This is a genomic window from Pseudomonas sp. TH49 (assembly GCF_016650625.1).
Lineage (GTDB): Bacteria > Pseudomonadota > Gammaproteobacteria > Pseudomonadales > Pseudomonadaceae > Aquipseudomonas > Aquipseudomonas fluorescens_H.
On sequence record NZ_JAEKFL010000001.1, the window covers coordinates 2,028,653 to 2,143,995 of the forward strand.

General features: G+C 61.2%; 96 protein-coding genes and 1 riboswitch (2 of these 97 running past the window's edge). Of the genes, 47 read left to right on the plus strand and 49 right to left on the minus strand.

Annotation, left to right across the window (positions count from 1 at the left end):
* Positions 1-696: the start of an adenosylmethionine--8-amino-7-oxononanoate transaminase gene (locus JFU48_RS09210; protein WP_003229058.1), read on the minus strand. The gene continues 711 nt to the left of window position 1, outside the view; the window shows 696 of its 1,407 coding nt (coding positions 1-696); its start codon is at positions 694-696; its stop codon lies beyond the left edge, outside the window.
* A 312-nt stretch (positions 697-1,008) separates the two neighbouring features.
* On the opposite strand from JFU48_RS09210, the gene JFU48_RS09215 reads away from it, so the two are divergent.
* Both JFU48_RS09215 and JFU48_RS09220 read left to right on the plus strand, forming a co-directional pair.
* Entirely contained in the window at positions 1,009-1,560 is a 552-nt protein-coding gene (locus JFU48_RS09215; protein ID WP_201136368.1) for a cytochrome b, read from the plus strand.
* Between the two features lie 31 nt (positions 1,561-1,591).
* The gene (locus tag JFU48_RS09220) at positions 1,592-2,185 is read left to right on the plus strand and encodes a YceI family protein (protein ID WP_003229053.1); all 594 of its coding nucleotides are present in this window, start codon (positions 1,592-1,594) and stop codon (positions 2,183-2,185) included.
* A 266-nt stretch (positions 2,186-2,451) separates the two neighbouring features.
* On the opposite strand, the gene JFU48_RS09225 is transcribed toward JFU48_RS09220, so the two are convergent.
* From JFU48_RS09225 to ahcY, 4 genes are all read right to left on the minus strand, one after another.
* Positions 2,452-4,320 (minus strand): DEAD/DEAH box helicase, encoded by a 1,869-nt coding sequence (locus tag JFU48_RS09225; protein ID WP_201136369.1) that lies wholly within the window; start codon positions 4,318-4,320, stop codon positions 2,452-2,454.
* Positions 4,321-4,541: 221 nt separating this feature from the next.
* Complete coding sequence (locus tag JFU48_RS09230; protein ID WP_201136370.1) at positions 4,542-5,354, minus strand: substrate-binding periplasmic protein; 813 nt, start codon at positions 5,352-5,354, stop codon at positions 4,542-4,544.
* Between the two features lie 192 nt (positions 5,355-5,546).
* Complete coding sequence (gene metF, locus JFU48_RS09235) at positions 5,547-6,392, minus strand: methylenetetrahydrofolate reductase [NAD(P)H] (protein ID WP_003229047.1); 846 nt, start codon at positions 6,390-6,392, stop codon at positions 5,547-5,549.
* Between the two features lie 160 nt (positions 6,393-6,552).
* Positions 6,553-7,962, minus strand: a complete 1,410-nt coding sequence (gene ahcY, locus JFU48_RS09240; RefSeq protein ID WP_003229045.1) for an adenosylhomocysteinase — start codon at positions 7,960-7,962, stop codon at positions 6,553-6,555.
* A 23-nt stretch (positions 7,963-7,985) separates the two neighbouring features.
* A riboswitch (S-adenosyl-L-homocysteine riboswitch) is annotated at positions 7,986-8,084 on the minus strand.
* A 196-nt stretch (positions 8,085-8,280) separates the two neighbouring features.
* Here ahcY and JFU48_RS09245 point away from each other — a divergent pair.
* Positions 8,281-8,688, plus strand: a complete 408-nt coding sequence (locus tag JFU48_RS09245) for an acyl-CoA thioesterase (RefSeq protein WP_003229043.1) — start codon at positions 8,281-8,283, stop codon at positions 8,686-8,688.
* A 174-nt stretch (positions 8,689-8,862) separates the two neighbouring features.
* Complete coding sequence (locus JFU48_RS09250; RefSeq protein WP_003229042.1) at positions 8,863-9,762, plus strand: formate/nitrite transporter family protein; 900 nt, start codon at positions 8,863-8,865, stop codon at positions 9,760-9,762.
* On the opposite strand, the gene JFU48_RS09255 is transcribed toward JFU48_RS09250, so the two are convergent.
* Positions 9,763-11,028, minus strand: coding sequence for a cation:proton antiporter (locus JFU48_RS09255; protein ID WP_201136371.1), 1,266 nt, complete (start codon positions 11,026-11,028; stop codon positions 9,763-9,765).
* Between the two features lie 156 nt (positions 11,029-11,184).
* Between JFU48_RS09255 and JFU48_RS09260 the strand changes: the two genes are divergently transcribed.
* Together JFU48_RS09260 and JFU48_RS09265 are read left to right on the plus strand one after the other, a co-directional pair.
* Positions 11,185-12,018: an EamA family transporter gene (locus tag JFU48_RS09260; RefSeq protein WP_201136372.1), complete on the plus strand. Its 834-nt coding sequence runs from the start codon at positions 11,185-11,187 to the stop codon at positions 12,016-12,018.
* Between the two features lie 39 nt (positions 12,019-12,057).
* Entirely contained in the window at positions 12,058-12,441 is a 384-nt protein-coding gene (locus JFU48_RS09265; RefSeq protein ID WP_003229034.1) for an MAPEG family protein, read from the plus strand.
* Between the two features lie 140 nt (positions 12,442-12,581).
* Here the strand turns inward: JFU48_RS09265 and mltA are convergent, their stop codons facing one another.
* Positions 12,582-13,766, minus strand: a complete 1,185-nt coding sequence (gene mltA, locus JFU48_RS09270) for a murein transglycosylase A (RefSeq protein WP_003229032.1) — start codon at positions 13,764-13,766, stop codon at positions 12,582-12,584.
* A 128-nt stretch (positions 13,767-13,894) separates the two neighbouring features.
* On the opposite strand from mltA, the gene JFU48_RS09275 reads away from it, so the two are divergent.
* Positions 13,895-14,344 (plus strand): c-type cytochrome, encoded by a 450-nt coding sequence (locus JFU48_RS09275; protein WP_003229030.1) that lies wholly within the window; start codon positions 13,895-13,897, stop codon positions 14,342-14,344.
* A gap of 177 nt (positions 14,345-14,521) precedes the next feature.
* Here JFU48_RS09275 and JFU48_RS09280 read toward each other — a convergent pair whose 3' ends face one another.
* The 4 genes from JFU48_RS09280 to JFU48_RS09295 form a co-directional block, all read right to left on the minus strand.
* Positions 14,522-14,917 carry a DUF1090 domain-containing protein gene (locus JFU48_RS09280; protein WP_003229029.1) on the minus strand — a complete coding sequence of 132 codons (396 nt, stop codon included), beginning with the start codon at positions 14,915-14,917 and terminating at the stop codon, positions 14,522-14,524.
* A 95-nt stretch (positions 14,918-15,012) separates the two neighbouring features.
* Positions 15,013-16,689 carry an NAD-dependent DNA ligase LigB gene (gene ligB / locus JFU48_RS09285; protein ID WP_201136373.1) on the minus strand — a complete coding sequence of 559 codons (1,677 nt, stop codon included), beginning with the start codon at positions 16,687-16,689 and terminating at the stop codon, positions 15,013-15,015.
* Between the two features lie 234 nt (positions 16,690-16,923).
* Positions 16,924-18,114 carry a methionine adenosyltransferase gene (gene metK, locus JFU48_RS09290; protein WP_103485198.1) on the minus strand — a complete coding sequence of 397 codons (1,191 nt, stop codon included), beginning with the start codon at positions 18,112-18,114 and terminating at the stop codon, positions 16,924-16,926.
* Between the two features lie 18 nt (positions 18,115-18,132).
* Positions 18,133-19,128 (minus strand): ArsR/SmtB family transcription factor, encoded by a 996-nt coding sequence (locus JFU48_RS09295; protein ID WP_201136374.1) that lies wholly within the window; start codon positions 19,126-19,128, stop codon positions 18,133-18,135.
* Positions 19,129-19,386: 258 nt separating this feature from the next.
* Here JFU48_RS09295 and tkt point away from each other — a divergent pair, with 258 nt between their 5' ends.
* The 7 genes from tkt to JFU48_RS09330 all read left to right on the plus strand — a co-directional run bounded on the left by tkt (position 19,387) and on the right by JFU48_RS09330 (position 26,595).
* Complete coding sequence (gene tkt, locus JFU48_RS09300; protein WP_201136375.1) at positions 19,387-21,384, plus strand: transketolase; 1,998 nt, start codon at positions 19,387-19,389, stop codon at positions 21,382-21,384.
* 180 nt (positions 21,385-21,564) lie between these two features.
* A complete protein-coding gene (epd, locus tag JFU48_RS09305; protein WP_103485200.1) occupies positions 21,565-22,623 on the plus strand; it encodes an erythrose-4-phosphate dehydrogenase in 1,059 nt (352 codons plus the stop codon).
* A gap of 26 nt (positions 22,624-22,649) precedes the next feature.
* Positions 22,650-23,813: a phosphoglycerate kinase gene (locus tag JFU48_RS09310; RefSeq protein WP_003229015.1), complete on the plus strand. Its 1,164-nt coding sequence runs from the start codon at positions 22,650-22,652 to the stop codon at positions 23,811-23,813.
* Positions 23,814-23,847: 34 nt separating this feature from the next.
* Positions 23,848-24,069, plus strand: a complete 222-nt coding sequence (locus JFU48_RS09315; RefSeq protein WP_003229014.1) for a hypothetical protein — start codon at positions 23,848-23,850, stop codon at positions 24,067-24,069.
* Between the two features lie 57 nt (positions 24,070-24,126).
* On the plus strand, positions 24,127-24,459 hold the full coding sequence (locus JFU48_RS09320; RefSeq protein ID WP_201136376.1) for an MliC family protein: 333 nt from the start codon (positions 24,127-24,129) through the stop codon (positions 24,457-24,459).
* A 252-nt stretch (positions 24,460-24,711) separates the two neighbouring features.
* On the plus strand, positions 24,712-25,776 hold the full coding sequence (fba, locus tag JFU48_RS09325) for a class II fructose-bisphosphate aldolase (protein WP_003229012.1): 1,065 nt from the start codon (positions 24,712-24,714) through the stop codon (positions 25,774-25,776).
* A 447-nt stretch (positions 25,777-26,223) separates the two neighbouring features.
* Positions 26,224-26,595, plus strand: coding sequence for a DUF6124 family protein (locus JFU48_RS09330; RefSeq protein ID WP_201136377.1), 372 nt, complete (start codon positions 26,224-26,226; stop codon positions 26,593-26,595).
* Between the two features lie 198 nt (positions 26,596-26,793).
* On the opposite strand, the gene JFU48_RS09335 is transcribed toward JFU48_RS09330, so the two are convergent.
* Positions 26,794-27,462: a polysaccharide lyase family 7 protein gene (locus JFU48_RS09335; RefSeq protein ID WP_201136378.1), complete on the minus strand. Its 669-nt coding sequence runs from the start codon at positions 27,460-27,462 to the stop codon at positions 26,794-26,796.
* A 335-nt stretch (positions 27,463-27,797) separates the two neighbouring features.
* Between JFU48_RS09335 and JFU48_RS09340 the strand changes: the two genes are divergently transcribed.
* The 3 genes from JFU48_RS09340 to JFU48_RS09350 are packed head-to-tail and all read left to right on the plus strand — an operon-like array spanning position 27,798 to position 30,774.
* A complete protein-coding gene (locus JFU48_RS09340) occupies positions 27,798-29,921 on the plus strand; it encodes a putative bifunctional diguanylate cyclase/phosphodiesterase (protein WP_003229007.1) in 2,124 nt (707 codons plus the stop codon).
* Between the two features lie 43 nt (positions 29,922-29,964).
* On the plus strand, positions 29,965-30,456 hold the full coding sequence (locus JFU48_RS09345; protein WP_103485206.1) for a M48 metallopeptidase family protein: 492 nt from the start codon (positions 29,965-29,967) through the stop codon (positions 30,454-30,456).
* 21 nt (positions 30,457-30,477) lie between these two features.
* Complete coding sequence (locus JFU48_RS09350) at positions 30,478-30,774, plus strand: winged helix-turn-helix domain-containing protein (protein WP_003229005.1); 297 nt, start codon at positions 30,478-30,480, stop codon at positions 30,772-30,774.
* Positions 30,775-30,890: 116 nt separating this feature from the next.
* Here JFU48_RS09350 and JFU48_RS09355 read toward each other — a convergent pair whose 3' ends face one another.
* Positions 30,891-31,343 carry a GNAT family N-acetyltransferase gene (locus JFU48_RS09355; RefSeq protein ID WP_003229004.1) on the minus strand — a complete coding sequence of 151 codons (453 nt, stop codon included), beginning with the start codon at positions 31,341-31,343 and terminating at the stop codon, positions 30,891-30,893.
* A gap of 256 nt (positions 31,344-31,599) precedes the next feature.
* Between JFU48_RS09355 and JFU48_RS09360 the strand changes: the two genes are divergently transcribed.
* Positions 31,600-32,337 carry a substrate-binding periplasmic protein gene (locus JFU48_RS09360; protein WP_103522145.1) on the plus strand — a complete coding sequence of 246 codons (738 nt, stop codon included), beginning with the start codon at positions 31,600-31,602 and terminating at the stop codon, positions 32,335-32,337.
* Positions 32,338-32,464: 127 nt separating this feature from the next.
* Here the strand turns inward: JFU48_RS09360 and yccS are convergent, their stop codons facing one another.
* From yccS to betI, 9 genes are all read right to left on the minus strand, one after another.
* Positions 32,465-34,648 (minus strand): YccS family putative transporter, encoded by a 2,184-nt coding sequence (gene yccS, locus JFU48_RS09365; RefSeq protein WP_103522146.1) that lies wholly within the window; start codon positions 34,646-34,648, stop codon positions 32,465-32,467.
* Positions 34,649-34,877: 229 nt separating this feature from the next.
* Positions 34,878-36,056, minus strand: a complete 1,179-nt coding sequence (locus JFU48_RS09370; RefSeq protein ID WP_201136379.1) for an NAD(P)/FAD-dependent oxidoreductase — start codon at positions 36,054-36,056, stop codon at positions 34,878-34,880.
* A 152-nt stretch (positions 36,057-36,208) separates the two neighbouring features.
* Entirely contained in the window at positions 36,209-37,594 is a 1,386-nt protein-coding gene (gene dbpA, locus JFU48_RS09375) for an ATP-dependent RNA helicase DbpA (protein WP_103485210.1), read from the minus strand.
* A gap of 230 nt (positions 37,595-37,824) precedes the next feature.
* Positions 37,825-39,264, minus strand: coding sequence for a multidrug transporter subunit MdtD (gene mdtD, locus JFU48_RS09380; RefSeq protein WP_201136380.1), 1,440 nt, complete (start codon positions 39,262-39,264; stop codon positions 37,825-37,827).
* A 187-nt stretch (positions 39,265-39,451) separates the two neighbouring features.
* The gene (locus tag JFU48_RS09385) at positions 39,452-40,789 is read right to left on the minus strand and encodes a TldD/PmbA family protein (RefSeq protein ID WP_103485212.1); all 1,338 of its coding nucleotides are present in this window, start codon (positions 40,787-40,789) and stop codon (positions 39,452-39,454) included.
* Entirely contained in the window at positions 40,789-42,231 is a 1,443-nt protein-coding gene (locus JFU48_RS09390) for a TldD/PmbA family protein (RefSeq protein WP_201136381.1), read from the minus strand. Before JFU48_RS09390 ends, JFU48_RS09385 begins: the two co-directional genes overlap by 1 nt.
* Positions 42,232-42,516: 285 nt before the next feature.
* Positions 42,517-44,220, minus strand: a complete 1,704-nt coding sequence (gene betA / locus JFU48_RS09395) for a choline dehydrogenase (protein WP_201136382.1) — start codon at positions 44,218-44,220, stop codon at positions 42,517-42,519.
* Between the two features lie 223 nt (positions 44,221-44,443).
* Positions 44,444-45,916 (minus strand): betaine-aldehyde dehydrogenase, encoded by a 1,473-nt coding sequence (betB, locus tag JFU48_RS09400; protein WP_201136383.1) that lies wholly within the window; start codon positions 45,914-45,916, stop codon positions 44,444-44,446.
* 62 nt (positions 45,917-45,978) lie between these two features.
* Positions 45,979-46,599: a transcriptional regulator BetI gene (gene betI / locus JFU48_RS09405; protein WP_003228996.1), complete on the minus strand. Its 621-nt coding sequence runs from the start codon at positions 46,597-46,599 to the stop codon at positions 45,979-45,981.
* 428 nt (positions 46,600-47,027) lie between these two features.
* Between betI and betT the strand changes: the two genes are divergently transcribed.
* Positions 47,028-49,025, plus strand: coding sequence for a choline BCCT transporter BetT (gene betT, locus JFU48_RS09410; RefSeq protein ID WP_003228995.1), 1,998 nt, complete (start codon positions 47,028-47,030; stop codon positions 49,023-49,025).
* A 199-nt stretch (positions 49,026-49,224) separates the two neighbouring features.
* Here the strand turns inward: betT and choV are convergent, their stop codons facing one another.
* The 3 genes from choV to JFU48_RS09425 all read right to left on the minus strand — a co-directional run bounded on the left by choV (position 49,225) and on the right by JFU48_RS09425 (position 52,259).
* Complete coding sequence (gene choV, locus JFU48_RS09415) at positions 49,225-50,403, minus strand: choline ABC transporter ATP-binding protein (protein WP_003228994.1); 1,179 nt, start codon at positions 50,401-50,403, stop codon at positions 49,225-49,227.
* Positions 50,400-51,245 carry a choline ABC transporter permease subunit gene (choW, locus tag JFU48_RS09420; RefSeq protein WP_003228993.1) on the minus strand — a complete coding sequence of 282 codons (846 nt, stop codon included), beginning with the start codon at positions 51,243-51,245 and terminating at the stop codon, positions 50,400-50,402. Before choW ends, choV begins: the two co-directional genes overlap by 4 nt.
* 66 nt (positions 51,246-51,311) lie before the next feature.
* A complete protein-coding gene (locus JFU48_RS09425) occupies positions 51,312-52,259 on the minus strand; it encodes a choline ABC transporter substrate-binding protein (protein WP_003228992.1) in 948 nt (315 codons plus the stop codon).
* Positions 52,260-52,693: 434 nt separating this feature from the next.
* Between JFU48_RS09425 and JFU48_RS09430 the strand changes: the two genes are divergently transcribed.
* Together JFU48_RS09430 and gbdR are read left to right on the plus strand one after the other, a co-directional pair.
* Positions 52,694-54,070, plus strand: coding sequence for an L-serine ammonia-lyase (locus tag JFU48_RS09430; protein WP_003228991.1), 1,377 nt, complete (start codon positions 52,694-52,696; stop codon positions 54,068-54,070).
* Positions 54,071-54,620: 550 nt separating this feature from the next.
* Complete coding sequence (gene gbdR / locus JFU48_RS09435) at positions 54,621-55,724, plus strand: choline metabolism transcriptional regulator GbdR (protein WP_201136384.1); 1,104 nt, start codon at positions 54,621-54,623, stop codon at positions 55,722-55,724.
* Positions 55,725-55,877: 153 nt separating this feature from the next.
* On the opposite strand, the gene JFU48_RS09440 is transcribed toward gbdR, so the two are convergent.
* The 5 genes from JFU48_RS09440 to JFU48_RS09460 form a co-directional block, all read right to left on the minus strand.
* Entirely contained in the window at positions 55,878-56,141 is a 264-nt protein-coding gene (locus JFU48_RS09440; RefSeq protein WP_003228989.1) for a hypothetical protein, read from the minus strand.
* 262 nt (positions 56,142-56,403) lie between these two features.
* Positions 56,404-56,880, minus strand: coding sequence for a thioesterase family protein (locus JFU48_RS09445; protein ID WP_201136385.1), 477 nt, complete (start codon positions 56,878-56,880; stop codon positions 56,404-56,406).
* A 127-nt stretch (positions 56,881-57,007) separates the two neighbouring features.
* Positions 57,008-57,973 (minus strand): L-carnitine dehydrogenase, encoded by a 966-nt coding sequence (locus JFU48_RS09450; protein ID WP_201136386.1) that lies wholly within the window; start codon positions 57,971-57,973, stop codon positions 57,008-57,010.
* 142 nt (positions 57,974-58,115) lie between these two features.
* Positions 58,116-59,003: a 3-keto-5-aminohexanoate cleavage protein gene (locus JFU48_RS09455; RefSeq protein WP_103484867.1), complete on the minus strand. Its 888-nt coding sequence runs from the start codon at positions 59,001-59,003 to the stop codon at positions 58,116-58,118.
* A gap of 75 nt (positions 59,004-59,078) precedes the next feature.
* Complete coding sequence (locus JFU48_RS09460; RefSeq protein ID WP_201136387.1) at positions 59,079-60,023, minus strand: choline ABC transporter substrate-binding protein; 945 nt, start codon at positions 60,021-60,023, stop codon at positions 59,079-59,081.
* A gap of 190 nt (positions 60,024-60,213) precedes the next feature.
* Here JFU48_RS09460 and JFU48_RS09465 point away from each other — a divergent pair, with 190 nt between their 5' ends.
* Positions 60,214-61,158 (plus strand): GlxA family transcriptional regulator, encoded by a 945-nt coding sequence (locus JFU48_RS09465; RefSeq protein ID WP_201136388.1) that lies wholly within the window; start codon positions 60,214-60,216, stop codon positions 61,156-61,158.
* A gap of 136 nt (positions 61,159-61,294) precedes the next feature.
* Here the strand turns inward: JFU48_RS09465 and JFU48_RS09470 are convergent, their stop codons facing one another.
* The 3 genes from JFU48_RS09470 to JFU48_RS09480 all read right to left on the minus strand — a co-directional run bounded on the left by JFU48_RS09470 (position 61,295) and on the right by JFU48_RS09480 (position 62,568).
* Positions 61,295-61,711, minus strand: coding sequence for a DUF3010 family protein (locus JFU48_RS09470; RefSeq protein WP_064589572.1), 417 nt, complete (start codon positions 61,709-61,711; stop codon positions 61,295-61,297).
* 28 nt (positions 61,712-61,739) lie between these two features.
* A complete protein-coding gene (locus tag JFU48_RS09475; protein WP_201136389.1) occupies positions 61,740-62,063 on the minus strand; it encodes a helix-turn-helix domain-containing protein in 324 nt (107 codons plus the stop codon).
* Positions 62,064-62,166: 103 nt separating this feature from the next.
* A complete protein-coding gene (locus JFU48_RS09480; protein ID WP_003228981.1) occupies positions 62,167-62,568 on the minus strand; it encodes a lysozyme inhibitor LprI family protein in 402 nt (133 codons plus the stop codon).
* 234 nt (positions 62,569-62,802) lie between these two features.
* Here JFU48_RS09480 and JFU48_RS09485 point away from each other — a divergent pair, with 234 nt between their 5' ends.
* From JFU48_RS09485 to JFU48_RS09525, 9 genes are all read left to right on the plus strand, one after another.
* On the plus strand, positions 62,803-63,780 hold the full coding sequence (locus tag JFU48_RS09485; protein WP_126367160.1) for a dipeptidase: 978 nt from the start codon (positions 62,803-62,805) through the stop codon (positions 63,778-63,780).
* Positions 63,781-63,886: 106 nt separating this feature from the next.
* Positions 63,887-64,417 (plus strand): DUF5943 domain-containing protein, encoded by a 531-nt coding sequence (locus JFU48_RS09490; RefSeq protein WP_003228980.1) that lies wholly within the window; start codon positions 63,887-63,889, stop codon positions 64,415-64,417.
* Between the two features lie 15 nt (positions 64,418-64,432).
* Positions 64,433-66,493 carry a dimethylglycine demethylation protein DgcA gene (dgcA, locus tag JFU48_RS09495; RefSeq protein ID WP_003228979.1) on the plus strand — a complete coding sequence of 687 codons (2,061 nt, stop codon included), beginning with the start codon at positions 64,433-64,435 and terminating at the stop codon, positions 66,491-66,493.
* A gap of 163 nt (positions 66,494-66,656) precedes the next feature.
* Positions 66,657-68,606 (plus strand): dimethylglycine demethylation protein DgcB, encoded by a 1,950-nt coding sequence (gene dgcB, locus JFU48_RS09500; RefSeq protein WP_201136390.1) that lies wholly within the window; start codon positions 66,657-66,659, stop codon positions 68,604-68,606.
* Positions 68,606-69,826, plus strand: a complete 1,221-nt coding sequence (gene etfA, locus JFU48_RS09505) for an electron transfer flavoprotein subunit alpha (RefSeq protein ID WP_201136391.1) — start codon at positions 68,606-68,608, stop codon at positions 69,824-69,826. The genes dgcB and etfA overlap by 1 nt, the downstream gene beginning before the upstream one ends.
* A 10-nt stretch (positions 69,827-69,836) precedes the next feature.
* The gene (gene etfB, locus JFU48_RS09510; RefSeq protein ID WP_201136392.1) at positions 69,837-70,607 is read left to right on the plus strand and encodes an electron transfer flavoprotein subunit beta; all 771 of its coding nucleotides are present in this window, start codon (positions 69,837-69,839) and stop codon (positions 70,605-70,607) included.
* Between the two features lie 1,074 nt (positions 70,608-71,681).
* A complete protein-coding gene (locus JFU48_RS09515) occupies positions 71,682-75,134 on the plus strand; it encodes a GMC oxidoreductase (RefSeq protein WP_201136393.1) in 3,453 nt (1,150 codons plus the stop codon).
* Between the two features lie 209 nt (positions 75,135-75,343).
* Positions 75,344-77,212, plus strand: coding sequence for a c-type cytochrome (locus tag JFU48_RS09520; RefSeq protein ID WP_201136394.1), 1,869 nt, complete (start codon positions 75,344-75,346; stop codon positions 77,210-77,212).
* Positions 77,213-77,237: 25 nt separating this feature from the next.
* Positions 77,238-78,482, plus strand: coding sequence for a metallophosphoesterase family protein (locus tag JFU48_RS09525; protein WP_201136395.1), 1,245 nt, complete (start codon positions 77,238-77,240; stop codon positions 78,480-78,482).
* A 96-nt stretch (positions 78,483-78,578) separates the two neighbouring features.
* On the opposite strand, the gene gbcA is transcribed toward JFU48_RS09525, so the two are convergent.
* Positions 78,579-79,874 (minus strand): glycine-betaine demethylase subunit GbcA, encoded by a 1,296-nt coding sequence (gene gbcA / locus JFU48_RS09530; RefSeq protein WP_003228971.1) that lies wholly within the window; start codon positions 79,872-79,874, stop codon positions 78,579-78,581.
* A gap of 280 nt (positions 79,875-80,154) precedes the next feature.
* On the opposite strand from gbcA, the gene gbcB reads away from it, so the two are divergent.
* Positions 80,155-81,255, plus strand: coding sequence for a glycine-betaine demethylase subunit GbcB (gene gbcB / locus JFU48_RS09535; protein ID WP_003228970.1), 1,101 nt, complete (start codon positions 80,155-80,157; stop codon positions 81,253-81,255).
* A gap of 121 nt (positions 81,256-81,376) precedes the next feature.
* Here gbcB and JFU48_RS09540 read toward each other — a convergent pair whose 3' ends face one another.
* Both JFU48_RS09540 and JFU48_RS09545 read right to left on the minus strand, forming a co-directional pair.
* On the minus strand, positions 81,377-82,201 hold the full coding sequence (locus JFU48_RS09540; RefSeq protein WP_201136396.1) for an SDR family oxidoreductase: 825 nt from the start codon (positions 82,199-82,201) through the stop codon (positions 81,377-81,379).
* Positions 82,202-82,463: 262 nt separating this feature from the next.
* A complete protein-coding gene (locus JFU48_RS09545; RefSeq protein ID WP_003228968.1) occupies positions 82,464-83,504 on the minus strand; it encodes a threonine aldolase family protein in 1,041 nt (346 codons plus the stop codon).
* Between the two features lie 126 nt (positions 83,505-83,630).
* Here JFU48_RS09545 and JFU48_RS09550 point away from each other — a divergent pair, with 126 nt between their 5' ends.
* From JFU48_RS09550 to fdhA, 8 genes are all read left to right on the plus strand, one after another.
* Positions 83,631-84,341: a TraX family protein gene (locus tag JFU48_RS09550; RefSeq protein WP_201136397.1), complete on the plus strand. Its 711-nt coding sequence runs from the start codon at positions 83,631-83,633 to the stop codon at positions 84,339-84,341.
* 272 nt (positions 84,342-84,613) lie between these two features.
* Positions 84,614-85,867, plus strand: a complete 1,254-nt coding sequence (gene glyA / locus JFU48_RS09555; protein ID WP_003228965.1) for a serine hydroxymethyltransferase — start codon at positions 84,614-84,616, stop codon at positions 85,865-85,867.
* A gap of 20 nt (positions 85,868-85,887) precedes the next feature.
* Positions 85,888-87,138 carry a sarcosine oxidase subunit beta gene (locus JFU48_RS09560; protein WP_003206307.1) on the plus strand — a complete coding sequence of 417 codons (1,251 nt, stop codon included), beginning with the start codon at positions 85,888-85,890 and terminating at the stop codon, positions 87,136-87,138.
* Between the two features lie 14 nt (positions 87,139-87,152).
* A complete protein-coding gene (locus tag JFU48_RS09565; RefSeq protein ID WP_003228964.1) occupies positions 87,153-87,482 on the plus strand; it encodes a sarcosine oxidase subunit delta in 330 nt (109 codons plus the stop codon).
* Complete coding sequence (locus JFU48_RS09570) at positions 87,479-90,496, plus strand: sarcosine oxidase subunit alpha (protein ID WP_201136398.1); 3,018 nt, start codon at positions 87,479-87,481, stop codon at positions 90,494-90,496. The genes JFU48_RS09565 and JFU48_RS09570 overlap by 4 nt, the downstream gene beginning before the upstream one ends.
* A 194-nt stretch (positions 90,497-90,690) precedes the next feature.
* Complete coding sequence (locus tag JFU48_RS09575) at positions 90,691-91,323, plus strand: sarcosine oxidase subunit gamma (RefSeq protein WP_201136399.1); 633 nt, start codon at positions 90,691-90,693, stop codon at positions 91,321-91,323.
* A gap of 223 nt (positions 91,324-91,546) precedes the next feature.
* Positions 91,547-92,404, plus strand: a complete 858-nt coding sequence (purU, locus tag JFU48_RS09580; protein WP_003228959.1) for a formyltetrahydrofolate deformylase — start codon at positions 91,547-91,549, stop codon at positions 92,402-92,404.
* Positions 92,405-92,574: 170 nt separating this feature from the next.
* Entirely contained in the window at positions 92,575-93,774 is a 1,200-nt protein-coding gene (gene fdhA / locus JFU48_RS09585; RefSeq protein ID WP_103484819.1) for a formaldehyde dehydrogenase, glutathione-independent, read from the plus strand.
* A gap of 198 nt (positions 93,775-93,972) precedes the next feature.
* On the opposite strand, the gene JFU48_RS09590 is transcribed toward fdhA, so the two are convergent.
* Together JFU48_RS09590 and JFU48_RS09595 are read right to left on the minus strand one after the other, a co-directional pair.
* Positions 93,973-94,647: an anti-sigma factor gene (locus tag JFU48_RS09590; protein ID WP_201136400.1), complete on the minus strand. Its 675-nt coding sequence runs from the start codon at positions 94,645-94,647 to the stop codon at positions 93,973-93,975.
* Positions 94,644-95,279, minus strand: a complete 636-nt coding sequence (locus JFU48_RS09595; RefSeq protein WP_201136401.1) for an RNA polymerase sigma factor — start codon at positions 95,277-95,279, stop codon at positions 94,644-94,646. The genes JFU48_RS09590 and JFU48_RS09595 overlap by 4 nt, the downstream gene beginning before the upstream one ends.
* A gap of 148 nt (positions 95,280-95,427) precedes the next feature.
* Here JFU48_RS09595 and JFU48_RS09600 point away from each other — a divergent pair, with 148 nt between their 5' ends.
* A complete protein-coding gene (locus JFU48_RS09600; RefSeq protein WP_201136402.1) occupies positions 95,428-95,985 on the plus strand; it encodes a DUF2780 domain-containing protein in 558 nt (185 codons plus the stop codon).
* 1 nt (position 95,986) lies between these two features.
* Here JFU48_RS09600 and JFU48_RS09605 read toward each other — a convergent pair whose 3' ends face one another.
* Entirely contained in the window at positions 95,987-96,874 is an 888-nt protein-coding gene (locus JFU48_RS09605) for an acyltransferase (protein ID WP_201136403.1), read from the minus strand.
* 310 nt (positions 96,875-97,184) lie between these two features.
* Between JFU48_RS09605 and rloA2 the strand changes: the two genes are divergently transcribed.
* The 4 genes from rloA2 to creD all read left to right on the plus strand — a co-directional run bounded on the left by rloA2 (position 97,185) and on the right by creD (position 101,433).
* Positions 97,185-97,691, plus strand: a complete 507-nt coding sequence (gene rloA2 / locus JFU48_RS09610) for a retropepsin-like aspartic peptidase RloA2 (RefSeq protein ID WP_103486433.1) — start codon at positions 97,185-97,187, stop codon at positions 97,689-97,691.
* Positions 97,692-97,759: 68 nt separating this feature from the next.
* A complete protein-coding gene (gene creB / locus JFU48_RS09615; protein ID WP_103486457.1) occupies positions 97,760-98,440 on the plus strand; it encodes a two-component system response regulator CreB in 681 nt (226 codons plus the stop codon).
* Positions 98,440-99,858, plus strand: a complete 1,419-nt coding sequence (gene creC / locus JFU48_RS09620) for a two-component system sensor histidine kinase CreC (protein WP_201136404.1) — start codon at positions 98,440-98,442, stop codon at positions 99,856-99,858. The genes creB and creC overlap by 1 nt, the downstream gene beginning before the upstream one ends.
* A gap of 204 nt (positions 99,859-100,062) precedes the next feature.
* Complete coding sequence (creD, locus tag JFU48_RS09625; protein ID WP_201136405.1) at positions 100,063-101,433, plus strand: cell envelope integrity protein CreD; 1,371 nt, start codon at positions 100,063-100,065, stop codon at positions 101,431-101,433.
* 172 nt (positions 101,434-101,605) lie between these two features.
* Here the strand turns inward: creD and JFU48_RS09630 are convergent, their stop codons facing one another.
* The 8 genes from JFU48_RS09630 to JFU48_RS09665 all read right to left on the minus strand — a co-directional run bounded on the left by JFU48_RS09630 (position 101,606) and on the right by JFU48_RS09665 (position 110,806).
* Entirely contained in the window at positions 101,606-102,235 is a 630-nt protein-coding gene (locus JFU48_RS09630) for a glutathione S-transferase (RefSeq protein WP_201136406.1), read from the minus strand.
* Between the two features lie 193 nt (positions 102,236-102,428).
* Positions 102,429-102,608, minus strand: a complete 180-nt coding sequence (locus tag JFU48_RS09635; RefSeq protein ID WP_003228937.1) for a hypothetical protein — start codon at positions 102,606-102,608, stop codon at positions 102,429-102,431.
* Positions 102,605-103,729, minus strand: a complete 1,125-nt coding sequence (locus JFU48_RS09640; protein ID WP_201136407.1) for a PepSY-associated TM helix domain-containing protein — start codon at positions 103,727-103,729, stop codon at positions 102,605-102,607. Before JFU48_RS09640 ends, JFU48_RS09635 begins: the two co-directional genes overlap by 4 nt.
* A 75-nt stretch (positions 103,730-103,804) precedes the next feature.
* A complete protein-coding gene (locus JFU48_RS09645) occupies positions 103,805-106,231 on the minus strand; it encodes a TonB-dependent siderophore receptor (protein WP_201136408.1) in 2,427 nt (808 codons plus the stop codon).
* 243 nt (positions 106,232-106,474) lie between these two features.
* Positions 106,475-107,446: a FecR domain-containing protein gene (locus tag JFU48_RS09650; protein ID WP_201136409.1), complete on the minus strand. Its 972-nt coding sequence runs from the start codon at positions 107,444-107,446 to the stop codon at positions 106,475-106,477.
* The gene (locus JFU48_RS09655) at positions 107,443-107,961 is read right to left on the minus strand and encodes an RNA polymerase sigma factor (protein WP_045122847.1); all 519 of its coding nucleotides are present in this window, start codon (positions 107,959-107,961) and stop codon (positions 107,443-107,445) included. Before JFU48_RS09655 ends, JFU48_RS09650 begins: the two co-directional genes overlap by 4 nt.
* 206 nt (positions 107,962-108,167) lie before the next feature.
* Positions 108,168-108,875: a 3'-5' exonuclease gene (locus JFU48_RS09660; protein WP_103486440.1), complete on the minus strand. Its 708-nt coding sequence runs from the start codon at positions 108,873-108,875 to the stop codon at positions 108,168-108,170.
* Positions 108,872-110,806: a DUF294 nucleotidyltransferase-like domain-containing protein gene (locus JFU48_RS09665; protein ID WP_315975171.1), complete on the minus strand. Its 1,935-nt coding sequence runs from the start codon at positions 110,804-110,806 to the stop codon at positions 108,872-108,874. Before JFU48_RS09665 ends, JFU48_RS09660 begins: the two co-directional genes overlap by 4 nt.
* Positions 110,807-111,065: 259 nt before the next feature.
* Here JFU48_RS09665 and JFU48_RS09670 point away from each other — a divergent pair, with 259 nt between their 5' ends.
* A complete protein-coding gene (locus JFU48_RS09670; protein ID WP_003228923.1) occupies positions 111,066-111,512 on the plus strand; it encodes a response regulator in 447 nt (148 codons plus the stop codon).
* A 205-nt stretch (positions 111,513-111,717) separates the two neighbouring features.
* Here the strand turns inward: JFU48_RS09670 and JFU48_RS09675 are convergent, their stop codons facing one another.
* Complete coding sequence (locus JFU48_RS09675; RefSeq protein WP_201136410.1) at positions 111,718-113,895, minus strand: malate synthase G; 2,178 nt, start codon at positions 113,893-113,895, stop codon at positions 111,718-111,720.
* Between the two features lie 649 nt (positions 113,896-114,544).
* On the opposite strand from JFU48_RS09675, the gene JFU48_RS09680 reads away from it, so the two are divergent.
* Positions 114,545-115,063 (plus strand): glycine cleavage system protein R, encoded by a 519-nt coding sequence (locus tag JFU48_RS09680; protein WP_003228919.1) that lies wholly within the window; start codon positions 114,545-114,547, stop codon positions 115,061-115,063.
* Between the two features lie 222 nt (positions 115,064-115,285).
* Here JFU48_RS09680 and rarD read toward each other — a convergent pair whose 3' ends face one another.
* A protein-coding gene (gene rarD / locus JFU48_RS09685; protein WP_003228916.1) for an EamA family transporter RarD crosses the window boundary here: on the minus strand, positions 115,286-115,343 show its 3' end. It continues 830 nt past the right edge of the window; only the last 58 of its 888 coding nucleotides appear in the window; its start codon lies beyond the right edge, outside the window — the gene reads right to left on this strand; it ends in the stop codon at positions 115,286-115,288.

Sequence of the window (115,343 nt, forward strand, 5' to 3'; positions counted from 1 at the left end):
CATGCGCATGCCGCCGGCGCCCTGAATCAACGGCTCGACGATCACGGCCGCGACGCTGTCATGGTTTTCGGCCAGCGTCTGTTCCATCGCCGCAAACATGTTGCGTGAGTGTTCTTCCCAGCTCATGCCCTGCGGGCGCAGGTAGCAATCCGGGCTTGGCACCTTGATGGTGTCCATCAGCAGGGCTTTGTAGGTTTCGGTGAACAGCGGCACGTCACCGACCGCCATCGCCGCCATGGTTTCACCGTGGTAGCTGTTGGTCAGGGTGACGAAGCGTTTCTTGTTCGGCTGGCCGCGGTTGAGCCAGTAGTGGAAGCTCATTTTCAGTGCGACTTCGATGCAGGACGAACCGTTATCGGCGTAGAACACCCGGTTCAGGCCTTCGGGCGTCATCTTCACCAGACGCTCGGACAGCTCGATCACCGGCTGGTGGCTGAAACCGGCGAGGATCACGTGTTCCAGCTGGTCGACCTGATCCTTGATGCGCTGGTTGATCCGCGGATTGGCGTGGCCGAACACGTTGACCCACCAGGAGCTGACGGCATCGAGGTAGCGCTTGCCTTCGAAATCTTCGAGCCAGACGCCTTCACCGCGTTTGATCGGGATCAGCGGCAGCTGTTCGTGGTCTTTCATCTGGGTGCAGGGATGCCACAGCACCGCGAGGTCGCGTTGCATCCACTGGTTATTCAGGCCCATTTACAGTCTCCTCGAGGCGGCTCGCGTCAGGCGCGGGCAAACAATCGCGCAAGCCTATGCAATGCATCGCGCCGGGACAACCCATTGTGTGGATTGAGCTACTTTGTATGGGCTGACAGAGGACGCAAATGGCGTTGTCATTGCCGGCCAAAAAACACTCGAGAGCCAGCAACGAATCCCCTTTAATCTTTCCTTAACTCATGTGTTCAAGACTCTTGATCGCATTTCTCGATATTTCAAAGCAAAATTTTCCGCTTTAATTCGATAGATAACTCGCTAGTCTTGGTTCGCAGTTCTCACAGGATTTGGGCAATGCAGCTACGTAACTCTGCTTCTCGCTATGGTTGGGTCAGCATCTTCATGCACTGGGGCGTGGCGCTGGCGGTCTTCGGACTGTTCGCGTTGGGGCTGTGGATGGTGGGGCTGGATTACTACAGCAGCTGGCGCAAAGACGCGCCGGATCTGCACAAGAGCATCGGTCTGGTGTTGCTGGGCGTGATGGTGTTGCGGGTGCTCTGGCGCTTTGTCAGCCCGCCGCCGCCAACGCTGCAGAGCTACAGCCGCATGACCCGCATCGGCGCCAGGTTCGGCCACGGGTTTCTGTACCTCGCGCTGTTCGCCGTGATGATTGCCGGTTACCTGATTTCCACCGCAGACGGTGTCGGGATCCCGGTGTTTGGCCTGTTTGAAGTTCCTGCACTGGTTTCCGGACTACCGGATCAGGCAGATACCGCTGGGGTGATTCATCTCTGGCTGGCGTGGGCGCTGGTAATTTTTTCCGGTCTCCATGCGTTGGCAGCATTGAAGCACCACTTTATCGATCGTGATGCGACCCTGACGCGAATGCTCGGTCGCAAAGCCTGAAATTCAACCTCGACTCAAAGGAAAAGAAAGCATGTTGAAAAAGACTCTGGCCGCTCTGGCAATCGGTTCTGCCGTACTGTCCGCGAACGTGATGGCTGCTGATTACACTGTCGACAAGGAAGGCCAGCACGCTTTCGTCGACTTCAAGATCAGCCACCTGGGCTACAGCTACATCACCGGAACCTTCAAGGACATCGACGGCAAGTTCAGCTTTGACGCCGCCAAGCCTGAAGACAGCAAAATCGAATTCAACGTGAAAACCGCCAGCGTGTTCACCAACCACGCCGAGCGCGACAAGCACATCTCCAGCAAAGACTTCCTGGACGTGGGCAAATACGCTGACGCCAAGTTCGTCTCCACCAGCGTCAAATCCACCGGCAAGAACGCCGAGGGTAAAGACACTGCTGACGTGACCGGCGACCTGACCCTGCACGGCGTGACCAAGCCAATCGTGGTCAAGGCTGTGTTCCTCGGCGAAGGCAAGGATCCATGGGGCGGCTACCGTGCCGGCTTTGAAGGCACCACCAGCATCAAGCGCTCTGATTTCGGCAAGATGATGGATCTGGGTCCACAGTCCGACAACGTCGATCTGTACATCTCGTTCGAAGGTGTGAAAGCGAAGTAATTTTCGCCGCCATGCAAAAACGCCCCCGGTCGCAAGGCTGGGGGCGTTTTTTATTGCCCTTCACAACACTGATCTCACCGCAGATCCACTGTGGGAGCGGGCTTGCTCGCGAATGCGGCGGGCCAGTCGATACTTCCGTTACAGACATACCGCATTCGCGAGCAAGCCCGCTCCCACAGGTGATGTGGTGATTCAGGGATATTGGCTTGTTCATAAAAAATGCCCCGACTCTTGCGAGCCGGGGCATTTTTCATGGCAGCGATAACTCAGCGATTGCGGGTCAACAGTGCTGGTTTCTCGCCGCGCGGACGGGTCGGCAGTTGATCGAGCTGCTCAGGCGTCGGGAAACGGTCGGCTTTCGATTCCTTGTGCATGATCTTCGGCCCGTTGCTGCGCGGGTTCTGCACGGCTGGCTCGGTACGTGGCTGATCGTCGCGAGCCGGGCGGCGGTTGCGCGACGAGGACTCGTCACGACGGCCCTGGCCATCACGCGGCGCGCCGTTGCGCGGGCCGTTGCGTTTGGCCGGCGGGGTGCCGGTGCTCGAACCGTTGCTGTTGCGCGGATTGTTCTGGCGACCTTGCGGCTGCCCGCCACGAGGGGCGCCAGCGCCTGCACCTTGTGCCGGCGCACCCGGACGACGGCCACGGCCACCGGCAGGGGCGGCTTTCGGCACGTAATCCACGCGGTTACCGAAGTTATCGATATCGTCGTCGAGGAACTCGTCCGGTGCACGATCAGCCGCCGCACGTGGTGGCTGGCTCGGACGCTGTTCGCGGGCCGGGGTGCCTTCACGTGGTTTCTGCTGACGGGCAGGGCGCTCGCCGCGTTCGCCGGCCGGTTTTTCCTTGCCCTTGTCTTTGCCTTTGTCCTTGCGACCGCCGCCACCACCGCCGCCATTCGGACCATCGCCACGTGGGCCACGGGCGTTGCGCGGGTTGCGCATGTCCGGACGCTCGCGCACTTCAGGCTTCTCGGCCTCGATGGTGCTGGCATCGAAGCCCATCAGGTCGCCGTCGGCGATTTTCTGCTTGGTCATGCGTTCGATGCTTTTCAGCAGTTTTTCTTCGTCCGGGGCCACCAGCGAGATCGCCTCGCCCGAACGACCGGCACGGCCAGTACGGCCGATACGGTGCACGTAGTCTTCATCGACGTTCGGCAGTTCGAAGTTGACCACGTGCGGCAACTGGTCGATGTCCAGACCGCGAGCAGCGATGTCGGTCGCTACCAGAATGCGCACTTCACCGGCCTTGAAGTCGGCCAGGGCTTTGGTGCGGGCGTTCTGGCTCTTGTTGCCGTGGATCGCCACAGCTGGCAGGCCGTGTTTGTCCAGGTACTCGGCCAGACGGTTGGCGCCGTGCTTGGTACGGGTGAACACCAGTACCTGTTCCCAGGCGCCAGCGGTGATCAGGTGCGCCAGCAGGGCACGCTTGTGGCTGGCCGGCAGACGGAACACGCGTTGTTCGATGCGCTCGACCGTGGTGTTCGGCGGCGTCACTTCGATGCGTTCCGGGTTGTGTAGCAGCTTGCCGGCAAGATCGGTGATGTCTTTGGAGAACGTCGCCGAGAACAGCAGGTTCTGGCGCTTGGCCGGCAGACGCGCGAGGACTTTCTTCACGTCGTGGACGAAGCCCATGTCGAGCATGCGGTCGGCTTCGTCGAGGACGAGGATTTCGACGTGGGACAGATCGACGCTGCCTTGGCCTGCGAGGTCGAGCAGACGACCCGGGCAGGCGACGAGTACGTCAACCCCACGGGACATGGCCTGGACTTGCGGGTTCATGCCGACGCCGCCGAAGATGCAGGCGCTGACGAATTTCAGGTCACGGGCGTAGATCTTGAAGCTCTCGTGTACCTGGGCCGCGAGTTCGCGGGTCGGGGTCAGGACCAGAACGCGCGGTTGGCGCGGGCCATGACGCTGGGATTTGTCCGGGTGACCGTTGGGGAACAACCGCTCCAGGATCGGAAGGGCGAAACCGCCGGTTTTACCGGTACCTGTCTGTGCCGCAACCATCAGGTCGCGACCTTGCAACACGGCGGGAATGGCCCGCTGTTGCACCGGAGTAGGCTCGGTATAGCCCGCATCTTCGATGGCACGGACTAAAGCCTCGGAGAGACCGAGGGAAGCAAAGGACATGAGTAATCCTGTTTTAGTTAGGGCTTGGCCCAATGGGAGTCTTGCCTGGCGCGAATCACGTTTAAGAGGACGCAATCCCGTCCGGTCCTGCTGCGGTTCCGAAGGCACGTCAGGAGCGCTCGCGCGGGCTGAAAGCTGCGCTGTAGCGGGTCGAGAGGCCTGTTACGGTTCCGGGCGTCCGGGCGTGAGCCTGGCGGGAACGCCGGAGTATAACAGAGCAATCACTGCGCGCTGCTTTCCTGCTGCTCAACGGTTTTGCGGCTGGCCGAGGCGTTGCTCAGCGGAGCGGCGTCGACCGGGGCTGCGCCGTAGCGTGCGCTGAGCTCGGCGTAGGCCGGTTCACGCTTGAATCGTTTGAGTTCAGCGCCAAAGCGCTGCACCAGCAGATCCATCCCGGCATTGCGTCGAACGGCCAGATATTGGCTCTGACGGCTGATGATCGTCGGGTTTTCGCTGATCTGATCGCGAATATTCAGCTGATCGAGCAAATGCTGACCGACGCGGCGATCGGTGATCAACAAGTCGATGCGTCCGCGCAGCAGTTTGCCGAAGTTGGCCTCGTGGGTCGGTGCCGGCTCGCGGGTGAATAATGTCGATTCGCTGAAGTCCGGGCTGTACAGATAGCCCGGCGAAGTGCCGATGGTCAGGCCTTTGAGTTCTTCGAGCTTGCTGAAGGGGTGTGGCCGGTCGTTGGCATAGAACATCACGAACTCGACGTCCGACAACGGTTCACTCGGATAGAGCAGGGTGGCGTCGCGCTCGTCGCTGTGAAAGATATCCAGCGCGCCGTCAGCCTGGCCGGTCTCGAGCATCGACAGGCAGCGTTTCCACGGCAGGAACTGCCATTCGACTTCGATTCCCAGACGCTTGAACACGATGGCGGTGGTTTCGTAGTCCAGCCCGAGGTTCTTGCCGTCCTCCTCATACACGTAAGGGGCCCACGGCTCGGTGACAATACGCAACTTCTCGCCCCGAGCGGCAAAGCTCAGGCAAGCAAAAACCAGTACCGTGAATAGTTGCGCGATCAAAGGCATGACTTGAGATTACGACGAGAAACGCGAAAGAGCCAGAAAGTGCCTGCACAAGCTCTAATTCGGGGATTCAAAAGCAAAAAATCGCAGCCTTCGGCAGCTCCTGCATGGGTATTGATTACACCCGTAGGAGCTGCCGAAGGCTGCGATCTTTTGATCTTGCTTGTTGCTTTCAGCTTGAAGCTTGCAGCTGTTTCAACGCGGCAACTTCAAGTTATTCCAGATCGCCAGACTAGGTTCAGCCTGGTTCATGGAATAGAAGTGCAGCCCCGGTGCGCCACCCTGCAGCAGGCGTTCGCACATTTCGCTGACAACTTGCTCGCCGAAGCGCTGAATGCTTTGGCTGTCATCGCCGTAGGCTTCCAGCTGCTTGCGGATCCAGCGCGGGATTTCCGCACCGCAGGCATCGGAGAAGCGCGCGAGTTTGCTGTAGTTGGTGATCGGCATGATCCCCGGTACCACCGGAATATCCACGCCCAGTGCCTGCAAGCGATCGACGAAGTAGAAGTAGCTGTCGGCGTTGAAGAAGTACTGGGTGATCGCGCTGTCGGCGCCGGCGCGGGCCTTGCGCACGAAGTTGGCGAGATCGTCTTCGTAATTGCGCGCTTGCGGATGCATCTCCGGGTAAGCGGCAACTTCGATGTGGAAATGATCGCCGGTTTCTTCACGAATGAATTCAACCAGTTCATTGGCGTGACGCAGCTCGCCGCTGGTCATGCCCATGCCGGACGGCAGGTCGCCGCGCAGGGCAACGATGCGCTTGATACCGGCAGCCTTGTATTCGTTCAGCAGGCCGCGCAGGTCGTCCTTGCTGTCGCCGACGCACGACAGGTGCGGTGCGGCCGGTACTTTGACTTCGCTTTCCAGCTGCAGAACGGTGTTGAGGGTGCGATCACGGGTCGAACCACCAGCGCCATAAGTGCAGGAGAAGAAATCGGGATTGTACGTTGCCAACTGGCGGGCAACGTTGAGCAGCTTTTCATGCCCAGCATCGGTCTTGGTCGGGAAGAACTCGAAGCTGTAGCGACGGTCTTGGGACATGGGAAATACCCTTGGAAACACGAAGCCTGTGAGGCTTGCACCGCCCATGTGGGAGCGGGCTTGCTCGCGAAAGCGGCGGGTCAGGCAACATCAATGCTGAATGACAGACCGCTTTCGCGAGCAAGCCCGCTCCCACAGGGAGAGCAGGCCGCCGCGTCAATCAGTAGCGGTAAGCGTGCGGCTTGAACGGGCCTTCGACGGTGACGCCGATGTAGTCAGCCTGTTGCTTGGTCAGTTGAGTGACCACGCCGCCGAAGCCGCGAACCATTTCCAGGGCCACTTCTTCGTCGAGTTTCTTCGGCAGTACTTCAACGGTCAGACGCTTGGCTTTCTCGGCTGGCGACAGGTCGGCGTACTTCTGGCCGAACAGGAAGATCTGCGCCAGTACCTGGTTGGCGAACGAACCGTCCATGATGCGGCTCGGGTGACCGGTGGCGTTGCCCAGGTTCACCAGACGGCCTTCGGCCAGCAGGATCAGGTAGTCGTCGTTCTGTGCGTCGAAAGCGCCCGGGCCGGTACGGTGGATCTTGTGGACCTGTGGCTTCACTTCTTCCCATGCCCAGTTCTTGCGCATGAAAGCGGTGTCGATTTCGTTGTCGAAGTGCCCGATGTTGCAGACAACGGCGCGCTTCTTCAGGGCTTTGAGCATGTTCGCATCGCAAACATTGACGTTACCGGTGGTGGTCACGATCAGGTCGATCTTGCCCAGCAGCGCTTTGTCGATGCTTGCTTCGGTGCCGTCGTTGATACCGTCGATGAACGGCGAAACCAGTTCGAAACCGTCCATGCAGGCCTGCATGGCGCAGATCGGGTCAACTTCGGAAACCTTGACGATCATGCCTTCCTGACGCAGGGACTGGGCCGAACCCTTGCCCACGTCACCGTAACCGATGACCAGCGCTTGCTTGCCGGACAGCAGGTGGTCGGTACCGCGCTTGATCGCATCGTTCAGGCTGTGACGGCAGCCATACTTGTTGTCGTTCTTGGACTTGGTCACCGAGTCGTTGACGTTGATCGCAGGGATCTTCAGCTCGCCCTTGGCCAGCATGTCCAGCAGGCGGTGAACGCCGGTGGTAGTTTCTTCGGTCACGCCGTGAACGCGGTCCAGCACCTGTGGGTACTTGTCGTGCAGCAGCTGAGTCAGGTCGCCGCCGTCGTCGAGGATCATGTTGGCGTCCCATGGCTGGCCATCCTTCAGGATGGTCTGCTCCAGGCACCACTCGTACTCTTCTTCAGTCTCGCCTTTCCAGGCGAAAACCGGGATGCCGGCGGCAGCGATGGACGCAGCGGCCTGATCCTGAGTCGAGAAAATGTTGCAGGACGACCAGCGTACTTCGGCACCCAGGGCAACCAGGGTTTCGATCAGCACGGCAGTCTGAATGGTCATGTGGATGCAGCCGAGGATTTTCGCGCCCTTGAGCGGCTGCTCGGAGGCGTACTTGCGGCGCAGACCCATCAGAGCCGGCATTTCCGATTCGGCGATGATGGTTTCGCGACGGCCCCAGGCGGCCAGGGACATATCGGCAACTTTGTAATCGTTAAAATCTGCAGGCGTGATAACAGCGCTCATGAAGAGCCTCCATTCGTAATGTATGCGAATGGGCGCCGTTGTGCGTTTAGTGTCCGGCCGTGGCCAGTCAACGCCCCATCCGAGCCTGACAGGTTGATCCTGCTGCAGCGCCCCTCGGACAGGTGGCGGGAAAACGGTAGCAGGTGAACGTTACCGTTTTGAAACGGGGGCGATTATAGCCGTCTAGACTGATCTTCCAAAGGGTTTCTGTCGGCCAAATGAAGATCGCTAATAGCGACCATAGTAGAAGGCTCATGGAGCATGACCGTCCGGTCTGCCAAGATGGCGCCATCTTTCGGCAAACGCTCAGGAGTGAACATGAATTTCCACACCCGCAAATGGGTAAAACCCGAAGACCTCAACCCCAATGGCACCCTGTTCGGCGGCAGCCTGCTGCGCTGGATCGACGAAGAGGCGGCGATCTACGCCATCGTCCAGTTGGGCAATCAGCGCGTGGTGACCAAGTACATTTCTGAGATCAACTTCGTCAGCGCCTCGCGCCAGGGCGACATCATCGAGCTGGGCATCACCGCCACCGAGTTCGGCCGCACCTCGATCACCCTGACCTGCGAAGTGCGTAACAAGATCACCCGCAAGAGCATCCTCACGGTCGAGAAGATGGTGTTCGTCAACCTCGGCGAAGATGGTTTGCCAGCCCCGCACGGACGGACCGAGATCAAGTACGTCAAAGACCAGTTCAAGGAAGATGAGCTCGTTACCAAGTGACATTGGCTGTGGCTTCATCGCGAGCAGGCTCGCTCCCACATGGATTGCGTTGTACCTGTGGGAGCGAGCCTGCTCGCGAATGCGGTTGTTCAGTCAGCGAAGAATCATCTGGCCACTGAACAGCCATGAACCGCAGGGGTCGTAGCTAAAAGCCCCCCACCCGGTTCCCACGCCATGACCACGCCTACAGACGGCAAGACCCCCAACCTCTCGACCGATGAACAACACGAAGTCGAGAAAAACCAGCCGCCCCGCGCGGCGGTTCTGCATGAAATCATCCGCACTCAAGGCGATCAGGAACTGGAGCGCAGCATCGCCGCGCTGTGGTGGTCGGCGCTCGCCGCCGGGCTGACCATGGGCCTGTCGCTGATGGGTATGGGCCTGCTCAATTCGCGTCTGCCCGAGGGCGAGGAATTCAAGGTGATCGCCAGTTTCGGCTACTGCGCCGGTTTCCTCGCGGTGATCCTCGCCCGCCAGCAACTGTTCACCGAAAACACCCTGACCGCCGTCCTCCCGGTGATGAGCAAACCGACCCTGGCCAATTTCGGCCGGCTGATCCGCCTGTGGGGCGTGGTCCTGTTCGGCAATTTGTGCGGGACGATTCTGGTGGCGTACGTGATGCTCGAGCTGCCGATCTTCGACGCCAAGACCGATCACGCCTTCCTTGAAATCGGCCGCAAGGTCATGGAGAACCACGCCAGTCAGATGTTCGCCAAAGGCATCGTTTCCGGCTGGATGATCGCCACCATGGTCTGGATGATCCCGTCCATGGAGAGCGCGAAGATGTGGATCATCATCCTCATCACCTACTTGATGGCGCTGGGCGACTTCACCCACATCGTGGTCGGTTCGGCGGAAGTGTCGTATCTGGTGTTTGCCGGCGAGCTGCCGTGGAGTGATTTCTGGATGGTGTTTGCCGGGCCGACGCTGGCGGGGAACATCATCGGCGGCAGTTTCATCTTCGCCCTGATCAGCCATGCGCAGATCCGCAGCGAGAGCGGCGCGCCGAAAGAAACAGGCAAAGGGTCTGCGGATCAGGCCGAGAAGCCTGACCCGCAGCAGATCAGAAAATGATCAGTGGTGCGCGGGCTCGGCCGCTGTGGCCGGCTCGTCACGGGTGGCGTGCTTGACCAGTTTGCCGATGGTCAGACCCTGCAACAGGATCGACGACAGCACCACGATGTAGGTGATGCTCAGCAGCAGATCGCGCTCCGGGCCCAGCGGCAGGGCCAGCGCCAGTGCCACCGAGACACCACCGCGCAAACCGCCCCAGGTCAGGATGCGGATGGTGCCGCGCGGCACCGTGCGCCAACGGCGCAGCAGAACGATGGCCGGAGCCACGGTAAGCAGGCGCGACAGCAGAATCGCCAGCGCCAGCAGACTGGCCGCCGCCACGTGCGCCCAGTTGAACGGCAGCAGCAACAGCTCCATGCCGATCAGCGCGAACAGCAGAGCGTTGAGCATGTCATCGAGCAGCTCCCAGAAGCCGTCGAGGTACTTGCGCGTCATGTCGTTCATCGCCAGGTTGCGTCCCAGGTTACCGATGATCAGACCGGCGACCACCATCGCAATCGGTGCCGAGACGTGCAGCTCGGTGGCCATCGCCGAACCGCCGATCACCAGCGCCAGGGTCAGCATCACCGTGATCTGATGCTGCTGGACGCTCTTGATCATCCGGTACACCCCATAACCGATCAGCCCGCCGAACAGCACACCGCCAATGGCTTCGTGCACGAACAGCATGGCCGTGGCGCTGAGGGTCGGCGTCTCACCCAGTTGGGCGATGCCCAGCAGCACGGTGAACACCACCACCGCAGTGCCGTCGTTGAACAGCGACTCGCCGACGATGGTGGTTTTCAGCGGTTTCGAAGCATTGGCGGTACGCAGTACGCCGAGCACTGCGATCGGGTCTGTAGGCGAAATCAGCGCGCCGAACAGCAGGCAGTAGAGGAAGCTCACGTGCCAGCCGAACAGGGCAAAAATGTAATAGGCGAGGCTACCGATCACGACGGTCGCAATCAGCACGCCGAAAGTGGCCAGCAGGCCGATCGGCCAGCGATAGCTGCGCAGGTCGTTGAGGTTGACGTGCAGGGCGCCGGCGAACAGCAGAAACGACAGCATCCAGTTCATCAGCAGATCGCCGAAGTCGATCTGGCCGATCAGTTGCTGTACGCGTTCTTCGAGGCCGGGATAGCCGAGCAGGCTCAGGCCTTGCAGCAACAGGGAGAACATCAGCGCGGTGACCATCACGCCGATGGTCGGCGGCAGGCCGATGAAGCGGTAGTTGACGAAGGTGAGAAGGGTGGTGAGGCAGATGAATGCGGCTACGAGTTCAAGCATCCGGGCTCCTTTGGATGGGGTTGGAAAGACAGCGCCCCGATTCTTCGGTGCAAAGGTTGGATGGGCTGATTCGGGGTGGGGACACAACTATGTCCCCTCGGTTGGTCGGCCGCGCACATTGGTGTAGGGTCAACAATAAAAATCAAGGAGTGGAACGTGCTGGCGACAGTTCTGGTGTTGATGGCGGCGCTGTTGCATGCGACGTGGAATACCCTGATCAAGTTCAGCGCCGAACGGCTGCTGGTAGTGGCGTGCATGGACACGGTGGCGCTGCTGTTTGTCGCCCTCGCATTTCCATTCATCAGCCTGCCGCCGGCGGAAATCTGGCCGTGGATTCTGGCTTCGGCAGCGTTCGAGTTGCTGTATCGCTATTTGCTGATTCAAGCCTATCGGGTCGGCGACCTCGGGTTGGTCTATCCGCTGATGCGCGGCTTGTCGCCGCTGGTGGTGCTGGCGTTGACCCTGATCTTCGCCGGCGAAGTGCTTACCGCGCAGCAGATCTTCGGGATCATGCTGATTCCGCTGGGCATGGCCTGCCTGCTCTGGCAGGGCGGCGGCGGGAAGCATCTGCCGTGGTCGATGCTGCCGGTGGTGGCGCTGATCGGGTTGTGCATCGGCTGCTACACCTACATCGATGGCCAGGCCTTGCGGCGCTGGTCGCATCCACTGGATTACCTGGTCTGGGTCACGTTGCTCAGCGCCTGGCCGTTTCCGTTGCTGGCATGGGTGGCGAAACGCCCGGCGTTTATGGTGTTCTGGCGCGAGCAGTGGAAGCTGGGGCTGGCGGTCGGGTTCTGCGTGTTGTTCAGCTACGCTCTGGTGCTGTGGGCGATGCAGTTGGGCTCGATTGCCGAAGCGGCGGCGTTGCGCGAGATCAGCGTGATTCTGGTGGTGCTGTTCGGCATGCGTTACCTGAAAGAACCTTTCGGCAGACCGCGGCTCTTAGCCTGTGGGCTGGTGCTGATCGGCATGCTGGTGATGAAGTTCTGACGGCCCGCAATTCTCTATCACTCGAAGAAGGACGGCTTTATGACGGTGGCTCTGTGGTGCGTATTGATCGCGATTTTCCTGCCGTATGTGTGCACGATCGTGGCCAAGGCCAGCGGCGGTTTCAGGCTTCAGGACAACCATGATCCCCGGGACTTTCTCGAAAGTCTGAACGGCGTGGCCCGACGGGCGCATGCGGCGCAGTTGAACAGTTTCGAGGTGATGCCGGCGTTTGCGGCAGCGGTGATCGTTGCGCATCTGGTGGGCACGGCGCAGTTGGTGACGGTGAATGTGCTGGCGGTGATGTTCATCACCAGTCGCCTGCTGTACATCATCTGCTATCTGGCGGACTGGGCGATTCTGCGGTCGCTGGTATGGTTTGTCGGGATGGGGCTGATTGCCGCGTTCTTCTTTGTGTCGGTCTGAATCTCGGGTGTTGCAGCTGGCCTCTTCGCGAGCAAGCCCGCTCCCACAGGTATCAATGGCGAGCACAAATCCTGTGTACACCAAAGAACCCTGTGGGAGCGGGCTTGCCCGCGAAGGCGGTAGCTCTGGCGCCGAGGCGCTTAAGGTTTGTCCTTAACCGTATCGGCCACCTGCGGTACTTGCGGCAACGCCGCACCTTTAGGCCAGAGCATCCAGATCTGCCCCTGCTGCTTCATGTCCCCGGCTAACTGCCCGGCGGCGTCGCCCGTGCCCCAGAACAAGTCTGCGCGCACCTCCCCGGCAATCGCGCCGCCAGTGTCCTGCGCCGCGACCGGGCGAACCAAAGCGGTGCCATCCGGGCGGGTGGTCGACAGCCACAGCAGGCTGCCCAGCGGAATCACCTTGCGATCCACCGCTGCGCTGTAGCCGGCGGTCAGCGGCACATTGAGCGAACCGCGCGGACCTTCGTTGCTGTCCGGGTTACGGGTGAAGAACACGTAGCTCGGGTTGCTGCCCAGCAGTTCCGGGATGCGCGACGGGTTGGCCTTGGCCCAGTTGCTGATCGCGCTCATGGTCACGTCTTCTTTCTTCAACTCGCCCTGTTCCACCAGCCAGCGGCCGATCGGTCGGTACGGGTGGCCGTTCTGGTCGGCGTAGGCGATGCGCAGTTGCTTGCCATCCGGCGTCTGAATCCGCCCCGAGCCCTGGATCTGCAAAAACTGCAGGTTCATCGGGTCGGTGAGGTACGCCACCACCGGCGCTTTTACGCCTTTGGATTCAATGGTCGCCGCGTCGTCGTAAGGCTTGAGCACCCGACCTTCAAGGCGGCCGCGCAAGCGCTTGCCCTTGAGTTCCGGATAAATACTGTCCAGCGAGACGATGATCATGTCTTCCGGCACGCCATACACCGGCACGTTGGCTACGTCGGTGGGCGTCAGGCTGCCGGGGTAGACCGGTTCGTAGTAACCGGTGATCAGACCGTTCGGGTTGTCATGCTCGGCGCGCAGGCCGAACACATCGAGGTTCTGCTTGAGGAACGCGCGGATCTCGTTGGCGCTCGGCGGCACGTTGGCCGCTGCGGCGCAGGTGCCGCCCCAGACCGGGTCGGCCTTGAGTCGGGTGCAGGCGCTGCGCCACGAGCCGAAACCGGCCACCAGATCGCTGTCGGATACCGCCGGCAGGGCTTCCCAGGTGGTGCTGGAATAAGTGGCCAAGGCGTGGGTTTTTGGTTTGGCATTGTCGCCGCCCGTACAGCCGGCAAGGATTGCCAGCAGCGGCAGGGTTGCGATCAGTGGGTGACGCCAGGCCTTGAAACGGCTGTTCATGGAGTGATTCCTGTGCCGGTTGCCCAAGTGCTCCATGCGCTCGGGCAACCCGTATTTTTAATAGGGCTATTGGTGTTTGTCGGCGACGCGAGGATACTGGCCGCCGAATTCCGTGACTTGAAGCCACCATGACTCTTAAAAGAATTTCTGTTGTATTGCTGGCCTGTCTGACCTTGTCCGCCTGTGGCGGTGTCGATCCGAATTCTCCGCTGGGGCAACGTAAGGCGATCTTCAAGCAGATGCTCAAGACCGGCGAAGACCTGGGCGGCATGTTGCGCGGACGCATTCCGTTCGACGGGCCGAAATTCACCGAGGGTGCAGTGAAACTCGACGCGCTGTCCCATGAGCCGTGGAAGCATTTCCCGCAGGTGCGTGAAGAAGATCACACCAGCGCCAAGGACGATGTCTGGTCGCGTCAGGCACGCTTTCAGGAACTGGCCCGCAACCTCGAGGCCGCCACCGGTGAGCTGGTGACCGCCAGCAAGGTTCAGCCGTACAAGGCCAGTAACCTCGGGCCGGCGGTGCAGAAGGTTGAAGATGCCTGCAGCGCTTGCCATAAAGAGTTTCGGGATCATTGATTGTCTGAGACTGCTGGAAACCTGTGGCGAGGGAGCTTGCTCCCGCTGGGCCGCGAAGCGGCCCCACCCCATTCAACCGCGCTGTAACAGACTCAACTCGATTGAATGGGTTTACGACGGCTGCGCCGCCGAGCGGGAGCAAGCTCCCTCGCCACAGGACATCGCCTTCAATACGGGTTACTTGTCGATCTGGTCCAGCGCGTCCTGCAGTTCTTTGCGCGACTCGGCGAGCTTGTTCTTGCGCTTGTCGATCTTCTCCGGATCGCCTTTCTTCATGGCCTTGTCGAGATCGGCCTGGCGCTTGCTCACTTCGTGCTTGGCTTCCAGCACCTTGTTTTCGCGTTCTTTCTTCAGGCCGGCATCGGTGCAGTTCTTCGTCACTTCATCCAGGGCGGTTTGCAGGCCGGCCTGCTGATCGGTGTTGCCCCGGGACTTGGCCTGTTCGAGCTGATTGATGATGCCCTGCTTCTTGGCGGCGCAACCGGTCAGGCCCGGTGCATCTTCGTCGGCCATCACAGGCGCGGCCAGGACGCCACAGAGAGTCAGCAAGGCGAGCGGTGCAAGAAATTTCATAAAAGCTCCATGTGCAAAGGCAGTCGGGTCGGGGGCACTGCGCTGTTTGAGCGTCTGACGGCCCTTGGGTTCCCGGCTGCCGGGGGATTGCGTGATCAGAAACCGTCGATTCCGGCGGCGCGTAATGTTTCACTCAGGGCCAGCACCTGCGGGTCGCGGAAGAATGCGCTCAATTGCGCCGCGCGGCCTGGGCCGATTCCGGCTTGTGCCTGCCATTGTTCGGTGTCGCGTTGCGCCAGCGCCTGCCACGAGTCGGCCAGTCGGGCCTGACCTGTCGGCGGCATGCCCAACGCTTTGAGCCACTGGGCGAACGGCCGTTGCCGGGCGCTGTGAAAGCTGTTGATCAGGCGTGCGCTGCTGCGCTCGCCGAAGCCGGCAATGTTAGCAAGCTCTGGCTCATCAAGGGTCAACCAATCCAGCAGGTTGTTCAGGCGGCCTGTTTCCAGAAGTTTCTCCCAGGTGCCGCGCCCGACATTCTGCAGCGCCAGTCCTTGTTTGCCACTGAGCCAGGTCAGTCGAGCGAGAAACTGGCTTTTGCATTCCGGCGTCGGTTGCCAGCAGCTCAGGGCATGAAAGTCGCGGGCGTCGGGGATCTCCAGATCGACGCGTTCGACACTGCGCAGCACCACACTGTCGAGTCGCGGAATGGTCAGTCCGGCCAGGCTGATGGCAACCTGATCGCCGGGACGGATGTCCAGTTCCTGCCAGCGCTTCAGCGAGCTGACGCTGACACGTTTGATCTGACGGTCATCAAGGGCAACGGGCTTCAGTTCCAGAACGGGGGTGATACGCCCGGTGCGACCAACTTTGAAATTGACTTTGCGCACCTGCGCCAAGGCCAGGGCGAACGGGTATTTCCAGGCGATGGCCCAGTAGGGCGAGCGCGCCTGCCAGCGTTCGGCGGGAGGCCTCTGGCTTTGGCGCAGAACGATCCCGTCCGTGGCGAACGGCAGGGGTGAGCGATACCAGTGTTCGCGCCATGTCTGAGCCTCGGCGAAATGGCTGATCGGCTGGCTGTAAGGTGCGGTCGTGGCGAAGCCCAATGTCGCCAGCATGGAAATTCGATCCGGCAGTTCGATCGGCCCTTGCGGCCAGTCCCAGACGAACAGGCCGACCCCGGCCGCTTGTTCGGCACTCAAGGTTTTGCGCGCCATCAGGCCGGCAACGGTCGCACGGGCGTTGACGCTGCCGGAACTGGCCTGAACATGCTTGTCCAGGCGCCAATAGAGTTCGCCCTGAACCAGCAGATCCACCGGGCGTGTCAAGCGTTGGGGAATGGCGCTGATCTTCTGCGCGGAAGGAGTCCAGTCATGACCGTTGACCCCGTCGCCGCGACTGATCGCCTGCCGCAAGACGCCACCGCTATAGATCAGCGTCACGGCAACGCCATCCACTTTGGGTTGTACCCAGACATCCTTTCGATCCCGCAGCCAGGTTTCAATGGCCGATGCCTCGTGAATCTTGTCCAGGCCAGTGTGGGCGACCGGGTGCGCGACGGAGCCTGATGCTGTGCGCAAAGGGGCGGGCGCCGAGTGCCGCGCGAAGCACTGGCGCCATTCGTTGAGTCGCAGGCGCGATTGATCGTAGAGCTCGTCGGCAATCAGCGAGCGGCCTTCGCGGTGGTAGGCGTCGTCCCATTGATCGATCTGCTTTTGCAGGGCCGAGACTTCAATTTGCGCCTTGCTGGCTGACCAGTCCGGGCAGGCTGCATAGGCGATCAGAGGGGTGAAACTCAGTAGAACAAATGAAAACAGGCGCAGCGTGGCAAGCATTTTGAGCGTCCTTGCTCAGGGGGAGTGCTTCAAGGCTAGGCGAGGATTCAGAGAGGCACCGGGTGGGTGTTTTGCATCGTGTTTCCATGCCCAAACTCGGGTCGCCAGCATTGGCCTCTTCGCGAGCAAGCCCGCTCCCACAGGGTTCTTGATTGATATTGGAATGGTATTTCAGGCATGAAAAAGCCCCGCACGGCGCAACCGTGCGGGGCTTTTTGTGCAGCCGGGGAGGGCTTACAGACCAGCGGCAGAACGCAGAGCGTCGGCGCGGTCGGTTTTTTCCCAGGTGAAGGTGGTGAAGGTGTCTTCGCCAACCGTCTTGGTCTGCGGAGCACGACCGAAGTGGCCGTAGGCTGCAGTTTCCTTGTACATCGGGTGCAGCAGATCGAGCATGGTGGTGATCGCGTATGGACGCAGGTCGAACACTTCACGCACCAGTTTGATGATCTTGTCATCGCTGATCTTGCCGGTACCGAAGGTGTTCAGCGAGATCGAAGTCGGTTGAGCGACACCGATGGCGTAGGACACCTGGATCTCGCAACGCTCGGCCAGGCCGGCCGCGACGATGTTCTTGGCCACGTAACGGCCAGCGTAGGCAGCCGAACGGTCAACCTTCGATGGATCTTTACCGGAGAACGCGCCACCGCCGTGACGGGCCATGCCGCCGTAGCTGTCGACGATGATCTTGCGACCGGTCAGACCGCAGTCACCTACCGGGCCGCCAATGATGAACTGGCCGGTCGGGTTGATGTGGAACTGGGTGTCCTTGCTCAGCAGTTCGGCAGGCAGTACGTGCTTGACGATCAGCTCCATCACGCCTTCGCGCAGGTCTTTGTACGACACTTCAGGGTTGTGCTGGGTCGACAGTACAACGGCGTCGATACCGACAACCTTGCCGCCTTCGTAACGGCAGGTCACTTGCGACTTGGCGTCTGGACGCAGCCACGGCAGCAGACCCGATTTGCGGGCTTCGGCCTGACGCTGCACCAGCTGGTGCGAGAAGGTGATCGGAGCCGGCATCAAAACGTCGGTTTCGTTGCTGGCGTAGCCGAACATCAGGCCCTGGTCGCCGGCGCCCTGGTCTTCGGGCTTGGCACGGTCAACACCCTGGTTGATGTCTGGGGACTGCTTGCCGATGATGTTCATCACGCCGCAGGTCGCGCCGTCGAAGCCGACTTCGGAGCTGGTGTAGCCGATGTCGCAGATCACGTCACGAACGATCTGCTCCAGGTCGACCCAGGCGCTGGTGGTCACTTCACCGGCGACGATGGCTACGCCGGTCTTGACCAGGGTTTCCACGGCAACGCGTGCGTGTTTGTCCTGGGCGATAATGGCGTCCAGCACCGCATCGGAAATCTGGTCGGCGATTTTGTCCGGATGCCCTTCGGACACGGACTCGGAGGTGAAGAGGGAGTATTCGCTCATCTCGATGTTTTCCTGAATTTACCGATGGTGAGTGTCGCCAGCCGGTCGCTGAAAGTGGCGAACCTGGATCTGGAAACCATTACGTAAGCCTACATAGAGGCTGTCCCCGGGAACGAGTCCCGCAGCGGTGGCCCAACGGGCCAAATCGTCCTGTTCAAACCCCAACCACAGATCACCGCAGGCCTCCCTGGCCCAACTCTGGTTGTGGCTACATAACTCTGTCACGAGCAGGCTACCGCCCGGTTGCAGCAGGCCGGCCATGTGCTTGAGCGCTTCGGCCGGCGCGGCGAAATGGTGCAACACCATGTTCAGTACCACGCAATCGGCCTGAAGGCTGGAGCCATTCAATGCATCGGCCAATTGCAGGCTGACGTTAGCCAGCCGTTCACGTTCACATACCTGACGCGCCAGTTCGAGCATCGCCGGGCTGTTGTCCAGCGCGGTTACGGTGCCGAAGCGACGGGCCAGTTCCGGCAGAAAAGCACCATCGCCGGGGCCGACTTCAATGGCCGTGGCAGCACCATTGAAGTTCAGTTTGTCGAGCAGGGCCAGCACGCTGTCGCGGTACTGCGGCAGGCCTGCGATCAAGTCTTGCTGGGCGCGAAATTTCTCTGCGACCCGAGCGAAAAATTCCTGGCTGGCCGCTTCACGTTGCCCGTGAACCTGGGCGATACGCGCTTGCACGTCCTCTGGCAGCGCCAGGTTGTCGACTTCTTCTAACAACGCTGCGTGCAGTTTACCGCCCAGCAATTCGGTGTGAGGCAGGGCGCGACGATAGAAAATCGCGTTGCCTTCGCGGCGCGTTGCCACCAGATCGGCCTGGGCCAGCACCTTCAGGTGGTGGCTCATGCCGGACTGACCGATACCGAAAATCTGCGCCAGCTCCAGTACACCGAACGAATCGTTGGCCAGCGCGCGCAATACATTCAGGCGCAGCGGGTCGCCACCGGCCTTGCACAGGGCCACCAGCTCGTCGCAGTCGTCATGGCGAATGGAAGGCACGCGTAAGTTCATAGGGCCAGCAGTCTAGTGACGGCGGGAAATCGCCGCAAGGGCAATATCAAAAAGTTTTGATATTGCACGATAGATGGCACTTCTCACTGGCTGGTTAACTCTACAAACGAACAGCGGAAAGGTTTCACCAGGCGAATCCACTGCTAACCATGGGAAAAACGCCTCCGTATGACTATCTGTCATTGCCCCGAGGCGCTCCGGTGAGGGAAAATGCCCTCCTTTTTTCCGTTTCAATTATTCACACCCAGGAGATCAGCGATGCCTAGCCGTCGTGAGCGTGCCAACGCCATTCGTGCCCTCAGCATGGATGCCGTGCAAAAAGCCAACAGCGGCCATCCCGGTGCCCCCATGGGTATGGCAGATATCGCCGAAGTACTTTGGCGCGACTACCTCAAGCACAACCCGAGCAACCCATCGTTCGCCGACCGTGACCGCTTCGTGCTGTCCAACGGCCACGGCTCGATGTTGATCTACTCGCTGCTGCACCTGACCGGTTACGACCTGTCGATCGACGACCTCAAGCAGTTCCGTCAGCTGCACAGCCGCACCCCGGGTCACCCGGAATTCGGCTACACCCCGGGCGTCGAGACCACCACCGGCCCGCTGGGTCAAGGTCTGGCCAACGCTGTCGGCTTTGCCCTGGCAGAAAAAGTGCTGGGCGCGCAGTTCAACCGTCCTGGCCACGACATCGTGGATCACCACACCTACGTGTTCCTCGGTGATGGCTGCATGATGGAAGGCATTTCCCACGAAGTCGCTTCCCTGGCAGGTACCCTGGGCCTGGGCAAGCTGATCGCCTTCTACGATGACAACGGCATCTCCATCGACGGCGAAGTCGAGGGCTGGTTCACCGACGACACCCCGAAGCGTTTCGAAGCCTACAACTGGCAGGTGATCCGCAACGTCGACGGCCACGATCCGGAAGAGATCAAAACCGCCATCGAAACTGCGCGCAAGAGCCCGCTGCCGACCCTGATCTGCTGCAAGACCACCATCGGTTTCGGTTCGCCGAACAAGCAGGGCAAGGAAGATTGCCACGGCGCGCCACTGGGCGACGCCGAAATCGCCCTGACCCGCAAGGCGCTGAACTGGAACTACGGCCCGTTCGAAATCCCGGCCGACATCTATGCCGAGTGGGATGCCAAGGAAAAAGGTCGCGCTGCCGAAGCCGAGTGGGATCAGCGTTTCGCTGCTTACTCCGCGGCGTTCCCGACCGAAGCCAACGAGCTGATTCGTCGTCTGAGCGGCGAACTGCCAGCTGACTTCGCTGAAAAAGCCTCGGCCTACATTGCTGAAGTGGCTGCCAAGGGCGAAACCATCGCCAGCCGTAAAGCCAGCCAGAACACCCTGAACGCCTTCGGCCCACTGCTGCCGGAGCTGCTCGGCGGTTCGGCTGACCTGGCCGGTTCCAACCTGACCCTGTGGAAAGGTTGCAAAGGCGTCAGCGCTGAAGATGCCAGCGGCAACTACATGTACTACGGCGTGCGCGAATTCGGCATGACCGCGATCATGAACGGCGTGTCCCTGCACGGCGGCCTGGTGCCTTACGGCGCGACCTTCCTGATGTTCATGGAATACGCGCGCAACGCAGTGCGCATGTCGGCGCTGATGAAGAAGCGTGTGATCCATGTCTACACCCACGACTCCATCGGTCTGGGCGAAGACGGCCCGACGCACCAGCCGATCGAGCAACTGACCAGCCTGCGCACCACACCGAACCTCGACACCTGGCGTCCAGCCGACGCCGTTGAATCGGCCGTGGCCTGGAAAAACGCTCTGGAACGTAAGGACGGCCCATCGGCGCTGATCTTCTCGCGTCAGAACCTGCAGCACCAGGAACGCGATGCCGGCCAGATCGCCGACATCAGCCGCGGTGGCTACGTGTTGAAGGACTGCGCAGGCGAGCCTGAGCTGATCCTGATCTCCACCGGTTCGGAAGTCGGCCTGGCCGTTCAGGCCTACGACAAACTGACCGAGCAGGGCCGCAAGGTGCGCGTGGTTTCCATGCCTTGCACCAGCGTGTTCGACGCTCAGGACGCTGGCTACAAGCAATCGGTTCTGCCGCTGCAGGTCAGCGCCCGTATCGCGATCGAAGCGGCTCACGCCGACTTCTGGTTCAAGTATGTGGGCCTGGAAGGTCGCGTGATCGGCATGACCACCTACGGCGAATCGGCTCCGGCTTCGGCACTGTTCGAAGAGTTCGGCTTCACCCTGGAAAACATCCTGGGTCAGGCTGAAGAACTGCTGGAAGACTGATCCAGAAGCCGTGTCGTCTGGACTGACGCCTTCGCGAGCAAGCCCGCTCCCACAGGGGGATTTGTTGTGTGACACAAGCAGTGTTCACAACCCTGATCCAGTGTGGGAGCGGGCTTGCTCGCGAAATCGGTGGTTCAGACACCACTGCAATAACCGATTCAAACGGTAATCGAGAACCCCATGCCTCAACCGCGTCCCTACAAAGTTGCACTCAACGGCTACGGCCGGATTGGTCGTTGCGTCTTGCGTGCATTGTTTGAGCGAGGGGCGAAGGCAGGGTTTGAAATTGTCGCGATCAACGATCTGGCGGACATGGCCAGCATCGAATACCTGACACGCTTCGACTCCACCCACGGCCGCTTTCCCGGCGAAGTGCGAGTAGAAGGCGATTGTCTGCATATTAATGGCGACTGCGTGAAGGTCTTGCGCAGTGCCACCCCCGAAGGCATCGACTGGGCGGCGCTGGGCGTCGACCTGGTGCTTGAATGCTCCGGTGCTTACCACACCCGTGAAGACGGCCAGCGTTTCCTCGACGCCGGCGCGCCACGCGTGCTGTTCTCGCAGCCGATGGCCAGCGAGGCGGATGTCGACGCCACCATCGTCTACGGCGTCAATCAGGATTGCCTGACCGGCGCCGAACTGCTGGTGTCCAACGCCTCCTGCACCACCAACTGCGGCGTGCCGCTGTTGCGTCTGCTGGACAAGGCGATTGGCCTGGATTACGTGTCGATCACCACCATCCACTCGGCGATGAACGATCAGCCGGTGATCGACGCTTATCACCACGAAGACCTGCGCCGCACCCGTTCGGCGTTCCAGTCGGTGATCCCGGTGTCCACTGGTCTGGCGCGTGGCATCGAGCGCCTGCTGCCGGAACTTGCCGGGCGAATTCAGGCCAAAGCCGTACGCGTGCCGACGGTCAACGTGTCCTGCCTCGACATCACGATGCAGACCGCCACCGCGACCGACGCGAACGAGGTCAACCGGATCCTGCGCGAGGCCGCCACCAACGGCCCGCTCAAAGGTCTGCTGGCCTACACCGAGTTGCCGCATGCCAGCTGTGATTTCAACCATGACCCACATTCGGCCATCGTCGATGCCAGTCAGACCCGTGTTTCCGGCCCGAAGCTGGTGAACATCCTGGCCTGGTTCGACAACGAATGGGGTTTTGCCAACCGAATGCTGGACGTTGCAGAACACTATCTGCAAACAGCGATTTCAAAAAAACCTGCTCTCTAAGAACAGCTACTCAGGAAGTGCGACCCATGACCGTGTTGAAGATGTCCGACCTCGATCTGCAAGGTAAGCGCGTATTGATCCGCGAAGACCTCAACGTCCCAGTCAAGGACGGTGTTGTCACCAGCGATGCGCGTATCCTGGCTTCGCTGCCGACCATCAAGCTGGCCCTGGAAAAAGGCGCGGCGGTGATGGTGTGTTCGCACCTGGGCCGTCCGACCGAAGGCGAGTTCTCCGCCGAGAACAGCCTCAAGCCAGTCGCCGACTACCTGAGCAAGGCCCTGGGTCGCGAAGTGCCGCTGGTGGCCGATTACCTGGGCGGCGTTGACGTCAAGGCCGGCGACATCGTGCTGTTCGAAAACGTACGCTTCAACAAGGGCGAGAAAAAGAACGCCGACGACCTGGCCCAGCAATACGCCGCCCTGTGCGACGTGTTCGTGATGGACGCCTTCGGCACCGCGCACCGCGCCGAGGGTTCGACCCACGGCGTGGCCAAGTTCGCCAAAGTCGCCGCTGCCGGCCCGCTGCTGGCCGCTGAGCTGGACGCACTGGGCAAGGCGCTGGGTGCACCGGCCAAGCCAATGGCCGCGATTGTTGCCGGCTCCAAGGTGTCGACCAAACTCGACGTACTCAACAGCCTGAGCCAGATCTGCGATCAACTGATCGTCGGTGGCGGCATCGCCAACACCTTCCTGGCTGCTGCCGGTCACCCGGTCGGCAAGTCGCTGTACGAGCCGGACCTGCTGGACACCGCACGCGCCATCGCCGCCAAGGTCAGCGTGCCGCTGCCGGTGGACGTGGTCGTCGCCAAGGAATTCGCGGAAAGCGCCGAAGCCACCGTCAAGCTGATCGCTGACGTGGCTGCTGACGACATGATTCTGGACATTGGCCCGCAGACCGCCGCCAACTTCGCCGAACTGCTGAAATCGTCGAAAACCATCCTGTGGAACGGCCCGGTCGGCGTGTTCGAATTCGACCAGTTCGGCAACGGCACCAAAGTGCTGGCCCAGGCCATCGCTGACAGCGCGGCGTTCTCCATTGCCGGCGGTGGCGACACCCTGGCGGCCATCGATAAATATGGCGTGGCTGAGCAAATCTCCTACATTTCCACCGGTGGTGGCGCGTTCCTCGAATTCGTTGAAGGCAAGGTGCTGCCAGCCGTTGAAGTTCTGGAAAGCCGGGCCAAGGCCTGAGGCCGCCCGTTTGGCCAGGCAAAGGAGTGGTTACATGGTCAAGTCGTTAGTGCTGTTGTTGCTGACCGGTACATTGGCGGCCTGCGGGAGTAACCCTAAGGCCGAGGCGACACCTGCGCCGGATGCGGTGCAGAAAGGCTGCTACCAGGCCGACTGGCAGGCCGAAACCAACCCGGTGCTGAACAAGCGCTCGGGGCCGGACGGCCTGGACAAGTACGAGACGCAAACCCCGGCCAAGGAACATGGTTGTCCTTGACCGGTCTGACTCTTTAACTCAGGGCTGGCGGCGTGCGCCGTCAGTCGAGGAACACGGATGAAAGGCTTTATCGCCATTGCGGCGTTGGCATTGTTGGGCGGTTGCGCGCAGATGAATCTGTTTCAGTCGTCCGCCCCTGCTGACAACTGGACGACATGGACCTGCGACAGCCAGGCCAAAGTGCTGTGGCGCTACACCGATGCCAGCCAGAAGGAAGTCGATGTTCGACTGGGCGGCGGCGATCAGGTCTATCGCCTGAAAGAAGAACCGGGCGCCTCGGGCGTGCTGTACAGCGACGGCATGCTGGCGTTTCACGTCAAGGGTGACGAAGGCCTGGTGTACTGGGTCGCCACCAATGACCTGATTGGCCGCGGCTGCAAGGCGCAGTAATTGACACACCGCAGGCCCATTGTAGGAGTGAGCCTGCTCGCGATAGCGGTATGACAGTCGCTGCAGTACTGGCTGCAGGATTGCTATCGCGAGCAGGTTCACTCCTACAAGGGCTCTGCGTAGTTCTTGAGAATTTGCTTTATCGAATCACCAGACCGGGCTTCGACCCCCGATCTGCAATCACTTGAATAGCCGCCGCCGCTCCGGCAGGCTGGCACGATTAACGACCCTCAACCGGGAGAGACACACACAATGGCACTTATCAGCATGCGCCAGATGCTGGACCACGCAGCCGAGTTCGGCTACGGCGTTCCAGCCTTCAACGTCAACAACCTTGAGCAGATGCGCGCCATCATGGAAGCCGCTGACAAGACTGACTCCCCGGTGATCGTCCAGGCTTCGGCCGGCGCTCGCAAATACGCCGGCGCGCCATTCCTGCGTCACCTGATCCTGGCCGCGATCGAAGAATTCCCGCACATCCCGGTGTGCATGCACCAGGACCACGGCACCAGCCCTGACGTCTGCCAGCGCTCGATTCAACTGGGCTTCAGCTCGGTGATGATGGACGGCTCCCTCGGCGAAGACGGCAAGACCCCGACCGACTACGAATACAACGTCCGCGTGACCCAGCAGACCGTGGCCATGGCTCACGCCTGCGGCGTTTCGGTTGAAGGCGAGCTGGGCTGCCTGGGTTCGCTGGAAACCGGCATGGCCGGTGAAGAAGACGGCATCGGCGCTGAAGGCGTTCTGGATCACAGCCAGATGCTGACCGACCCGGAAGAAGCCGCTGATTTCGTCAAGAAGACTCAGGTCGATGCCCTGGCTATCGCCATCGGCACCAGCCACGGCGCCTACAAGTTCACCAAGCCACCTACCGGCGACGTGCTGGCGATCGACCGCATCAAGGAAATCCACAAACGCATCCCGAACACCCACCTGGTGATGCACGGTTCCTCTTCGGTTCCGCAAGAGTGGCTGGCGATCATCAACCAGTACGGCGGCGACATCAAAGAAACCTACGGCGTACCGGTTGAAGAAATCGTCGAAGGCATCAAGTACGGCGTACGCAAGGTCAACATCGACACCGACCTGCGCCTGGCATCCACCGGCGCCATGCGTCGCCTGATGGCCACCAACCCGAGCGAATTCGACCCACGCAAATTCTTCGGCGCGACCGTGACGGCGATGCGTGACGTGTGTATCGCTCGTTATGAAGCGTTCGGCACTGCCGGTAATGCTTCGAAGATCAAGCCGATCTCGCTGGAAGCGATGTTCCAGCGTTATCTGAAGGGTGAGTTGAACGCCAAGGTGAACTAAGCCTTAGCTTGAACCGCTGATACAAGAAACCCGCCGAGAGGCGGGTTTTTTGTGGTCGATGACGCTGTACTTAAATTCTGCATGAGGGGTAGTTACTGTTGGTTAAGGCTTGTCGGTCGTGCGCTCGTCCTACAGACATTGGCATTAGCCGGGAATATTCTGACAGGTCGCGTCGGTTGTCCCTCGGAAGTCGGCTAGATAGGCTTTAAGTGTCGCTGCAAATTCAGCGGCCGGACGTCGCAGTCCTGTCCTCTCACTTGGTGCATAATCGCCACCCCGAACCACAACGCCTCGGCTTTGTTGTTTGGTTGATGGTGGCTGTGCGCGGAATACCTTCGGGTATGCCGGGTTTCCAAGTGATCCGGTCTGCGACCCCGCGTACAGCTGCCTCCCCCCATCGCGTCGCAGCGATCAGTGGCAGCTCAATATCTCACTTGGAGTTTCACCATGATCAAGCCAACACCCAATCCCCCCGAGGCGGAATCCACGTCGCCCTACGAATCCCTCGACTCAAAAAAGCTCCACGACGCCGCCGAACGGGCGCTCGATCACTACCTCAAGCCGAACGCCGCCACTCTGAGGTTCCACAAACCCAGTACGATGTTCCAGGTCTCCCCGGGCATGGACAACGAAAGTCTGCTGGTCCATGCCTGCGAGTCACTCGCCTCCGCGAGCATCATGACCAGTGATATCGCGGCGTATGTGGAAAACCCGCAACGGCATACGATTCTGGCGATTCAGCAGATCATCATGTTGGCGGAGCTAGCGGTGACTCGGGTGCTGGATAATGTGGAAATCACATCTTCAGAACTCCGCTGAGCCCTTGTAGGAGTGAGCCTGCTCGCGATTGCGATCTGCCATTCAGCATTGTTGGCGACTGATACGCCGTTATCGCGAGCAGGCTCGCTCCTACAATTGGATCGTGTGCAGTCTGCAAGATATTGTTTGGCTGTCAGGGCGCCATCGCTGGCAAGCCAGCTCCCACAGGGTTTTGGGTAGGTCTTGAGGCCGCCGATATCACTTGTCGTGATCAATATCCAGCTTGGTAAATGTCACCTGCCCACCCTCACTGGTATACCCGGTGTTGTCCTGCACATACACGCCAGCCTTGAAGTACAGCGGCTTATTCCGCCAGGTTGCGCTGATCTGTGAATCCCACTGATAGCCTGCCGCGCTCACGCCGAGTGCGCCGCCGGGGCTGAGGTGGATCAGGTAGTTGAATTCGTTGTCCAGCTTGATACCGGTCGCCAGGGTGATGACACGGCTTTCGTCATCGTCCGGGTGCATGCGGACCTTGATCACCAGGTTGCCGGTCTGGGTCTTTTCCTTGTACTGGTATTCGAGCTTGACCATCGGCTTCTGGCTTTCATAGGCGTGGATCTGGCCGATGACGATCTTGCCGGAGCTGGGCACCTTGTTCACCGCGAGGGTCGCGCGCAGGGTGTTGTCGGCGTCCGGGTAGTACCAGTTGCGCAGGGTGCCGTTGCTGAAGGTTTCGCGCAGTTCGGTGCGCGGGTAGATGGCGTTTTCGGTTTTTGACCCGGTGACCGGGGACCAGAAAAACAGCGTGCCGCTGTCGGAATGGAAGTACTGATCCTTGAAGCCATTCACCAGTTTGGAGGTTTCGACGGTGTACGGCGGATTGCCGACGGGAACGCTGAGGTTCCAGGTTGCGAGATCGATCATGTCGGTTCTTCCACTCAATTCATCCTGAACGCGAGTGCCAGAAGCTCTAGCCCGCGCCTTTTCGGGCGGCCTTTATAAGCGTAGAGGACTTTTTTGTTAACGCCCGTTTGGCAGATGATTGGCGTCAACATCCTGTCGAAATGCCATCTGTGCCGGTTTCCGCGGGCTGCAGGGGTGACCGTTAGTCGGTAAATCGTCGCTTTGGCTAAATGATGGCGGCGTGACAGCTTCTGCTTTCACAGTTCCGGGACTAGAGTGATGACTCAGTAACTGTACGGTTTTCACAAGAAACCGACCGATATCCCGACAAGAGATGTCCCGACAAGAGAAGCAGCATGGAATGCGCGCAACCCCAGCCAGGTGAAGGCAGCTCTGTCCTTTTGATCGTTGATGATTACCCTGAAAACCTGATCAGCATGCGCGCGTTGCTGCAGCGTCAGGATTGGCACGTCATGACCGCCGCATCCGGCTTCGAGGCACTCAATCTGCTGCTCGAACACGACGTCGACCTGGTGCTGCTGGATGTGCAGATGCCGGGCATGGACGGCTTTGAAGTCGCGCGACTGATGCGCGGCAGTCAGCGCACACGCCTCACACCGATCATTTTCCTCACCGCCAACGAACAGTCCCAGGACGCCGTGATCAAGGGCTACGCCAGTGGTGCGGTGGATTATCTGTTCAAGCCGTTCGATCCGCAGATCCTCAAGCCGAAAGTCCAGGCGTTGCTCGAACACCAGCGCAACCGCCGCGCCTTGCAGCGCCTGAGTCATGATCTGGAGGTCGCGCGGGCCTTCAATGCCTCGGTACTGGATAACGCGGCGGAAGGCATTCTGGTACTCGGCGAGGACGGCTTGATCCGCTTCGCCAACCCGGCGATTTCGCGGCTGCTGAATGCACCGGTGAAGGAGCTGGAGGGCGAGGAATTTCTCGATTATCTGCAGAAACCGCACATCCCGCTGTGGGCCGATTCCGAGTTGTTGGCCGGCTATAAACGCGGAGAGACCCTGCGTCTGCACGATGCGTTGTTGCGCACGGCGCCGGGGCAGCAGGTGCCGGTGGCGTTGTCCTGCGCGCCGTTGCCGGCCGAGCAGCGGGCGATGGTGGTGACGGTGCTGGACATGTCGGTGGTGCGTCACCTGCATCAGCAGCTGGAATTTCAGGCAGTCACCGATCCGTTGACCGGTCTGCTCAATCGCCGGGGCTTTTATCAGACGGTGGAAAACCTGCTGCTGCGCGGTGAACGCAGCGACAGCAGTTGGGTGCTGTTGTACCTCGACCTCGATGGTTTCAAGCGGGTCAACGATTCCCTCGGTCACGATGCCGGCGACCGGGTGCTGCGCTGGGTCTCCGAGCAGTTGAAAGCCTGCCTGCGACCGTTCGATATTCTCGCGCGTATGGGCGGTGACGAGTTCACCGCATTGCTCGATCTGGAATTCCCCGAGCAAGCGGCGAAGATTGCCGAGAAACTCATCGAACGGGTGTCGATCTGTCAGCAAATCGAAGGGCTGGACATCGCCCTCGGCGCGAGTATCGGCATCGCCACCTACCCGGACTGCGGTTCTAACCTCGACGGCCTGCTGCGCGCCTCGGACATCGCCATGTATGAGGCGAAGCGCGCCGGGCGTCAGCAGTATCGTTTTTATGATCACGAAATGAACGGTCGCGCCCGCTCGCGGCTGATGCTCGAGGAAAGCGTGCGCAACGCCATCGAGAACCGCGATTTCAATCTGGTGTATCAGCCACAGGTCGCGATCGACAGCGGGCAGATCCGCGGTTTCGAGGCGTTGCTGCGCTGGCAGCATCCGAGCGTCGGCGATGTGCCGCCGGGGTTGTTCCTGCCGTTGCTGGAAGAGGCGCGGCTGATCAGTCGGCTCGGCAGCTGGATTTATCATCGCGGCGCCGGCCAGCGTAAAGCCTGGGAAACCCTGTTCGCCGAGGATCTGGTGCTTGGCGTGAGTTTGAGCAACACCCAGTTCGGGCTGCCGAACCTGGTCACCGAGTTACGCCAGGTGCTGGAGCGGCACTCGCTGCAGCCGCGGCAACTGGAGGTGGAAATCACCGAAGACGCGCTGATGCACAACCCCGACGAGACCCGCAAACAGCTGCGCCTGCTGCGTAATCTCGGGGTGCGCGTGGCGCTGGATGATTTTGGTTCGGGACCGTGTTCGCTGGCGCATCTGCGTGATCTGGAACTGGACACGCTCAAGCTCGATCGACACCTGATTGCGCGGCTGCCGGATTCGACGCGCGACGCGGCGCTGGTCAGCAACGTGATCAATCTGTGCAAGCAGTACGGTTTGCTGGTGATCGCCGAAGGCGTGGAAACCATCGAACAGTACCAATGGCTGCAAGCGCATGGCTGCGAATATGTGCAGGGTTTCCTGGTGGCGCGCCCGCTGACCTCCGAAGACGCCGCCAGCTTCGCCGAGCCCTTCGACTGGGGCGCGCTGCCGGTTTGAATTCGCTACACTGGCGCTCTTTTCGAACCGTGTTGCCGTGTCCATGACTGCGTTGAAATACCTCCAGGCCTACCCCGCGCAATTGCAGGATCAGGTGCGCAAACTGATCGCCGAACAGCGTCTGGGTGACTACCTGAGCCAACGCTATCCGGGGCGTCACGATGTGCAGAGCGACAAGGCGCTGTACAGCTACGCGCTGGACCTGAAGCAGGAATACCTGCGCAACGCGCCGGCCATCGACAAGGTGCTGTTCGACAACCGCCTCGACCTGACGCACCGCGCGCTGGGCCTGCACACCACGGTCTCAAGGGTGCAGGGCGGCAAGCTCAAGGCCAAGAAAGAGATTCGCATCGCCTCGTTGTTCAAGGAGGCAGCGCCCGAGTTCCTGAAGATGATCGTCGTGCATGAACTGGCGCACTTCAAGGAATCGGACCACAACAAGGCCTTCTATAAATTGTGCGAGCACATGCTGCCGGGGTATCACCAGGTCGAGTTCGATCTGCGGGTGTACCTGACGTGGCGGGATCTGCAATAGCCGTTAACAAGGAGCGTGTGGATGGACGTCAGCAAGACCAAAAGCAGTTTTTACCGGCGCCTGTATGTGGCCTACCTGATCGACAGCGGCCTGGCCCCAAGCGTCCCGGCGCTGACCGAAGTGACCGGCATGCCCCGGCGCACGGCGCAGGACACGATCGCCGCGCTGGCGGATCTGGATATCGTCTGTGAATTCGAGCAGGAAGAGGGCGCGCGCAACCATGCCGGGCGCTATCGGATTCGCGAGTGGGGGGCGATTGATCGCGGGTGGATCGAGCGTAATCTGCGGCAGATCAAGGCTGTGCTGGAGTATCCCTGAGTTTCGCAGTGCCTGAGCTGACGCCTTCGCGAGCAAGCCCGCTCCCACAGTAGACCGAGTTCCTTCAGATGGAATGCGATCAAAATGTGGGAGCGGGCTTGCTCGCGAAGGGGCCCTCAAGGACGACGCATGCCTATGTGCGGAATGTCATCCTCCAGATACTCCTCACCCGCCACGACAAACCCGTACCTGCCGTAATACCCCTGCAAATGCGCCTGCGCCGACAGATAGATCGGCACCTGCGGCCAATGCTTCTCGGCCTGTTTCAGTGCGTGTTCCATCATCACATGCCCCAGCCCTTTGCCACGGCCCTGCGGCGCAATGATCACGCGGCCGATCACCACGTCACCGCCCTGGGATTCGGGATCCAGCAGGCGTAGATAGGCCATCAACTGATCATCTTCCCAACCCATGAGGTGATGGGTGTCGCCGTCCAGATCCTGGCCGTCGAGGTCCGGGTAGGCGCATTTCTGTTCGACCACGAACACCTCCGAGCGCAGCTTCAACAGCGCGTACAGCTGCTCTTTGCCCAAATCGCTGTGATGCTTGCAGATCCACTCGATTGTCATCTTCCGACTCCTTGAACTCCGTCGCCCGATACTAAGCGCACAGGCCCTGGATGTCTGTATGGCGGAAGAGTCTGTGACAAAGGTCAAAATGCCATCATTCCTTTCTCGCGGCGGCGGCTGCTTTGTGTAATCTGCTGGAAAGCGCTGTGCACTGGCTTCAATGAGCTAATGTTAGGGCCTGGGTTTCGCCGGTAAGGGGCCTTGGGGTTTTGACTGAAAACACGCCGGGCAACTCGCCCGCTAAGGATTTTCAAGCATGCCGCGACTGCATCGAGCCTTTGCGTTGGTCGGATTGCTTTTGCTGGCCCAAACCGCCGCAGCGGACAAGTTGCGGCTGGTGTTCGATATCTGGCCACCGTTTACCGACGACACGCTGGTCAACGGCGGCCTGGCCACCGACATCGTCAGCACCGCGCTGGCGCGGGCCGGTTATGCCAGCGACTACGAACAGGTGCCGTGGGCGCGGGCGCTGCTGGGGGTTGGCGAGGGGCGCTACGACGTACTGGTCAACGCCTGGTACAACGACGAACGCACCAAACTCGGCCAGTTCTCTGGCGAATACCTGCTCAATCGCATCCGATTTCTCAAGCGCAAAGACACGCCGCTGGACTACAGCAACCTGGAGCAACTGCACACCTATCCGGTGGCGGTGGTGCGCGGCTATGCCTACTCGCAAGCGTTCGATGCGGATACCGCGCTCGAGAAAGTCCCTGTGCATAACTTCGCCATGGCCGTGCGCATGCTCGCGGCGGATCGGGTCAAGCTGACCCTGGAAGATGAATACGTCGCGCGTTATTACCTGGCCCGGGAGTCACCGAAAGTGCGCAACGCCGTGGAGTTTTTGCCCAAGCCGTTGAGCGAGAACAGCCTGCACATTCTGGTGAGCCTGAAGAACCCTGAGCATGAACAGATTGTGGCCGGGTTTGATAAAGCGATTGCGGCGATGAAGGCGGATGGGAGTTATGACCGGTTGTTGCGTCAGCATGGGATGTAGGGGTTGATCCGGAAATGGCTGTGTGGCTGATGGCCCTTTCGCGAGCAAGCCCGCTCCCACATTTGGAATGCGTTCTCCTGTGGGAGCGGGCTTGCTCGCGAAGAGGCCCTGACAAACACCGAAAAACTCAAGCTTCGCTGGTGTCCTTGATCAAATGTGCCGCCAACGTCCGCAACGGCCCCAGCTGCCGGCAGATCAACGCCAGTTGGGTCTGCACCAGCCGTTGCCCTTCATCGATCTCGTCCGGCATCTGCTCCAGCTCGTTGGCCAGTGCTTCCTCTTCGTCACTCTGAATCGCCACCGGCTGCTTGTTCGCCAGCCCCTGGGCGATGTCGTCGATGCTCGCGGCCAGTTTCACCCCGGCACCGTCGATCAGCTGTTCGCGCACGTCCGCCGGTAGCTGCGTTTCGCGATGCGCGCCGAGCCCGGACAGGTAACTGAGCAGGGTGTGTGACAGCACCAGGAAACGGAAGCCGACATCCGCCTCCTTCCGGAAATGCCCCGGCTCCATCAGCATGTTGGCCAAGGTGGTCGACAACGCCGCATCGGCGTTGTGCGCGTTGCGTCGGGCCAGGCGATAGGCGAGGTCGTCGCTCTTGCCGGCGGCGTATTGCTGCATGATCTGGCGCAGATAGATGCTGTTGCAGGTCAGGGTGTTGGCCAGCACTTTATTCAGGCGTCGACCCTGCCAGTCCGGCAGGAACAGGAACACCGTCAGGCCGGCGATCAGGCTGCCGAGCAGGGTATCGAACAGGCGCGGCAGGAACAGCCCGTAGCCATCGCCGATCTGGTTGAAGCAGAACAGCACCATGATCGTGATCGCGGCGGTCGCCACCGTGTAGCGCGTGGTGCGGTTGGTAAAGAACACCACCCCGGCGGCGATCGCGAAACACGACTGCACCAGCGGGCTGGGGAACAGATCGAACAGTGCCCACGCCACGGTCAGGCCGATGGCGGTGCCGAGAATCCGCTGCCCGAGTTTGCGCCGGGTCGCGCCGTAGTTCGGCTGGCAGACGAACAGGGTGGTCAGGATGATCCAGTAGCCCTGCGACGGGTGAATCAAGTGCACCATGCCGTAGCCGATACTCAGCGCCAGCGGCAGGCGCAGGGCATGGCGGAACAGCAGGGAAGTCGGCGTCAGCTGCGTACGCAGACGAATCCACACGTCCTTGAGGTTGCGCGGCGAGCGGTCGAGCAGGCTGCTGTCGGTGGCGTCCGCCAAGGCATCCGGGTTGCTCGCGTCGCTGAGCAAACGGTCGAGGGTGCCGAGGTTGGCTGCCAGTGCACGCAGCGAACGCAGGAGGCCGCGCCACGCCGGATTGCTCTGGATGCGCAGGTGTTCAAGGGAGGCATCGAGGTCAGTCAGCGCTTCGGCAAAACTGGCGTCGTAGACGAACGGCTGGCGCATCTGGATCGATTCGGCCAACGCGCGGCAGGCCTTGCCCTGCTGGCGCAACAAACGCTGGCAGCGGAACAGCACGTCGCTGTGAAAGAACGCATCGGCCAGCGCGTTGTACGGATAGTGCGAAGAGCTGGCGCGTTCGTGGATGTCCTGGGCGAGGAAATACAGCTTCAGATAACGGCTGACTTTCGAGCCCGGACGGCCGTTGCCGACCCGGTGCAAAATGATTTCCTTGGCACTGTTCAGCGCCGCTACCACTCGACCGTTCTGCTGCGCCAGTTCCAGCCGCCGCCCCTCGACGTCCAGTTGGCGGATCGGCTCGAACAGCGAGGCTTTCAGCTTCAGGTAGAAACCGAGTTCACGGAACAGCCGCGCCAGACTCTGCTGCACCGGCTGGTTGGAAAACATCGCTTGCCACAGCACCGAGAGCAGGCCGTACCACGCCGCACCGGCCACCAGCAGCATCGGTTCGTGCCAGAAATCGGTGACCGCGCCGCCGCGCTGATCCACGCCGATCATGGTGTAGACCGACAGAATCAACGTCGCCGAGGCAATCGCCCCGTAACGCTCGCCGAGCGCGCCGAGCATGGTCAGGCCGAAGCTGGCCAGTGCCAGAGCAATGGCAAACACGATGGGGTAGGGGAAGAGCAGTTCCACCGACAGCGCGGCGATGCTGAAACACACCAGTGTGACCGCCAGTGCGTTCAGGCGGCCCTGCCAACTGTCGTCGGTCTCGGCCAGGGCGCTGGCGATAATCCCCAGGAACAACGGGATCAACAGGCCCATTTCATCCTGATACCAACACAGCGCCATGCTGCCGGTCAGGGCGATGAACACCCGCACGCTGTAGCTGAATTTATCCAGCGCCCACAGGCGCCGCAAAGACTGACGAAACGAGGTCGAGGACATGAAGTGCGAAGGCCTTCCGAGGCGATGCCGCTAAATTGAGCCAGTAATGACGCCGACGCAATGGCGCCGATCACATCTGACAGCAAAAAGTGTTCCTTACTGCATCACACATAACAACTGTAGGAGTGAGCCTGCTCGCGATGGCGGTGTATCAGTCAGCCAATGATTGAATGACAGAAAGCAATCGCGAGCAGGCTCACTCCTACAGGGTTTTGTATGTAGCTTTGGATCAGACGTACTGCGCAGCCGCGTAGCCGGAGGCCCAGGCCCACTGGAAGTTGAAACCGCCCAGATGCCCGGTGACGTCGAGCACTTCGCCGACAAAATACAGGCCCGGGCTTTTCAGCGATTCCATGGTCTTGGACGACACTTCGCGGGTGTCAACGCCACCCAGCGTGACCTCGGCGGTGCGGTAGCCTTCGGTGCCGGCCGGGACGACTTTCCAACTGCCGAGCTTGTCGGCGATCTGCGCCAGTTCGGCGTGGGTGTACTGCTTCATCGGTTTGGAAACGAACCAGTTGTCCGCCAGCAGATTGGCCATCTTCTTGGTGAAGATTTCACCAAGCAAAGTTTTCAGCTCGCTGTTCGGGCGCTCGGCGACTTGCTGTTGCAGCCATGCCGCGGTGTCGTGGTCCGGCAGCAGGTTGATCTCCACGGTATCGCCCGGCTCCCAGAACGACGAGATCTGCAGAATCGCCGGGCCGCTGAGGCCACGGTGAGTGAACAGAATGTTCTCGCGAAAGCTCTGCTCGTTGCAGCTGACCAGACAATCCACCGAAGTACCGGACAGCTCGGTGCACAGTTCCTTGAGCTGGTCGGTGATGGTGAACGGCACCAGCCCGGCGCGGGTCGGCAGCAGTTCATGGCCGAACTGTTTGGCCACCTGATAACCGAAGCCTGTAGCGCCCAGCGTCGGGATCGACAGCCCGCCGGTGGCAATCACTAGCGACTGGCACTGGAGCTGGCCGAGGGTGGTGTCGAGCAGGTAACCGTTCTCGACTTTCTCGATGGTCTGGATCGAGGTGTCCAGGTGCAGCTCGACGCCGACCTGATCGCACTCGTCGAGCAGCATGCCGAGGATGTCGCTGGATTTGTTATCGCAGAACAGCTGGCCGAGTTTCTTCTCGTGGTACGGCACGCCGTGCTTGGCGACCATGCCGATGAAATCCCACTGGGTGTAGCGCGCCAGTGCCGATTTGCAGAAATGCGGATTGTGCGAGAGGAAATTGCTCGGCTCGGTGTACATGTTGGTGAAATTGCAGCGGCCACCACCGGACATCAGGATTTTCTTGCCGGCCTTGTTCGCGTGGTCGAGCAGCAGCACCTGACGCCCACGCCCGGCGGCGGTCAGTGCACACATCAACCCTGCGGCGCCAGCGCCAATGATCACGACTTCGGTAGAGCGCAAAACGGTGTCCTCTTGGTGGGTCGCTACAAAACAAATTGTGGGAGCGGGCTTGCTCGCGAAAGCGGTGTGTCATTCAACATGATGTCGACTGACAGATTGCATTCGCGAGCAAGCCCGCTCCCACAGGAGATCTTCTTTGGGGCGAAGATCGTTTACAAAACCCGCACGCGAAGCGAACGGCCCTTGATCTTGCCGTTGTTCAAGCGCTGCAGCGCCTGCATGACCACGGTGCGTTCAACGGCCACATACGACTGGAAGTCGAAGATCGCGATCTTGCCCACCTGCGCGCCCGGGATGCCGGCGTCGCCGGTCAGTGCGCCGAGGATGTCGCCCGGACGCACTTTGTCTTTACGCCCGCCGGCGATGCACAGCGTGCTCATCGGGGGCTGCAGCGGGGCACCGCCCTGGGACTTGAGGTTGTCGACCTGATCCCAGTTCAGCGGAGCTTTCTGCAGCTGTTCGATGGCTTGCGCGCGATGCGCTTCGGACGGCGCAACGAGGCTGACCGCGATGCCTTTCTCGCCGGCACGACCGGTACGGCCAACGCGGTGAATGTGGATTTCCGAGTCACGGGCCAACTCGACGTTGATCACCATGTCCAGCGCATCGATGTCCAGACCACGGGCGGCCACGTCGGTGGCGACCAGGACCGACGTACTGCGGTTGGCGAACATCGCCAGCACTTGGTCGCGGTCACGCTGTTCCAGATCGCCATGCAGGCCGACGGCAGAGATGCCTTTGGAGGTCAGGTGATCGACGGTTTCCTGCACCTGCTGCTTGGTGAAGCAGAACGCCACGCAGGAGTCCGGGCGGAAGTGGTGCAGGACTTTGGTCACTGCGCTCATGCGCTCTTCCGGAGAAATTTCGTAGAAGCGCTGTTCGATCTGCGTGTCGTCATGGAACGCTTCGGCTTTCACCGTTTGCGGATCGCGCATGAATTTCGACGCCAGTTGCTTGATGCCCACCGGATAGGTGGCGGAGAACAGCAGGGTCTGACGGCGTGCCGGAGTCTTTTCGATGATGTCTTCGATGGCGTCGTAGAAGCCCATGTCGAGCATGCGGTCGGCTTCGTCGAGGATCAGCGTGTTCAGACCGTCGAGCACCAGCGAACCCTTGCGCAGGTGCTGCTGGATACGCCCCGGGGTGCCGACGATGATGTGCGCGCCGTGCTCCAGCGAAGCGATCTGCGGGCCGAACGACACACCGCCGCACAGGGTCAGGACCTTGATGTTGTCTTCGGCACGGGCCAGACGCCGGACTTCCTTGGCGACCTGGTCGGCCAGCTCACGGGTCGGGCAGATCACCAGCGCCTGGCAACCGAAGTAACGCGGGTTGATCGGGTTCAGCAGGCCGATGCCGAACGCGGCGGTCTTGCCGCTGCCGGTCTTGGCCTGGGCGATCAGGTCCATCCCCTTGAGGATCACCGGCAAGCTCTGCGCCTGGATCGGCGTCATCTGGGCATAACCGAGGGATTCGAGGTTAGCCAGCATGGCGGCGGACAGCGGCAGAGTATTAAAAGCGGTGGCGATGGTGGTCACGGGACTGGCCTGCAAAACAAAATGTCGCGCAGTGTAGCAGCCCCGTGCCACTTTCCTCGAAAGTTCTGGACGAACAGTGCCTGAATCTCATGGAAAGAGATCAACTGTGGCGAGGGAGCTTGCTCCCGCTGGGGCGCGAAGCGGCCCCGCTCTTCAACTCAAAAAGCGGGGGCCTGCTGCGCAGTCCAGCGGGAGCAAGCTCCCTCGCCACAAAGGCCTTCGCTGTTTGGTCAGTGTTCGATGTGTTCATCCGGATGTTCATCCGGGCGTTTGACCCGGCGGCCGTCTTCTTTCGACAGTTGCGAGAAGATCGTCGCCGCCAGCATCGCCATCACTCCGACCGTGACAAACGTCAGCTGGAACGCGCCCAACACGGTTTCGACACCGTCGTTGCCGATCTCCGCCGTAAACCCGCCAAGCAACGCACCGGCACAGGCCACCCCCAGACTCAGCGACAGTTGCGCCACCACCGACAGCAAGCTGTTGCCGCTGCTGGCGCTGGCGTCGTCGAGGTCGATCAGGGTCACGGTGTTCATCGCGGTGAACTGCAGCGAGTTGATTGCGCCGAGAATCGCCAGCAGGCACAGCAACAGCCAATAAGGCGTCTGCTCACTGACCAGGCCCATGCTCGCCAGCATGATCCCCAGCGCCAGGGTGTTGCCGGTGAGCACGATGCGATAGCCAAGACGTTCGATCAGCGGTCGCGCCACCCACTTGGCGATCATTGCCGCCGCCGCCAGTGGCAGCATGCTCATCCCGGCTTGCGCCGGTGAATAACCCAGCGCCACTTGCAGCAGCAACGGCACCAGAAACGGCAGGGCACCGCTGCCCAGACGGGCGAACAGGTTGCCGATGATCCCGACCGCAAAGGTCCGGGTCTTGAACAGCGATGGCGAGAACAGTGGATTTTCGACACGCCCGGCACGCAGCCAGTAAGCCGCCAGACAGGCCAGCCCGCCGAACAGCAGCAACATCACCCGCAGGTGCGGCAAGTGCAGTTCGCCCAGGCCTTCCATGGCGATGGTGATCAGGATCATCGCCGCGCCGAACAGCAGGAAACCGAGGCTATCGAAACGCGTGCGCTCGGTGCCGCGCAGGTCGGGAATGAATTTCCACACCGCGTAGCAACCGATGAGGCCGACCGGCAGGTTGATCAGAAAGATCCAGTGCCACGTCAGGTATTGCACCATCCAGCCGCCCATGGTCGGGCCGATCAGCGGGCCGAGCAGGCCGGGAATGGTGATGAACCCCATGATCCGCACCAGTTCCGAACGCGGGTAGGCGCGCAGCACCACCAGCCGCCCGACGGGCAACATCAGCGCACCACCGAGGCCCTGAATGACCCGCGCGCCGACCAGCATGGTCAGGCTGCTGGATAACGCGCAGAGCAGTGAGCCGAAACTGAACAGCAGGATCGCGCCGAAGAAGATTTTCTTGGTGCCGAAGCGGTCGGCGATCCAGCCCGAGGCCGGAATCAGCAAGGCCACGGTGAGCATGTAGGCGATGACCACGCCTTGCATGCGCAACGGGTTTTCGGCCAGATCCTTGGCCATGGCCGGCAGGGCGGTGTTGAGGATGGTCCCGTCGAGGGACTGCATGAAGAACGCAATGGCGACGACCCACGGCAACCAGCGGGCGGTAATGGCGTCGAGAGGCGGGCGTGTGGGCATGGAACCTCTTGTGGGTTATTGATCCGAATGCTTGTCCTGGCTTGAAGCTTTTGTGGCGAGGGAGCTTGCTCCCGCTCGGCTGCGCAGCAGCCGTAAATTCAGCCAACCCGGTATTACAGGAACACCGAGTTGACAGGTTTTGGGGGCGCTTCGCACCCCAGCGGGAGCAAGCTCCCTCGCCACAGTGTTATAGCGTTAGCGTGAGTCGGCTCACCAGCGCCCCCGGCAGCAGCGCCGACGAGGTATTGCGCTGGCTATACGTGCTCGCCGACAGCAGCAACTCGCGCTCGGCGGTCAACGCTTCCAGCTGCGAACCCAGCAGGTTGTAGGCGCTGTCGTCGAAACGCATGGTGCTGACCGGCGCCTGAATCTCGCCGTTCTCGACCCAGAAAGTTGCGAAGCGGGTCATGCCGGTCAGGCGTGCCGCCGGTTGATCCGAGAAGTTCAGGTACCACAGGTTGCTGATGTACAACCCGGTGCCCAACTGCTTGAGAATCTCTGCCTGTGACAGATCACCGGCCGCCATGTTCAGTGCGCTCGGCGATTCGCCGCCGCTGGCACCGTTGGCGGTCAGGCCGTATTCGGCGGCACTGCGTGAACCGACCAATTGATCACCGGCCTTGCCTTCGACGATCAGCCGCAGATCGCTGCGCGGATAACCCTCGGCGGAAAACGCCGGACTCAACGATTCGCTGACTTTCTCATCCAGCGATACCAGTGGACTGAACGTCTGATCGCCGACATACAGCTTCTGCAGCGGGCTGCTCTTGCTGGCAATCGACTGCGCCGAGAAACCGCCCCAGCTGAGCATGCCCATGATTTCTTCCAGCGCGGCCGGCGCCAGATAAGCCCGGTATTGCCCCGGTGCCAGAGTACGTAGCGGGCGACCGAGGAACGCCAGTTGCTCGCGGGCCTGCTGGAAGCGTCGGGCGAATCCTTCGCTGCTCCAGTCGTGCCCGGCGTAGCTGGCCTTTACCGCTTCGCCATTTTCGTGGAACAGGCTGAAGTCGAAGTTGAAGCTGTTGGCTTGATGCCAGCCGAACGCCCCCGAGGAACTGGCGAAACCACGGCTGATCGGGCCGGCAGCATAGAAACCGACCAGATCCAGACCTTCAGCAGCGGTGCAGATTTCCTCGACCACCTGCTCGGTGTCCGGTAACGGGTGTTCCTGCACGTTGTTGCTCTGCCAGCCGTTGTGATTGAGCAGCAGGTACGGATCCTGCGGCAGCAGCGGCAGGGTTTCGCGCAGTTGCTGCAGGCCTTCGGCGAGGCGTTGCAGATCGGCTTCCTGATCACCGGACAGGGTGATGTGCAGGTCAGCGTGGCGGCCGTCGTTGATCAGTTTCAGCCCGACGTCGGCTTGCTGCACCTGGCCGGCCTGACGCACCTTGGCGTGGTTGAAACGGACGAACGCCGACGATTCGGCGGCATAGCTGAGCGTGAACTGTTCCGGCTCGCGCACACTGTCGCGCAGCCAATTGACGATGACCTTGAAGGCGTCGGACTGACTCTTCGAAATGCTCATCAGGCGTCTCCCCCAAACACATCAACGTTGCTGAATACGCAGGCCGGCGAAGCGTGGCCGACGCGGATCACCTGGTTCGGCTCGCCCTTGCCGCAGTTTGGCGTGCCCAGCACCATCCGGGTGCCGGCATCGCCGACCGCGCGCAGACTCTTCCAGAAGTACGCGGATATGCCCCGGTAGTTCGGATTTTTCACCACACCTTTAAGTTCACCGTTCTCGATCAACTGACCCCACTCGCAACCGAACTGGAATTTGTTGCGCGCGTCGTCAATCGACCACGAACGGTTGGTGCTCATCAGAATGCCATGCTCGATGCCGCTGATCAGTTGCGTCAGCGACTGATCGCCCGGCTCGATGTTGAGGTTGGCCATGCGGTCGATCGGCGGCCGGTTCCAGCCGCAGGCGCGGCTGTTGGCAACCCCGTCGAGACCGGCGCGGAACTGCGACAGCGCGCCGCCCAGTGGCCGCAGCAGCAAGCCTTCGCGAATCAGGAATTGTTTGCTGGCCTTGGTGCCGTCGTCATCGTGGCCGTAGCTGGCGAGTTCTTCGGGAATGTCCGGATCGAAGGTCACGTTGAGCAGTTTCGAGCCATATTGCAGGCTGCCGAAGTCACTGGTTTTGACGAAGCTGGTGCCGGCGTAGTTGCGCTCGTCACCGAGGATCCGGTCCAGCTCCAGCGGGTGACCGATGGACTCGTGGATCTGCAGCATCATCTGGTCCGGCATCAGCAATAGATCGCGCGGGCCTTGCGGGGTGTTCGGCGCGAGCAGCAGTTGCAGGGCCTGATCGGCCACTTTCGGGCCGGCGCCGACCAGGCCGCAACGGCTGATCACGTCCGCGCCGCCCTGCTGGCCGAAGTTCTCGCGGCCGAGGGAGCGGGTCTGGCTGTCGTTGCCGTCGTAGGCGGTGACATCCAGGCTCGGATAGACGAAGCGCTGGGCCTGGCGCAATTCGGCACCGGCGCTGCTCAGGTAGATCTGTTCGACATGGGTGATGCCGATGCTCGCTTCCCAATTCACCAGGCGCTCATCCTTTGGCACCGAGGCGGATTCCGCGCCGAGCAGCTCGAAGCATTCGCTCAGGGACGGGAAGGGTTGCTCGAGATTGGGCGAAAAGTAATCAGCGCGGTCGCTCGACACTGGCTGGTCGCGCAGGTCGAGCAGGGCGTGCGGCTTGAGCCGCCGGGCCTGCTGCTCGGCGCGTGCAAGGGCGGCTTGCAGGCCTTGCTGCGACAGGTCGTTGGTCGCCGCGTAGGCTTCAACGCCGTTGACGCGCACGGTGAGCATCGCCCCTTCGTCGCGGCTCAGGCTTGGTGGCTCGGCGACGTTCTTGCGCACCGACAGGTACTGGCCGGACTCGCGTACATACCGTAGGGAAAAAAACTCGGCGCCCGTGCGCAAGGCAGCGAAGCGCTGCTTGAGCTGGGGGTGGAAATCGAACATTCGGGAACCTCCTTGTTATGGAGTTGCGGGGTGAAGCGATTCGGCGGGGAGGGGTGAAACGGTTGCGCGAGGTCTAGAGTAGGCCTGCGTGGGGGTAGGATCAAGTGAAGAGGGGGTGTAGGAGGATTTACTGTGCAGCAGGGAGATGGAGGCTGATTTTCAGGGCCTCATCGCGAGCAGGCTCACTCCTACAGTTAATCTCCAGTGTTCACATAATGCGTGTTCACTGGAGATCCTTGTAGGAGTGAGCCTGCTCGCGATTAGCCGTGACGCGGTGTAATGGAATTACTGAGCAACAGGCGTGATATCACGCATCGGCTTGCCTTTCACCGGCGCATTGCCAGCGACGTAGTACGCTGCGGTGCTGCGCGGCAGCGGTTTGCGGCCACGGATCTTGTCGGCGATTTTCTCCGCCATCATGATCGTCGGCGCGTTCAGGTTGCCGGTGGTGATGATCGGCATGATCGAAGCATCGACCACACGCAGGCTCTGCATGCCGTGCACGCGACCTTCGCCATCCACTACGGCCATCTCGTCGGTGCCCATCTTGCACGAGCAGGACGGGTGGAACGCGGTTTCGGCGTGCTCGCGGATGAACTTGTCCAACTGCTCATCGGTTTGCACTTCGATGCCCGGGCTGATTTCGCGGCCACGGAAGGCGTCCAGTGCCGGCTGTTGCATGATTTCGCGGGTCAGGCGGATGCCGTCACGGAATTCCTGCCAGTCCTGCTCGGTGGCCATGTAGTTGAACAGGATGCTCGGGTGCTGGCGCGGATCCTTGGATTTGACCTGGATGCGGCCACGGCTCGGCGAACGCATGGAACCCATGTGCGCCTGGAAGCCGTGCTCTTTCACACCGTTGCTGCCGTTGTAGTTAATCGCCACCGGCAGGAAGTGGTACTGGATGTTCGGCCATTCGAACTCTTCGCGAGTCCGGATGAAACCGCCGGCTTCGAACTGGTTGCTGGCGCCGATGCCGGTGCCGTTGAACAGCCACTCGGCACCGATGGCCGGCTGGTTGTACCAGAGCAGCGACGGGTACAGCGAGACCGGTTGGGTGCAGGCGTATTGCAGGTACAGCTCAAGGTGATCCTGCAGGTTTTCACCGACGCCCGGCAGGTCGTGGACGACCGGGATGTCGAGGCTTTCCAGCAGTTTTGCCGGGCCGACACCGGAGCGCTGCAGAATCTGTGGCGAAGCGATGGCGCCGGAGCACAGCAGGACTTCTTTGCGTGCTTTGGCTTCAACGCGTTCTTCCGCCGAACCGACCAGGTAACGTACGCCGATCGCACGCTTGCCTTCGAACAGAATCTTGTCGGTCAGGGCGTGGGTGACGATGGTCAGGGTCGAGCGCTTTTTGGCGACGTCGAGGTAGCCACGGGCGGTGGAAGCACGACGGCCGTTCGGCGTCACGGTGCGGTCCATCGGGCCGAAGCCTTCCTGCTGGTAGCCGTTCAAGTCTTCGGTGCGCGGGTAACCGGCCTGCACGCCAGCTTCAACCATGGCGTGGAACAGTGGGTTGTTGCCCGCCTTCGGCGTGGTCACGCTGACCGGACCGTCGCCACCGTGGTAGTCGTTCGGGCCGATGTCGCGGGTTTCCGCTTTGCGGAAGTACGGCAGGCAGTCGAGGTAGGTCCAGTCTTCCAGACCTGGCAGTTTCGCCCAGTTGTCGTAGTCCATCGCGTTGCCACGGATGTAGCACATGCCGTTGATCAGCGAGGAACCGCCGAGGCCTTTGCCGCGACCGCATTCCATCCGGCGACCGTCCATGTGTGGCTCTGGATCGGTTTCGTACGCCCAGTTGTAGCGACGACCCTGCAGCGGGAATGCCAGCGCGGCCGGCATTTGTGTGCGGAAGTCGAAACGGTAGTCCGGGCCGCCTGCTTCGAGCAGCAGAACGGTGACGCCTTCGTCTTCAGTCAGACGGGTCGCCAGGGTGTTACCGGCCGAGCCGGCACCGATGATGATGTAATCGAATTCTTGGGACATTGAATGCACCCTCTTTAGATGTGGTCAGGCTGCCGAGCTGCTTGTTTTGTGGCGAGGGATCTTGTCGGATCGCCGCACCGTCCCGCTCGACTGCGAAGCAGTCGCAGAACCTGCGACCGAGCTCTGTCTGGATGAGCGCGGTGTCTGCAGTTGGGGCCGCTGCGCAGCCCAGCGGGAGCAAGCTCCCTCGCCACAAGGGCCCCAACTTCAGAGTCGCGTCAGATCAGAACACCGAAACGTAATCGCCCAGCTCGACCTGTACCGATTTGATGCGTGTGTAGTTGGTCAGCGAGCTGATGCCGTTTTCGCGGCCCACGCCCGACTGCTTGTAACCGCCCACCGGCATTTTTGCGTCGGACTCGCCCCAGGCGTTGATCCAGCAGATACCGGCTTCCAGTTGATGGATCACGCGGTGCGCGCGGTTCAGGTCTTTGGTAACGATACCGGCGGCCAGGCCGAAGTCGGTGTCGTTGGCGCGGCGGATCACTTCTTCTTCGGTCTCGTAGGAGAGGATCGCCATCACCGGGCCAAAGATTTCTTCACGGACGATGGTCATCTCGTCGGTGCAATCGGTGAACACGGTCGGCGCGACGAAGGCGCCTTTGGAGAACTCGCCGTCGGTCAGACGCTCGCCGCCGCACAGGACGCGGGCACCTTCTTCTTTACCCTTGGCGATGTAGCCCAGCACGCTTTCCATGTGGGCGAAGCTGACCAGCGGGCCGAAGTTGGTGTTTTCGTCTTCCGGGTTGCCGATGCGGATGCGCGCTACGCGCTCGACGATCTTGGCTTCGAAAGCGGCTTTCAGGTGGCTCGGTACGAACACGCGAGTACCGTTGGTGCAAACCTGACCGGAGCTGTAGAAGTTGGCCATCATCGCGGTGTCGGCGGCGCGATCGAGGTCGGCGTCGTCGCAGATGATCAGCGGCGACTTGCCGCCCAGTTCCATGGTCACGTCTTTCAGCGACGAAGCCGAAGCGCTGGCCATGACTTTCTTGCCGGTGTCGGTGCCGCCAGTGAAGGAGACTTTTTCGATGCGCGGGTGCTCGGTCAGCCAGGTGCCGACTTCACGGCCGCTGCCGGTCAGTACGTTGAACACGCCGTTTGGCAGGCCGGCTTCGGTGTAGATCTCGGCCAGTTTCAGGGTAGTCAGCGAGGTGACTTCGCTTGGCTTGAAGATCATCGCGTTACCGGCCGCCAGGGCTGGTGCGGATTTCCACAGCGCGATCTGGATCGGGTAGTTCCACGCGCCGATGCCGGCGACCACGCCCAGCGGCTCGCGACGGGTGTAGACGAAGGACGTGTCGCGCAGCGGGATCTGCTCGCCTTCGATCGCCGGTACCAGGCCTGCGTAGTATTCCAGCACGTCGGCGCCGGTGACGATGTCGACGTATTTGGTTTCGGAGTAAGCCTTGCCGGTGTCCAGGGTTTCCAGAGCAGCCAGTTCATCGTTGCGCTCGCGCAGGATGTCGACGGCACGACGCAGGATGCGCGAACGCTCCATGGCGGTCATTGCGGCCCAGATTTTCTGGCCCTTTTCAGCGCTGACCACAGCGCGCTCGACGTCTTCCTTGGTCGCACGTTGCACTTGGGCGAGGACTTCACCGTTCGCCGGGTTGATGGCTTCGAAGGTGGCATCGCTGCCAGCGTCGGAGTACGCGCCATCGATGTAGAGTTTTTGCAGTTCGAAACGGGCCATAGTGTCCTCGCAAGTGCATTAGTGGTTGGCGTCGACCACCGCGCTGAAACTGCGGTGGCGGTTCAGGTGCCGAGCGTTTTCTGTGTGCTCTGGCTCACCTGCTTGGCCAATTGGAAATCCATGTATTCGTAAGCGATCTGTTGCGCCTGCGCCGTGTCGAAAGCGTCTCCCGACAGCGCGCCGCGCAACCACAAGCCGTCGATCAACGCTGCCAGTCCACGCGCTGCGCTGCGCGCCTCTTCGAGCGGCAACACACGGCGGAACTCGCAGCACAGGTTGGAATACAGACGGTGATCGTTGATCCGCTGCAACCTGTGCAAAGACGGCTGGTGCATGCTGGTGGCCCAGAAGGCCAGCCAGGTTTTCATTGCCGGGCCATTGACCTGGCTGGCGTCGAAGTTGCCTTCGATGATCACCTGCAGATGCGCCCGTGGGCTGCTGTCTGCCAGCGCCTGACGGCGCGCGGTGACGTTCTCGCTGAGGACGTTCATCAGATACCGCATCGTGGCGGCGATCAGGCCGTTCTTGTCCTGAAAGTAATGACTGATGATGCCATTCGAGACACCGGCCAAACGGGCGATCAGCGCAATGCTGGCGTCCCCCATTCCGACCTGATCGACCGCTTGCAACGTGGCTTCGATCAGTTGTTGGCGGCGGATGGGTTGCATACCGACCTTGGGCATCTTGCACATCTCCTTAGGCCTTCCGACGGGCGATAAACGCCTATCGGATTGAGGGCCAGTCTATTTTGTTTTGATTGAACGTTCAATCAACAAAGAATAAGATCTGCGACAAATCGTCGCTGCCTACAGATTTTTTCTGCTTGTAAATGGCGATAAAACGACATCCGAAAATGCTTGAAACCTGCGTGGGGCATGGCGCGGTTCGCTATTCGATGGACGTGTTGAAAGGGCAAGACGCTCGGGGCCAGGTTTCGGATGAACGTCCGCACAGCTTTGGCCACGAAAGCGATTCGCAACGCCATTTCGGCAGGTTCGGGCTTTTTTCGGGGTGTCTTTATATCACCCGCCGGTCGGCTGCCAACTAACCGATTGGTCGGGTTCCGTGTTGCCTTGTGTTCTTCTCTCGCACTGCCTGGAGCATTTGTGCCATGAGTTCTGCCTCTCTTATAAAGACCCCGCCCGAGAAGGTGACGGTCAACGGTTGGGTGTTTTACACCTCTACCGCGTTGATTCTGTTGTTGACCGCCATTCTGATCATCGCCCCGCAAGAGGCCGGCAGATTGTTGGGTATCGCTCAGGCCTGGTTGTCGCGCAGCTTCGGCTGGTACTACATGGTGGTGATCGCCGCCTACCTGGTGTTTGTGGTGGGCCTGGCGTTTTCCTCCTACGGCAAACTCAAACTGGGCAGCAAGGACGACACCCCGGATTTCAGCTACGGCGCCTGGGCGGGGATGCTGTTCTCGTCGGGTATCGGTATTTCGCTGCTGTACTTCGGCGCCTCCGAGCCGCTGGATCACTACTTCAATCCGCCGGAAGGCGCATCGGCCACCAACATGGCCGCGCGTCAAGCTGTACAGCTGACCTTCCTGCACTGGGGCCTGCACGGCTGGGCAATCTACGCACTGGTCGGTCTGGCCGTGGCGTACTTTGCCTACCGTCATAACCAGCCATTGGCCCTGCGTTCGGCGCTGTATCCACTGGTCGGCGAGCGTTGGGTCAAGGGCGCGGCCGGTCATGCGGTGGACGGCTTCGGTATGTTCGTGACCCTGCTGGGTCTGGTGACCAACCTGGGGATCGGTTCGCTGCAAGTGTCCTCCGGGCTGGAAAACCTGTTCGGCATGGAACACAGCAACACCAACCTGCTGATCGTGATCATCGTGATGAGCACCGTGGCGACCATCGCTGCCGTGTCCGGTGTGGAAAACGGCATCCGTCGTCTGTCCAACCTGAACATCGTGCTGTTCAGCGGTCTGCTGATTTTCGTTCTGCTGTTCGGCCCGACCCTGCACCTGCTCAACGGCTTCGTGCAGAACATCGGCGACTACCTCAACGGGGTGGTGCTGAAAACCTTCGACCTGTACGTCTATGAAGGCGACAGCGCCAAGTCTGACCGCTGGCTGGGCCTGTGGACCCTGTTCTACTGGGCGTGGTGGATTTCCTGGGCACCATTCGTCGGCATGTTCATCGCGCGTATTTCCCGTGGTCGTACCGTGCGTGAACTGGTCGCTGGCGTACTGCTGATTCCGCTGGGCTTCACTCTGGCGTGGCTGTCGATCTTCGGTAACTCGGCGCTGGATCTGGTGATGAACCAGGGGGCGGTGGAACTCGGCAAGACGGCGCTGGAACAGCCGTCGATGGCGATCTACCAGTTGCTGGAACACTACCCGGCGTCGAAAGTCGTTATCGGTGTGTCGATCTTCGTCGGTTTCGTGCTGTTCCTGACCCCGGCCGACTCCGGCGCGGTGATGATGGCCAACCTGTCCTGCAAGGGCGGTAACGTTGACGAAGATGCGCCGCACTGGCTGCGGATCTTCTGGTCGGTGGTGATCACGCTGGTGACTATCGGTCTGCTGTTCGCCGGTAACTTCGAAGCCATGCAAACCATGGTGGTGCTGGCCGGTCTGCCGTTCTCGGTGGTGCTGGTGTTCTTCATGTTCGGCCTGCACAAGGCGATGCGTCAGGACGTGCAGATCGAACAGGAGCAGGCGCAACTGGCCGAGCGCGGTCGTCGTGGCTTCAGCGAGCGTCTGACGCAGTTGGACCTGCAACCGAGCCAATCGGTGGTGCAGCGTTTCATGGACAAGCAGGTCAGCCCGGCGCTGGAAGACGCTGCCGCACAAATGCGTGCGCAGGGTCTGGAAGTGCAGACGCTGCTGGGCAAATCCAAGCGCTGCATGGGCGTGCGCGTCGAGATGGAAGAGGGCAACCCTTTCGTCTACGAAGTGAGCCTGGATGGTTATCTGGCGACCCCGACCGAATCGGCCCAGTCCGATGAAGCGCGCCAGCGTTACTACCGCGCCGAGGTGTACCTGCACAACGGCAGTCAGGATTACGACCTGATGGGCTTCACGCAGGATCAGATCACACGCGATGTGCTCGATCAGTTTGAAAGCCATCGGCAGCTCCTTGGCCGGGTGTATAGCTAAGTTGTAGGTGGTGCGGTGTTTCTGTCTGAAGCACCGTGCCGCATTCTTCGCGAGCAAGCCCGCTCCCACATTGGAATGCATTTCAAATGTGGGAGCGGGCTTGCTCGCGAAGGGGCCATCAGCTCCAACGCTGAACGCCCTGTATTCCGATAAACAAAAACGCCGCGATCCTCTCGCGGCGTTTTTGTGTCTGAGGTTCTTACCCCAGGTTCTTGCCCAGCAGCGCGTGATACAGCTCGCTGTCGCCAAGAATCCCCACCACATGATTGTTGTCGTGCAGCACCAGTTTGTTGCCGGTCTGATAACGAATCTGCAGCGCATCGCGCATGCCGATATTCGAATCCACCAGTGTCGGCTTGCGCTCCAGCGCTTCCACCGCTTGCCCCGGTGCCCAGTTCTGCAGGTTCAGCACCGAACCGTTCTGCCGCGCGCCTTTGATGGTGTTGCCTTCGGCCAGATCCAGCCACGAATCGCCACCCGGGTCGAGGCACACCGAACCGTTGATGCGTTTGCAGTTGTCCAGCGTGCGCATCAGGCTGCGGCCACACAGGACGTTGAGCGGATTGGTGTGGGCCACGAAGGTGCGCACATAGTCGTCCGCCGGATTGAGCACGATCTCTTCCGGCACGCTGTACTGGATGATCCGGCCGTCCTTCATGATCGCGATGCGGCTGCCCAGTTTGAGCGCCTCGTCGAGGTCGTGACTGACAAACACGATGGTCTTGCTCAGCTTGCGTTGCAGCTCCAGCAGTTCGTCCTGCAGGCCCTGACGGATCAGCGGGTCGAGTGCCGAGAACGGTTCGTCCATCAGCAGAATATCGGCGTCCATCGCCAGCGCCCGGGCCAGGCCGACACGCTGCTGCATGCCGCCGGAGAGTTCATCGGGCTTCTTGTTGCGCCATTGAGTCAGGCCGACCAGTTCGAGCTTGTCGTCGACCAGCTTGCGCCGTTCCTTCTCCGGGCGACCCTGCATTTCCAGACCGAAGCTGATGTTCTCGCGCACCGTCAGCCACGGCATCAGGGCGAACTTCTGGAACACCATGGCGATGCGTTTGGTGCGCATCATCTTCAGCTCGGCCGGGGTGCAGGAGGCGATGTCGATCTGCTTGCCTTCGTGCTCGACGAACAGCTTGCCGCGACTCACGGTGTTGAGGCCGTTGATGCAGCGCAGCAGGCTCGACTTGCCGGAGCCGGACAGGCCCATCAGCACGCAGATCTCGCCCTTGTTGATATCCAGCGTGGCTTTTTCCACACCGACGATCTGTCCGGTCTTTTTCAGGATCTCGTTACGCGTCATGCCCTGATCCAGCAGCTTGAGCGCCTCGCGTGGATCCTTGGAGAAGATTACGTCGACGTCTTCGAAGCGAATTATGCTCATGCGTCACCCCCTGCTTTGGCGTCGGGTTGTTTGCAGATACGGTCGAGCATGATCGCCAGCAGTACGATCGCCAGGCCTGCTTCGAAGCCCAGGGCGATATCAGCAGTGTTCAGTGCGTTGACCACCGGTTTGCCGAGTCCGTCGGCGCCCACCAGTGCCGCGATCACCACCATCGACAGCGACAGCATGATGCACTGGGTGATGCCGGCAGCGATGCTCGGCATGGCGTGAGGCAGTTCGATCCGTGAGAGCAATTGGCGACGCGAGCAGCCGAAGGCCTTGCCGGCGTCCATCAGTTCTTGCGGGACATCGCGGATGCCCAGGTAGGTCAGGCGGATCGGTGCAGCGATGGCGAACACCACCGTGGAGATCAGGCCCGGCACCACACCCAGCCCGAAGAGGGTCAGGGTAGGAATGAGGTAAACGAAGGTCGGTACGGTCTGCATCAGATCGAGTACCGGACGCATTAAAGTGTAGAACATCGGCTTGTGCGCGGCGACGATGCCCAACGGCACGCCGATGACCACGCAGACCAGGGTCGCGAACATGACCTGGGCGAGGGTTTCCATGGTTTCCTGCCAGTACCCCAGGTTGAGGATCAGCAGGAACGAGGCAATCACAAAAACAGTCAGCCCCCATTTGCGCTGGATGAAATGTGCGAGCAGGGCAATGAGGCCGATCAACACAAAAGGATTGAACCAGGTCAGCGCAAACGTCACGCCGTGGATCATCGTTTCCAGTGTCACGGCGATTGCGTCGAAGGTGCTGGCGCCGTGTTGCGTCAACCATTCAACGAAGCCCGCGATGTACTGGCCTAAAGGGATTTTCTGATCAATCAGCATGGTAGTGAACGTCCGCATGCAAGGAATAAACAGCCCGGGCGAGCGAACTCGCCCGGCGTAAGGCAATTACTGTGCGAGCTTGGCTTTCACGGCCTCCAGGCCTGGTTTACCGTCAATGGTGGTCACGCCAGCGAGCCAGGTATCGAGCACCTGTGGATTCTTTTTCAGCCAGGCCTTGGCGGCCGCGTCAGGCTTCATCTTGTCGTCGAGGATGTTGCCCATCAGTTCGCTTTCCATGTCGACGGTGAACTCCAGGTTTTTCAGCAGCTGACCGACGTTGCTGCATTCGGTGCTGTAGCCCTTGCGAGTGTTGGTCGCCACGGTGGCAGCACCGAAATCGGGGCCGAAGAAGTCATCGCCGCCGGTCAGGTATTGAATCTTGAAGCGCTTGTTCATCGGGTGCGGCGCCCAGCCGAGGAAGACCACGGCGGTGTCGCGTTTCTGCGCACGATCGACCTGCGAGAGCATGCCCGCTTCGGACGATTCGACGACCTTGAAGCCGGCGGTTTTCAAACCGAAGGCGTCTTTGTCGATCATGCTCTGGATCAGGCGGTTGCCGTCGTTGCCAGGCTCGATGCCGTAGATCTTGCCATCGAGCTCTTTCTTGAATTTGGCGATGTCGGCGAAGTCATGCAGCCCTTTGTCATACAGCGCCTGCGGTACGGCGAGGGTGTACTTGGCGCCCTTGAGGTTGGTGCGCACGGTTTCCACGGTGCCGGCGTCACGGTAGGCCTTGATGTCGTTTTCCATGGTCGGCATCCAGTTACCGAGGAACACGTCCATGTTCTTGCCGTCGGCCAGCGACTTGTAGGTCACGGGCACGGAAATCATGGTGGTCTTGGTCTTGTAGCCGAGCGCATCGAGCACCACCGAGGTGGTGGCGGTGGTGGCGGTGATGTCGGTCCAGCCGACATCGGAGAAGTTCACGGTACTGCACTGAGCGGGTTCTGCAGCTTGAGCCAGTAACGGCAGACTCAGCATGGCGGCCAACAACAACGACGGGGAACCTTTCATGGATGGACTCCTTGGTGTTTTTTTTGGCAGTGTTCCGACTGGACCACCGCACTTATAGGTTGCGGTTGGATGGCGTTCTGGAGACAGCTCTACCACGGCGCCTTGCAATCGAGTCATAACGATCATGTACCAGTGAAAATCTGACGCCTACAGGGTGGGTCGTATCCAGTACAGGGATGGTCGCATCCAGTGTCAGTGACGTCGTTTACAGCTTTTTTCTGCCCCGTCTGGCCATCTGAACCGCATAAAAACGGCGAAAACACGGGAGAAAACCGGCACGGCGTTGGTGGGCATGAGTGCGTCGGTGTCAGACGCCGAGCGCCCCGGCAAAAGCCTGATGATGCGGGCATTCCGGCGGATCGCAGCTTGAGCGTAGCAGCTCCGCCAGCGGGCGCTTAATGCCCGGGAACGGCATCCTCAGGAGCTCTGCAGCAATGGCTATCAGCGTTTTCGACCTGTTCAAGATCGGCATTGGTCCGTCCAGTTCTCACACCGTCGGCCCGATGCGCGCCGCCGCCCTGTTTGTCGAGTCGTTGCGCGACAAATTCCTGCTGGAGCAGGTACGGCGTATAGAAGTGCAACTGTTCGGTTCGCTGTCGGCCACCGGTATCGGGCACGGCAGCGACAACGCAGTGATCATGGGCCTGATGGGCGAGTGGCCGGACGCAATCGACCCGTCGCAGATCGGCCCGCGGATTCAGGCGCTGCGCGAAACTCACACACTTCTGTTGGATGGGCGCTTGTCGGTGCCGTTTGTCTGGGCCCGCGACATGCGTCTGATCGACGAGAACCTGCCGTTCCACCCCAACGCCATGACCCTGATTGCCGAAGGCGATCACGGCGAGATTCATCGCGACACCTACTATTCGGTCGGTGGCGGATTTGTCGTGGATCAAGCGCAGGCATCCAGCGGCGTGGTCGATCTGGATCGCACCGAATTGCCTTATGACTTCTCCAGCGCGGTGGAGCTGCTGGAGCTGTGCAAGCAGAACAATCTGCGCGTCGCCGAATTGATGATGGCCAACGAAAAGGTCTGGCGCAGCGAAGAGGAAATCCGTGCCGGGCTGATGAAGTTGTGGCGGGCCATGCAGGATTGCGTCGAGCAGGGCCTCAAGCACGAAGGCATTCTTCCTGGCGGTTTGAATGTGCGGCGGCGCGCGGCCAAGCTGCATCGCAGCCTGCAGGAATTGAACAAACCCAACGTGATCGGCTCGACCCTCAGTGCCATGGAGTGGGTCAACCTGTTTGCCCTCGCGGTCAACGAAGAAAACGCGGCGGGTGGGCGCATGGTCACCGCACCGACCAATGGCGCAGCGGGGATCATCCCGGCGGTGTTGCACTACTTCATGAAGTTCAGCGAAGCGGTCACCGACGCCAACGTGGTCGACTACTTCTTGGGCGCGGCGGCGGTGGGCATTCTGTGCAAAAAGAACGCCTCGATCTCCGGTGCCGAAGTCGGTTGCCAGGGCGAGGTCGGTTCGGCCTGCGCGATGGCGGCGGCGGGGCTGGCGGAGATTTTGGGCGCGACGCCGGAGCAACTGTGCAACGCGGCGGAAATCGGCCTGGAACACAACCTCGGCCTGACCTGTGATCCGGTGGGTGGACTGGTGCAGGTGCCGTGCATCGAGCGCAACGCGATTGCCGCAGTGAAGGCGATCAACGCGGCGCAGATGGCCTTGCGTGGTGATGGTCAGCACTTCATCTCGCTAGACCGGGTGATCCGCACCATGCGTGATACCGGCGCGGATATGCATGACAAATATAAGGAGACGTCACGTGGTGGGTTGGCGGTCAGTGCGGTTGAGTGCTGAATCAGCAATACCGAGTGGAATTCTTCGCGAGCAAGCCCGCTCCCACAGTGGATCTACAGTGAACACAGAATTTGTGAACACCCGGTTCCAATGTGGGAGCGGGCTTGCTCGCGAAGGGGCCAGACCAGTCAAAACTGCTCACCAAGTGAACACGCTAATCAAATCGCGCCACCTTTTGGCGCGTCGCAATCAGATAAGAGTGTTTCCCACCCACAGTGCGCCATTCGCACCCCCTACCGTCCGTCACCCGTGCCTGCGGTGACACTCTGAAACAACCCCGCGCAAGCCTGTTCCCACAAGTGCTACCGATCTGCTCACAGGCAGCGGGGCAGGGCTTTCACCGCCGCTGATGGCACTTCGAAATACCTTTCGTCGGACGTCTTGAATAGACACGTCGCGACGTCGTTTTCAGGAGTTATTGAACAGCCATTCAATTTTAGGCATGGCAATTGCTCTGTCATAACAAAGCCCGTCTCCCATGCGAGAACGCCGGCAATAACAAGAGCCTCCGCCTGAGGCCATCACCCGCTTTGTGTGAGGAGATACCGCGATGACGTCGTTCAACTCCGGGGCCCAACCCCAGAACCGTGCGCCTCAATCCATCGGCTTTCTGCTGCTGGACAATTTCACGCTGATTTCTCTGGCCTCCGCAGTTGAGCCCCTGCGCATGGCCAACCAATTGTCCGGTCGTGAGCTGTATCGCTGGAGCACCCTGACGGTCGATGGCGGCCAGGTGTGGGCCAGTGACGGTCTGCAAATCACCCCCGATGCCTCCATGCACAAAGCCCCGCCCCTGGACACCGTGATCGTCTGCGGCGGCATTGGCATTCAACGCACCGTGACCCGTGAACACGTGTCCTGGTTGCAGAGCCAGGCCCGTCAATCGAAACGTCTCGGCGCCGTGTGCACCGGCAGCTGGGCTTTGGCTTGCGCCGGTCTGCTCGACGGTTTCGATTGCAGCGTGCACTGGGAATGTCTGGCGGCGATGCAGGAAGCTTTCCCCCGCGTGGCGATGAGCACTCGTCTGTTCACCCTCGACCGTAACCGTTTCACCAGCTCCGGCGGCACCGCGCCGCTGGACATGATGTTGCACCTGATCAGCCGCGATCATGGCCGTGAATTGTCTGCTGCGATCTCGGAAATGTTTGTCTACGAGCGTATCCGCAACGAGCAGGATCACCAGCGTGTGCCGCTCAAGCACATGCTCGGCACCAACCAGCCGAAGCTGCAGGAAATTGTCGCGCTGATGGAAGCCAATCTGGAAGAGCCGATCGACCTTGACGAGCTGGCGGTGTACGTCGCCGTGTCGCGTCGCCAACTGGAGCGCCTGTTCCAGAAATACCTGCACTGCTCGCCATCGCGCTACTACCTCAAGCTGCGCCTGATCCGTGCGCGGCAACTGCTGAAGCAGACGCCGATGTCGATCATCGAAGTGGCGTCGGTGTGTGGGTTCGTCTCGACCCCGCACTTCTCCAAGTGCTATCGCGAATACTTCGGCATTCCACCGCGTGACGAACGCGTAGGCTCCAACACCACCCAGCAAGTGGCGATGCTGCCACTGCCGCAGGCAATCGTGATGTCGCCGTTGTCGGGGCCGCTGTCGGCGTTGAGTCAGGCGCGTAATGAGTCGACGTTTGCCAGCGTTAGGTTGTAGACCGGAAAGTTTTTGTGGCGAGGGAGCTTGCTCCCGCTCGAGCGCGAAGCGCTCGTAAAACCTGCGAATGCGATTTATCTGGAACAGTGCATCTGCCGGTTTGGGGCCGCTTCGCGGCCCAGCGGGAGCAAGCTCCCTCGCCACAGTTGCTCGTCAGGCGCTGCGGGTCTGCTGGTACTGCGCCAGTGCTGGCAGTAACTGTTTATCAAAAGCCTCACGCACTGCCGGCAAAATAGTCGCGCTGCTGGTGTACATCTGCTTGACCATCGTACGCAACGTGTTCGCCCGAACGTCGTCCAGCCCCCGCACGGCGTATTCGCAGGCTTGCTCAGCGGTAGCGCCCGACGGCACTTCGAAACCCAATGCCTTGAGCTGGCCCAACAGGTCTTCCTGATCGATCAAATCGGCGTACATCATGGCGCGCATCCTTCTTCGGTAACGGAGGTCGTGGCTCGATTCTGGTAGGCACGGGAAGTGACGGCAAGGGCGATTTGTCGCAGTGGCTGCGACGGCTATGAACAGGTCGTTTTCGGCTAACTGACCGCCCAGGGGAGTGGGCACACTGGCCTCAGCTCGCTACACGACGGTTTGGTCACCCTCGACTGGCAGCTCCTCAACAGTACCCTCTGCCCCGATCCTGTCACGGCTTGTATCGGGGCTTTTTTTGCGTGCCGCATGCTTACCGTGCCGGTGGCAAAGCGATGATGCGACCGACATAGGCGGGGGCGGGTAAATCGGACTGCTCGGCGATGATGGCTTGCAGGCGGCTCAGGGTGTCCGTAGTGAAAGGCGCCGAACGCGGGCCGGCGAGATCGACGTGCAGCAGCATCTGCTCGTTGCCGGCCAGTTCCTTGTCGTCGCCGGGAAGGTGCAGGCTGTGATAGAGGTGCAGGCGTTTGCTGTCGTGACCGATGATCTGCGTGCGCACTTCGACCTCGGCGTCGAGCTTCACTTCGTGCAGATAATTGAGGTGCAGTTCGAGGGTGAACAGCGAATGACCGCTGGCTTCGCGGTTGTTGCTGTCCATGCCGAGACGGTCCATCAGGGCATCGGTGGCGTAGCTGAAAATCAGCAGGTAGAAGGCATCGCGCAGGTGGCCGTTGTAGTCGACCCAGTCGGGGATGATGCGGGTTTGGTAGGTGGTGAGGCTGGGCATGGTGTCAGATCCAACATTGATGGTGGCTGGGCTGCCGTCTTCGCGAGCAAGCCCGCTCCCACATTGGAATGCGCTCACCTGTGGGAGCGGGCTTGCTCGCGAAGGGGCCGGAACTGCTGAGCAAGGATTACTCGCTGAAACTCATTCCATGCTTCTCCTTGGTGGTCTTCACCGCCTCCAGCACCGCCAGCAGGCAATCATCACGATAGCGCTCCAGCGCGGAAATGCTGTGGCGGCCGAGCTGGTCGCTGGTGCCATCGACCACATCGTCGATCAGCTTGTCGGTCAGTTCCGGTGCCGGCAGATAGGTCCACGGCAACTGCAACGCCGGGCCGAACTGCGACATGAAGTGACGCATTCCGGCATCGCCACCGGCGAGGGTGTAGGTCAGGAAAGTGCCCATGAATGACCAGCGCAGACCGGCGCCAAAGCGGATCGCGTCGTCGATCTCGCCAGTCGTCGCCACGCCGTCGTTGACCAGGTGCAGCGCCTCACGCCACAGCGCTTCGAGCAGACGGTCGGCGATGAATCCCGGTACTTCCTTGCGCACATGCAGCGGACGCATGCCGAGGGATTCGTAGACTTTCATTGCCGCTTGCACCGCTTCCGGTGCGGTGTGCTTGCCGCCGACCACTTCCACCAGCGGCAACAGGTAAACCGGGTTGAACGGATGGCCGACCACGCAGCGTTCCGGGTGGGTCGAGCTCTCGTAGAACTCGCTCGGCAACAGGCCCGAGGTGCTGGAGCCGATCAGCGCATTGGGCTTGGCCGCTGCGCTGATTTTGCTGTGCAGTTGCAGTTTCAGTTCAAGGCGTTCCGGAGCGCTTTCCTGAATAAAATCCGCGTCGCGCACGCACTCCTCGATGGTCGCGACAAAGCGCAAGCGATCCTGCGAGGCGCCGGGCGCCAGACCGTTTTTCTCCAGCGCACCCCAGGCATTGGCTACGCGTTTGCGCAGCGCGGCTTCAGCGCCAGGCGCCGGGTCCCAGGCCACCACGTCGAGGCCATGGGCGAGGGCGCGCGCGACCCAGCCGCTGCCGATGACACCGCTGCCGAGGGCGGCGAAGGTTTTGATGTTGGTGATAAAGCTCATGGTGATTTCCTGAAAGAATTCGCAGAATCCTGTGGGAGCGGGCTTGCTCGCGAAGAGGCCGGTACATCCGACGCATTTTTATGGGCAGAGCCACCGCCTTCGCGAGCAAGCCCGCTCCCACAGGGGGGAAATGAGTGATGATTTAGCCGCGCTGGGTCAGGCCCATCTTCTTGCGGCCCTCAGCCGGGGTCAGCACCCGGGCGCCGAGGCGGCTGAGGATCTCGCTGGCGCGTTCGACCAGTTGGCCATTGGTTGCCAGCACACCCTTGTCCAGCCATAGGTTGTCTTCCAGGCCGACCCGCACGTTGCCGCCGAGCAGTACCGCTTGCGCGGCCATCGGCATCTGCATCCGGCCAATGCCGAACCCGGCCCAGACCGCATCGGCCGGCAGGTTGTCGACCATGGCTTTCATGGTGGTGGTGTCAGCCGGCGCGCCCCACGGGATGCCCAGGCACAGTTGGAACAACGGGTTGTCGAGCAAACCTTCCTTGATCAGCTGCTTGGCGAACCACAGGTGACCGGTGTCGAAAATCTCCAGCTCGGCCTTCACCCCCAGCTCGGTAATGCGCCTGGCGCCGGCGCGCAGTTGCGCCGGGGTCGAGACGTAAATGGTGTCGCCATCGCCGAAGTTCAGCGTGCCGCAATCGAGGGTGCAGATTTCCGGCAGCAGCTCTTCGACGTGGGCCAGACGGGTCAGCGGGCCGACCAGATCGGTGTTCGGGCCGAACTCCATCGGGTGCTCGCCGGCACCGATTTCCAGGTCGCCGCCCATGCCGGCGGTGAGGTTGACGATGATGTCGACGTCAGCCTCACGGATGCGCTCCATCACTTCGCGGTACAGCGCCACGTCACGGCTGAACTTGCCGGTCTGCGGGTCGCGCACATGGCAGTGAACAACCGTGGCACCGGCCTTGGCGGCTTCCACGGCGGCGGCAGCGATCTGTTTCGGGGTGACCGGCACATGCGGGCTCTTGGCGGTCGTGTCGCCAGCACCGGTGAGTGCGCAGGTGATGATGACGTCGTGGTTCATGGTGCGGTTTCCTTCAGGCGTGATGGGTCTGTTCGCAGCCCTTTTTCAGGCTGCGAAGGGTTGATTCGGGGTGCGTTATTGGCTGGTCAGTTGCGGGTTTTCAGCCGCCGGTTTGCCGTCGAAGGTGGTCACACCGTCGAGCCAGCGCTGCTTGTCTTCGGGGTGGTCCTTGAGCCATTGCCTGGCCGATTCGAAGGCGTCCTTGTGATCGAGCAGCGGCTGCATCATCCGGCTCTCTTCTTCGGCGGTGAACGTCAGGTTGCTCAGCAAGCGACCGACGTTCGGGCATTGTTCGGCGTATTTCGGCGCGGTGACGGTCCACACCGTGGCCATGCCTTCGTTCGGGCCGAGGGCGTCGTCGCTGCCGGTGAGGTAAGTCATTTTCACGTTGACGTTCATCGGGTGCGGCGCCCAGCCGAAGAACACCACGGCCTCCTTGCGGCGTACGGCGCGGTCGACGGCGGCGAGCATCCCGGCTTCGCTGGACTCGACCAGCTGGAACTTGCCGAGGCCGAACTGGTTTTTGGCGATCATTGCCTTGATCTGGGTGTTGGCGCCCGAGCCCGGTTCGATGCCGTAGATCTTGCCGCCCAGTTCCTTCTCGAATTTGGCAATGTCGGCGAAGGTTTTCAGGCCCTTGTCGGCCAGATAAGTCGGCACGGCGAGGGTCGCGCGGGCGTCCTTCAGGCTCGGTGCTTCAAGGACTTTGACCTGGTTGGCGTCGACGAACGGGGTGATGGTCTGGGTCATCAGCGGGTTCCAGTAGCCGAGGAACAGGTCCAGCCGCTGATCGCGAATCCCGGCGAAGATGATTTGCTGGGAGGCGCTGGTTTGTTTGGTGTTGTAGCCGAGGCCATCGAGCAGCACCTGGGTCATGGCACTGGTGGCGATCACGTCGGTCCAGTTGACCACGCCCATGCGCACGTTCTGGCACGACGCGGGTTCGGCCGCCATGACGCTGGCGCTCAAGAAAGCGGTACCGCTGAGTGCAAGAACGCAGCTGCTGATCAGTCGTTTCATGTCGGGTTCCTCGGCAGGTCGTTATTGTGAGTTCCGGCATCTGCGCGCCGGTGATGCCAAGTTACGCAGCTGGACGCCCTTGAAAGCGCACTGCGGCGACTGGCTCTTGCACTGTAGCGACCTGTGCGCTTGAACGCCGACGCCAAACGGCGTATCAACGATTCACGCTACCCGCTAACCGAGTGCGCACATGTCCCAGGATTTCTACTTTCTGCTGATGCCGGGGTTTTCCGCCATCGGCTTCATCTCTGCGATCGAACCGCTGCGGGTGGCCAACCGCTTTCGCGGCGAGTTGTACCGCTGGCATGTGCTCAGCGCCGACGGCGGGGCGGTGTTGGCGAGCAATGGCATGTCGGTCAATGCCGACGCGGCGCTGGAGCCGCTGAAGAAGGGCGCGACGCTGCTGGTGGTCGCCGGGTTCGAACCGCTGAAGTTCGCCACGCCAACCCTTGAGCACTGGCTGCGCCGGCTGGACAACGAAGGCGTGACCCTCGGCGCCATCGACACCGGCAGTTTCGTGCTCGCGGAGGCCGGCCTGCTCGACGGTCATCGCCTGACCCTGCACTGGGAAGCCATCGATGCGTTCAAGGAATCTTATCCACAGCTCAGCGTGACCCAGGAGCTGTTCGAGATCGATCGGCGGCGTATCACCTCGGCGGGCGGCACGGCGTCCATCGACTTGATGCTCGATCTGATCGCCCAGGCTCATGGCCCGCAACTGGCCATCCAGGTCAGCGAGCAGTTCGTGCTGGGGCGGATTCGTCCGCGCAAAGACCACCAGCGCATGGAAGTCGCTACACGTTACGGCATCAATAACAAGAAACTGGTGCAGGTGATTGGCGAGATGGAACAACACAGCGAACCACCGCTGACCACACTGCAATTGGCGGAATCGATCAAGGTGACGCGGCGACAGCTAGAGCGTTTGTTTCGGCTGCACCTGAACGACACGCCGAGCAATTTCTATCTGCGTCTGCGATTGGAAAAGGCCCGGCAGCTGTTGCGCCAGACCGACATGAGCGTGCTCGAAGTCAGCATCGCCTGCGGGTTTGAATCACCGTCGTATTTCACCCGCAGTTACCGGGCACGCTTCGCCCGCTGCCCCCGGGAAGACCGGCGTACCGTACAGGCTTGATGGGCGCACCAAAACCCAATGTGGGAGCGGGCTTGCTCGCGAATGCGGAGTGTCAGTCGAAACATGAGTTGACTGATCCACCGCATTCGCGAGCAAGCCCGCTCCCACATTGGTTTTATGTTGCCTGACAGTACGCTTACTTCTTCACCAACGCCGAACACGCCGCCTTGTAAGCCTCATGCTGATACTTGTTCAGCGTACCCGGCAGCTCAAAGTTGTGCTTCTTGGCCTGCGCATTAATCGTCTGCGGCGACAACAACGTCACCTCACACCCGTCCAGCAACTGAAACACACCCTCGATCTTGAACGTGGTCGGCCCACCGGCAAACTCACCCTTCTTGCTGCGCTTCTTGATCGCAATCCGGTCAATCGAATGCTCGCGCACAAACGAAGCAACCTGCGCCGCGAAGCGTTTGACGTTGGCCGCCTCGTCATCATCGTCGAGGGCGATTTTCTTGGTGTTGAGCGCCACATGGCTCAGCGTTGCCCCGTCAAGGGAGGCCACGGCGATGATCGCTTCGCTGCCTTTGATTTCGATGCCGCAGATGTTCATGGGAATTCCTTTGAATAAAGAGGGCAGCCTACAACTCAAGCTGATTGGCGGTGATGCCGAACGCTGAGGCAATTTTCTCGCGGGTTGCCTTGCGTGGCTTCGCTACCGTTTCCTGTTGAGCGAACGCCGGCTGGGAAATTCCCAGACGTTTCGCCACTTCTTCCTGAGTCAGGTTCAGGTGTTCGCGCCACGCGCGGATCGGTGTCGCCCCGTCAACCATGCGGCTCACCACCTCATGCGGGATCAGATCGGGCTGCATTTTCTGCGCGACGTATTGAGCGTAGGGTATGACTACGAAGGCCGGGTTGCCCTCGGCATCTTTGATGATCTGGATGTCGGCAGGTGGATTCATGGCGTTGGAAATATAAGTCTTTTATAAGATTTTCGAATCTTTACTTATATTTCCCAGTCGGCCAATCAACAACGTTTGTCGGCATGTTGCCGAACTTCCAGGATCACTCCTGCCCAATCGACTCCAAAAACTCCGACCGTTCGTCACTCATCCGCGCCACACAGTCATTCTGCGCAATCTTGAACGCCTTGCTGCCTTCGGTGGCGGGGAACGCTTCTACCGCGCAATCGGCGTCGCGGGTTTTCAGCCATTGTTGCTGGGCGGTTTTGAGTTTTGCGGTGATGTCGGCCAGTTGCGCGGCGTTTTTGCCGTAGGTGGCCTGCATGCGTTCGTTGAGGCTGGCGTAGTTGTCCTTGAGCAGGTCTTCGGCGGTGGTGCGGCTGTAGGTCGAGCATTCCAGGGTCTGGACGTCGTTTTCCACCGCGTCGCACGGGTTGTTGTCGGTGTCTTCGGCGGCGTGTACGCCGGTCGCAATCAGTGCCAAGGCCAGGAAGATCGATTTCATTGATGTCGCCGCTCTAATCCAGTGGTGTATCCAAGATGCGCCAGATTCTGGCTCAAGCTTGCGGGCTTGAACAGGTGGCTGGTCGGGTCGCCTGATGACGCTTTGTCGCGGATTGACGCTTTCGGCAATTCCCCTGTCGTTTTTGCACCCGGTCGCCCCGGCACCGAGGCATATGCTGGCCCCAAAGCGCCGGCAGACGATTCGGCGCATGAATCGCCAATAAGGGGACGCCTGATGAGCCCAGCCGAATTACACGCCGACAGCATCGTTATCGACGGTCTGATCATTGCCAAATGGAACCGCGAGCTGTTCGAAGACATGCGCAAGGGCGGTCTGACGGCGGCCAACTGCACTGTGTCGGTGTGGGAAGGCTTTCAGGCGACCGTGAACAATATCGCCGCCAGCCAGAAGCTGATCCGCGAAAACAGCGACCTGGTGATGCCGGTGCGCACCACCGCCGACATTCGTCGCGCCAAGGAGCAGGGCAAGACCGGCATCCTTTTCGGCTTCCAGAACGCCCACGCGTTCGAAGACCAGATCGGCTATGTCGAGGTGTTCAAGCAGCTCGGCGTCGGCATCGTGCAGATGTGCTACAACACCCAGAACCTGGTGGGCACCGGGTGCTACGAGCGTGATGGCGGCCTGTCGGGCTTCGGTCGCGAAATCGTCGCCGAGATGAACCGCGTCGGCGTGATGTGCGACCTGTCCCACGTCGGCTCCAAGACTTCCGAAGAAGTCATCCTCGAATCGAAAAAACCGGTCTGCTATTCCCACTGCCTGCCGTCGGGTCTGAAAGAGCACCCGCGCAACAAGTCCGATGCTGAACTGAAGTTCATCGCCGACCACGGTGGTTTTGTCGGCGTGACCATGTTCGCGCCGTTCCTCGCCAAGGGCATCGATTCGACCATCGACGATTACGCCGAAGCCATCGAATACACCATGAACATTGTCGGCGAAGACGCCATCGGCATCGGCACCGACTTCACCCAGGGTCACGGCCAGGAGTTCTTTGAATACCTGACCCACGACAAGGGCTACGCCCGTCGACTGACCAGCTTCGGCAAGATCATCAACCCGCTGGGCATCCGCACCGTCGGCGAGTTCCCGAACCTGACCGAAACCCTGCTCAAGCGCGGCCACTCCGAGCGCGTGGTGCGCAAGATCATGGGCGAGAACTGGGTCAACGTCCTCAAAGACGTCTGGGGCGAGTAACGCTTACTCAAGACCGCCGCCGATCTGCCCCCTCTCCCTCGGGGAGAGGGCTGGGGTGAGGGCTGCGGCCAACACTGAATCTAAATTTTTCTGGAGTTAAGTTTCCATGGCCAAGATCGCCCCGCAATTGCCAATCGAAGTCGACAGCGAGACCGGTGTCTGGACCTCCGACGCCCTGCCGATGCTCTATGTGCCACGGCATTTCTTCGTCAATAACCACATGGGTATCGAGGAAGTGCTGGGCGCCGAAGCCTATGCCGAAATCCTCTACAAGGCTGGCTACAAGTCCGCTTGGCACTGGTGTGAAAAAGAAGCCGAATGCCACGGCCTGGAAGGCGTCGCGGTGTTCGAACACTACATGAAACGCCTGTCGCAACGCGGCTGGGGCCTGTTCAAGATTCAGGACATCGACCTCGACAAAGGCACCGCCAGCGTCAAGCTCGAACACTCGGCATTCGTCTATGTGTACGGCAAGGTCGGGCGCAAGGTCGACTACATGTTCACCGGCTGGTTTGCCGGGGCCATGGATCAGATCCTCGCTGCACGTGGCAGCAAGATTCGTACGGTGGCCGAGCAAGTCTACGGTGGCTCCGAAGAAGGCCACGACGACGGCCTGTTCACCGTCAAGCCGTTGTAAGTCGAGGAGCCCGCCATGGCTTTCGAAGCAATGTTCCAGCCGATCCAGATCGGCAAACTGACCATCCGCAACCGCGTGCTCAGCACCGCGCACGCCGAGGTCTACGCGACTGACGGCGGCATGACCACCGACCGCTACGTCAAATACTACGAAGAGAAAGCCAAGGGCGGCATCGGCCTGGCGATCTGTGGCGGTTCTTCCAGTGTGGCCATCGACAGCCCGCAAGGCTGGTGGAAATCGGTGAACCTGGCAGACGACCGGATCATCCCGCACTTCCAGAATCTGGCCGACGCCATGCACAAGCATGGCGCCAAGATCATGATCCAGATTACCCACATGGGCCGTCGCTCGCGCTGGGACGGCGAGCACTGGCCGACCCTGCTGTCGCCGTCGGGCATCCGCGAGCCGGTGCACCGTGCGACCTGCAAGACCATCGAGCCGGAAGAAATCTGGCGGGTGATCGGCAACTACGCCACTGCTGCGGCACGGGCCAAAGCCGGTGGCCTGGACGGCGTCGAATTGTCTGCCGTGCACCAGCACATGATCGACCAGTTCTGGAGCCCGCGCGTCAACAAGCGTACTGACGAGTGGGGCGGCAGCTTCGAGAACCGCATGCGTTTCGGCCTCGAAGTGATCAAGGCTGTGCGCAAGGCAGTCGGCGACGATTTTTGCGTCGGCATCCGTATCTGCGGTGACGAATTCCACCCGGACGGCCTGTCCCACGAGGACATGAAACAGATCGCCAAGTATTACGACGACACCGGCATGATCGATTTTATTGGTGTCGTGGGTTCAGGGTGCGACACCCACAACACCCTGGCCAACGTGATCCCCAACATGAGTTATCCACCGGAGCCGTTCCTGCACCTGGCGGCCGGGATCAAGGAAGTGGTGAAAGCGCCGGTGCTGCACGCGCAGAACATCAAGGACCCGAACCAGGCCACGCGCATCCTTGAAGGTGGTTACGTCGACATGGTCGGCATGACCCGCGCGCACATCGCCGACCCGCACCTGATCGCCAAGATCAAGATGGGCCAGGTCGACCAGATCAAACAATGCGTCGGCGCCAACTACTGCATCGACCGCCAGTACCAGGGTCTGGACGTGCTGTGCATCCAGAACGCCGCGACGTCCCGTGAATACATGGGCGTGCCGCATATCATCGAGAAATCCACCGGGCCGAAACGCAAAGTCGTGGTGGTCGGTGCCGGCCCGGCCGGGATGGAAGCTGCGCGGGTGGCGGCCGAACGGGGCCACGACGTGACCCTGTTCGAGAAGAAAGAATTCATCGGTGGGCAGATCACTACCGCGTCGAAAGCGCCGCAGCGTGACCAGATCGCCGGCATCACCCGCTGGTTCCAACTGGAGCTGGCGCGGCTGAAAGTCGACCTGCGCCTGGGTACAGCGGCCGATGCAGCAACCATTCTCGATCTGCGTCCGGACGTGGTGGTGCTGGCGGTCGGTGGGCATCCGTTCCTCGAGCAGAACGAGCACTGGGGCGCCGCCGAAGGATTAGTGGTCAGCAGTTGGGACGTGCTCGACGGCAAGGTGGCGCCGGGCAAGAACGTGCTGGTCTACGACACCATTTGCGAGTTCACCGGCATGTCGGTCGCCGACTTCCTCGCCGACAAGGGCAGCCAGGTCGAGATCGTCACCGACGACATCAAGCCGGGCGTGGCCATCGGCGGGACGTCGTTCCCGACTTACTACCGCAGCATGTACCCGAAAGAAGTGATCATGACCGGCGACATGATGCTGGAGAAGGTCTACCGCGAAGGCGACAAGCTGGTGGCGGTGCTGGAGAACGAATACACCGGCGCCAAAGAGGAGCGGGTGGTTGATCAGGTGGTGGTGGAAAACGGCGTGCGTCCGGATGAAGAGCTGTATTACGGACTCAAGGACGGTTCGCGCAACAAGGGGCAGATCGACATCGATGCCTTGTTCGCGATCAAGCCGCAGCCATCGCTGAGTACCACCGGCGACGGCTACTTGCTGTTCCGTATCGGCGACTGCGTTGCGCAGCGTAATACCCACGCCGCGATCTATGACGCGCTCAGACTGTGTAAAGACTTCTAAAGGCTTGCACACAACCCTGTGGGAGCGAGCTTGCTCGCGAAAGCGGTGGATCAGTCGACATCGATGTTGAATGTCAGTCCGCCTTCGCGAGCAAGCTCGCTCCCACAGTGACCGAGTAAGGCAACTCGACCTGCAAGACCCGAGGTCTTTGGGAGCAACACCTATGTTGAACACCCTTCTTCCAATCCTGTTGTTCGCAGCCCTGGCCCTTGCGGTGCTGGGCGCGTTGCGGCGGGTGGCCATGTGGCGTCGGGGCCGGGCCTCGAAGGTCGATCTGCTCGGCGGCCTGTTCGCCATGCCCAAGCGCTACATGGTCGACTTGCACCACGTGGTGGCGCGGGACAAATACATCGCCAACACCCACGTCGCCACGGCGGGCGGCGCGGTGGCGTCGATCGTGCTGGCGATTCTGGTGCACGGTTTCGGCCTGCATAACCGCATCCTCGGTTACGCGTTGCTGTTGATGACGGCGGTGATGTTCGTCGGCGCGATCTTCGTCTACCGGCGCCGGCTCAATCCGCCGGCACGCCTGTCGAAAGGCCCGTGGATGCGCCTGCCGAAAAGCCTGCTGGCGTTCTCCGCGTCGTTCTTCCTGGTGACCCTGCCGGTGGCCGGCATCCTCCCGGAGAACTTCGGCGGCTGGTTGCTCGCGGCGATTCTCGGGCTCGGGGTTTTGTGGGGCGTGTCGGAATTGTTCTTCGGCATGACCTGGGGCGGGCCGATGAAGCACGCGTTCGCCGGCGCGCTGCACCTGGCCTGGCACCGCCGCGCCGAACGCTTTGGCGGCGGTCGCTCCACCGGTTTGAAACCGCTGGACCTCAACGATCCATCCGCACCGCTGGGCGTGGAAAAACCCAAGGATTTCACCTGGAACCAGTTGCTCGGTTTTGACGCCTGCGTGCAGTGCGGCAAGTGCGAAGCGGCGTGCCCGGCCTTCGCTGCCGGCCAGCCGCTGAACCCGAAAAAGCTGATTCAGGACATGGTCGTCGGCCTCGCTGGCGGCACCGATGCCAACTTCGCCGGCAGCCCGTATCCGGGCAAGCCAATTGGCGAACACAGCGGCAATCCGCATCAACCGATCGTCAACGGTCTGGTCGATGCCGAGACCCTGTGGTCGTGCACCACCTGCCGCGCCTGCGTCGAGGAGTGCCCGATGATGATCGAGCACGTCGATGCCATCGTCGACATGCGCCGCCACCTGACGCTGGAAAAAGGTGCGACCCCGAACAAGGGCGCCGAAGTTCTCGAGAACCTGATCGCCACCGACAACCCCGGCGGTTTCGCCCCGGGCGGGCGGATGAACTGGGCGGCGGATCTGAATCTCAATCTGCTCAGCGAAAAGAAATCCACCGACGTGTTGTTCTGGGTCGGCGACGGCGCCTTCGACATGCGTAACCAGCGCACCTTGCGCGCGTTCGTCAAAGTGCTGAAAGCCGCGAAAATCGACTTCGCCGTACTCGGCCTGGAAGAGCGCGACAGCGGCGACGTGGCCCGTCGTCTGGGTGACGAAGCGACCTTTCAGTTGCTCGCCAAACGCAATATTCAGACCCTGGCCAAATACAGCTTCAACCGCATCGTCACCTGCGATCCACACAGCTTCCATGTGCTGAAAAACGAGTACGGCGCCTTCGACGGCAACTACCTCGTCCAGCACCACAGCAGCTACATGGCGGAGATCATCCAGGCCGGTGCGCTGAACCTCGGTCAGCACAAAGGCAACAGCGTGACCTATCACGACCCGTGCTACCTCGGTCGCTACAACGGCGAGTACGAGGCGCCGCGTGAAGTGCTGCGCGCCCTCGGCATCGAGGTCAAAGAGATGCAACGTTCCGGCTTCCGCTCGCGCTGCTGCGGCGGCGGTGGCGGCGCGCCGATCACCGATATTCCGGGCAAGCAGCGGATTCCCGACATGCGCATGGACGACATCCGCGAGACCGGCGCCGAGCTGGTGGCCGTGGGTTGTCCACAGTGCACGGCGATGCTCGAAGGCGTGGTCGAACCGCGTCCGTTGATCAAGGACATCGCCGAGCTGGTGGCCGATGCGCTGCTCGAAGACGCCGCGCCAGGCAAGCCGACTGCACCGGCCAAACGTGAACCTGCGGAGGCCCACTGATGAGCGACATTATCCGCCGCGACCCACGCGCCGAATGGATTGCGCGTAACCGCCTGCACCCGCTGCACGCGGCGATGCAACCGGCGCAACACAGCTGGATGGGGCCTAACGGCGTCATCCGCAAGAACCTGCACGGCATCGGTTTCATCGGTCCCAACGGCATCAAACGGATCGACCGCAGCGGCGCGCAACAGGGCGGGGTGGTCAAACGCTCGGCCACGGTTGCAGTGCAATTGCCGCTGCATCAGGTACCGGCCCCGGCGTTCTACATCAGCGTGGTGCCGGACATGGTCGGCGGTCGCTTGAGCAGCCACGACCGCGACTTGCTCGGCCTCGCTCATCAACTGGCCGGCAACGACGGTGCGGTGTTGGCGGTGGTGTTTGGCGAACACAAAGAGAACGCCTTCGCCACGGCCGGCGTTGATCGCTTGCTGGTACTGGAGGGCGACCAATTCAGCGGTTATGCACCGGAGCAACGGGTGCAGGGCCTGCGGGCTGTGGATAACCAGTTCAACCCGCGCCACTGGCTGCTGCCGGACAGCCGCAGCGGTGGCGGTGAACTCGGTCGGCGTTTTGCCGCGGCACTGGGCGAACGCCCGGCGACGCGGGTGTGGCAGGTCAAGGATCAGCAATGCATCGGCCGTGCCGGTGCGGGCCTGCAAGATTTGGCGCGGCCGGTCGCACGCTTGATTCTGGCTTCCGCCGAATGCGCAGAACCGGTCAGCGAAACCCGTCACGAAGCCCTGCCAGTGGAGTTATCCACAACGGTTGCGCGCAGCCTGTCGCGGATCGAGGATCTTGGCGCGGTAGCGGTGGATCCGGCGGCGATTCCGATGGCCGAGGCCGAATTCATTTTCTCCGGCGGCAACGGGGTCAAGGACTGGGCACTGTTCCACCAGACCGCGGCGGCGCTCGGCGCCACCGAAGGCGCCTCGCGGGTGGCGGTGGACGATGGCTTCATGGCGCGTGATCGGCAGGTCGGTGCGTCCGGTACCTGGGTCACCGCGCGGGTTTATGTGGCTGTGGGTATCTCCGGGGCGATCCAGCACCTGCAGGGCATTGGTGCCTGCGACAAGGTGGTGGCGATCAATCTCGACCCCGGTTGCGACATGATCAAACGCGCCGATCTTTCGGTGATTGGCGAAAGCGCAGAAATTCTTCAGGCGTTGATCGCGGCGGTAGCGGCTTACCGCAACGAAGCCAAGCGCGATGCGGCTTAAGGAACGGGTTATGAGCACAAAGATCATCAGTCTGGTTTCCATCGGTGCGCACCCGACGTCGGGCCGGCCACGCCGCGCCGAACAGGACGCCCGCGCCGTGGAACTGGGTCTGCAACTGGCTGGGGATAACCTGCAAGTGCTGCATGCCGGGGATGTCGCGGAACCGGCGCTGCGCGCCTATCTGGGCATGGGCCTGGAACAGCTGCATGTACTGGAGCAACCCGCTGGCGCCGACGCCTTGCCGGCGCTGACCGCGTATCTACGCGATGCCGGCGCCCAGGTGGTGCTGACCGGCAGTCAGGCGGAAACCGGTGAGGGCTCGGGCATGTTGCCGTTCCTGCTCGCCGAAGGGCTGGGCTGGCCGTTGGTGGTGGGGCTGGCGCAGGTCGAGTCGATCACCGACGGTTCGGCGCTGGTGCTGCAAGCCTTGCCCCGTGGGCAGCGGCGGCGCTTGAAGGTGCGCCTGCCGTTTCTGGCGGCTGTGGATAACGCCGCACCCAAGCCGCGGCAGAGTGCGTATGGCCCGGCGCAGCGTGGCGTGTTGAACGCCGAAGACGTGGAGGTGCTGGATGATGAATTGCTGGCGGTTGCCACGTTGCAACCGGCCAAGCCACGGCCGAAACGCCTGAAGGTGATCAAGGCCAAGAGCGGCGCTGACCGCATGAAAGCTGCCACCGCCAAGGCCAGTGGTGGCGGTGGGCAGGTGCTCAAAGGCGTGACCGCGCAGGCCGGGGCGGACGCGATTCTCAAACTCCTGATCGAAGAGGGCGTCGTCCGCTAGCCACAATCCTCCAGACACTGAACACCCCCTGTGGGAGCGGGCTTGCTCGCGAAAGCGTCGTTTCAGCTGCATCAAAGTTGAATGACCCACCGCTTTCGCGAGCAAGCCCGCTCCCACATTGGTTAAGGGGGCAGCAGATCTCAGTGTGTTTACCCACAATCCCTGTTGGCGGATCTGTGGATAACGTGTTCGCCCATCCCCAGACCCCACGCCAATCAAGCCCTGTAGCCATCCGGTTAAAAAACGACCAACCTAAGTCACGGTTTTTCCGGGCTTTTTCTCCTGAATAACTTTGCAAGTTGCCCCCAATCTCTGTTGGCGCTTCTGTGGACAAGATGTTCGCTGTCCGCTGCAAGCCATATAAAACGTGGCCTGTAGAGATTTGTTCAATAAGTGATCAATTGGGCTTTTCAGGCTGATATTTCCTGCGCAAACCCCGATTTCACACAGCTCCCGCCGCTTTTCCACAGCATCCGCAAAGTTACCCCCGAAGTCTGTTGGCGCTTCTGTGGATAACGTGTTCGCCATCCTCTACAGGCTAAGTGAAACGTGGCTTGCAGGGTGTTGATTAAAAAACAGCCAATCCGCCGCGCAATCCGTCCTTCTGGATAAGTCACGATTTTTCTTCACAAATCAGCCAGTTATTTTTCCACTCATCCACAGTTACCCCCATTTGCTGTGGGTGGCTATGTGGATAACTTGTTCGCCAAACCCTGCAGGCCCCGCCAGGCATAGTCCAAACAGCAATTGATCAGATTTCATACAGTTCTAAGGCGTTGCCTTGACTTGGATGCGGTGCCTGTCTTCACTGGACATTGCACAAGGATCGCTATCACTTATCCACATCTGGTTCTGGGAGAACGCATGATGGATAGCCGGCCACATCGCCCGACCCCCTCGCCACGCAAGCGCACGTTACGTCGTGCGGCCAATCAACACGCTCGCCTGTAGCGTCGATTCCTGTTCATACCGCTGTGCTGTCGCCGGGCTCGCCCCGGAGGCCAGGTGCTCGTTCGCCCATTGATTGCAGGCAACCGCAGAGTTGCCCCATCAGCCTGAGAAAGGATCAGTCTCATGACACGCATCGCAACGCCCATCAGCGAGATCAAGGAACACTACGACGTCATTGTCATCGGCTCCGGTTATGGCGGCGGCATTGCCGCGTCGCGCCTGTCCAGGGCGGGTAAGCAGGTGTGCCTGCTGGAGCGGGGCCGGGAGATCCAGCCCGGCGAATACCCCAACACGATGATTGCCGCGACCGAAGAATTGCAGGTGCACGACCCCGACGGCCATATCGGTTCGCGCACCGGACTGTTCGACCTGCACGTGAATGCGCAGCAGAACGTGGTGGTCGGTTGCGGCCTCGGCGGTACGTCGTTGATCAATGCCAACGTCGCGCTTGAACCCGAGCCCGGCGTGTTCGAGGACCCACGCTGGCCTCAAGCCGTGCGCGAACACCGCGACACCTTGCTCAAGGACGGTTACGCCCGCGCCCGGGAAATGCTCAAGCCCAATCCGTACCCGAACAACGCGCCGAACCTGCCCAAGCTCGACGCCAACAAAAAGTCTGCGGACTACCTCAAGCAGGGCGCGCATTTCTACAAGCCGCCGATCAACGTGACCTTCGACAAACTGCCGAACAACCTCAACCACGTCGGCGTCGAACAGCTGCCGTGCAATCAGTGCGGCGACTGTGTCTCGGGCTGTAACAACAAGGCCAAGAACACCACGCTGATGAACTATCTGCCGGACGCCTGGAACCACGGCGCGGAGATTTTCTGTCAGGCCGAGGTGCGCTATCTGGAGCGCGATGGCGATGGCTGGATCGTGCACTTCCAGTATCTCGACAGCGGTCGCGAGAAATTCGACGCGCCAACGTTGTTTGTGAAGGCCGATATCGTCGTGGTCTCCGCCGGCACTCTTGGTTCGACCGAGATTCTTCTGCGCTCGCGGGACAAGGGCCTGGTGATGTCCGGTCAGCTCGGCGAGAACATGAGCGGCAACGGCGACATCCTCGGCTTCGGCCATAACTGCGAGCAGACCATCAATGGCATCGGTTTCGGCGCGCACTCGGCCAAGGAGCTGCAGCCGGTTGGCCCGTGCATCACCTCGGTCATCGACATGCGCACCGAAGGTGACTGGCGCAGCCGCATGGTCATCGAGGAAGGTTCGATCCCCGGCGCCCTCGGCCGGCCGATGGTGCCGGCGATGGCCGGGTTTGCCGAGATGATCGGTGTGGCCACTGACGACAGTTTCAGCGGCAAGCTCGGCTACAAGGAACGCGAAGCCGAAAGCTTTCTGCGCGGCCCGTATTACGGCGCGCTGCACAACATGCAGACCTACCTGATCATGAGCCACGACAGCGGCCAGGGCCGGATGATTCTCGACAACAAGGACCAGTTGCGTATCGACTGGCCGGGTGTCGGCGAACAGGAAAACTTCAAGCTCGGCAACGAACGTCTGTACCAGAGCACCAAGGCGTTGGGCGGGGTCTGGGTCGAGAATCCGATCTGGACCCAACTGCTCAAGCACAGCATCGTCTCGGTGCATCCGCTGGGCGGTTGCGTGATGGGCGAGGACGCCGCGCAAGGCGTGGTCAATCACAAGGGCCAGGTGTTCAGCGGCGCCAACGGCACTGATGTCTACCCCGGCCTCTACGTGACCGATGGCGCGGTGATCCCGACCTCGCTGGCGGTCAATCCGCTGCTGACCATCTCCGCCGTGAGTGAACGCAACATGGGCCTGCTGGCCGCCGACCGTGGCTGGAAGATCGACTACACGCTGCCGTCGGCACCGCGCAAACAGGTGGCACCACCGACCCTCGGCGTGCAGTTCACCGAAACCATGAAGGGCTATTTTTCCCGGGCCTTCACCGCCGCGCAAAGCACCGATCTGAAAGTCTACGAAGCGGCGGCCAAACGCGGCGAGGCGGACAATTCGCCGATCGACTTTACCCTCACCATCACCGCCAACGACCTCAATCGGATGATCAAGGAGCCGGAACACGCCGCGACCATTGTCGGCACCGTGAATGCCCCGGCGCTGTCGCCGCAACCGCTGACCGCCAGCAATGGCGTGTTCAATTTGTTCGAGCAATTCGAGCAGCAGGTCGACACGCGCCACATGAAATACGACATGAAACTGACCGCCGAGGACGGCAACGACTATTTCTTCAGTGCCTTCAAAACCGTGCCGGAAGACAACGGCGTGCTGAACATCTGGCACGACACCAGCACCTTGTATGTGACGCTGTATCGCGGGTCGGACAAGTCGGGCGAGGTGATCGGCTCCGGGGTGATGCACATTCATCCGACCGATTTCGCCAAGCAGATGACCACCATGAAAGTGCTCAACGCGCGCAACGAGCGCGAGCGCATCGAAGGCCTGGCGCGCTTCGGCAAGTTCTTCGCCGGAATCCTCTGGGAGAGTTACGGCGGAGTGTTTGCCGGTGATGTCTACTTCAATCCCGACGCGCCGCCACGGCTGAAACGGCCGCTGGATGCGCCGACCCCGGCGGTGCATTTCTTCCCCACCGAGGATGGCGTCGAGTTGCGCCTGACTCGTTACCAGGCCGGCAGCAAAGGCCCGGTGATGCTGGTGCATGGCCTGGGCGTTGGTTCGAATATTTTTTCCACCGACACCATCCAGACCAACCTGTTGGAGTACCTGTGCAAGCACGACTATGACGTGTGGCTGCTGGATTTCCGCGTGAGCATTCTGCTGCCGGCGAGCAAGAAAGAATGGAACGGCGACCAGATTGCCCAGTACGACTTCAAGGCTGCTATCTCGCAAATTCAGCAGGAGACCCAGGCCAAAGACGTGCAATGCGTGGTGCATTGCTACGGCGCGACCACGTTCTTCATGTCGTTGCTGGCGGGGCTGCAGGGCGTGCGTTCGGTGGTCTGCTCGCAGATTGCCGCTGACACCGTGGTCGCCACGGCTACCGGTTTGAAGGCCGGTCTGCACCTGCCGGGGATGCTCGATGCGATCGGCATCAAGTCGATGACGGCTTACGCCGACAGCAAGGAAAACTGGTTCAACCGCCTCTACGACAAAGCCCTCAACGGCTACGCGCGGATCGAGGCGCAGGGCTATTGCACCAATCCTGTGTGCCACCGCATCACCTTCATGTACGCCTCGCTGTATCGCCACGACACCCTCAACGAAACCCTGCACGACAACCTGCACGAGCTGTTCGGCGAGTCGAACATCGAGACCTTCGAGCACCTGGCGCTGATCGTGCGCAAAGGGCATCTGGTGGATTTCAAAGGCAACGATGTGTACATGCCGCACTTCGACCGGCTGAGTATGCCGATCTGCTTCATCAGCGGTGCGGAGAACCAGTGTTACCTGCCAGAAAGCACGCTGAAGACTTACCAGCGAGTCTGCGAAGTCCACGGGCCGGAGCGCTACAGCCGGCATGTGGTGCCGGGCTACGGCCACATCGACTGCATGTTCGGCAAGAACGCGGTGGTGGATGTGTATCCGATCATCCTTGAACACCTGGAGAAAACGGCCCTCGGTTGACACTTGCTACGGTTTGTTTGTGCTGAGGGGATTCTTTGTGGTGAGGGGATTCATCCCCGATCGGCTGCGCAGCAGTCGTAAAACCTGAGCGCGCGGTCATCAAGACAGACCGCGCTGGTAGGGTTTGGGGCCGCTTCGCGACCCATCGGGGATAAATCCCCTCACCACGAGGGACATCGCAGGTTGGTGGTCAGAAGGAAATGGATGACATGGATACCTGTATCCGCTGGTTTCAACGCTTCATCTGGATCGGCATTGCAATGAACATGGTGTTCGCGATTCCGGCGCTGTTTGCGCCGGGGTTGCTGACATCGGTAGTCGGCCTGCCGCCGCAACTCTCCGACCCGTGGCTGGAAAACGCCGGGATGCTGCTGGTGGGCATCAGCGTGTTTTACATGCCGTCGGGCTTCAACGCGCCGCGCTACGTGGTGCATTCCTGGTTGTGCGTACTGACGCGGCTGATCGCCGTGGTGTTCTGGATTTACCTGATCAATACGAGCATTCAGGGTTCGGTGTTCGTGCCGATGCTGATGGGCGATCTGAGCTTCTTTCTGATCCTCGGCATTCTGCTGTACCTGGGCACCACGCCCGAGCACCGACCATGGGCGTTGCTCTGCGATGGCTGGCGCGAGTGGCGCGCGGCCTGGGCGCGGCAATGGCAGAGCCATGCCTTCAAGGTCGGCACCTTGATCGTGGTGGCGCTACTGGGTTTCATCGGTTACGAAACCTGGTACCAGATGCTGCGCGTGGTGCCGGAGCAGGAATACGCCTCCGACGAAGACCACTACAAATACGCCGCCATCGGCTTGGGCATCGAAGCGCGGATCCCGTATTACCTGTTCGCCGTGCTGCCGCAGATGTGCCCGGAAAAGATGCCCAAACCCGGCGGCTGGGAAGTGTTCGGCTTCCTCTATGAAAACGGCAAGGACCTGCCGATCGGCATGGCCAAGCGACAAATCGGTTACCCGACCGTAGAGCCGAACTGCGCGCTGTGCCACACCGGCTCCTACCGGGCCAATGCCAGCGACGTCGCGGTCAACGTGCCGAGCGCACCGGCCAACACCCTGCAACTGCAAGCCTTCCAGTGGTACGCCTACGATTGCGCCAGCGATCCGAAATTCACCACCGACGCGGTGATGGCGGCGATCAACAGCAAATTCCAGCTGGGCTTTTTCGAGAAGCTCTACAACCGCTACCTGATCATCCCGATGGCCAAGAGCGCGCTGCTCAAACAGAAACAGGCCTATGCCTGGCAGAAGTTGCGGCCCGCTCAGGGGCCGGGTCGCACCGACACCTTCAACCCGACGAAAATGGTGGTGTTCGGCTTCCCGGATGACTCGACCATCGGCACCGTCGACCTGCCGCAAGTGTGGAACCAGAAACCGCGGGAGTCGATGTACCTGCACTGGGACGGCAATAACAACAAGATCCACGAACGCAACTACGCTGCCGCCATGGCCGTGGGCGCGACCCCGGAATCGGTGCTGCCGTCGAGCTTCAACCGGGTGACCAACTGGCTGCTCGGGCACAAGCCGCCGGCGTGGCCGTGGGCGCTGGATCAAGCGAAAGTCGCGCAGGGCAAACCGATCTGGGAAGCCAATTGCGCCGGTTGCCATGACTTCGGGCGTGCCGACACCGGGCAGGTCACCACCAACATCGATCAGCTCGGCACCGATCCGCATCGGCTGGACTCGTTTACCACCGGTCTGGTGACGGCGTTCCATACCTTCAAGAAACCACCGTTCGACTTCGGTGCCTATCGCAAGACCCAGAGCTACAGCAACACGCCGACCGACGGCATCTGGCTGCGCGCGCCGTATCTGCACAACGGTTCGGTACCGACCCTGTGGGATCTGCTGCAACCGCCGGAAAAACGTCCGGTGGTGTTCATCACCGGCTCCGATGTCTACGACCCGGTCAACGTCGGTTTCGTCACCAGCGGCGCCCAGGCCAAGGCCTCGGCGGACTTCAAATACGACACGCGGCTGGAGGGCAACCACAACACCGGTCACTTGTATGGCACGCAGCTTTCGGACGCCGACAAGCGTGCGTTGATCGAATTCATGAAAACCCTGTGAGCCCTTACGGATAGAGGATTACGCCATGTCACTGGTCAGTCATTGGGAACACGAGTACGACAAGGTCAAACTGCGCCTTCACGGCTTGTTCACGCGCATGGAAATGGCCTGGATGAAGCTCATCAGCGAGCTGGAGCCGCAGGAGTTTCAGGCGATCATCAAGCTGCTGCAGCGTGGTCACGATCAGGCGCAGTACGTGCTGAAAAACGGCGAGTTGCCGGGCGACGAACCGGCGGTGCCGTGGGAATTGTCCCATGGCCTGTCGATCCTGCGCATCGGCAACGCTGCGCCTTTGCCGCAGTCGAGTGATCAGCTGCAAACCCGGGTGCTGAAGGACGGCAGCTTGTTGGGTTGTCGCAAGTGGGAACTGCTCGATCTGCTGTGGAGCGAGGCTTTGCTCAAGTGGATTGAAAACCTGCGTCATCACGCGACCTTCGGCACTGACCCGGCGGTGGTGCAGATGGAGCGCGACGTGACCCTGGCGATTGCCGGCGACTGGGGCACCGGCCCCTTTGACAGTCATGCGCCGGCGGTTTCAGTCGCCAACCAGATGCAACTGGCCCAGGCCGATTTCACCATCCATCTGGGCGACGTGTACTACGCCGGCAGCCATTCGCAGGAAGACGTCGACATGGCCGGTTGGCCGATGGGCAGCCACGGCTCGTTCACCCTCAACTCCAACCACGAGATGTACAGCGGCGCCCACGGCTATTTCAAGGAACTGGCCAAGCGCTTTCCGGGGCAGCAGGGCACCAGTTATTTCGCCTTGATCAATGACGATTGGCTGGTGGTCGGCCTCGATTCGGCCTACGCCTCGGATGCGATGAACCTGTACATGGATGGCACGCTGAACGAGCCACAGATCGTCTGGATGAAAGGCCTGCCGAAACGCAAAAAGATCATGGTGCTCAGCCATCATCAGGGCTTCGACATCTCCGGGCATAACAAGACCGCGCTGTATCAACCGGTGTGCGATGCCCTGGGGCGCGAGCCGGATTATTGGTACTGGGGACATCTGCACAACGGCATCGTCTATGCACAGCAGGGCGGTTTGCATGCGCGCTGCGCCGGGCACGGGGCGATTCCGTACGGCAACGCCAGCGAGCTGGACGGGCATTCGCGGGTGTTGTGGTCGGAGACGCAGGATGCCAACGACCCGGCGTATCCGCTGCGGGTGTTGAATGGCTACGCGAAAATCAGGTTGGTGGGGGAGGATATTTTTGAGGAGTTTATTGGCGAGGATGGCAGTGTGAGGTGGTCATCGAAGTGAGGCGGTGAATGTGATGACGTCATCGCGAGCAGGCTCACTCCTACAATTGGAATGCATTCCCCTGTAGGAGTGAGCCTGCTCGCGATGCTTTTGCTTTTAGCCCTGAACCGGGACGCCCTTGAGGTACGGCGCAGGCTCGGCCCCAAGGTTGTTGAGCATCCGCTCGCTGTACCAATCCACGAAGTTGACCACGCCAAACTCATAGGTCTTCGAGTAAGGACCAGGCTGATAGGCGGTGGAGTTGATCCCGCGCTGGTTCTCTTCGGCCAGACGCCGGTCCTGATCGTTGGTCGCGTCCCACACCTGGCGCATGCGCTCGACGTCGTAATCCACGCCTTCAACCGCGTCCTTGTGCACCAGCCACTTGGTGGTGACCATGGTTTCCTGGGCGCTGATCGGCCACACGGTGAAGACGATGATGTGGTCGCCCATGCAGTGGTTCCACGAGTGCGGCAGGTGCAGGATGCGCATCGAGCCGAGGTCGGGGTTCTTGATCCGGCCCATCAGTTTGGCGCAGCCCTGTTTGCCGTCCAGGGTCATCGACACGGTGCCTTTGAGCAGCGGCATGCGCACGATGCGGTTGCGCAGGCCGAAACTGGCGTGGGCGTAAGGGATCTTCTCGGCTTCCCACGCCGCGGCGGAGGCGGCGACGTGATCCTTGAACGCCTGATCGGCGCGCGGGTCGGTGACGTCGTCCCATTCCAGCAGGGTTTTCAGCAGTTCCGGGTGCGACGCGTTGCAGTGGTAGCACTCGCGGTTGTTTTCCAGCACCAGCTTCCAGTTGGCCTTTTCCATCAAGGTGGTGGTGATCGCCACCTTGGTGTTCTCCATGTCGTACGGTTCCATGTAGTGGTTCAGTGTCGACAGGAAGTCATCAATGGCCGGCGGATTCTCCGCCAGGCTGATGAAGATGTAGCCGCCTGCAGTCTTCACGTTCACCGGTTTGAGGCCGTACTGTTTCATGTCGAAGTCGGCGCCCATCTCGGTGCCGGCGAACAGCAGACGACCGTCCAGCTCATAGGTCCACTGGTGGTAGTGGCAGACCAGTTTGGCAACCTTGCCCTTGTCGCTGGTGCACAGACGCGAGCCACGGTGGCGGCAGACGTTGTGGAACGCGTGGACCACGCCGTCAGCGCCACGAATGACGATGATCGGGTTCTTGCCGACCTGCAGGGTCAGGTAGTTGCCCTTGGCCGGGATCTCGCAGGTCATGCCGGCGATCAACCACTCTTTCTGGAAGATCTCCTGCATGTCGATATCGAACAGGCGCTCATCGCTGTAGAACGGTTGCGGCAGGGAAAAGGTGCGCTCGCGCTCCTGCAGCATCTGTGCGGTGGCCTTGCGTGCGGGTTCCAGCGGATCGCCCAGGCTGATTTTTGCGGTGACGTCCATCGATGTATTCCTCAAGGCCATCTGCGTGGCCGCGAAAGTGGCTGATCAGGGTTGCTACGCAAGGTGTAAAGAAACTGTTTGATGTGAGGCGAGTGTGGGGCCGGCGCTGGGCGGAACCTTATCCATGGGCGACATGGTGCAATCTGTTCCCGACGCGCAACCCCCGGTGGTTGGGGGCTGGTCGCGATAAGCATGCCGATGTCGCGGATAGGTAAACGGGCGGTCTGCGCTATACGCAGAATCGCCACATGAAGGCCGACAGTCGGCCGTGGAGAACAGCATGTCCAACAGCTTCCTGAATCCGGTCACCACCCAGACCTGGGCCAATGGCCGACACATCGTCCGTTGCGTCAAAGTCATCCAGGAAACCTGGGACGTGCGCACCTTCTGTTTCATGGCCGACCAGCCGATCCTGTTCTTCTTCAAGCCCGGGCAATTCGTGACCCTGGAGCTGGAAATCGACGGTCAGCCGATCATGCGTTCGTACACCATTTCCAGTTCGCCGTCGGTGCCGTACAGCTTCTCGGTGACGATCAAACGGGTGCCGGGTGGCAAGGTCTCCAACTGGCTGCACGACACCTTGCATGAAGGCCAGGAGCTGGCGGTGCACGGGCCGGTCGGGCTGTTCAACGCGATCGACTTCCCGAGTCCGAAAGTGCTGTATCTCAGCGGCGGCGTGGGGATCACTCCGTGCATGTCGATGGCGCGCTGGTTCTACGACACCAACGCCAACGTCGACATGACCTTTATCCACAGCGCGCGCTCGCCGAAAGACATCATTTATCACCGCGAGCTGGAGCACATGGCGTCGCGGATCGACAACTTCAGTCTGCACCTGATCTGCGAGAAACACGGGCTGGGCGAGCCGTGGGCCGGCTATCGCGGCTACCTCAATCACAAGATGCTCGAACTGATGGTGCCGGACTTCCTCGAACGCGAAGTGTTCTGCTGCGGCCCGACGCCGTACATGACCGCGGTCAAGCGCTTGCTGGAAGCCGCCGGTTACGACATGTCGCGGTATCACGAGGAATCCTTCGGCGCCACACCACCCGAAGCCCGTGCCGACGCGGTGGAACAGGCCGAGCAGGCGGCCGAGGCACCGGAAATCGACGCAGCGGATCTGCATCAGGTCGAGTTCACCGCCTCCGGCAAGAGCATTCGCGTGGCCCCGGGCGAAACCGTGCACGCAGCCGCGGCCAAGCTTGGCCTGATGATCCCGAAAGCCTGCGGCATGGGGATTTGCGGCACGTGCAAGGTGCTCAAGCTCGGTGGCGAGGTGGAGATGGAGCACAACGGCGGGATCACCGAGGACGACGAGGCGGAAGGGTTCATCCTGTCGTGCTGCAGCGTGCCGAAGGGCGACGTCAGAATCGAATTCTAAGCGTCGTTGCAAATCCCCTGTGGGAGCGGGCTTGCTCGCGAAAGCGTCGGATCAGTCGGCAAACGTGTTGAATGACACACCGCTTTCGCGAGCAAGCCCGCTCCCACAGGGGGATGTGTTTTCAGTCGATGAACAGGTCGGGCATCAGTGTGGCGTCGCTGTCCGGCTCGAATCGGTAATGATCGAATTCGGTCACGCCGTTTTCTCGCAAAATCTCCTCATCAATCAACAGCCGACCGCTGATCTGCCGCCCGCTGCTGCTCAGGATCACATGCGCCGCATCCGCCATGATCGCCGGCGTGCGCGCATGCTTGAACGACTCTCTGTTGCCCAGCTGAAACTCGATCGCCGCCGTGGCAATCATGGTCTGCGGCCACAGCGAATTGACGCTGATCCCGTAATTGGCGAATTCCTCGCTCATGCCCACCGTCAGCATGCTCATGCCGTATTTGGTCACGGTGTAGGGGCTGTACTGGGCGAACCATTTGCTTGCCAGATTCAGCGGCGGCGACAGGTTGAGGATGTGTCCGGCGGATTTTTTCAGATAGGGCAGGGCGGCCTGGCTGCACAGCAGCACCGCGCGGGTGTTGATCTGGTGCATCAGGTCGAAACGTTTGAGTTCGATGTGTTGCACACCGGTGAGCTTGATCGCCCCGGCGTTGTTCACCAGCGCATCAATGCCGCCAAAATATTCGTTGGCCTGGGCCAGCGCATTGCGTACCGCATCTTCATCACGCACGTCCAGTTGCAGCGCCAATGCCTTGCCGCCAGCGGCCTCGACTTCGGCTGCGACGCTGTGGATGGTGCCGGGCAATTTCGGATGAGCTTCGGCGCTTTTGGCCGCAATCACGATATTGGCCCCGTCCTTCGCGGCCCGCAGCGCAATCTCACGGCCGATGCCACGGCTGGCGCCGGTGACGAACAGGGTTTTGCCTTGTAGCGACATGCCGATGCTCCTGCTTGTTGTTATGTGAGCGGGGGGCTCGACAGACAATGTAGACCAAGCAGCTGGCGCGATAGGGGCAGCGAAGATGACTTGTGGTGAGGGAGCTTGCTCCCGCTCGGCTGCGCAGCAGTCGTAAACCCAGGCAATGCGGTGTGTCTGACGAACCGCACACTCAGGTTTTGGGGCTGCTACGCAGCCCAGCGGGAGCAAGCTCCCTCGCCACAGGGGATCAACTCGTTACAGGCGTTCATTTGCCAAGGAATCAGGCCGACATCACTTCGCGGATGTCACGGGCCAGTTCGCGTACGCGTTCTTCTTCGGTGTCCCACGAACACATGAAGCGTGCGCCGCCCTTGCCGATGAAGGTGTAGAAACGCCAGTTTTTCGCGGTCAGCGCGGCGATGGCCGGTTCCGAGAGTTGCAGGAATACGCCGTTGGCCTGCACCGGGAACATCAGTTCCACGCCCGGAATGTCGCTGACCAGTTCGGCCAGCAGTTGTGCGCAGTGGTTGGCGTGGCGAGCGTATTTGAGCCAGGCGTCGTTTTCGAGGATGCCGACCCACGGTGCCGAGAGGAAGCGCATTTTCGACGCCAGTTGCCCGGCCTGTTTGCAGCGGTAGTCGAAGTCTTCGGCCAGTTTGTGGTTGAAGAACAGAATCGCTTCACCCACGGCCATGCCGTTTTTCGTGCCGCCGAAGCACAGCACGTCGACGCCGGCCTTCCAGGTCAGATCGGCCGGCGAGCAGCCGAGGAAGGCGCAGGCGTTGGAGAAACGCGCGCCGTCCATGTGCAGGTGCAGGCCCAGTTCCTTGCAGGTGGCGCTGATGGCGCGGACTTCTTCCGGGGTGTAGACGCTGCCGACTTCAGTGGCCTGGGTCAGGGTCACGACGCGCGGTTTCGGGTAGTGGATGTCCTGGCGCTTGAGCGCGACTTCGCGAATCGACTGCGGGGTGATCTTGCCGTTTTCGGTGCCGGCGATCAGCAGTTTCGAGCCGTTGGAGAAGAATTCCGGTGCGCCGCATTCGTCGGTTTCGACGTGGGCGGTTTCCGAGCAGATCACGCTGTGGTAACTCTGGCACAGTGACGACAGCGCCAGCGAGTTGGCGGCGGTGCCGTTGAAGGCGAAAAACACTTCGCAGTCGGTTTCGAACAATTTGCGGAAATAGTCCGAAGCGCGTGCGGTCCATTCATCGTCGCCATAAGCGCGCTGATGGCCGTGGTTGGCCTGTTCCATGGCAGCCCAGGCTTCAGGGCAGATACCGGAGTAGTTGTCGCTGGCGAATTGTTGGCTCTTGTCGGTCATGGCCGGCTTCCGTGGTCGAGACTCTTGTGAAGGCTCGTGGTCAATGATGGTGCGCACTTTACCGAAGATCTTCCGGGGAGCACACGGGATGTCGCTGTCAGAAAATTACCAGTTTGTTGCCCGATTATGCACGTGACTAAACGCGACGGCGCGCTGGATTTGCTCAAGTGGCTGGCGCTGCTGAGCATGCTGCTCGATCACCTGCGATATGTCGGGATCAGCGCCGATTGGCTGTATGTGCCGGGGCGTCTGGCGTTCCCGTGGTTCTGTCTGGCGATGGCGGCGAACCTTGCCCGGGCCGGTGCGCATAAGACCGAGTGGCACTATCTGGGCTGGCTGTTGCTGTTCAGTGCAGTGAGTGAAATTCCCTACCGCTTGTACATTCCTGATCCCGACACCTTGAACGTGATGCCCACGCTGGCGCTCGGTTTGCTGGTGGCGCGCGGGTGGCAGGATCGAACCTTGCTATCGCGCCTGTTGGGCGTCGGCGCCTTGCTGCTGGCGGCGCTGTTTTCACAGTGGCTGATGTTCGGCGTGTTTGGCGTGTTGCTGCCGCTGGCGCTGCGGTGGGTGATCCGTCGCCCCTGGTACTTCGGCCTGCTGCCGGGGCTGGTGTGTCTGGCGGGGAATCAGTGGCAGGTGCTGTATGAGGCGGCGGAGTTTGGCAACTACGTGGCGGTGTTCGGCATCGCGGCATGCCTGATTGCGCCAATGCTCGGGCTGTTCTTGTTGCGACACTTCAGATCTATCCATCCGCTGCCCATGCGCCGTTGGGCGTACGCGCTCTATCCCCTGCATTTCCTCTTGCTGCTCGCCATTCGCACGGCCTGCACATAACCCCTGTGGGAGCGGGCTTGCTCGCGAAAGCGGTGTATCAGACGGCATAGATGGCGACTGACACACCGCTTTCGCGAGCAAGCCCGCTCCCACAAGGGATCTGCGTGGATTCAATCGGTCATTTCCCGCCATGTCGTAAACGCACCTTTGCGTGGCGTCCGTAGGCATTTGAGCTGTCTGCGCCGGTCATACCATCGCATCAAAGGGCACCGTCGCAAGCCGCGTGCCTGACCAAGACAAAATGGCGCACTGCCGCCGCTGGGAGAGACGCGATGTTCAGCAAGCAAGACCAGATCCAGGGTTATGACGATGCACTGCTGGCGGCGATGAATGCCGAGGAGCAGCGTCAGGAAGATCACATCGAGCTGATCGCGTCGGAAAACTACACCAGCAAACGCGTGATGGAAGCGCAAGGCAGCGGCCTGACCAACAAATACGCCGAAGGCTATCCGGGCAAGCGCTACTACGGCGGCTGCGAGCATGTGGATAAAGTCGAAGCGCTGGCCATCGAGCGCGCCAAGCAGCTGTTCGGCGCCGATTACGCCAACGTCCAGCCGCACTCCGGTTCCTCGGCCAACAGCGCGGTGTATCTGGCGCTGATCCAACCGGGCGACACCATTCTCGGCATGAGCCTGGCCCACGGCGGCCACCTGACCCACGGCGCGAAAGTGTCGTCCTCGGGCAAGCTGTACAACGCGGTGCAGTACGGGATCAACACCGATACCGGGCTGATCGATTACGACGAAGTCGAGCGTCTGGCCGTCGAGTGCAAGCCGAAGATGATCGTCGCAGGGTTCTCCGCCTACTCCAAGACCCTGGACTTCCCGCGCTTCCGCCAGATCGCCGACAAGGTCGGCGCGCTGCTGTTCGTCGACATGGCCCACGTCGCCGGCCTGGTCGCTGCTGGCCTGTACCCGAATCCGCTGCCGTACGCCGACGTGGTCACCACCACCACGCACAAGACCCTGCGCGGTCCGCGTGGCGGGCTGATCCTGGCCAAGTCCAACGAAGAGATCGAGAAGAAGCTCAACGCCGCGGTATTCCCCGGGGCCCAGGGCGGCCCGCTGATGCACGTCATCGCCGGTAAAGCGGTGTGCTTCAAGGAAGCGCTGGAGCCAGGCTTCAAGGCCTATCAGCAGCAAGTGATCGACAACGCCAAGGCCATGGCCAGCGTGTTTATCAAACGTGGCTACGATGTAGTGTCCGGCGGTACCGACAACCACCTGTTCCTGGTCAGCCTGATCCGTCAGGGCCTGACCGGCAAGGATGCTGACGCCGCCCTTGGCCGTGCGCACATCACCGTCAACAAGAACGCCGTGCCGAACGATCCGCAATCGCCGTTCGTGACCTCGGGCCTGCGCATCGGCACCCCGGCCGTCACCACCCGCGGCTTCAAGGTCGCCCAGTGCGAAGTGCTGGCCGGCTGGATCTGCGACATCCTCGACAACCTCGGTGACGCCGACGTTGAAGCGAATGTGGCCAAGAACGTCGCGGCACTGTGCGCCGACTACCCGGTTTATCGCTGAGCGGTTTGGAGTAAATGACTATGCAACGCTATTCGGGCTTCGGCCTCTTCAAACACTCCCTCAGCCACCACGAAAACTGGCAGCGCATGTGGCGCACGCCGACGCCGAAGAAGGTCTACGACGTGGTCATCGTTGGCGGCGGCGGGCACGGTCTGGCGACCGCCTACTATCTGGCGAAAGAGCACGGCATCACCAACGTGGCCGTGGTCGAGAAAGGCTGGCTGGGCGGCGGTAACACCGCGCGCAACACCACCATCGTGCGCTCCAACTACCTGTGGGACGAGTCGGCGCACCTGTACGAACATGCGATGAAACTGTGGGAAGGCCTGTCGCAGGACCTGAACTACAACGTGATGTTCTCCCAGCGTGGCGTCTACAACCTGTGCCACACCCTGCAGGACATCCGTGATTCCGAGCGTCGGGTCAGCGCCAACCGCCTCAACGGCGTTGACGGCGAACTGCTCAATGCCAAGCAAGTGGCCGACGAGATTCCGTACCTCGACTGCTCGAAAAACACCCGCTACCCGGTAATGGGCGCGACTGTTCAGCGTCGCGGCGGCGTCGCCCGTCACGATGCCGTGGCCTGGGGTTTTGCCCGTGCCGCCGACGCCTTGGGCGTGGACTTGATCCAGCAGACCGAAGTGATCGGTTTCCGCAAGGAAAACGGCGTGTGCATCGGCGTTGAAACCAACAAGGGTTTCATCGGCGCCAAACGTGTCGGCGTGGTCACCGCCGGTAACTCCGGGCACATGGCCAAGCTCGCCGGTTTCCGTCTGCCGATCGAATCCCACCCGCTGCAAGCGCTGGTGTCCGAGCCGATCAAGCCGATTATCGACAGCGTGATCATGTCCAACGCCGTGCACGGTTACATCAGCCAGTCGGACAAGGGCGACCTGGTGATCGGCGCCGGTATCGACGGCTACAACGGCTACGGCCAGCGCGGTTCGTACCCGGTGATCGAGCACACCATCCAGGCGATCGTCGAGATGTTCCCGGTGCTGTCGCGGGTGCGCATGAACCGCCAGTGGGGCGGCATCGTCGACACCACCCCGGACGCTTGCCCGATCATTTCGAAAACTCCGGTGCCGAACATGTTCTTCAACTGCGGTTGGGGCACCGGTGGCTTCAAGGCGACTCCTGGCTCGGGCAACGTGTTTGCCGCCAGCCTCGCCAAGGGTGAAATGCACCCGTTGGCTGCACCGTTTTCCATCGACCGTTTCCACAACGGCGCACTCATCGACGAACACGGCGCTGCTGCCGTCGCCCACTAACAGGAGAAATCCCCATGTTGCATATCTTCTGTCCTCACTGCGGCGAACTGCGCTCCGAAGAGGAATTCCATGCATCCGGTCAGGCGCACATCCCGCGTCCGCTGGATCCGAACGCCTGCACCGATGAAGAGTGGGGCGACTACATGTTCTTCCGCGACAACCCGCGCGGCCTGCACCACGAGCTGTGGGATCACGTCGCCGGTTGCCGCCAGTACTTCAACGTCACCCGCGACACCGTGACCTACGAGATTCTCGAAACCTACAAGATCGGCACCAAGCCGCAATTCACCGACAAGGCTGATACGGCGAAAACAGCCACGACGGCGCTGGGAGAGAAGGTATGAGCCAGACCAATCGCCTGTCCAACGGTGGACGGATCGACCGTAACAAAGTGCTGAGCTTCACCTTCAACGGTCAGAGCTACAAAGGCTTCGAGGGCGACTCGCTGGCCTCGGCACTGATCGCCAACGGCGTCGATATCATCGGTCGCAGCTTCAAGTATTCGCGTCCACGCGGGATCTTCGCCGCCGGTGCCGAAGAGCCGAACGCCGTGCTGCAGATCGGTGCCACCGAAGCCACGCAGATTCCCAACGTGCGCGCCACGCAACAGGCGCTGTACCAAGGCCTGGTCGCCACCAGCACCAACGGCTGGCCGAGCGTCAACAACGACATGATGGGCATTCTCGGCAAGGTCGGCGGCAAGCTGATGCCGCCGGGTTTCTACTACAAAACCTTCATGTACCCGCAATCGTTCTGGATGACGTACGAGAAGTACATTCGCAAGGCTGCCGGTTTGGGCCGTTCGCCGACCGAAGTCGATCCGGACACCTACGACTACATGAACCAGCACTGCGACGTGCTGATCGTCGGCGCCGGCCCTGCCGGTCTCGCCGCTGCCCTGGCGGCTGCGCGCAGCGGTGCGCGGGTGATCCTCGCTGATGAGCAGGAAGAGTTCGGCGGCAGCCTGCTCGATTCCCGCGAAAGCCTCGACGGCAAACCGGCGATGGAGTGGGTGGCCAGCGTCATCGCTGAACTCAAGGACACCCCGGACGTGCTGCTGTTGCCGCGCGCCACGGTCAACGGTTACCACGACCACAACTTCCTGACCATTCACGAACGCCTCACCGATCACCTCGGTGACCGTGCGCCAATCGGTCAGGTACGTCAGCGCATCCACCGGGTTCGCGCCAAGCGTGTCGTGCTGGCGACCGGTGCTCACGAGCGTCCATTGGTCTACGGCAACAACGACGTACCGGGCAACATGCTTGCCGGTGCGGTCTCGACTTACGTACGCCGTTACGGCGTGGCACCGGGCAAAAAACTGGTGCTGTCGACCAACAACGACCACGCCTATCGCGTGGCGCTGGACTGGCTCGACGCCAGTCTGCAAGTGGTGGCCATCGCTGACGCCCGCAGCAATCCGCGCGGTGCGCTGGTGGAAGAAGCCCGTGCCAAAGGCATCCGCATCCTCACCGGCAGCGCCGTGATCGAGGCCCGTGGCAGCAAGCGCGTGACCGCTGCCCGCGTCGCTGCGATCGACGTCAAAGCGCACAGCGTGACCAGCCCGGGCGAATGGCTCGACTGCGACGTGATCGCCAGTTCCGGCGGTTACAGCCCGGTGGTGCACCTGGCTTCGCACCTCGGCGGCAAGCCGATCTGGCGTGAAGACATCCTCGGTTTCGTACCGGGCGAAGCACCGCAGAAGCGTGTGTGCGTCGGCGGCATCAACGGCGTTTACGGGCTCGGCGATTCGCTGGCCGATGGTTTTGAAGGGGGCGCTCGCGCTGCCAGTGAAGCCGGATTCGGGGTGGTCGAAGGCACGTTGCCCAAGGCGCTGAGCCGTCTCGAAGAAGCGACTTTGGCGCTGTTCCAGGTGCCGCACGAGAAGGGCACTTCGCGGGCGCCGAAGCAATTCGTCGATCTGCAGAACGACGTCACCGCCGCCGCCATCGAACTGGCGACCCGCGAAGGTTTCGAGTCGGTCGAGCACGTCAAACGCTACACCGCGCTGGGCTTCGGCACCGATCAGGGCAAGCTCGGCAACGTCAACGGTCTGGCCATCGCCGCGCGCTCGCTGAACGTGACCATCCCGCAGATGGGCACCACGATGTTCCGCCCCAACTACACGCCGGTGACCTTCGGCGCGGTAGCGGGTCGTCACTGTGGGCACATTTTCGAACCGGTGCGCTACACCGCGCTGCATGCCTGGCATGTGAAGAACGGCGCCGAGTTTGAAGACGTCGGCCAGTGGAAACGTCCATGGTACTTCCCAAAAAACGGTGAAGACATGCACGCCGCGGTGAAGCGCGAATGCAAAGCCGTGCGCGACAGCGTCGGCCTGCTCGACGCCTCGACCCTCGGCAAGATCGACATTCAAGGCCCGGATGCCCGCGAGTTTCTCAACCGCGTGTACACCAACGCCTGGACCAAGCTCGACGTGGGCAAGGCGCGTTACGGCCTGATGTGCAAAGAAGACGGCATGGTCTTCGACGACGGGGTAACGGCCTGCCTGGCCGACAACCATTTCGTCATGACCACCACTACTGGCGGCGCGGCTCGCGTGCTGCAGTGGCTGGAGCTGTACCACCAGACCGAATGGCCGGAGATGAAGGTGTACTTCACTTCCGTCACCGACCACTGGGCGACCATGACCCTGTCCGGGCCGAACAGCCGCAAGCTGCTCAGCGCCGTGACCGACATTGATCTGAGCAACGAAGCCTTCCCGTTCATGACCTGGAAAGAAGGCCTGGTCGGCGGCGTGCCGGCGCGGGTGTTCCGCATCTCGTTCACCGGTGAGCTGTCGTACGAAGTCAACGTCCAGGCCGACTACGCGATGGGCGTGCTGGAGAAAATCGTCGAGGCCGGCAAGCAGTACAACCTGACGCCGTACGGCACTGAAACCATGCACGTTCTGCGCGCCGAGAAAGGTTTCATCATCGTCGGCCAGGACACCGACGGCTCGATGACTCCGGACGACCTGAACATGGGCTGGTGCGTCGGTCGTACCAAACCGTTCTCGTGGATCGGTCAGCGCGGCATGAACCGTGAAGACTGTGTGCGTGATCAGCGCAAACAACTGGTGGGTCTGAAGCCGATTGATCCGAACGTCTGGCTGCCGGAAGGTGCGCAACTGGTGTTCAACACCAAGCAGGCGATCCCGATGACCATGGTCGGCCACGTGACCTCCAGCTACGCGCACAACTCCCTCGGTTATTCGTTTGCCATGGGCGTGGTCAAGGGCGGTCTCAAGCGTATGGGCGAGCGGGTGTTTGCGCCGCTGGCCGATGGCAGCGTGATCGAGGCGGAGATTGTGTCTTCGGTGTTCTTCGATCCGAAGGGTGATCGGCAGAACATCTGATTGCTCGGGGGACTGTGGGGTGTCAGTGGGTGCGAGTCGTCTGATCGATTCGCGAGCAAGCCCGCTCCCACAGGTTCCGGGTCGTTAATGGAATTTGTGTCAGGCATCAGTCCACTGTGGGAGCGGGCTTGCTCGCGAAGGCGGCAGTACAGCCACCACAAGGACCGGACCAACAGAATTGAGATAGGTGCTTTATGAACACAGCCAACGTGTACCAACAACGCCCGACCACCGGGGCCAAGGCCGAGTCGTCGCTGCACCATGCCGACCTCGCCAGCCTGGTCGGCAAGGGTCGCAAGAACGCCGGCGTCATCGTGCGTGAAAAGAAACTCCTCGGTCACCTGACCATTCGTGGCGATGGCCACGATGCAGCCTTCGCCGCCGGTGTGCACAAGGCCCTCGGCATTGAATTGCCGGGCGCCCTGAGCGTGATCGTCAAAGGCGACACCAGCCTGCAATGGATGGGCCCGGACGAGTGGCTGCTGATCGTGCCAAGCGGTGAAGAATTCGCCGCCGAACAGAAACTGCGCGAGGCGCTGGGCGATCTGCACATCGCGATCGTCAACGTCAGCGGCGGCCAGCAAGTGCTCGAACTGAGCGGGCCGAACGTACGGCAGGTGCTGATGAAATCCACCAGCTATGACGTGCACCCGAACAACTTCCCGGTCGGCAAAGCGGTAGGCACGGTGTTCGCCAAATCGCAGCTGATGATTCGCCACACCGCCGAAGACACCTGGGAACTGCTGATCCGTCGCAGCTTCTCGGATTACTGGTGGTTGTGGTTGCAGGATGCGTCGGCCGAATACGGCCTGAGCGTTCAGGCCTGAAAGATCAAGAGCCACCCCCTCACCCCAGCCCTCTCCCCCAAGGGGGAGAGGGGGAAAGGGAGCAGATTTGTGTAGTTTTCGAGCCTGAGTTCGCCGCGATATTTCAGGTCGGCGTAGCTCGAAAGAACACCTCGGTCAGTCCCCTCTACCTCCGGGAGAGGGCTAGGGTGAGGGGCAAAAATCCCCCAGACACCGCGTACAAAAGAACAGGAGTCACCGCACCATGAGCCGCGCCCCAGACACATGGATTCTGACCGCCGACTGCCCCAGCGTGCTCGGCACGGTGGACGCGGTGACGCGTTTTCTGTTCGAGCAGGGTTGCTACGTCACCGAGCACCATTCGTTCGATGACCGGCTCTCGGGCCGTTTCTTCATTCGCGTGGAATTCCGTCAGCCTGACGGTTTCGACGAACAATCCTTCCGCGCCGGCCTTGCCGAGCGCGGTCAGGCGTTCGGCATGGTCTTCGAACTGACCGCGCCGAACTACCGGCCGAAAGTGGTGATCATGGTTTCCAAGGCCGATCACTGCCTCAACGACTTGCTCTACCGCCAGCGCATCGGCCAGTTGTCGATGGACGTCGCGGCGGTGGTGTCCAACCATCCGGATCTCAAGCCTTTGGCCGACTGGCACCAGATTCCCTACTACCATTTCCCCCTCGACCCCAACGACAAGCCGGCGCAGGAGCGTCAGGTGTGGCAGGTGATCGAAGAGTCCGGCGCCGAACTGGTGATCCTCGCCCGCTACATGCAGGTGCTGTCGCCGGAGCTGTGCCGCAAGCTCGATGGCAAGGCGATCAATATCCATCACTCGCTGCTGCCGGGGTTCAAGGGTGCCAAGCCGTATCACCAGGCCTACAACAAGGGCGTGAAGCTGGTCGGCGCGACGGCGCATTACATCAACAACGACCTCGATGAAGGGCCGATCATTGCCCAGGGCGTCGAGGCGGTGGATCACAGTCATTACCCCGAGGATCTGATTGCCAAGGGGCGCGATATCGAGGGCCTGACCCTGGCCCGGGCGGTGGGTTATCACATCGAAAGAAGGGTGTTTTTGAACGCCAATCGCACGGTCGTTCTCTAGATCGCTTTCGCGAGCAAGCCCGCTCCCACAGGGGGGACGCATTCCAATGTGGGAGCGGGCTTGCTCGCGAAGGGGTCATAAACGCAAGACCAACAAGCAATAACCCGAGCACTTAACGCGCTGCCTGCCTGGGCAACGCGGTTCCATAAAAACAACAGCGAGGTGAAAGCATGTCTGGCAATCGTGGTGTGGTGTATCTCGGCGCTGGCAAGGTCGAAGTGCAGAAAATCGACTATCCGAAAATGCAGGACCCGCGCGGCAGGAAGATCGAGCACGGTGTCATCCTGCGTGTGGTGTCCACCAACATTTGTGGCTCCGACCAGCACATGGTGCGCGGCCGTACGACGGCGCAGACCGGTCTGGTGCTGGGCCACGAAATCACCGGCGAAGTGATCGAAAAAGGTTCCGACGTCGAGAACCTGAAAATCGGCGATCTGGTTTCCGTACCGTTCAACGTGGCTTGCGGGCGCTGCCGTTCCTGCAAGGAGCAACACACCGGTGTCTGCCTGACCGTTAACCCGGCCCGTGCCGGCGGTGCCTACGGTTATGTCGACATGGGCGACTGGACCGGCGGCCAGGCCGAATACGTGCTGGTGCCATACGCCGACTTCAACCTGCTGAAACTGCCGGATCGCGACAAGGCCATGGAGAAAATCCGCGACCTGACCTGCCTCTCCGACATTCTGCCGACCGGCTATCACGGTGCGGTCACGGCGGGCGTTGGCCCGGGCAGCACCGTTTATATCGCGGGCGCCGGCCCGGTCGGTCTGGCCGCGGCTGCCTCGGCGCGTCTACTGGGCGCGGCGGTGGTGATCATCGGCGACGTCAACACCATCCGCCTGGCGCACGCCAAGGCTCAGGGTTTTGAAGTGGTCGACCTGTCCAAGGATACGCCGCTGCACGAGCAGATCGCCGAGCTGCTGGGCGAACCGGAAGTCGATTGCGCGGTGGACTGCGTGGGCTTCGAAGCCCGCGGCCACGGCCATGACGGGGTCAAATCCGAAGCCCCGGCCACCGTGCTCAACTCGCTGATGGGCGTGGTGCGTGTCGCCGGCAAGATCGGTATCCCGGGCCTGTACGTGACCGAGGATCCGGGTGCCGTGGACGCCGCCGCGAAAATGGGCAGCCTGAGCATCCGCTTCGGTCTGGGCTGGGCCAAATCCCACAGCTTCCACACCGGCCAGACCCCGGTGATGAAGTACAACCGCCAACTGATGCAGGCGATCATGTGGGACCGCATCAACATCGCCGAAGTGGTGGGCGTGCAAGTCATCAGCCTCGACCAGGCGCCGGAAGGTTACGGCGAGTTCGATGCCGGTGTGCCGAAGAAGTTTGTGATCGATCCGCATCGGTTGTTCAGTGCGGCTTAAGCGTCAGGCAGTGCAGAACGGCGACCTCAAGGTCGCCGTTTTTATTGGGATGAGCATTAAACCTGTGGCGAGGGAGCTTGCTCCCGCTCGGCGGCGAAGCCGTCGTAAAATCCACACATGCGGCGTCTCAGGAAAATTACCCACACAAGATTTGGGCCGCTTCGCAGCCCAGCGGGAGCAAGCTCCCTCGCCACAGAGTCAGAGAGCCGCTAACGCGCCTTGGTAAAGCACCGGCCCGGTCGGTTGCCCGGTCGGCGAGCCGCCCTTTGGCTCCAGACTCACCGCCAGCGCAATCGGCTGGCCGATCAAGACTTTCTGCGCCGCGCTCAATTCAACCTTGCCCTTGCCCCCCGCCGGAATCACCCCCAGCGAAATCGGCTTGCCATCCGCTGGAATCGCCCACAATTCCAGGCTGCGATCAGGCCCGACTGCCGCCAATGTCAGCGGCTCGACTTGCAGATAATCGGCATGCGCCTCGACCTTCAGTGCCGGCTGCGCGTCGGCGGTCAGCAGGGTGGCGCGGTAGCGGGCGTCGTCGCGGTTGTACAGCGAGCCGAGGAATACCAGGATCACGATCGAACACAGCGCGGCGCTGACCCGTAGCCAGTTCCAGAACGGACGTTTTTCCGGGACGTGCAGCACTTGCGGGTCGATCCGCGCGGTGATGCCTTGCCACACCCGATCCGGCACCGGTTGCTCCGGCAGCGTTTCGGTAAGGCTGGCAAGGCTCTCCTGCCACTGCGCCAACTCGGTTCGCAGTGCTGCGTCATCCAGCAGCAATTGTTCAAAGCGCCTGCGCGCCGCCGCAGACATCAGACCAATGGCGTAATCGGCGGCGAGGGCGCGGCGCAGGGCGGGGGTCTGGTAGTTCATGATTCAAGGCACCTGCGCAGACGCTCCATGCCGCGACGAATCCACGACTTCACCGAGCCCAGCGGTGCGGCCAGGTGTTCGGCCAGTTCCGAGCAGGAAAGGCCCTGGAAGTAGGCGACGCTGATCGACTGGCGCTGCATGCCGTCGAGGGTGTCCAGGCAGCGGTGCAGCGCGCTGGCTTCGCGGCTGCTGTTCAACAGGTCGTGGGCTGAAGGGCCATCGTCCGGCAGGGTGTCCTGTTCGAAGTCGGTCAGCGGCCGTTCGCGCTGTTTGCGTAATTGGTCGATGGCCTGATTGCGAGTGATGTTGATCATCCAGGTCAGCGGCGCCGACAAGTGGGCTTCGTAGCGCGAGGCGTTGTTCCAGATCCGCACGAAGCTTTCCTGCAGCACGTCCTCGGCCAGATCCGCCCGGCCCATGATGCGCAGGGCCACGCCGTGCAGACGCGGGCCGACGCTGCGATAGAGCGTTTCGAACGCAGCACGGTCACCCAGTGAGCACTGGGCCAGCAGCTGGCGCAACTGATCAGGGTCGGCGATGGAAATGACGGCTCTCCAGGCAATGGGCGGGCGACGAGGGCGGTGCTCGGGCTGTTCACAGGCTAGTTCAGGGACAGCGCTTGTGCCATTCATCTCGGGTTATCCGCGGTTTCACGTTTTATATACGTGGCTATGCTGAAAATGGATGCGCCGGCGAGGAACATGCTGGCTGAAACCCGGTCAAAACGGCAGTTTTGCCGCCCATTGACGGGCGGTCACCACAGCGCAAGAGGATGTCTGAATGAAGATTTCACGCGGTATTGCCTTGGCTTCACTGATGACCCTTGCAGCGAGCCCGGTGTTTGCCGGCTTCAGTCTGGACGACGTGACCAAAGCAGCTTCGAGCATGCAGGGTGGCAACGCGGCCACCGCCGCCGCGCCGACCTCGGAAACCGCCGGGTTGCTGCAAGCCGTCACCGATCTCGGTGTGACGCCGCAGCAAGCCGTCGGTGGCACCAGCGCCATGCTTGGCCTGGCCAAGAACCAATTGAGCAGCACCGATTACTCGCAGTTGGCCAAAGAAGTGCCGGGCATCGACAAGCTGTCGGGCGGAAGCGGCAACCTGGCGGCGTTGAGCGGGTTGCTCGGCTCGTCGGGCAAGTCAGCCGGGCTGGAAAACGCGCTGGGTAACGTCAAGAACACCAGCGACCTGAACAATGCCTTCGGTGCGTTGGGCATGGACAGCGGCATGGTCGGTCAGTTTGCCCCGGTGCTGCTCAAGTACCTGGGTGATCAAGGCGTCGGCGGCCCACTGCTGCAGAGCCTGGGCAGTATCTGGGGCGCCGGCACCGGTAGCTGATTCAGGCGCGCTCGCCGCGCAGTTCGCTGATGCGCTGATCCTTCTCGGTCCAGAGCTGGTTGACCCAGTTCTGGACCTGTTGGCGAAACAGCGGATCATTTTCGTAATCGCCCTGCGACAGCGCCGGGTCGAGTTCGCGGGTCTGGATGTCGACGATCACCCGCGGCACGCTGCCGCTGATCAAATCCCAGAACCCCGGAATCTTCTTCTGTGGATAGACCACGGTCACGTCGAGCAGCGCATCCAGCTGTTCGCCCATCGCCGCCAGAACAAATGCCACGCCTCCCGCCTTGGGTTTGAGCAGGTGCTTGAACGGTGACTGCTGCTGCGCGCTTTTCGCCGCGGTGTAGCGAGTACCTTCCAGATAATTCACCACCGTTACCGGCTGGCGCTTGAACAGCTCGCAGGCCTGTCGGGTGATTTCCAGATCCTTGCCCGCCAGCTCCGGGTGCCGGGCGAGGAACGCCTTGCTGTAGCGCTTCATGAACGGGTAATCCAGCGCCCACCACGCCAGACCCAGGAACGGCACCCAGATCAGTTCTTTCTTGAGGAAGAATTTGAAGAACGGCGTGCGCCGGTTGAGGGTCTGGATCAGCGCTGGAATGTCGACCCACGACTGGTGGTTGCTGACCACCAGATACGAGGTGTCACCACGCAGGTTGTCACCGCCGCGAATGTCCCATTGAGTGGGGATGCACAGGCGAAAGATCAGCTTGTCGATTTCCGCCCAGGTCTCGGCAATCCACATCACCGCCCACGAGGCGTAATCGCGCCAGCGCCCCGGTGCAATCAATTTGAGCAGGGCAAAGACCAGCAACGGCCCGATCAGAATCAGGGTGTTGAGCAACAGCAGCAGGGTGACGAAACAGCCGGTGAGCAGGCGGCGCATAAGCAACTCTATGAAGGCGGATGGGCGCGCCATGATAAGTGGCTTCGGGCGACAGGCCAAATCGATGGTGACGAATGTTTCACTTTTGGCTGGCTATGCTGGAGCTGATTACTGTGCTGGCAGGGCTGGCCTCTTCGCGAGCAAGCCCGCTCCCACAGTGGATCTTCAGTGTGCATGCCATCTTCAACAGATCCTCGATCCCCTGTGGGAGCGGGCTTGCTCGCGAAGGCGGATTCAGGGCGAACGAATTGCCCAATGGCTGTCTAAAATCTCGCGTCTGACGCCCTCATTTTCCAAGGAAGCCCTCTACGTGAAATCCCTCCTTGCACTGTTTGCCCTCGTCGCCCTGCCGGTCATGGCCGCCGAGCCGACCCTGTACGGGCGTTACGAATACATCGCGCTGCCGGAAATCGGTGGTGAGGTGCTCAAGGCCAAGATGGACACCGGCGCACTGACCGCTTCGCTGTCGGCCAAGGACATCGAGACCTTCACCCGCGATGGCGAAGACTGGGTGCGTTTTCGCCTCGCTACCAAGGATGCCGATAACAAGGTCTACGAGCACAAGGTCGCGCGGATCAGCAAGATCAAGAGTCGCTCCGACGAGGACGATGAAGATCGCGACGTCACCGAAGTCGCCAAGCGTCCGGTGGTCGATCTGGAGCTGTGCCTGGGCAACGTCAAGCGCACCGTTGAGGTCAACCTGACCGACCGCAGTCACTTCAACTATCCCCTGCTGATCGGCGCCAAGGCCCTGCGCGAGTTCGGCGCGGCAGTAAACCCGGCACGACGTTTCACCGCCGACAAGCCGGACTGTTAAGTGGTCTCATTGACGTAAGGTCAGGCTTGGGGCACCGTTCGCGCACTTAACCCATGGGCTCGGACGCCATGCCTCATATCCTGATTGTCGAAGACGAAGCGGCGATTGCCGACACGCTGATTTTTGCCCTGCAGGGCGAGGGGTTTGCCACCACGTGGCTGAGCCTTGGCGCGGCGGCGCTGGAGCATCAACGGCAGACCCCGGCTGACTTGATCATTCTCGATATCGGCTTGCCGGACATCAGCGGTTTCGAAACCTGCAAACAGCTGCGGCGCTTCAGTGAAGTGCCGGTGCTGTTCCTCAGCGCCCGGGACGCCGAGATCGACCGGGTGGTGGGGCTGGAAATCGGCGCCGACGATTACGTGGTCAAGCCGTTCAGCCCGCGTGAGGTCGCCGCGCGGGTCCGGGCGATTCTCAAGCGCATGGCGCCGCGTCCCGTGGTTGAAGCCTCCTCGGCGCTGTTTCGCATCGATCCCGAGCGCGTGCAGATCGTCTACCGGGGCCAGCCGCTGAATCTGACCCGCCACGAATTCCGTCTGTTGCAATGCCTGCTCGAACAACCGCAGCGGGTGTTCAGCCGCGAGCAATTGCTCGACGCGCTGGGGGTTGCCGCCGACGCCGGCTACGAGCGCAGCATCGACAGCCACATCAAGAGCGTGCGCGCCAAACTGCGTCTGGTGCGGGCCGACGCCGAGCCGATCCAGACCCATCGCGGCCTCGGCTACAGCTACAGCCCGGGACACAGCTGATGTCGCTGGGGCTGCGGATTTTTCTGGTGTATGTGCTGTTTGTCGGTCTGACCGGTTATTTCGTGCTCAACACGGTGATGGAAGAAATCCGCCCCGGCGTGCGCCAGTCCACCGAAGAAACCCTGGTCGACACCGCCAACCTGATGGCGGAAATTCTCCGTGATGATTTCAAGGCCGGCACGCTCAGCGAGAACCGCTGGCCCGAATTGCTGCGCGCCTACGGTGAGCGCCAGCCACAGGCGACGATCTGGGGCTTGCCGAAAAACCAGGTCAACCACCGCATCTACGTCACCGACGCCAAAGGCATCGTGGTGCTGGATTCCAGCGACGTGGCGGTCGGGCAGGATTACTCGCGCTGGAACGACGTCTACCTGACTTTGCGTGGTGAGTACGGCGCTCGTTCGAGCCGCAGCGATCCGAATGATGCGAACTCCTCGGTGATGCACGTCGGCGCGCCGATCCGCGACAACGGCCGGATCATCGGCGTGGTTACCGTGGCCAAACCCAACAGCTCATTGCAGCCTTATGTCGATCGTACCGAGCGGCGCTTGCTGTTTTACGGTGCCGGGCTGATTGGCCTCGGCCTGCTGTTCGGCGCTTTGCTGTCGTGGTGGCTGAGCCGCGCGCTGCACCGTTTGACCGGCTACGCAAAAGCAGTGAGCGAAGGGCGCCGGGTTGAAGTGCCGCATTATCGTGGCGGCGAGCTGGAACAACTGGCCACGGCGCTGGAGCAGATGCGCACCCAGCTCGAAGGCAAGGCTTACGTCGAACGCTACGTGCACACCCTGACCCATGAATTGAAAAGTCCGCTGGCGGCGATTCGCGGTGCGGCGGAGTTGCTGCAGGATGAGATGCCAGCGATTCAGCGCCTGCGTTTTGTCGGCAACATCGACAGCGAAAGCGCGCGGATGCAGCAGCTGATCGAGCGCCTGTTGAACCTCGCGCAAGTCGAGCAGCGGCAGGGGCTTGAGGAGCGGGTGGCGGTGCCGCTGGCAGTACTGGTTGACGAATTGTTGCAGGCGCAGGCGGCGCGGATCGAGGGGCGGCGGCTCAAGGTCGAGCAGACGATTGCGTCGGATCTGTTGCTGATCGGCGAGCCGTTTCTGCTGCGTCAGGCGTTGGGCAATCTGCTGGAGAATGCGCTGGATTTCACCCCGGTCGGCGGGTTGCTGCGTTTCAGTGCCGAGCGTGTTGGAGAGCAGGTCGAGTTGCGCTTGTTCAACGAAGCGGCGGCGATTCCCGAGTACGCCTTACCGCGGTTGAGTGAACGGTTTTACTCATTGCCGCGTCCGGACAGTGGGCGCAAGAGCACCGGTTTGGGGCTGAACTTCGTTGAAGAGGTGATGAAGTTGCATGGTGGGTCGATGCATATCCGCAACGTCGAGAATGGCGTGGAAGTGATTTTGCGCCTGCCTTGAAACCGCGTCGCTGCCTTCGCGAGCAAGCCCGCTCCCACAGGGGGGGTGTGTTGAAACACAGGTCTCTGTCACACCAAAGATCAACTGTGGGAGCGGGCTTGCTCGCGAAGGGGCCGGTGCAGTCTCCACACAATCTCCATATTCCCCCCACATTCTCCTCATACATCAACACCAGACTCTGCCCATCCAAACAGGGAGAGTCCTATGAACAAGAATCTGACCATCAAGCTCGGGGCGATTGCCCTGTTGATCCTGCTGTTGCTGATACCGCTGCTGATGATTGACGGCATCATCGATGACCGCCAGCAACGGCGCGATGGCGTGCTTGAAGACATTGCCCGCAGCTCCAGTAACAGCCAGCAACTGAGCGGGCCGGTGATGGTGGTGCCGTATCGCAAAGTGATTCACAACTGGAAGCTCAACGACAAAACCAACCAGCGCTACGACGAGCCAAGTGAAGAACGCGGTCGACTGTATTTTTTGCCGGAGCGCTTCGAGCTCGACGGGCAAGTGCAAACCGAACTGCGCAATCGCGGTATCTACGAAGCGCGACTGTTCCACGCCGACAACCGCATCGATGGGCATTTCTCGTTGCCGGCGCAGTTGGGGATCCAGGAAGATTTTGCCGACTACCAGTTCGATGCGCCGTTTCTGGCGGTGGGCATCAGCGATATTCGCGGCATCGAAAACGCGCTGAAACTGGAACTCGACGGCCAACGCCTGGACTTCGTACCCGGCACCCAGGTCGGCTGGCTCGGCGAAGGTGTACGGGTCACGTTGCCGGTGCTGGACACTCGCAACGCCACCGAGCTGACCTTCGGTTTCGACCTGCGTCTGCAAGGCACCGGTTCGTTGCAGGTGCTGCCGGTGGGCAAAAGCAGTCACGTCAGCCTTGCCGCCAACTGGCCGCATCCAAGCTTTGTCGGCAACTTCCTGCCGGGCAAACGCGAGATCAGCGATCAGGGTTTCAGCGCCGATTGGCAGACCACGTTCTTCTCCACCAACCTGCAAGAAGCCATGAGCCGTTGCGTGATGGGCAATGACTGCGAGGCGTTCAACGGGCGCAGCTTCGGCGTGAGTTTCATTGATCCGGTGGATCAGTACCTGAAGAGTGATCGGGCGATCAAATATGCGCTGTTGTTCATCGTCCTGACGTTCGCCGGTTTCTTCCTGTTTGAAGTGCTCAAAAGTCTGGCGGTGCACCCGGTGCAATACGCATTGGTCGGGGTGGCGCTGGCGTTCTTCTACCTGTTGCTGTTGTCGTTGTCGGAGCACATCGGCTTTGCTCTGGCGTATCTGCTGTCGGCCAGTGGCTGTGTGTTGTTGATCGGGTTTTATGTCTGCCACGTGCTGCACAGTGTGCGTCATGGCCTGAGTTTTTCCGCGGGATTGGCGGCGTTGTATGGCCTGCTGTATGGCTTGCTGAGCGCCGAGGATTACGCGCTGCTGATGGGCTCGCTGCTGTTGTTCGGCCTGCTCGGGGTGTTCATGGTGCTGACGCGCAAACTCGACTGGTACGGGATCGGGCAGAAACCGGCCAAGCCGCTGGAGTTTGATGTGGGGGGGATGCAATGAGTGGATTGCGAGAGGAGCAGCGCTGGAAGGAAGCATTGGTGACGCGGATTGTCGGGTTTCTGCCAGTGAGACCGAGCTGGTGCATTCGCGAGCAGGCTCGCTCCCACAGGAGTACGCATTCCAATGTGGGAGTGAGCCTGCTCGCGAAGGGGCCGGATCAGACGCCGCAGCCTTAAGGCTTGGGCATGGTGGCGACCATGGACGGTCGCTGGCTCACGTCGAAATACCAGTTGGCCAGTTGCGGATTGGCGCTGCGCCAGTCCAGATCCGGATGACGCAGATCGATGTAACCCAGTGCACAAGCGACGCTGATCGCCGCCACGTCGAAGTGGCTGGTCAGCTCGGCAATGGCGTCGCTTTCCAGATAGGCCAAGGCGCGACGAATCTTGTCGCGCTGGGCGTCGAGCCATTCATCCCAGTGCTTTTCCGGGGCGCGCAGCACCAGTTCGTAACGCACCATCACTGAGGCGTCCATGATCCCGTCGGCCATCGACGCCAGGGTCAGACGCCGCCAGCGGGCCGCACCTTCGCGGGGGATCAGCGGATTGCCGACGTGCTGCTGGTCGAGGTATTCGAGAATCACGCGACTGTCATGAATCACGCTGCCGTCGGCCAGACGCAGGGCCGGAATCTTGCCCAGCGGGTTGTCGGCGTTGAGCGCCGGATCCGGGCTGACCGGGCTGAGGACGCAGTCTTGCAGAGCGACGCGATCCTGCTGGCCGGTCTCGTGCAGCAGCACCATCACTTTGCGCACGAACGGGGAAAGCGTGTTATGGAACAGGGTCATGCTGGGGACGGACATTGGCAAACCTCGGTGGTCATCGAAGAGCAGGAGGTTAGCCTAGTCAGATACAGAGCGGCTGGCGAGGGATTTGCTGGTGTTCATCAGGCCGCCTTCGCGAGCAAGCCCGCTCCCACACTGGATCTGTTTCGTTCACAAATCCCCTGTGGGAGCGGGCTTGCTCGCGAAGAGGCCCTGTCAGGCAGCACAAAAATCACCCACGCGGCAGCAAGCCTCTTACGGCCAGAAACGCCGGCACACCCAGCCCGACCCAGCTCAGCGCATCCCAGATTCCATCCCCCAACAACGCCGCGAACAGCCCCGCCGCACTCAGCAGCGCGATCACCAGCGGGGTGCTGAAGACTTTCCAGAAACTCGACTGACGCGGCTTCATGCAGCAGCCTCCGCCGTCACCGGTTTCGCCGCTTTACGTCGCACCACCCACAGGTACACGCCGCTGCCGAGCACGATGATGGTCAGCACGTCGAGGGTCGCCCAGAGGATTTTCATCGGCATGCCGCCGTAGTCGCCGAAGTGCAGCGGCTGTGACATGCCCATGGCGTCCATGTACCACGGGCGTTCACCGACGGCGGTGACTTGCAGGGTGCTGGCGTCGATCAGTACCGGCGTCAGCAGGTGCGAGGTCAGGTGCGTGCCGCCCTTCATGAAGACTGAATAATGGTGCTCGCTGGAAAACCGCGTGCCGGGGAAAGCGATGAAATCCGGGTTCATCCCCGGTGCCACGTCGCGGGCGATGTCCAGCAGGCGGGTGGCCGGGGCCAGTCGGGTCAGCGGCGGGGCATCGCGGTAGGGCGCGACCATGGCGGTCAGCGTGTCATTGCGCCACGCGGCGATGATCAGATCTGCACAGGCACTGATCACGCCGGTGACACCGACCACCAGCGCCCAGGTCAGGGTGACGATGCCGATCAGGTTGTGCAGATCGAGCCAGCGCAAGCGGGTGGACTTGTCCTGACGCACGGTGCCGAACTGCAAACGGCGCATGAATGGCAGATACAGCACCGTGCCGGAAATGATCGCGACCACAAACAGCAGGCCCATGAATGCCAGCAGCAACTTGCCCGGCAACCCGGCGAACATGTCGACGTGCAGGCGCAGGATGAACAGCATCAGGCCGCCATTGGCCGACGGGGTTTCCAGCGCTTCACCGGTACGCGCATCGAGCATGAAGGTGTGCGAAGAGTTCGGTTCGGTGCCGGCGGTTTTCGCCATGATCGTCAGCACGGCGTTCGGTTCGTCGTCTTCGAAACCGAAGTACTGCACCACTTCGCCGGGGCGATGTTTTTCTGCGGCGTCGACCAGTTGCGCCAGATTCAGGCGCGGCGTGTCGGCGGGCATTTCGCGCACTTGCGGGGCATCGCCGAGCAGGTGCTCGATCTCGTGATGGAAAATCAGCGGCAGGCCGGTCAATGCCAACAGCAGCAGAAACACGGTGCAGATCAGGCTGGTCCAGGTGTGGATGAACGACCAGCGGCGGATGGTTTTACTTTTCATTTCGTGACCTTCAAAAACACCAAAGCCGTCCCCGCAGGGACGGCCTGATGACAGGACCGGTTGGCACTCAGTCGCTTACCACTTGTAGGTGGCGCTGGCGACGACGCTGCGCTGGTCGCCGTAGTAGCAGTAGAAGCCGTCGCAGGTGGAGATGTAGTCCTTGTCGAACAGGTTGGTGGCGTTGACGGCCAGCGACGCACCTTTGAGGCTGTTGTCCAGACGCCCGAGGTCGTAATGCACGGAGGCATCGAACACGGTGTAGGCATTGGCCTTGTCCAGCCAGGTGTTGCCCTGATCGCCATAGGTGTTGCCGGTGTAACGCACGCCACCGCCGATACCGAAGCCGTCGAGCACGCCGCTGTGCCAGGTGTAATCAGTCCACAGCGAGGCTTGCTGGTTAGGCATCAGTTGCAGGCGGTTGCCTTTGTAGTCGCCTTTCTGCACTTCGGACTTGGCCAGGGTGTAGGCGGCAATCACTTTGAGGTTATCGGTGACGTCCGAGGTCGCCTCCAGCTCCAGGCCTTTGACTTTCACTTCGCCGGTCTGGCTGGTGATCGGGGTGTTGCCGACGGTGGTGGTGACCGCGACGTTTTTCTGCGTCAGGTCATACACGGCGGCGGTCAGCAGGGTCTTGCTGCCCGGTGGCTGGTACTTGACGCCCATTTCCCACTGCTTGCCTTCGGTCGGTTTCAGCGAACCGCTGGAGGAGGCGTCGGCGCCGGTGGTTGGCTGGAAGGATTCGGCGTAGGAAATGTACGGGACGAAGCCCGAGTCGAACACGTAGCTGAGCGCTGCGTTACCGCTGAAGTTCTTGTCGCGCTGGGTGTTGGTCGCGTCGGCCTTGTTGAAGAACGTGGTGCCGGTGTGGACCCAGTCTTCACGACCGCCCAGCGTCAGGCGCCATTGGTCGAGGGCCATCTGATCCTGCACGTAGAGGCCGGTCTGGTAGGTCTTCTGGTCGTAGTCGTAATACGCCGTCGAGCGATCCGGACGAACGATCGGCTGGCCGTAGATCGGGTTCAGCACGTTGGTTTTCAGGCCGTCACCGTAGATCGACAGGTAGTTGGTGTTGCTGCGCTGGTGATCCAGCCCCAACAGCACGGTGTGGCGAATGTCACCGGTGGCGAAGTCGGCCTGGAAGTTGTTGTCCACCGCGAACTGGCTGATGTCTTCGTCAACGCTGGTGCTGGTGCGCCCGACGTTACCTTGATCGTCCACCATGGTGTACGGGTAAGAACCGACGGTCAGGGCCTGGAACGACAGGTCCGACTTGGTGTAACGCAGGTTCTGCTTGAACTGCCAGACATCGTTCAGCCGGTGTTCGAAGGCATAACCGAGCGCGTAGTAAGTGCGGTCGTAGTATTCCCAATCCGGATCGCCGAGATTTTTGTGGTGCGAGACGCTACCGAACGGCATGTCGATCTTGGTGCCCTGCACCGGCAGGAACTGGCTGGTAATGCCGGTATCGTCGCGAGTGAACTGGCTCAATAGCGTGAACTTGGTGTCGTCGTCGATGTTCCAGGTCAGGCTCGGCGCGATGTTGTAGCGCTTGTTGTCGATGTGGTCGATCTGCGTGCCGCTGTCACGCACCACGCCGCTGATGCCGTAGAGGAACTGGCCGGCGTCGTCGATCTTGCCGGTGCTGGCGAAGTTGATCTGACGGTGGTTGTCGCTGCCGTACTGCAATTGGATTTCGCTGCTGGCGTCGCTGCTCGGGCGCCGGCTGACCATGTCCAGCAGGCCGCCCGGCGGGGTCTGGCCGTAGACGGAAGAGGCCGGGCCACGCAGCAGGGCGAGACGGTCGAGGTTCCAGGTTTCCTGTTTCGGGTTGGCGTACACGCCTTTTGGCAGGGGCAGGCCGTCGAGGAACTGGGTCGGCTCGAAACCGCGCACGCGCAGCCAGTCGGCGCGCGTGTCGCTGCCGTAGCTGCTGGCGGTGATGCCCGGCATGTAGCGCACGGCGTCATCGAGGCTGTGCACGCTGCGGTCGTCCATCTGCTGACGGGTGGCGACCGAAATCGAGCGCGGTGCTTCGACCAGCGCGGTGTCGGTCTTGGTGCCGGCGGCGGTCCGGGTGGCGGTGTAGCCTTCGACCGGGCCCCAGGCGGTTTCCAGGTTTTCCACGCCGATGACTGCGGTTTCCGGCAGCGCCAGTGTCCCTTCCGGCACCGCCACCAGGGTGTAAGTGCCGGTGCTGCTTTGTTCCAGTTGCAGACCGGTGCCACGCAGCGCAGCACGCAGCGCGCCGGCGGCATCATATTGGCCGCTGACCGGCGCGGAGGTCTTGCCCGCCGCCAGCGACGGATTCAGTGACAGCGCGAGGCCGCCCTGGCTGGCGATCTGGTTCAGGGTGGTCGACAGCGGCGCCGCCGGCAGGTTGTAGGCGCGTACGCTGGAGGCCTGTTCGGCAGCGAGCAACGGGCTGCCGATCAGCGGCGCGCTGAGGGCGATGGCGACGGCCAGCAGACTGGGGCGCAGCAAGGTGTCTAGCGAACGGGACATGCGAAGGCTCCTGAATGGAAATATTTCTCAATTGCCTGTGTGCCGGACGAGAATTGAAAAGTGATAGGGCTGGATGAAAATAATTTCGATTAACTGGGAGTGGGGCTGCTGAAGGAGTGGGCAGAGCCTTTTCCAGGGTGCTACCGATGGCCCATTCGCGAGCAGGCTCGCTCCCACAGGTGAACGCATTCCAATGTGGGAGCGAGCCTGCTCGCGAAAGCAATTTGTCAGGCACTCGATAATTCAGGGCTTGGTATCAGCCTTCGCCACCGTGACCCAATACGGCGTGTGCTGCTCGATCTGCACCGGCAGGGTCGGCAGCAGGGCGCTCAGGGCCTTGTCGGTGTCGTGCAGCGGGAAGCTGCCGGTAATGCGCAGGTCAGCGACTTCCGGCGCCACGCCCAGATATCCGCGGCGATAACGAGCCAGTTCATGCACCAGGTCTGCGAGCCGCGCGTTGTCCACCACCAGCATGCCGCGGGTCCAGGCATCGGCGCCGGGCGTGAGCGCGGCGACTGTGTCGAGGCCGTCGTTGCGAATCAGCACTTGCTGGCCTTCGCGCAGGATCTGCTCTTCGGGGTGACTTTGTGGATGCGCGGCCACCGCTGACTGCAACACGCTCAGGCGCGTGCCTTGTTCCTCGCGCTTGACCAGAAACCGTGTGCCCAATGCGCGCATGCTGCCTTCGCGGGTTTCGACGATGAACGGCCGCGCATCGCCGTGACCGGTCTCGACCATGATCTCGCCTGCCTGCAACACGATCAGCCTTTGCCTCGCATCGAAACGCACATCCACCGCGCTGTGGGTGTTGAGGTTGAGCACGGTGCCATCGGCCAGCCGCACCGTACGCTGCTCGCCGGTGGCGGTGCGTTGATCGGCGAGCCAGTAATCCAGCGGCAAGTAGCGATCACCGGCAAACAACGCCAGACCGACGAGCGCCACCACGCTGGCCAATCCGCTGCCGAGCTTGCGCACGCGCCGCCGAATGCCTTCGCGCGATTGCAGCAAGGCCGCGCGGGCCGGGCCATTGGCGACGCTGAAGCGCTGATCGAGCATGCCTAACTGGCGCCAGGCACGGGCGTGTTCTTCATTCGCTGCATGCCATTTGGCGAACTCCTCGCGCTCCAGCGGACTGCCGGAATCCAGCGACAACTGCCAGGCAATCGCCGCATCCAGCACCTGCGCGGAGACCGGTTTGGAGCTGGCCGGACTCATGTCGGCTCACCGTACAGGGCGATGTAGCACTGGCGGATGCCCTGCGCGAGGTACTGCCGCACACGCGGCACGGAGACGCCAAGCTTCTCGGCGATTTCAGCATGGCCGAGGCCGTCGAGGCGGTTATAAAGGAAGGCGGCGCGGGCCTTGGTCGACAGCTTGCCGAGCAAGCGGTCGATAGCCTTGAGGTCTTCGAGGATCAGTTGCTGCTCTTCGACCGAGGGTTGTTCGCCTTCGGGGATCAGCATCAGTTCGGCGAGGTAGGCCTGCTCCAGTGCGGCGCGGCGGAAGTAGTCGAACAGCAGGCCCTTGGCAATCGCCACCAGAAACGCCCGGGGTTCGCGCGGCGTCAGCAACTCATCGCGACCGAGCAGACGGACGAAGGTGTCCTGGCTCAGGTCTTCGGCCCGTTGCGGGCAAGCCACATTGCGCCGCAACCAGCTCAGCAGCCAACCGCGATGGTCACGATACAACGCACCGACGAGTTCACTGTGAGGGCTTGGGACTGACGACACCAGACGCACCGATTGGGAAATGTTAACCAACGAGAATTGTTCGCGATTCTCGCAGAGGTGGGAATGGTTAGCAATTGGCCACTGGTCGGGTGGTATCAGCAGGACCGCGTCATCGTTCTTCGCGAGCAAGCCCGCTCCCACAGGGGAATGCGTTCCGGGGTGGGAGCGGGCTTGCTCGCGAAGGGGCCGGAGCAGGCGCCGAAAATCTACAAGGAAGGCGCCTGCTGTCGGCGCTTCCACTGACTCAAGCGTTGCTGCAGATTCAGCGGACTATGAATCTGCTGCTGTCGCGCGCGGCTGAACAGAATCAACGCCAGCTCTGCCGTGGCCAGCGCATCGGCACTCGCGTTGTGCCGCTCGAACACCTCCAGCCTGAACCAGTCGATCCACTCATCCAGCCCGGCCTCGCGGATATTCGCTTGCGGACACAGCAGCGGCGCCATGTCCGCGACATCCAGAAACACATTCTGCAGCTTGTAACCCAGGTGTTCCCGCAGCGCGCGCCCAAGCATGTGCTGATCGAAGGGCGCATGAAACGCCAGCACCGGGCTGTCACCGATAAATTCCATAAGCTCCAGCAACGCCTCGGCTGGGTCGCTGCCGGCGGCAATCGCGTTCGGCCCCAGGCCATGGATCAACACGCTCGGGCTGAGCTTCAGCTCCCGACATTGCAGAGTGCGCTCGAACTGCTGACTGAAGTCGATCGCGCCGTCTTCGATGACCACCGCGCCGATCGACAGCACGCGATCCTTGTTCAGGTTCAGCCCGGTAGTTTCCAGATCGAGCACCACCCAGCGCTGTTCGCGCAGGCTGCATTCTTTCAGTTCGCTGATCGCCGGCAGTTTTGCCAGACGTTGTTGCAGGTCTGCCGACAGCAGGGGGCTGGCCGGCCGCAGCCACGAGAACAGGCTCATAGCTGATACCGCAGGGCCAGGCTGCTTTGCAGGCGCTGCGCCTGGCGCAGGGATTCACGCAGGATGCGCCGGTCCAGATGATTGAGGCTGTCGGGGTCGACCCGGTTCGACCATGGCAGATTCTCACGCGTCTGGATCTGATGCTGCTGCATGCGTGTCTGCTGGATGAAATGGTAGGCCTCTTCATACGCAGCGCCGTCGAGACGTTCGATTACCTCTTTTTCAACCAGTTGGCGCAAGCGTTCGAGGGTGTTGTTGGTTTCGATGCCATTGGCCAGTGCCAACAGGCGTGCGCCGTCGACGAAGGGCGTCAGGCCCTGAACCTTGAGATCAAGGGTGGCTTTCTCGCCGTTTTTGCGCGCCAGCACAAACTCGCGGAAACGCCCCACCGGCGGACGATTGCGCAGGGCGTTCTCGGCCAGCATGCGCTGGAACAAACGGTTGTCGCCGACCTGATCGAGAATCCCCCGGCGCAGTTGCGCGCAGCCTTTTTCGTCACCCCAGACCACTCGCAGGTCGAAGTAAATGCTCGAACCGAGCAGGTTCTCCGGCGTTGCCTCGCGGATGAACGCCGCAAAGCGCCGCGCCCATTCCGCCCGCGACAGACACAGTTCGGGGTTGCCGGCCATGATGTTGCCCTTGCACAGACTGAAGCCGCACTGCGCCAGGCTCTGGTTGATCTGCTGGGCGATTGGCAGCAGCTTGCCGCGAATCTCCGCCGCGTGTGCCGCGTCCCGCGCTTCGAACAGAATGCCGTTGTCCTGATCGGTGTGCAGCGTCTGTTCGCGCCGGCCTTCGCTGCCGAAACACAGCCAACTGAACGGCACGCCGGGGTCGCCTTTTTCGGCGAGGGTCAGTTCGATCACCCGGCACACGGTGTGGTCGTTGAGCAGGGTGATGATGTGGGTGATCTGCGTCGAAGACGCACCGTGGGCGAGCATGCGTTCGACCAGTTGGCCGATCTCGCCGCGCAGGCTCACCAGTTGCTCGATGCGCTGGGCACTGCGGATGGTCCGGGCCAGGTGCACCAGGTCGACCCGTTGCAGCGAGAACAGGTCGCGCTCGGAAACCACGCCACACAGACGCTGATCCTTGACCAGACAAACGTGGGCAATGTGCCGTTCGGTCATGGCAATCGCCGCGTCGAATGCGCTGTGATCCGGCGACAGAAAAAACGGCGAACAGGTCATGTGCCGCTCGATGGTTTCGCTGAAATCACCGCTGCCATTGGCGACCACTTCGCGCAGGTCACGCAGGGTGAAAATCCCCAGCGGCGCCTTGTGTTCATCCACCGCGACGATGCTGCCGACCTGTTGCTCGTGCATCAGCTTCACCGCTTCGCGCAGTGGCGTGTCCAGGCTGCACGTCACCGGATGGCGCATCGCCAATTCGCCGAGGCGGGTGTTCAGCGAGTACTGGGTGCCGAGGGTTTCCACGGCTTTCTGCTGGACTTGCTGGTTGACCTGATCGAGCAGGCTGCTGACCCCGCGCAAAGCGAAATCACGGAAGCTGTTGGACAGGGCGAACAGTTTGATGAACGCCGGTTTGTTCAGTTGCAGGCAGAAGGTGTCTTCGCTGGCCAGATGCTCGGTGCGGGTCGCCCGTTCGCCAATCAGCGCGGCCAGCGGGAAACATTCCCCGGTGGTGATCTCGAAGGTGGTTTCGGTGCCGGGCCGGGTGATGTGCTGGCGTTCGCCGACCACGCGACCCTGTTTGACGATATAGAAGTATTCGACCGGCCCGTCGGCGGGTTTGATGATGCTCTCGCCCTGGCCATAGAAACGCAGCTGACATTGTTCCACCAGATAAGCCAGGTGCGCGTGTTCCATCTGATTGAAGGGCGGGAAGCGCTGAAGGAATTGCAGGGTGCCCTGAATGTTCTGCAACACCGCGGTTTTCCCTGCCTGGGTGAAGGCGTCCGCTTTACTCATAACCATTACCGCAGTCTTTTTTGAATTGTTGTTGTCGGATCGTTGCAGCCATGGTCGGCCCCTGCGCGCGGGGTGCCCATTGGACGTAAGTCTAGGTTTGCGCTGCCGTTCGGCACATTTGGGAAGTGCCCTACAAAAACAGTCGGAAATTCTCCCGCCAGCCTCTTGGAAAAAAATCCGACGAAGTGCACATTGAAGCTCTGCTTAGCGATGTCTGACGACTGTGCCAGGTGACTGAATTGAAAACGTAGAGAATCCCATGTCCGACCACGATATTTTGAGCGACGCCGAGCGTGAAGCGCTCAGTGCTGTAATGCTCGAACCCGATCTGCCGCCGCAGCGTGTACTGATCGTCGATGACGACAAGGACGCCCGGGAGCTTTTGTCGGAGATACTCGCGTTGGATGGCATTCATTGCATGACCGCCGCCAGCGGTGAAACCGCGCTGAAGATGCTCGCGGAAAAACCCTCGATTGGCTTGGTGATCACCGATTTGCGCATGGGCCATGTCGGTGGGCTGGATCTGATTCGGCAGGTGCGTGAGTCGGAGCGGGCGGCGTTGCCGATCATCATTGTTTCCGGCGATGCCGATGTGAAGGACGCGATTGCCGCGATGCACCTGAGCGTGGTGGATTTTCTGCTCAAGCCGATTGATACGGCGAAGTTGCTGGGTCTGGTCAAACACGAATTGGGCATTGATCCCTGACTCTCAAGCGACACCGCCCCCCCTGTGGGAGCGGGCTTGCTCGCGAATGCGCAGTAACATTCAACACCTGTGGTGACTGTCCCACCGCCTTCGCGAGCAAGCCCGCTCCCACAATGGATCATCAGTGGTTGTCAGATTTTAGCGGCCAACGAAAAAGCCCTGATCGCAAGATCAGGGCTTTTTCATGTCCGCCATTCAGCGCTAGCTACAGGCCGTTGGCCTTCTTGAACTCGCGACGACGACGGTGCAGTACCGGCTCGGTGTAGCCGTTCGGCTGTTTGGTGCCTTCGATCACCAGTTCGACCGCCGCCTGGAAGGCGATATTGCTGTCGAAGTTCGGTGTCAGCGGACGATACAGCGGGTCGTTCGCGTTCTGACGGTCGACCACCGGCGCCATGCGCTTGAGGCTTTCCATCACTTGCGCTTCGGTAACGATACCGTGGCGCAGCCAGTTGGCGATGTGCTGGCTGGAGATCCGCAGCGTTGCACGGTCTTCCATCAGGCCGACGTCATTGATGTCCGGCACCTTCGAACAACCTACGCCCTGGTCGATCCAGCGCACCACGTAACCGAGAATGCCCTGGGCGTTGTTGTCCAGTTCGTTCTTGATCTGCTCAGGCGTCCAGCTTGGGTTGACCGCCAGCGGAATGGTCAGGATGTCGTCCACCGAAGCACGGGCACGCTTGGCCAGTTCGGCCTGACGGGCGAACACGTCGACCTTGTGGTAATGCAGCGCGTGCAGCGCAGCCGCGGTCGGCGATGGCACCCAGGCGGTGTTGGCACCGGCCAGCGGGTGAGCGATTTTCTGTTCGAGCATCGCCGCCATCAGGTCGGGCATCGCCCACATGCCTTTACCGATTTGCGCACGACCCTGCAGGCCGGTGCTCAGACCGATATCGACGTTCCAGTTTTCGTAGGCGCCGATCCACTTCTCGGCCTTCATGTCGGCCTTGCGCACCATCGGGCCGGCTTCCATGGAGGTGTGGATTTCGTCGCCGGTACGGTCGAGGAAACCGGTGTTGATGAACACCACGCGCTCGCTGGCAGCCTTGATGCAGGCCTTGAGGTTGACCGTGGTGCGGCGCTCCTCGTCCATGATCCCGACTTTCAGGGTGTTGCGCTTGAGGCCCAGCACATCTTCGATGCGACCGAACAACTCGTTGGTGAACGCCGCTTCTTCCGGGCCGTGCATCTTCGGTTTGACGATGTAGACCGAGCCGGTGCGGGTGTTCTTGCGCGAGGTGTTGCCGTTGAGGTTGTGCATCGCCGCGAGGCACGTCACCAGACCGTCGAGGATGCCTTCCGGCACTTCGTTGCCGTCCTTGTCCAGGATCGCGTCTATGGTCATCAGGTGACCGACGTTACGCACGAACAGCAGCGAGCGACCGTGCAGGGTCAGTTCACTGCCATCGACCCTGGTGTAGGTGCGATCCGGGTTCATGGTGCGGGTGAAGGTCTGGCCGCCCTTGGCGACTTCTTCGGACAGGTCGCCCTTCATCAGGCCGAGCCAGTTGCGGTAGATCACCACTTTGTCGTCGGCATCGACGGCGGCCACGGAGTCTTCGCAGTCCATGATGGTGGTCAGTGCCGCTTCCATCAGGATGTCTTTGACGCCGGCGGCATCGGTCTGGCCGACCGGGGTGCTGGCGTCGATCTGGATTTCGAAATGCAGGCCGTGGTTCTTCAGCAGGATCGCGATCGGCGCATTGGCATCGCCCTGGAAGCCGATCAGCTGTGCATCGTTGCGCAGGCCGGTGTTGCTGCCGCCCTTGAGGGTGACCAGCAGTTTGCCGTCAACGATCTTGTAAGCCGTCGAATCGACGTGGGAGCCAGCGGCCAGGGGCGCCGCTTCGTCGAGGAACGCACGGGCGAAGGCGATGACTTTGTCGCCACGCACCTTGTTGTAGCCTTTGCCTTTTTCCGCGCCACCGTCTTCGCTGATCGCGTCGGTGCCGTAGAGGGCGTCGTACAGCGAACCCCAGCGGGCGTTCGAGGCGTTGAGGGCAAAGCGGGCGTTCATCACCGGCACCACGAGTTGCGGGCCGGCGGTACGGGCGATTTCATCATCGACGTTTTGCGTCGTTGCCTGGAAATCAGCCGCTTCTGGCAGCAGATAACCGATTTCCTGCAGGAAGGCTTTGTAGGCCACGGCGTCGTGCGCCTGGCCGGCATGTTCCTGATGCCAGGCATCAAGACGAGCCTGGAAGTCATCGCGTTTGGCGAGTAGGGCTTTGTTCTTCGGCGCCAGGTCATGAATGACCTTGTCGGCACCTTCCCAGAATTTTTCGGCGGTGAGGCCGGTACCGGGAATGGCTTCGTTGTTCACGAAGTCGAACAGGACTTTGGCGACCTGCAGGCCACCGACTTGAACGTGTTCAGTCATTGCTTGCCTCACTCTGCTCAGCTATTTCGCTTTTCAGCTCTTCAATTTTGACAATGAAGCCTCTGGCCATTTAAACCACAAACCTTCCGACCAGTACATGCCATTGCTGGCGGCTGGGCTGGGACCAATCAACGGCTTGGGGGCCTTGCTGACGGGGCTTTCAAGGTTGCGAACGTGCCTTGGGCAGACATCGATCCAGCGTTATGTAGTGCGCGCCGAGGCATACTACATGATGCGTTGCGCTTGTGAAAATCAGACTAATTACGTCGTTCTGCGACCTCATGACGCATTGCGGTCACGTCGCGGAACGGGATGTTCTCAAAAAACCATCGGATTGTTCCAGCTAAATATAAAAAGTTGTACACATAAATCCTTTCTGCCTGCTATGGCATCCCCCTGCGGTGCACACTCTATGGCGAGGGGATTTATCCCCGATGGTTGGCGAAGCCGCCCCCTGCGCGCTGACAGGTAGACCGAGCTGACAGGGTTTACGGCTGCTGCGCAACCGATCGGGGATAAATCCCCTCGCCACAGGCTGCCTCCAAAAACCAGACACAGGTCACTCGCACAAATTGCTGCCCGGGCTGAATCAAACCCCTTGCCTATACTTGCCTTTCTATAACAAAAGTCATGACAAGAGGGCGGCGCCATGGACCATCTCGTACTCACTGTGTTTGCCCCGGACAAGCCCGGGCAGGTCGAGCGCATCGCCCAATGCATCGCCGAGCACGGCGGCAACTGGCTGGAAAGCCGCATGTCACGGATGGCCGGGCAGTTCGCCGGGATTCTGCGGGTGGGCGTACCGGCGGAGGCTTACGACGAATTAGTCGATGCCTTACAAGCACTGGCGGCACAGGGCATTCGCGTGCTGATCGCCGAGAGTGGCATCGAGCAGTCCTGCACCTGGAAACCGATCGCCATGGAGCTGGTGGGCAATGACCGCCCGGGCATCGTGCGCGACATCACCCGGTTGCTCAGCGAGCAGGGGGTGAACCTCGAACGGCTGGTGACCGAAGTGCGCCCGGCACCGATGAGCAGCGAGCCGCTGTTCCACGCCGAAGCGATTCTGGCGGTGCCACTGACCCTGTCGCTGGACGTGCTGCAATCGCGTCTGGAAACCCTGGCCGATGATCTGATGGTCGAACTGGTGTTACGCACAGACCTTTAAGCGCCGCCGGGTTATCCAGTTTTAACGTGCACCTGCCTGTGGATAACCTGTAGAGACCGGGCGCAACCCCGCGTCAGCCGTGGCTTGCAGCGAACTGATCAAAAAACCGCCAGCATTCAGTGACTTGCGCACAAACGGCGGGGATCACGCTGTGGATAACCTTGGGAAGGAACGTTGCAGGCCACGAGAACCGTGGCCTGCGAAGCGTTGTGCGTTTTTTGATCAGCTGCGCCGACGCAAACTGATCACCGCATCGACGCTGTAAACGGCCAGACCGGCC

Bases quoted from the DNA above. Each gene is read 5' to 3' on its own strand.
- JFU48_RS09215 (WP_201136368.1), top strand. From the start codon at position 1,009: ATGCAGCTACGTAACTCTGCTTCTCGCTATGGTTGGGTCAGCATCTTC.
- JFU48_RS09220 (WP_003229053.1), top strand. From the start codon at position 1,592: ATGTTGAAAAAGACTCTGGCCGCTCTGGCAATCGGTTCTGCCGTACTG.
- JFU48_RS09225 (WP_201136369.1), bottom strand. From the start codon at position 4,320: ATGTCCTTTGCTTCCCTCGGTCTCTCCGAGGCTTTAGTCCGTGCCATC.
- JFU48_RS09230 (WP_201136370.1), bottom strand. From the start codon at position 5,354: ATGCCTTTGATCGCGCAACTATTCACGGTACTGGTTTTTGCTTGCCTG.
- metF (WP_003229047.1), bottom strand. From the start codon at position 6,392: ATGTCCCAAGACCGTCGCTACAGCTTCGAGTTCTTCCCGACCAAGACC.
- ahcY (WP_003229045.1), bottom strand. From the start codon at position 7,962: ATGAGCGCTGTTATCACGCCTGCAGATTTTAACGATTACAAAGTTGCC.
- JFU48_RS09245 (WP_003229043.1), top strand. From the start codon at position 8,281: ATGAATTTCCACACCCGCAAATGGGTAAAACCCGAAGACCTCAACCCC.
- JFU48_RS09250 (WP_003229042.1), top strand. From the start codon at position 8,863: ATGACCACGCCTACAGACGGCAAGACCCCCAACCTCTCGACCGATGAA.
- JFU48_RS09255 (WP_201136371.1), bottom strand. From the start codon at position 11,028: ATGCTTGAACTCGTAGCCGCATTCATCTGCCTCACCACCCTTCTCACC.
- JFU48_RS09265 (WP_003229034.1), top strand. From the start codon at position 12,058: ATGACGGTGGCTCTGTGGTGCGTATTGATCGCGATTTTCCTGCCGTAT.
- mltA (WP_003229032.1), bottom strand. From the start codon at position 13,766: ATGAACAGCCGTTTCAAGGCCTGGCGTCACCCACTGATCGCAACCCTG.
- JFU48_RS09275 (WP_003229030.1), top strand. From the start codon at position 13,895: ATGACTCTTAAAAGAATTTCTGTTGTATTGCTGGCCTGTCTGACCTTG.
- JFU48_RS09280 (WP_003229029.1), bottom strand. From the start codon at position 14,917: ATGAAATTTCTTGCACCGCTCGCCTTGCTGACTCTCTGTGGCGTCCTG.
- ligB (WP_201136373.1), bottom strand. From the start codon at position 16,689: ATGCTTGCCACGCTGCGCCTGTTTTCATTTGTTCTACTGAGTTTCACC.
- metK (WP_103485198.1), bottom strand. From the start codon at position 18,114: ATGAGCGAATACTCCCTCTTCACCTCCGAGTCCGTGTCCGAAGGGCAT.
- JFU48_RS09295 (WP_201136374.1), bottom strand. From the start codon at position 19,128: ATGAACTTACGCGTGCCTTCCATTCGCCATGACGACTGCGACGAGCTG.
- tkt (WP_201136375.1), top strand. From the start codon at position 19,387: ATGCCTAGCCGTCGTGAGCGTGCCAACGCCATTCGTGCCCTCAGCATG.
- epd (WP_103485200.1), top strand. From the start codon at position 21,565: ATGCCTCAACCGCGTCCCTACAAAGTTGCACTCAACGGCTACGGCCGG.
- JFU48_RS09310 (WP_003229015.1), top strand. From the start codon at position 22,650: ATGACCGTGTTGAAGATGTCCGACCTCGATCTGCAAGGTAAGCGCGTA.
- JFU48_RS09315 (WP_003229014.1), top strand. From the start codon at position 23,848: ATGGTCAAGTCGTTAGTGCTGTTGTTGCTGACCGGTACATTGGCGGCC.
- JFU48_RS09320 (WP_201136376.1), top strand. From the start codon at position 24,127: ATGAAAGGCTTTATCGCCATTGCGGCGTTGGCATTGTTGGGCGGTTGC.
- fba (WP_003229012.1), top strand. From the start codon at position 24,712: ATGGCACTTATCAGCATGCGCCAGATGCTGGACCACGCAGCCGAGTTC.
- JFU48_RS09330 (WP_201136377.1), top strand. From the start codon at position 26,224: ATGATCAAGCCAACACCCAATCCCCCCGAGGCGGAATCCACGTCGCCC.
- JFU48_RS09335 (WP_201136378.1), bottom strand. From the start codon at position 27,462: ATGATCGATCTCGCAACCTGGAACCTCAGCGTTCCCGTCGGCAATCCG.
- JFU48_RS09340 (WP_003229007.1), top strand. From the start codon at position 27,798: ATGGAATGCGCGCAACCCCAGCCAGGTGAAGGCAGCTCTGTCCTTTTG.
- JFU48_RS09345 (WP_103485206.1), top strand. From the start codon at position 29,965: ATGACTGCGTTGAAATACCTCCAGGCCTACCCCGCGCAATTGCAGGAT.
- JFU48_RS09350 (WP_003229005.1), top strand. From the start codon at position 30,478: ATGGACGTCAGCAAGACCAAAAGCAGTTTTTACCGGCGCCTGTATGTG.
- JFU48_RS09355 (WP_003229004.1), bottom strand. From the start codon at position 31,343: ATGACAATCGAGTGGATCTGCAAGCATCACAGCGATTTGGGCAAAGAG.
- JFU48_RS09360 (WP_103522145.1), top strand. From the start codon at position 31,600: ATGCCGCGACTGCATCGAGCCTTTGCGTTGGTCGGATTGCTTTTGCTG.
- yccS (WP_103522146.1), bottom strand. From the start codon at position 34,648: ATGTCCTCGACCTCGTTTCGTCAGTCTTTGCGGCGCCTGTGGGCGCTG.
- mdtD (WP_201136380.1), bottom strand. From the start codon at position 39,264: ATGCCCACACGCCCGCCTCTCGACGCCATTACCGCCCGCTGGTTGCCG.
- JFU48_RS09385 (WP_103485212.1), bottom strand. From the start codon at position 40,789: ATGAGCATTTCGAAGAGTCAGTCCGACGCCTTCAAGGTCATCGTCAAT.
- JFU48_RS09390 (WP_201136381.1), bottom strand. From the start codon at position 42,231: ATGTTCGATTTCCACCCCCAGCTCAAGCAGCGCTTCGCTGCCTTGCGC.
- betA (WP_201136382.1), bottom strand. From the start codon at position 44,220: ATGTCCCAAGAATTCGATTACATCATCATCGGTGCCGGCTCGGCCGGT.
- betB (WP_201136383.1), bottom strand. From the start codon at position 45,916: ATGGCCCGTTTCGAACTGCAAAAACTCTACATCGATGGCGCGTACTCC.
- betI (WP_003228996.1), bottom strand. From the start codon at position 46,599: ATGCCCAAGGTCGGTATGCAACCCATCCGCCGCCAACAACTGATCGAA.
- betT (WP_003228995.1), top strand. From the start codon at position 47,028: ATGAGTTCTGCCTCTCTTATAAAGACCCCGCCCGAGAAGGTGACGGTC.
- choV (WP_003228994.1), bottom strand. From the start codon at position 50,403: ATGAGCATAATTCGCTTCGAAGACGTCGACGTAATCTTCTCCAAGGAT.
- choW (WP_003228993.1), bottom strand. From the start codon at position 51,245: ATGCTGATTGATCAGAAAATCCCTTTAGGCCAGTACATCGCGGGCTTC.
- JFU48_RS09425 (WP_003228992.1), bottom strand. From the start codon at position 52,259: ATGAAAGGTTCCCCGTCGTTGTTGTTGGCCGCCATGCTGAGTCTGCCG.
- JFU48_RS09430 (WP_003228991.1), top strand. From the start codon at position 52,694: ATGGCTATCAGCGTTTTCGACCTGTTCAAGATCGGCATTGGTCCGTCC.
- gbdR (WP_201136384.1), top strand. From the start codon at position 54,621: ATGACGTCGTTCAACTCCGGGGCCCAACCCCAGAACCGTGCGCCTCAA.
- JFU48_RS09440 (WP_003228989.1), bottom strand. From the start codon at position 56,141: ATGATGTACGCCGATTTGATCGATCAGGAAGACCTGTTGGGCCAGCTC.
- JFU48_RS09445 (WP_201136385.1), bottom strand. From the start codon at position 56,880: ATGCCCAGCCTCACCACCTACCAAACCCGCATCATCCCCGACTGGGTC.
- JFU48_RS09450 (WP_201136386.1), bottom strand. From the start codon at position 57,973: ATGAGCTTTATCACCAACATCAAAACCTTCGCCGCCCTCGGCAGCGGT.
- JFU48_RS09455 (WP_103484867.1), bottom strand. From the start codon at position 59,003: ATGAACCACGACGTCATCATCACCTGCGCACTCACCGGTGCTGGCGAC.
- JFU48_RS09460 (WP_201136387.1), bottom strand. From the start codon at position 60,023: ATGAAACGACTGATCAGCAGCTGCGTTCTTGCACTCAGCGGTACCGCT.
- JFU48_RS09465 (WP_201136388.1), top strand. From the start codon at position 60,214: ATGTCCCAGGATTTCTACTTTCTGCTGATGCCGGGGTTTTCCGCCATC.
- JFU48_RS09470 (WP_064589572.1), bottom strand. From the start codon at position 61,711: ATGAACATCTGCGGCATCGAAATCAAAGGCAGCGAAGCGATCATCGCC.
- JFU48_RS09475 (WP_201136389.1), bottom strand. From the start codon at position 62,063: ATGAATCCACCTGCCGACATCCAGATCATCAAAGATGCCGAGGGCAAC.
- JFU48_RS09480 (WP_003228981.1), bottom strand. From the start codon at position 62,568: ATGAAATCGATCTTCCTGGCCTTGGCACTGATTGCGACCGGCGTACAC.
- JFU48_RS09485 (WP_126367160.1), top strand. From the start codon at position 62,803: ATGAGCCCAGCCGAATTACACGCCGACAGCATCGTTATCGACGGTCTG.
- JFU48_RS09490 (WP_003228980.1), top strand. From the start codon at position 63,887: ATGGCCAAGATCGCCCCGCAATTGCCAATCGAAGTCGACAGCGAGACC.
- dgcA (WP_003228979.1), top strand. From the start codon at position 64,433: ATGGCTTTCGAAGCAATGTTCCAGCCGATCCAGATCGGCAAACTGACC.
- dgcB (WP_201136390.1), top strand. From the start codon at position 66,657: ATGTTGAACACCCTTCTTCCAATCCTGTTGTTCGCAGCCCTGGCCCTT.
- etfA (WP_201136391.1), top strand. From the start codon at position 68,606: ATGAGCGACATTATCCGCCGCGACCCACGCGCCGAATGGATTGCGCGT.
- etfB (WP_201136392.1), top strand. From the start codon at position 69,837: ATGAGCACAAAGATCATCAGTCTGGTTTCCATCGGTGCGCACCCGACG.
- JFU48_RS09515 (WP_201136393.1), top strand. From the start codon at position 71,682: ATGACACGCATCGCAACGCCCATCAGCGAGATCAAGGAACACTACGAC.
- JFU48_RS09520 (WP_201136394.1), top strand. From the start codon at position 75,344: ATGGATACCTGTATCCGCTGGTTTCAACGCTTCATCTGGATCGGCATT.
- JFU48_RS09525 (WP_201136395.1), top strand. From the start codon at position 77,238: ATGTCACTGGTCAGTCATTGGGAACACGAGTACGACAAGGTCAAACTG.
- gbcA (WP_003228971.1), bottom strand. From the start codon at position 79,874: ATGGACGTCACCGCAAAAATCAGCCTGGGCGATCCGCTGGAACCCGCA.
- gbcB (WP_003228970.1), top strand. From the start codon at position 80,155: ATGTCCAACAGCTTCCTGAATCCGGTCACCACCCAGACCTGGGCCAAT.
- JFU48_RS09540 (WP_201136396.1), bottom strand. From the start codon at position 82,201: ATGTCGCTACAAGGCAAAACCCTGTTCGTCACCGGCGCCAGCCGTGGC.
- JFU48_RS09545 (WP_003228968.1), bottom strand. From the start codon at position 83,504: ATGACCGACAAGAGCCAACAATTCGCCAGCGACAACTACTCCGGTATC.
- JFU48_RS09550 (WP_201136397.1), top strand. From the start codon at position 83,631: ATGCACGTGACTAAACGCGACGGCGCGCTGGATTTGCTCAAGTGGCTG.
- glyA (WP_003228965.1), top strand. From the start codon at position 84,614: ATGTTCAGCAAGCAAGACCAGATCCAGGGTTATGACGATGCACTGCTG.
- JFU48_RS09560 (WP_003206307.1), top strand. From the start codon at position 85,888: ATGCAACGCTATTCGGGCTTCGGCCTCTTCAAACACTCCCTCAGCCAC.
- JFU48_RS09565 (WP_003228964.1), top strand. From the start codon at position 87,153: ATGTTGCATATCTTCTGTCCTCACTGCGGCGAACTGCGCTCCGAAGAG.
- JFU48_RS09570 (WP_201136398.1), top strand. From the start codon at position 87,479: ATGAGCCAGACCAATCGCCTGTCCAACGGTGGACGGATCGACCGTAAC.
- JFU48_RS09575 (WP_201136399.1), top strand. From the start codon at position 90,691: ATGAACACAGCCAACGTGTACCAACAACGCCCGACCACCGGGGCCAAG.
- purU (WP_003228959.1), top strand. From the start codon at position 91,547: ATGAGCCGCGCCCCAGACACATGGATTCTGACCGCCGACTGCCCCAGC.
- fdhA (WP_103484819.1), top strand. From the start codon at position 92,575: ATGTCTGGCAATCGTGGTGTGGTGTATCTCGGCGCTGGCAAGGTCGAA.
- JFU48_RS09590 (WP_201136400.1), bottom strand. From the start codon at position 94,647: ATGAACTACCAGACCCCCGCCCTGCGCCGCGCCCTCGCCGCCGATTAC.
- JFU48_RS09595 (WP_201136401.1), bottom strand. From the start codon at position 95,279: ATGAATGGCACAAGCGCTGTCCCTGAACTAGCCTGTGAACAGCCCGAG.
- JFU48_RS09600 (WP_201136402.1), top strand. From the start codon at position 95,428: ATGAAGATTTCACGCGGTATTGCCTTGGCTTCACTGATGACCCTTGCA.
- JFU48_RS09605 (WP_201136403.1), bottom strand. From the start codon at position 96,874: ATGCGCCGCCTGCTCACCGGCTGTTTCGTCACCCTGCTGCTGTTGCTC.
- creB (WP_103486457.1), top strand. From the start codon at position 97,760: ATGCCTCATATCCTGATTGTCGAAGACGAAGCGGCGATTGCCGACACG.
- creC (WP_201136404.1), top strand. From the start codon at position 98,440: ATGTCGCTGGGGCTGCGGATTTTTCTGGTGTATGTGCTGTTTGTCGGT.
- creD (WP_201136405.1), top strand. From the start codon at position 100,063: ATGAACAAGAATCTGACCATCAAGCTCGGGGCGATTGCCCTGTTGATC.
- JFU48_RS09630 (WP_201136406.1), bottom strand. From the start codon at position 102,235: ATGTCCGTCCCCAGCATGACCCTGTTCCATAACACGCTTTCCCCGTTC.
- JFU48_RS09635 (WP_003228937.1), bottom strand. From the start codon at position 102,608: ATGAAGCCGCGTCAGTCGAGTTTCTGGAAAGTCTTCAGCACCCCGCTG.
- JFU48_RS09640 (WP_201136407.1), bottom strand. From the start codon at position 103,729: ATGAAAAGTAAAACCATCCGCCGCTGGTCGTTCATCCACACCTGGACC.
- JFU48_RS09645 (WP_201136408.1), bottom strand. From the start codon at position 106,231: ATGTCCCGTTCGCTAGACACCTTGCTGCGCCCCAGTCTGCTGGCCGTC.
- JFU48_RS09650 (WP_201136409.1), bottom strand. From the start codon at position 107,446: ATGAGTCCGGCCAGCTCCAAACCGGTCTCCGCGCAGGTGCTGGATGCG.
- JFU48_RS09660 (WP_103486440.1), bottom strand. From the start codon at position 108,875: ATGAGCCTGTTCTCGTGGCTGCGGCCGGCCAGCCCCCTGCTGTCGGCA.
- JFU48_RS09665 (WP_315975171.1), bottom strand. From the start codon at position 110,806: ATGAGTAAAGCGGACGCCTTCACCCAGGCAGGGAAAACCGCGGTGTTG.
- JFU48_RS09670 (WP_003228923.1), top strand. From the start codon at position 111,066: ATGTCCGACCACGATATTTTGAGCGACGCCGAGCGTGAAGCGCTCAGT.
- JFU48_RS09675 (WP_201136410.1), bottom strand. From the start codon at position 113,895: ATGACTGAACACGTTCAAGTCGGTGGCCTGCAGGTCGCCAAAGTCCTG.
- JFU48_RS09680 (WP_003228919.1), top strand. From the start codon at position 114,545: ATGGACCATCTCGTACTCACTGTGTTTGCCCCGGACAAGCCCGGGCAG.